Below are 111,425 nucleotides of genomic sequence, written 5' to 3' on the forward strand. Positions count from 1 at the left end.
AGCCGCCGAGCACAACCTCAGCTACATCGGCCTCGACGGCGAGATCGGCTGCATCGTCAACGGCGCCGGGCTGGCCATGGCCACCATGGACATGATCAAGCACGCAGGCGGCGAGCCGGCGAACTTTTTGGATGTCGGTGGCGGTGCTTCGCCTGAGCGGGTTGCGACGGCCTTCCGGCTGGTCCTCTCGGACCGCAACGTGAAGGCGATCCTCGTCAACATCTTCGCCGGCATCAACCGCTGCGACTGGGTCGCCGAGGGTGTGGTTCAGGCCGCCCGCGAGGTGAAGATCGACGTGCCGCTGGTGGTCCGGCTCGCCGGCACGAACGTGGAGGCCGGCAAGAAGATCCTGGCCGAGAGCGGCCTCGATCTGATCACCGCCGACACTCTCGCGGAAGCGGCCAAGAAGGCGGTCGACGCCTGCGCTTCCGCCAAGACCAAGCACTGAGGGGAGACCGCGCCATGAGCATCCTCATCGACGAGACCACCCCGATCATCGTCCAGGGCATCACCGGCGACAAGGGTACGTTCCACGCCAAGGAAATGCTGGATTACGGCACCAACGTCGTCGGCGGCGTCACCCCGGGTAAGGGCGGGCGCACCCATCTGGGCCTGCCGGTGTTCAACACCGTCAAGGAAGCCGTGGCGGCGACCGGCGCCACGACCTCGATCACCTTCGTGGCACCGCCGTTCGCGGCCGACGCCATCATGGAGGCGGCCGATGCCGGCCTGCGGCTGGTCTGCTCGATCACCGACGGCATCCCCGCCCAGGACATGATGCGGGTGAAGCGCTACCTGTACCGCTATCCCAAGGAAAAGCGGACCATGGTGGTCGGCCCGAACTGCGCGGGCATCATCTCCCCCGGCAAGGCGATGCTCGGCATCATGCCCGGTCACATCTACCTGCCAGGCAATGTCGGGGTGATCTCCCGCTCGGGGACGCTGGGCTACGAGGCAGCCTCCCAGCTGAAGGAACTCGGCCTCGGGATCTCGACCTCGGTGGGCATCGGCGGCGACCCCATCAACGGCTCGTCCTTCCTCGACCACCTCGCTTTGTTCGAGACCGACCCGGATACCGATGCGGTGCTGATGATCGGCGAGATCGGCGGCCCGCAGGAGGCCGAGGCTTCGGCCTGGATCCGCGAGAACATGTCGAAGCCGGTGATCGGGTTCGTGGCCGGGCTGACCGCGCCGAAGGGCCGGCGCATGGGCCACGCCGGCGCGATCATCTCGGCGGCCGGCGACAGCGCTGCCGAGAAGGCCGACATCATGCGCTCGTATGGTCTGACGGTGGCGCCGGATCCGGGTTCGTTCGGGCAAACGGTCGCCGACGTGCTCGCCCGAGCAGCGTAGATCCTTCCCTCCCCTCTGCGGGGAGGGACCGAGGGTGGGGGTGGCTCAGGATGGGGCGTTCCGGTGCCTCCTGCACCACCCCCACCCCCCACCCCCTCCCCGCAAGGGGGAGGGGAGTAGACAGCGCGCCACGAGGTGGCCCTATGACCCGTACCCTTCACGCAACCCCAGGTCTCGTCGATGCCACGGCCTTCGCGCCGCCGGTGATCGTCGGCACGTCGTCGGAGCAGGCGCTGGACATCCTGTTCCAGGCGCTGCTCGACGTTGCCCGCCAGCATGACCCCGATCTCGAGGCGGTCCTGCACGGCACGGCCGACATCTCGCGCTTCTCGCCGCAGATGCTGGCGCGCGCCCTTCAGGTGCAGGGCATCTGGTTCCAGCTGATCTCCATCGCCGAGCAGAACGCCGCGATGCGCCGCCGCCGCCACGTGGAGCGCACCGAAGGGCGCGCCGCGCTCAGCGGCTCCTTCGCCAAGGTGTTCGCCGACGCGCGCAAGCAGGGCGTGCCCCCGGAGAAGATCCAGGCGCTGCTCACCGACCTGCGCATCCGCCCGACGCTGACCGCCCACCCGACCGAGGGCAAGCGGGTGACGGTGCTGGAGAAATTCCGCCGCATCTATCTCGTGCTGCGCGAACTCGAAATGCCGCGCTGGACCGATCGCGAGCGCAACGGACTCATGAACGAGTTGCGCGACCAGATCGAGCTGGTCTGGATGACGGGCGAATTGCACCTGGAGAAGGCCACGGTCGAGCGGGAGGTGGCCTGGGGGCTGCACTTCTTCGACGAGACCCTGTTCGAGATGCTGCCCGAGACGTTGGAGGCCCTGCACGAGGCGCTGGCCGAGACCTATCCGGGCACGGAATTCAGGGTCCCGCCGTTCTTCCAGTTCGGCTCGTGGATCGGCGGCGACCGGGACGGCAACCCCTACGTCACGGCGGCGGTTACCCGGCAGACCCTGCACCGCAACGCGCTGGCCTCGCTGACCCGCTACCGCGACGGCGTGCGGGAATTGGGTCGTACCCTTTCGCTGACCGAGCGCTCGCTGCCGCTGCCCGAAAGCTTTCGCACGGAACTCGACCGGCAACTCGCCGAGAGCGGTCAGGCCCGGGCGATCACCCGGCGCAATCCGGGCGAGCCCTACCGCCAGTATCTCTCGTGCGTCTCGCGCAAGATCGAGGCGACCATCGCGCGCAACGAGGGCGAGCACCCGTCCGGCCCCGACTATGCCAGCGCCGACGGCCTGATCGAGGATCTGCGCACCCTGGAGCGCGGCCTGACCGAGGCCAAGTGCGGGGCGCTCGCGCGCGATCTCGTGCGCCCGGTCCGTCGGATGGTGGAGATCTTCCGCTTCTCGACAGTCCGGCTCGACCTGCGCGAGAACACCACCCGGACCACCGACACGCTCCACGCCCTCTGGCGCCAGCGCAATGGCGACGGCGAGCCGCCCGCCCTCGGCTCGGCCGCGTGGCGCCAGTGGCTTGATACGGAACTCGCCCGGCCGCGCGATCCCGAGCGCTCCTTCGAGGATCTGCCCGACGCCGCCCGGGAGACGCTCGCCACCTTCGCGCTGGTCGCCGAGATGCGTGAGGCCCTCGACCGCGAGGCCTTCGGTTCCTTCGTGCTGTCGATGACCCGCTCGGTGGAGGACGTGCTCGGCGCCTACCTGCTGGCCAAGGAAGCCGGCGTGTTCCTCGACGCGGCCGGTACCGAGATCTGCCCGTTGCCGATCGTGCCTCTGTTCGAGACCATCGACGACCTGCGCGCCGGCCCGGCGATCATGCGGGCGCTCCTCGGCACGCCGGTGGTGCGCCGCTCCACCCGCTGGCAGGGCGGGGTTCAGGAGGTGATGATCGGCTATTCCGACTCCAACAAGGATGGCGGATTCGTCGCCGCCAACTGGGAACTCTACAAGGCGCAGAGCAAGCTGACCCGGCTCGGACAGGAACTCGGAATCGGCATCGCGTTCTTCCACGGACGCGGCGGCTCGGTGAGCCGCGGCGGCGTGCCGACCCACCGGGGCATCATGGCCCAGCCGCCAGGCTCGATCCGCGGCCGGTTCCGCACCACCGAGCAGGGCGAGGTGGTCTCGTTCAAATACGCCAACCGCGGCACCGCCGCCTACCAGATGGAGCTTCTGGCGGCCTCGGTGTTCGAGCACGCGCTGGCCGGCGACGGCGAGCGGGCCAGCCCCGGCCATGACGACGCCCTGGAGGCGCTCGCCGGCGCGTCCCGGGCGGCCTACGTGCAACTCCTCCAGACGGAGGGCTTGGTCGATTACTTCCAGTCCGCGAGCCCGCTGGATGAGATCGCCCTCCTCAACATCGGCTCGCGTCCGGCGCGTCGCTTCGGTGCCCGCTCGCTCTCGGACCTGCGGGCGATCCCCTGGGTGTTCGCGTGGTCGCAGAACCGGCACGTGATCACCGGTTGGTACGGCGTTGGTTCCGGGCTTGCGAGCTTCATCGACGTGCGCGGCCGGGAGGGCGAGGCAACCCTGAAGCGGCTGTTCCAGGAGTCTCGCATCCTCCGCCTCGTCCTCGACGAGGTCGAGAAGACGCTCATGATGGTCGATCTCGACATCGCCCGGGCCTATGCGGGCCTCGTCCCGGATGCGGGCATCCGCGACCGGATTTTCGGGATGATCGAGGCCGAGTACGCGCTGACCCGCGAGATGGTGCTGCGGGTGAGCGGCGGTGCGGAGCTGGCCGAGCGTTTCCCGCTGTTCCGCGACCGCCTGAAGGGCCGCCTGCCCACGATCAATCAGGTGAGCAGCGAGCAGGTGGAGTTGCTCGCCCGCTACCGCGCCGAGACCGACGAGGACCGGCGCGAGGCGGTGAAGTCGGCCCTGCTGCTGTCGATCAACTGCATCGCGGTCGGCTTCGGGTCGACCGGGTGAGGCCACCACGGACGCATTCCCTCGCCCGCAGTGGGGGAGGGGACGCGCCGGTCCTCGAATATCCGCTCTCACTCTGTCGCCGAGCCTGACGAGCGCCACTTTCACCGCCGAGCGGATACCCCGCACCGGCATCAGAACCGTCACCAGGAGAGAGAAACGCCCATGAGCTTCACCCTGATCCAGCAGGCCAAGCCGCGCCTGCACCGCTCCGAGCTGGCCGTCCCGGGCTCCAACCCGACCTTCATGGAGAAGTCGGCGTCCTCGTCCGCCGACGTGATCTTCCTCGATCTGGAAGACGCCGTCGCCCCCGACGACAAGGAGAAGGCCCGCACCAACATCATCCAGGCGCTCAACGACCTGGATTGGGGCGACAAGACCATGATGATCCGCATCAACGGTCTCGACACCCACTACATGTACCGCGACGTGGTCGACATCGTCGAAGCCTGTCCGCGGCTCGACATGGTGCTGATCCCCAAGGTCGGCGTGCCGGCGGACGTCTACGCCATCGACGTGCTGGTCACCCAGATCGAGCAGGCCAAGAAGCGCGAGAAGCAGATCGGCTTCGAGGTGCTGATCGAGACCGCCCTCGGCATGGCCAATGTCGAGGCGATCGCACAGTCGTCGAAGCGCCTGGAGGCGATGTCGTTCGGCGTGGCCGACTACGCCGCCTCGACCCGCGCCCGCTCGACCGTGATCGGCGGCGTAAACCCCGACTTCTCGGTGCTCACCGACAAGGACGAGTCCGGCAATCGCCAGACCCATTGGCAGGACCCATGGCTGTTCGCCCAGAATCGGATGCTGATCGCCTGCCGCGCCTACGGCCTGCGCCCGATCGACGGTCCGTTCGGCGATTTTTCGGATCCGGACGGCTACACCTCGGCGGCCCGCCGCTGCGCGGCGCTGGGCTTCGAGGGCAAGTGGGCGATCCACCCCTCGCAGATCGATCTCGCCAACGAGGTGTTCACCCCCTCCGAGGCCGAGGTGACCAAGGCCCGCCGCATCCTCGAAGCGATGCAGGAAGCCGCCAAGGCCGGCCGCGGCGCCGTCTCGCTCGACGGCCGCCTCATCGACATCGCCTCGATCCGCATGGCCGAGGCGCTGATCGAGAAGGCTAATGCCATGAAGGGCTGAGCCGCCAGGGAGGCGTAACTTCGGTTGCGCCGCTTCAGGCCGCATAGGTACGAATGTCCTGCGGGCCTCACCAGCCCGCCCGTGATTGGCCGCACGCGGCTGGTTGCGGCCGGGAGTCGAACGAATGGTCATCGTTCTGACGATCGCCAGAAAAGAAAGCGGCGAGTGGAGCTTCAGCCTCCGCCTCGCCGCCCATCCACTTTTCTGGACATGGCTAAACCCTAACGGGTGATCGCCAGGAGCCGGTGTAGCCATCACCGGCTCCACTCCCGAACATAGGCGAAGCCTTTCGCCTCGCCAAGAACCAGCGCGCGAAGCGCCGACCCCTCCCGCAAGGGGAAAGGATGGTGCTGTTCAGAACGGCCTGGTGTCCGGCAGCCGCGCTGCCGCCATCTCCTCCGGCGTCGGCTCGCGGCGGATTATGATTCCATCCCGCCAATCTGCGGTAATGAGCCCGAGGCGCGCGAACCCGTCGAGCCAGCCGTCCATCGGCCAGATGCCGTGACGGGCGTGGAAGCGGCTTGCGTTGGCCACGATGTCGCGAAAATGCTGAAGCGGCGGGTCGTAGACCGGATGGTGCTGGTGGTAGGCCCGCGGGCCGCCGAGGAACAGGATCGGCACCCCCGCCGCATCGGCCCGGAACGCGAGGTCGGTGTCCTCGGCGCCGTAGCCCGAGAACGACTCGTCGAATCCGCCGAGCCGGTCATAAGTCCCGGCGCGCACCGCAAAGGCCAGCGACCAGAAAAGCCCGGGTTGCGGCGCGACCGTCACAACTCCAGCGTCCGGGAAGACGCGCACCGGGTGCGGCTGCCCCAGCCGATCCAGATCGCCCTCGCGCCAGCCATCCACGACGGCGCCGGCCGGCAGGTAGCCGATCTCGCAGCACACCAGACCGTCCTGTTCGGCGATGGCCCGGGACAGGCCGGCGACGAGGCCCGCCGAGGGGATGCAGTCGACATCGAGGAAGACCAGCGTTTCGGTCTGGGCCGCCCGGCGGCCGGCATTGCGTGCGGCCGCGAGCGGGAGGCCAGCATAGGGGAACAGGACGCGCTCAACCGGGAAGGGCAGGTCCGGAAGGGCTGCCGGCGCGTCGCCGATCTCCACGACGACGCAGGTCGCGGGGGGCGCCCCGCGGGCGAGCCCTTCAAGCAGGCGGGCGAGATGCGCGTCCCGTCCCTTGTTGAGGGTGATGACCGTGGCGCTCACGCGGTGGACCCGGCGCGTAGGACATCGATCCGATACTCGGCCGTCCGCGACTTGTGCAGCAGGCCGGCGAACGGGGCGGCCTGCGCAATGACGGCTTCGGCGACCTCGTCGCCGGATTGCGGATAGTCGGTCACCCCGAGCCAGTGCACCAGGACGATGTCGCCGCCGGGTTCAATCGCATCCCCGATCCGGCGCACCAGGGCAGCCAGATCCGGTGGTGCCAGGAAGTACAGGAACTCCGACAGCACGATCAGGTCGAACTGGCCTTCGGGCCGGTCGGTCGGTACGACGCCCTGCCGGATCTCGACATTGGGTCGGTCGGCGCAGCGGGCGCTGGCCGCGTCCACCGCAGAGGGAACGAGGTCGGTGGCGAGCAGCCGCTCGCAGCGCCCGGCGAGGGCGCGGGTGAACACCCCGATCGAGCAGGCCGGCTCGAAAGCCGACCGGTAACGCGCTCGCGGCAGCGCCGCGAGCGTCGCGGCGTACTTGTCGCGCTCGTAGTCCGAACTGGTGAAGCGCCAGGGATCCGGATCGCTGGCATAGATTCCGGCGAAGTAATCGGGCGGCACGGTTTCAGTCCGCCGGTTCATGTCGAAACCGCGACGAAGCGCTCGTAGGGTCCGCAGAGCCGTTCGATCATCGCGGTCTCCAACCGGAACCCCTGAGGATCGTCCGAGATCAGGTCGGTCGTCTGCGATTGGTGGGCCGCTACGGCGCGGGCCTTGGTTGCACGATACGCGGACATGTCGAGGCGAAGGCCCATCGGCGCGGCGCCAACCTCGGTCTCGGGCGGCAGGGTCCAGCCCCAGACCGGATATTCGTAGACTCGCACCCCCGGCATGTGCGGCCGGGCGAGACCGACGATGGCGGCGGCCGCCTTGTGGTCGCAATGGGGGTCATGCCGCCAAGTCACGAACACCGCGCTTGCGCCGCAAACGGAGGCGGCCTGCGCGATCGCTCGCGCCGCCTCCTCGGCGACCGGCCCATCGCTCGGCACATGCGCATCGGGCAGGCGCAGGAAGGTGACGTCCTCCGCTGAGAGCCCGAGGACTGCCACTGCCCGCACGGTTTCGGCCTCGCGCAGGATACGGAGCTTCTCGGGCGGATAGAGCTGGGAATCCGTATGGGAGCCGCAGCCGTCGCTCACCACGACGAGGCGAACGGGCCGCCCGGCCGCCCGCGCCGCGGCGATCAGGCCGCCGCAGCCGAGGCTTTCATCGTCGGGATGGGGCGCCACGATGACCAGACCACCGGCCCCGACCAGGGTGTCGAGGCTCGCCAGAGGCAGGGCGTCGGCCGCAGCCAAGAATGCATCGGCACGCATCAGCGAGTCGCCGTCCGGAGGGGTGCGGAACGCGCGGCATCTCGGAGCGGGGGGCTGAGAGGGTCGGTCAAGGTTCGCTCCAAGCAGCGTGCGGGGCTTGGCCTCGGCTATCGACCCGAGCGTCTGAACGCGCCCTGAGCGACGCGCTCGCTGTGCTGACGGTTACCGGTCGTTCTCGGTGGTGAGCGCACCGAGACGGGTTCCCTCGTCGGTCCCCGGCGCGTTCGCCAAATGGACACCTGGCGTCGGCGCATCCGTGAACACCGCGCCCGCCGCGCAGAGCGCACTGCGCAGGGCCTCGATCTGTCCGCTCGGCGAATTGCCATAGCCAGCCTCGAAGTCGCGCACGAGCCTCTCGTACAGGCCAACCTTCACGGCCAGATCCGCCTCGGACCATCCGAGCAGACCGCGCGCCGCCCGCGATTGGGCCGGGCTCATCGCCGGCGTGCCCGCCCCGCTCTGTGCACCCTCGTCCGATCCTACCAAGGTCACTCTCCCGATCTCCAATCAACAACAACGATGGCCGTCGCGGATCGTTTCCGGGCACGGTATCGGGCGCTCGACCACAATTGTGCTGAAATCCTGTCGCATCCGTCGCTGCGCGGGGAATCGGACCGCGCTTAGCGGCGCGTCCGGATTTGGAATGACCTGAGCGCAGAGCGCGCGAGATGGGGACTGAACGATGAGAGGGGTGCTGATCGCAACCTTGGCCTGCACGGTTCTGGCTGCGGGTCTGACCGCGGCGACGCAGGCGCAGGCCCAGATGGGGTCTCCCACGGGTTTCGGTAAAGGCAACCGCCGTCCAGGCGGCGAAGACGAGAAGAAGCCCCAGTACGTGCCGGGGGCCAAGGCCAGCGAGAAGATCTTCCCGCTCGATTCTACATGGACGGCCGTCAGTCTCAACGGCAAGCCGTTCGCAGGCGGCGACCGGCCGAGCTTCATCATCGACAAACAGTACCGCGCCCGCGGCTACGGCGGCTGCAACACCTTCGCGGCGACCGCTTTTCCGCTGAAGGAGCAGCACATCGCGGTCGGTCCGCTCGCGCTGACCAAGAAGAACTGCGACAAGGGCCTCGCGGCCACCGAACAGGCTTTCTTCGTTGCCCTGCGCACCTCGGCGGTGTGGGACCTCGTCGGCTCTCAGCTGGTCCTGAAGAGCCCGAACGGTGAGCTGAAGTTCGACCGCGCCCTTTAAGCGGCCGTTCACCACGCCGCACGAAGGCCGGCGGGCATTCAGACGGTCTTGGCGGGTTTCGGCTCCTACTCCTCGGGTATCGAGGAGGCCATGGATGCCAGTCGGGATCGGTATCGGGCGCGGCGCGGATCTGCGCCCCGGTGTGGCACGGAGTGTGCGCTTTTCAGGGCCCGGCGGGATCCACGCCGGCGCCCTTTGGCTTGCCGCCGCCGCTCCGGTGATGGCGACGCTGCTGCTTCTCGCCCGGCTCGCGTGCTGACGGTACCGCCCGTCACCTCACGCCCCAATCACGCAGCGTCGGCGGTGCTCTTGGCCCGTGTCGATGGACCAGCGTGGGCCGGCTCGGCCGAAGAGTCGCCGGCCTTCACCAGCGGGAACAGGGCTGCCAAACCAGCAGCCACACCGTACAGAACCGGGTCTGAATTCAGTCCCGCCCGTGGCGGTTGAAGATCGCTCGTCCGCATCGTTCGCCTGCGGGCATCGCGCGCATTCGCGAGCATCTGTCCGCGCCCTTATGTTGATCAGTGAACACGTTAAGCTTGGTCAATGCCGCGTTCCGCGTTTCGTTGCCGCGGGCGCTTGATTTTTTAACACAGGTACATTTCCGGCCGCGGCAGCGCACAGACGAAAGGGGCAACGCTCAACCGCGCCGGCGCAGGACAGGAAACCGCTCTGTCTCCAGGCGTGGGCACGTCGCCGGAGTCACGCTCATGATCGCCGCACTCGGGCATCGCGCTCGGCAGCCCTGAGCGGCCTCGATCTGATCGCGGCCGCAGGCATCCGCGAAGCAGAAGGTCCCGAGATCCTCACAGGTCGCCCGGAAACCGCCGAGGGGCGCGACCGTGCGCAGATCCGCTGCGGACGCAGCGTCCTGCATCAGCAGAACGCCAACGAGACCGAGAATTACCGGGATTCGAGCCATCTTTTACCCATCAGCGCCTCTGGCGCAGGCAATCGTAGCATCGGCGCCTTGGGTGCGCCGTGCCATTCCCGCGACAGGAAATCGCCGTCGCGGCCGGGCTCCGCCCCGACCGCGGAACGGGGCGCCGACCCGCAAGAGTGTTGGATCAGGCCTTGGTCTTGCCCCGCTCGATCGCCTGTTCGATCAGCTGGTGCGCCTCTTCCTTGTCGCCCCAGCGGACGAACTTGACCCACTTGCCGGGCTCCAGATCCTTGTAGTGCTCGAAGAAGTGCTGGATCTGCTGGATCGTGATGTCAGGCAGGTCGGTGTAGTTCTCGACCCGGTCGTAGCGCTTTGTCAGGTGGCGGGAGGGGACCGCGATGATCTTCTCGTCCTCGCCGCCCTCATCCTGCATCACCATCACGCCCACGGGGCGCGCGCTGATGATCGCGCCCGGCAGGACCGCGCGGGTGTTGGCCACCAGCACATCGCAGGGATCGCCGTCGCCCGACAGGGTATGGGGAATGAAGCCGTAATTCCCCGGATAGAACATCGGCGTGTACAGGAACCGGTCGACGACCAGCGCGCCGGACTCCTTGTCCATTTCATACTTGATCGGCTCGCCGCCGAGCGGCACCTCGACGATCACATTGACGTCGTGCGGCGGCTTCTTGCCGAGCGGGATGGCGTCGATTTTCATGGCGTTCCGCTTCCAGGATCCGGGGTGCCGATCGTGTCCCGGTTCTCTTAGAGGCGCGGCCCGAACTTGCAAATCGGTTGCCGCTACGGTTCCGCAACGCGCCTGGGAAAACGTTAGCCGAACAGGTAGCCGACCTTCGGCAGCGGAACACCCGCCACCCGGTCCAGCACCCGCGGGCCCGGCTTGCCGCCGAGACCCTCGTAGAAGGCGCCAGCGCGGTCATTGTCCTCCAGGCTCCAGACGCCGAGATGCGTAAGGCCGTGATCGGCGAGATCGTTGCGGACAGCCCGGAACAGCCGGCGACCGAGGCCGACGCCCTGGTATTCTGGCAGAAGATACAACTCATCGATCTCGGCCTCCGTGCCCAGCGCCCGGCTGCGCGTCCGCCCGTAGGACGCGTAACCGACCACGTGGTCAGCGGTCTCCATGATCGCGACCGGGCGGCCCCGGCGCAGGGCGCCCTGCCACCACGCCCGGTCCCGACCTGCAATCAGGCGTTCCAGGGCGACGCCCGGGATGAGGCCGCGATAGGCCTCCCGCCAGGACGCATCGAACACCTTCGACAAGCCGCCGAGATCGGCCTCGCGGGCTCGGCGGATGCTCGTGGTGCGCGTGCTCATGGGCTTCGGGCTCCCCTCGTCCAACCCGCGGAGAACCCGCGCGGTCCGCCCAGGTTCGATGCCGATCCAGGCGGAGTGAAGGCAAGATCGGCGCCGAACACGAGGGGGGCAGGGGGCCGGTCGGTTCGCCGGTGAATTGCCGGCTCGGCGGACGACTGTTAGAGCCCGCGTTCCTTCCCCGCGGCAGCCCGGCTTTGTTCAACCGCTTCCTCAAGCCCGAGACGCGCTACGCGCGCCGCATGGCCCGAATCTCGCGCTTCGAGCGGCCGATCGCCGGCCCCGGTGACCGGCTGCGGGCCTGGGCCAACATGCTGTTGATGGATCACGGCGTGTTCCGGCTCGCCTACCTCAACCGCCACCGGGTCGGCTCGGGGGCGCTCTGGCGCTCCGCCCAGCCCGGTCCGCACCAGCTCGCCCGCTTCCGGGCCGAGGGCGTGCGCACGGTCATCTCGCTCCGCGGCGGGCGCGAGCACGGCTCCTGGCCCCTGCAGCGGGAGGCCTGCGAGCGCCACGGGCTGAAGCTCGTCGAGTTCGTGCTGCGCTCCCGAGAGGCGCCGGACCGGGCGACCATCCTGGCCGCCAAGGCGTTCTTCGCCGGTATCGACTACCCGGCCGTGATGCACTGCAAGTCGGGCGCCGACCGGGCCGGCCTCGCCTCGGCGCTCTACCTGATCCTGCACGAGGGCCGCCCCGTCGCAGAAGCCGCGCGCCAGCTCTCGGCCCGATACGGCCATTTGCGCTTCGCGAAGACCGGCATCCTCGACGCGTTCTTCGTCCGCTACCGGATCGAGGGCGAGGCGAAGGGGATCGACTTCCTCACCTGGGTCGAGACGATCTACGATCCGGAGGCGTTGAAGCGGGATTTCCGGCCGGGCTTCTGGTCGGATGTCGCGGTGGACCGGGTGCTGCGGCGGGAGTGAGGTTGCAAGCGATAAACCTGTCGGTGCTTGCGAACATTACACACCTGTTCCACATTTCTCCGGCCAGCATCTGCTGCACCGGGGTGAGCGCATTGTGGACGCGAAGGATCTGATCCGCCTCTTGGAGAAAGATGGCTGGATCTGGCATTCAACTACCGGAAGCTACCGGCATTTCAAGCATCCGGCAAAATCAGGAAAGATCACGATCCCACATCCGAAGAAGGATATGCATCCCAAAACGGTCAAGGCCATCATGCGGGCAGCCGGATTATGAGCGAAGCGCTTGGCAAGTGTGACACACAGGTATCCATGACGGCTTACATCGCCCTCCTCCATCCACCTGTCGGCGTGTCCGAGTGGGGCGTCACGTTCCCGGATGTGCCCGGCTGTGTCTCGGCAGGCCCGAGCTTCGAAGCCGCCGTAGACGCGGCGCGCGAGGCCCTTTCGGGGCATCTCGCTATGGTGATTGCGGACGGCGCACCGTTGCCACCGGCACGCACTCTGTCGGAGCTTCGTACGGATCCGTCTGTCGCCGAGGATCTAGAGGACGCCCTGGTGCAACTCGTCATCCCGCGGCGGGTCCCCGGCGAACGCGTGCGCATCAACATCATGATCGACAAGGGCCTGTTGCGGCTGACCGATGAGGCAGCCGAAGCCAGGGGGCTCACCCGTTCGGCTTTTATCGAGGCGGCCCTCACGAGCGCGGCCGAGCGCTGAACACGATCGCGGAAACCCGGTTTGTGACCGAACGCTGCGCCTCGCGAGGGATCTGCGCCTACTCCGCCGCCGGCCTTGCCGCCTCGCGGAACGGATGGGCCGGATAGGTGCCGATCACCCGCAGCTCGCGGGAGAAGAAGGCGAGCTCATCGAGGGCGCGGGCGAGGCCCGGATCCTCGGGGTGGCCGTCCACCTCCGCGTAGAATTGCGTGGCGGTGAACTCGCCGTCTATCATGTAGCTCTCAAGCTTCGACATGTTGACGCCGTTCGTCGCGAAGCCGCCCAGCGCCTTGTAGAGCGCCGCCGGAATGTTGCGCACCCGGAACACGAAGCTCGTCACGCAAGGCCCCGTCCCGGGTGCCACCGGCTCGGCCTCGGGAGAGAACACCACGAAGCGGGTGGTGTTGTGCACCTCGTCCTCGACGTCGCGCGCCAGGATGTCGAGGCCGTAGACTTCGGCAGCCAGTGCAGGCGCCAGCGCCGCCCGGCTCGGATCCCCGAATTCCTTGATTTCCCGGGCCGCACCCGCAGTGTCGCCCGCCACCACGGCCTTCAGCCCGAGGCGGCGGATGATCCGCCGGCATTGGCCCAGCGCATGGACGTGGCTGTGGACGCTCTTGAGGGCCTCGATCGGCGTGCCCGGCAGCACCATCAGCTGAAAATGGATCGGCAGGAAATGCTCGGCCACGATGTGCAGCGGCGAGAGCGGGATCAGATGGTGGATATCGGCGACCCGGCCCGCGATCGAATTCTCGATCGGGATCATGGCGCGCTGGGCCCGGCCCTCCGTGACCGCCGCGAAGGCGTCCTCGAAGCTAGGGCAGGGCAGCGTCGTCCAGTCCGGATAGGCCTGCGCGCAGATGATATGCGAGTTGGCCCCGGGTTCCCCCTGATAGGCGATAGTGCGGTCTGTCATGGCTCGCAGATTCGTCAGGCGATCAGTTCAGGCGTCGGCCCTGGAGCAGGGCGCGGGCGCGCTCCAGGTCGGCGGGGGTGTCGACGCCCAGCGGCAGGTCGTCCACGATTACGGCGTCGATGCGCATGCCGGCCTCCAGCGCCCGGAGCTGCTCCAGCTTCTCGCGCAGCTCAAGCTCCCCCGGCGGCAGGCCGACGAAGCGGGTGAGCGCGGTCCGGCGGTACGCGTAAAGGCCGATATGGTGCCAGAGCGGCCCGTCGCCCCAGGGCGCGCGGGCGCGGGTGAAATAGAGGGCGCGCAGCCGCCCGGGTCCAACCACGTGGCCGACCAGCTTCACGACGTTCGGGTTGTCGGCCTCGTGCGGATCGGTGATCGGCGCGCAGAGCGTCACGATGTCGACGGTCCGGTCGGCGAGCGGCAGGATCGAAGCGCCGATGATCGCCGGATCGATGGTCGGCAGGTCGCCCTGCACATTGACGACCACGTCGTGGCGCCCCTCCGGATCGACGATATCCAGCGCCTCGGCCAGCCGGTCGGAGCCGGACGGGTGGTCGGAGCGGGTCATCACCGCGAGGCCGCCCACGGCCTCCACGACCCGGGCGATCTCCGCCGTGTCGGTGGCCACCACCACGGGGCCGATCCCGGCCTCGACGGCTCGGCGCCAGACATGGACGATCATCGGCTCGCCGGCGATGTCGGCCAGCGGCTTGTCGGGGAGCCGGGTCGCCGCGAGGCGCGCCGGAATCAGGACCAGGGGATCGGACATCGCGTTCGGACCCGACGATTCGCACCTGTGGCGCGGGTCGAACAGCCACGCCCGCGTGCGGGCGGGCTGCTTAACAGGCCGGCTTCCGGTTGTCGTCCCCTCGTCGATCCCTCGGCCGGGACACCGCATCGGCGAAAAGATGCCGCCCGGTGACAAGCTTGACGATTCGATTGCACAATTCTGCGCCGGAGCGACGCGGGGGTCGTCGGCGGCATTGTCAGGAACCGCTCTGAACGGCTAAGGCAACCGCGAAATCTTCCAATGTCCGGCGTTCGAACTCGCTCGCCCATGTCAGGTGCGCGACAGGGCCGGGCCGAGACGCGAGAAGAGCATGAACTCGTTCGAGGTGAACAAAGTCCTGGGCGCGGTCCTCGGCGCCCTGCTGTTCGCGGCCGGATCGGGTTTCGTCGCCGAATTGATCTACCATCCAAAACCGGCAGGCAAAGCCGGCTACGACCTGCCCGAGCCACAGCCGGAGGCCGCCGCCAACGCTGCGCCGGAGGCCAAGGTCGAGCCGATCGCGGTCCGGCTCGCGAGCGCCAATGTCGAGAAAGGCGAGGCCGGCACCAAGGCCTGCCATGCCTGCCACAATTTCGAGAAGGACGGCCCGAACAAGGTCGGCCCCGCCTTGTACGGGGTGGTTGAGCGGCCGAAGGGCGCGCATGCGGGCTTCGAGTACTCGGCGGCCTTGAAGGAGAAGGGCGGCGCCTGGACCTATGCGGATCTCGACGAGTTCCTGGCGAACCCGAAGGGCTACGTGAAGGGCACCAAGATGGCCTTCGCCGGCATCGCCTCGCCCCAGGAGCGCGCCAACGTCATCGCCTACCTGCGCACGAACGCGGAAACTCCGAAGCCGCTGCCGGCCGTCGAGAAATCCGATGCGCCGCCTGCGGCGACCCCGGCGGCTGCAAAGACTGAAGAGAAGCCGGCCGCCGCACCGGCCGACAAGCCGACGGCTGCACAGCCGGCCGCGTCCAAGCCATCCGAGGGCAAGGACAGCCCGGCGAAGCCCGCCGATGCCAGCACCGCCAAGCCGGTCGAGCAGAAGTCCCCGGGCAGCCCGCGTGCGCCGAGCGAGTCCAGCGACCGCAACGCCCCGTCGCCGCCCGCCAGCGCCCATGACAGCGACCAGCAGGGCCAGCCTTCGAGCATGATCCCCGCCGAGCCGACCGCCCCGTCGGCGCCAGTCGCCAAGGAGCCGGCCGCGAAGGCCGATCCCGAGGCGGTCGACAAGGCCAAGGATCTCGAGGTCGGGGGTCCGACCAAGGATATGAACGCGCCGCTGCCGACCCCGCAGCCGCTTCCGAAGCGGGAGTAACGGGCCCGGCCGGGCGCATCCCGGCTTCCGCCTGTCAGCCGCGTTCCGCCGGCATGGCGTTGGGCGCAACCCTTGCTCCGGGGCTGCACCCCGGCATCCTGCCGGATTGAAACCCGCGTAGGACCCCTTGGCTGACCGAAGTCCCGATGGGCAGGAGCGCCGGGCGCCCCTCCCACTGCTCGTCGCCGTGACCATGACCGGAACGGTGGCGCTGCACATCTTCGTGCCGGCGCTCGCGGCCGTCGCGGTCGATCTCGGCACCAACGCGGCCGGTGCGCAACTCACCATCACGGTCTACCTGATTGGCCTCGCGGGCGGTCAGCTCCTCTATGGCCCGCTCTCGGATCGGTACGGACGGCGGCCGATCCTGATCGGCGGGCTCGGCCTCTACCTTGCCGGGCTGCTGCTCGCGATCCCGGCGCCGAATATCGGCGTGCTGCTCGTGGCGCGGGTGCTCCAGTCACTCGGCGCCTGCGGCTCGCTGGTGATCGGTCGCGCCATGGTGCGCGACGTCTCCACCCGCGAGGATGCCGCCCGCAAGCTGGCGATCCTCACCACCGCGATGACGCTCACCCCTGCGCTGGCGCCCGCCATTGGCGGTGTGGTCAACGAGGCCTTCGGCTGGCGGGCGGTGTTCGTGGTGCTGGCCGGCCTCGTTGCAGTGCTCGGCGCGCTGGTGGTGTTCACCCTGCCTGAGACCAACCGGCACAAGGTGGCGCTGCCCGGCTTTGTCGCTGTGTTGGCCGGCTACCTGCGGCTCGTGCGGGTCCCGGTTTTTCGCGCCTATCTCGTGGCGGGGGCCTGCGGCGGCACCAGCCTCTACGCCTTCCTGGCGGTGGCGCCGTTCCTGCTCGTGGACCGCCTCGGACGCTCGTCGCAGGAGGTCGGGTTCGATTGCCTGATCGTTGTGTTCGGCATGGTCGGCGGCGCGGTGCTGGCCAGCCGGCTGGCCGCGCGGGTGCCGATCCGGAAGGCGGCGCGGCGCGGCAACATCCTTTGCATCGCGGCGGCTCTGACCCTGCTGGTGGTCGACCGGACCGGGATGCTCGGTGTCGTCAGCCTGATCGTGCCGCTCTTCGCCTACGCGGTCGGCGTCGGCCTGCTCAGCCCCAACGCGGTGGCCGGGCTGATGAACGTCGATCCGCACGCGGCTGGCTCGGCCTCCAGCCTCTACGGCTTCACGCAGATGAGCTTCGGGGCCATCTTCACGGCGGCCGCCTCCGCGTGGCCCGCCACCTCGGCGACGCCGGTGGCGCTGGCGCTGCTTGCAGCCGGGCTGATCGCCGCCCTGGCGCTGCGACGGGCGTGACCGTCATGGTTTCGAAAGGTCGAGACCTTTCGCGGGTGCAGGGCAGAGCCCTGCGAAGGCACGTGATGGCGCTGCCCTGACAACCCGCCCAAGGGCCTCGGCCCTTTGGGATCCCGTTGTCAGGCTCGGATCGCCTCGACCGGGCCGGCGACACCGTCGCGAAAACCCTCGATCAGCTCCAGCCAGAGCAGGCGTGCCGGATCGACCGGGCCCGGCAGGGTCAGCCGCCCCGGTGGGACCGGATCGAAGCCGAAGCGGCTGTAGTAGGGCGCATCCCCCACCAGGATCACCAGCCCGTCGCCCGCCTGCCGCGCCGCGTCGATCGCCGCGCGGGTGAGGGTGCCGCCGATGCCGCGGCCTTCGAAGCTCGGATCGACCGCGAGCGGCCCGAGCATCACGAAGGGCATCGCACCGTCTCGCACCGGGCCCATCCGCACAGAACCGACCAGGAAGCTGCCCACCCACGCGGTGACGCCGAGATCCATCCGCTCGGCCGCGCCCTCGCGCAGCCGATAGGCGGTTCGGGCGAAGCGGCCGGGGCCGAAGGCTCGGGCCTGGAGGCGCTCGATGGCGGGGGCGTCCTCCGGCTGCTCGGGCCGGATGACGAGGGACAAGGCGGTCACGGGGCGCTCTCGGATCGAATGGCCGCCGCGTAGCAGCGCAGGGCCCGACCCGCAAACCGCCGGGCTACTCAGCGGCGGCCAAGGCGGGCCGGTCGGCTGCCTGCGTCAGCTTCAGGAAGCCGATCGCCGAGAGCCAGACCACCGCGCCGCAGGCCGAGGCTACGCCCAGCACCAGCCCGAAGCCGCCGCGGTCGTGCAGCAGCGCGATCGCCGGCACCACGAAGCCGCTCGCCGTGAAGCCCACGAAGTAGCGCACGCTGTAGGCCCGGGCACGGTAGGCGGCGGGCACGTAGCGCGCGATCATGGCGTCGTTGATCACCACCTGCCCGTAGATGGCCGTCATGGCGATCACGAGCCCCGCGAGCAGCGGCAGGCCCGTGTTGAACGCCGCGATCCCGAGGCCGAGCGGTTGCAACACCGACAACGCTACGAACAGGGCCGGCAAGCTGTAGCGGTCGATCAGGCGGCCCATGGCAAGCTGCATCAGCGCGCCGAACAGGAACACCACGGTAGCGATCGAGCCGGTGAGCGCCAGCGGCAGGGCGTGGCCGACCCCCTCGTCGATCACCTTGGGCAGGCTGATCGTGGTCAGGTTGAAGGTCAGGCCGCCCGCGAAGATCGCCAGGGCGAACATCGCCATCAGGGCCCAGGGCCTCGTCACCGGGAGCACGGCGGCGCCGCCGGCCTTCTTCCCCGCCGCGTCGCCGTCGCCCGGCACCAGCGCTAGGAACGCGGTCCCGCAGGCGAGGCAGATCAGGCCCGGCACTACGAAGGCCGCGCGCCAACTGACGGTTGCCGCGAGCAGCGCCGTGACGCCGGAGGCCGAGGCTGCGCCGAAATTGCCCCAGACGCCGTTGAGCCCGAGGTCGCGGCCCAGTCGCCGGGCATGGGTCACCAGCATGGCCGAGCCGACCGGATGATAGATCGCCGAGGCCACTCCGAGCACGCAGAGCCAGAGTGCGAAGGCGAGCGGCGTCGAGGCGGTGGCGACGCCGAGGCACGACAGGCCGTAACCGAAGAAGAACACCGCCAGCATGGTGCGGCGGCCGAACCGGTCGGCGAGCGATCCCATCGGCAGCGAGCACAAGCCGAAGGCCACGAAAGCGCCGGTGGCAAGCCCGATCAACTCGCCGTAGCCGAGCCCCGTCTGGCTCGCGATGGCGATCACCGCGGTCGGATAGATCAGCAGCACGAAGTGGTCGAGGGCGTGCGCGACGTTGACGAAGCGCAGGGTGCGGCGGGACAGGGTGTCCGAATCCATCGCGGCGTATCCTCCAGGATCGGACCCTGATAGCCTGACCCGATGGAGGTGTCGGGCCGGATATGTATGCGAACGGGCCGTTTTCATCCCTCGTCGGGCGATCCACAAATGCGGCTGACTATCAGGACGTGCCACGCGCGGTCGCGGTGATGCCCAAGGCCTATGCGGCCGGGATGGTGCTTGACCGGCATTTCCACCCGCGGGCGCAACTCCTCTACGCGACCGCGGGCCTGATGATGGCTTCGGCGGAGGATGGCACCTGGGTCGTACCGGAGGGCCATGCTCTGTGGATTCCGCCACGCCTGCCGCACGCGGTGGCGACCCACGGCGCGGTGTCGATGTGCTCAGCGTATCTCGATCCCGCCGCGGTCGTGGGCTTCCCGACGGGCTGCCGTGTGATCGCGGTGTCGCGGCTCCTCGCGGCAGCCCTGACGGCTTTGGCCGAGGAGCCGGTGCTCTACACGGAGGACGGCCGCGGCGGCCATCTCGCGGCCCTGGTGGTCGACGAGATCGCCCGCGCGCCCGCGACGCCGCTCACGCTGCCGCTGCCGCGCGATCCGCGCCAGCGCCGGGTCTGCCTGGGTCTGATCGAGGATCCGGCCTCGGAGGACGACCTCGACGCCTGGGCCGACCGCGCTGGGGCGAGCCGGCGCACGCTGACCCGGGGCTTTCGCACGGAAACGGGCCTGAGCTTCGGCGATTGGCGGGCCCGCGCCCGGGTGATCCGCGCGCTGGCGCTCACCGCCGAGGGACGGGCGCCCGCTGCCGTGGCGGCGGCGGTGGGGTATCGGAGCGCCCAGGCTCTGCGCCTGACCGTGGCGCGGGTTCTGGGTGCGCGCCCTGGGCGCTGAGTGACCTGATTGGGAACGACTCTCACGTCCTCGCAGGGGTCACAGTAACCCAGACTGTCACTGCGTTGCCGCGACGGACTGGGCCAGGTCGACGGCTTGGTTGCGGATATCCGGCACGGCCGTGCATTCCCAGTATGCGCCGCGGAGCAGCGGGCCCAGCGTCCAGAGGCGCGCTGGAGTGCCGGAAGCGCCCATGACCGTCAGATCGGGACGCACGGCGAGGCCCAGGCCGAACGGGCCGGCTTGTACAAGGCCGCGACCGATCAGATTGCGCAGGAGCGGGTCGGCCGTATCGGCAACACGACCGACGCCGCGAACATCGAGGATGAGCTGCACACCGAGGGTCTTGCGTTCGGATGCACCCCGCGGACGGTAAATGACACGGGCTTCGCCTGCCTGATCCTCGATCGCCACCAGCTTGCCGGCCTGAATCTGCAGAGCGCCGGCTTTGATCTCGCGGGCGATGGCGGCTCCCACGGGCGGCGCGGCGCGGTGCCGATGCGTGTCCCAGAACGGGCGGAGATGGCGCAGGAATCGGGCCTTGTCGGCTTGCGGAAGTCCGAGCCACAGGGCGTCCGTGACCGGCCGCAAGGCGTCGATCACCCCACGCCAGCCGATACCAGCTTGAGCCGCAGAGGCGACTTCCCGACGAATCCGGGCCAGAAGCCGGTTGAGTGAGCGGGCTTCGGCGGCGGTGAAGTCCGGACGCGGCCAGGGATCAGTGCGTTCATGGACGGCCGGGATCTGACCCCGCCGCGAGAGCGCGAAGATCTGTCCGGAAAAGCCGTGGCGCCGAAGACTGATCACCGCGTCGACCATGCTGAGACCGGTGCCGATGATGAGAACCGGATGATCGGGATGCAGCCGTCCGTATGGCTCTGGACGCCACGGATCTACACGGAAGCGGCTTGCCGGTTCATGGGGCGGGGCAAGGTTGCCCATCGCCAGCACCGCACCGGCGACTTCGACGCGTTGGCCGCCCTCGGCAACCAGGACCAGACGGTTCTCGTCCGGCACGATGTCGATGATCAGGTCGTTGAGCAGGTGCAGGCGCGGCGGCGTACCGCTTGTCATCGCTTCGGTCAGAATTCCCGCTAGATAATCTCCGTACAGCCCGCGTGCCGCGAAGGTCCCAGCCGGGGTCTGCCGGATGCCATCGCGGCCATGCCCGATCGCAGGGTCGCTGGCGCCGGCTCCCATCTCACCCTCGCCGATCTCCAGGAGCCAGTCTTCGAAATGAGACGGCCGGTCGGGATAGGCGCTCATGTTGGCGGCGCGCACGTTGAGCAGGTGGTCGGGGTTCTCGGTTGAGTAGGCGCGACCGCTGCCGAAGCGCTCCGCGCGTTCACACAACAGAACCGGCTGGTGCTGTGGCAAGCGCGCGAGCAACTGTACCGCCGCCATCGTACCGCTGAAGCCTGCTCCGATGACGGCGATCGGATGATGACGCGGCTCGGATTTCGTCGTTTCGTCCTGGTCAAACATCGACGATGAGCCCGCGCCGGAAAACAGTACCCCGATCCGTTTGCCTAAAGGTGCAGCTCAGGATCGGGCCTGCGGTATTATTGCCAGCAAAGACGATCTATGTCAGCCCAGCAGATGCAGGTTGAAGGGGCCGGGATCGAGATGAAATTTTTTATTTCTACCTAATCTGAAATAATTTTACGCGTACCACATCCTACATTTGCATGCAAATAATCTAAAAGATCTTCATGTCGCCCGCGCGGAAAAGTCGATCCGTGGGTCGATCCAGACATAGATCAGGTCGGACAGCAGGTTCACCGCCAGCCCAAGCAACGAGAAGATGTAGAGCGTGGCAAACACCACCGGGTAGTCGCGCCCGACGATCGCCCGGAACGACAGTTCCCCGAGCCCATCCAGCGAAAAAATCGTCTCGATCAGCAGCGAGCCGGTGAAGAAGGCCGAGATGAAGGCCCCGGGGAAACCCGCGATCACGATCAGCATCGCGTTGCGGAAAACGTGTCCGTAAAGCACCCGCCGTTCCGACAGCCCCTTCATCCGCGCGGTCAGCACGTATTGCTTGCGAATTTCGTCGAGGAACGAGTTCTTGGTGAGAAGCGTCGAGGTCGCGAAGGCGCCGATCACGAGTGCGGTCAGCGGCAGCACCATGTGCCACGCGTAGTCGGTCACCTTGTGCCAGGTCGAAAAATCTTCCCATCCCTCGCTGGTCAGGCCGCGCAGCGGGAACCACTGATAGAACGAGCCGCCCGCGAACAAGATGATCAGCATCAGCCCGAACATGAAGCCCGGGATCGCGTAGCCGATGATCACCACGAAAGAAGTCCAGCGGTCGAACCGCTCGCCGTCCTTCACAGCCTTGCGGATGCCGAGGGGGATCGAGATCGCGTAGGACAGCAGCGTCATCCACAGGCCCAGCGAGATCGAGACCGGCAGGCGCTCCTTGATGAGCTGGATCACCGTTACGTCGCGAAAATAGCTGCGGCCGAAATCGAACCGGACATAGTCCCAGATCATCTTGGCGAAGCGCTCGGGTGCCGGCTTATCGAAGCCGAACTGCTTCTCCAGCTTGGCGATGAATTCCGGGCTCAAGCCTTGCGCGCCGCGATATCGCGAACTCGCCTCGCCGCCACTGCCCGCGGGCCGGCTGCCGCCGCCGAGATCGCCGCCGCCGCCGGTCACGCGGGACATCGCCCCGTCGCGCTGGCCCTGGAGCTGCGACAGCACCCGTTCCACCGGGCCGCCGGGGGCGAACTGGATGATCGTGAAGGTGATCAGCATGATCCCCAGCAGGGTCGGGATCATCAGGCCGATGCGACGCAGGATGTAGGCGATCATCGCGTCATTCCCGCCCGATCCGCTTGGCCTTGTCGGCGTCGAACCATCACGTTGACGGCGCGCCGAGCTCGTATTGTGGCGGGTTCGCCGGCCGGCCGTAGACATCCCACAGGGCGAGGCGGTGGGTCGAGGCGTACCACATCGGCACCCAGTAGCGCCCGGCGCGCAGCACCCGGTCGAGGGCCCGGCAGGCGGCGGTGAGATCCGCCCGGGACTTGGCGTCGGCGATGGCGGTGAGGAGCGCGTCGATGGCGGGGTCCGCGATCCCCGACAGGTTGTTCGAGCCCGCCGTCTTGGCCGCCCGGGAGCCGTAGGTCTCGCGCAACTCCGCGCCGGGCGTCAGACCGCTGCTGTAGCGGCGCGGCGAGACGTCGAAGTCGAAATCCTTGAGCCGTGTCTGGTATTGCGAAGGGTCGACCACGCGCAGGGTCGCCTTGATGCCGAGCAGCCCGAGGTTGCGGATGAATGGCTGCGTCACCGCATCGAAGACCGGATCATCGTCCAGGAACTCGATCGTCAGCGGACGTCCGCCCGGAAGCAGGAGGCTGCCGCCGGAGCGGGTGCAGCCGGCCTCGCGCAGCAGCGCATCGGCGCGCTTGAGCAGCGCCCGGTCCTGGCCGGACCCGTCCGAGACCGGCGGCGCCCAGGCCTCGCCGAACACCTCCGGCGGCAAATCCTTCAGCGGCTCCAGCAGCGCGAGTTCCCCGGCCGAGGGTTTTCCCGAGGCTTTGAGGTCCGAGTTCTCGAAGAACGAGGCCGTGCGGGTATAGGCGCCGTACATCAGGTTCCGGTTCGACCACTCGAAGTCGAAACACAGGCCGATCGCCTCGCGCACCCGCGGGTCGCGGAACGTGTCCCGGCGGGTGTTGATCCACCAGCCTTGCGTGCCGCTCGGCCGTGCGTCCGGCACGGTCTCGAGTGTCACGTGACCCTCGGCGCGGGCCGGGAAGTCGTAGCCGGTGGCCCAGACCCGGGCGGTGAATTCTTCCCGGAACGTGAAGGCGCCGCTCTTGAACGCCTCGAACGCCACGGTGCGATCACGGAAATACTCGTAGCGGATCGTATCGAAGTTGTTCTGGCCGACATTCACGGCCAAGTCGGCAGCCCAGTAATCCTGTACCCGCTCCAGCCCGATCGAGCGGCCGACATCGACCGTGCCGACCCGGTAGGGGCCTGAGCCGAGCGGCGGCTCCAGTGTCGATGCCTCAAAATCGCGGGCGCCATAATAGGCCGCAGAGAAGATCGGCAATTGCGCCACGAACAGCGGTAGGTCCCGGGCGCGGCCGGGTTCGAAGGTCACGACGAGGCGGTCGTCGCCCTCGGCTCGGGCATCCTGCATGGCGCGGATCATCTCGGAGATCTCCGGGTGACCCTTGTCGCGCAACAGCTTGAGGCTGAAGGCGGCATCGCGCGCGGTGAGCCGCGAGCCGTCGTGGAACCGGGCCTGCGGGCGCAGCGAGAATGTGTAGGTCAGGCCGTCCGGGCTCACCGTGACGGCGCGCGCCACCAGACCGTAAATCGCGTCCGGCTCATCGAAGGCCCGGACCATCAGGCTGTCGAAGGTCAGAATCATGCCGGCGGCGCCTTCGCCGCGCAGCACGAAGATGTTGAGCGTGTTGAAGGTGTTGAACGCTTGGTTGCCGGTCGTGCCGGAGAGCGTCGCCGAGAAGCGGCCGCCGCGCGGCGCCATCGGGTTCACGTAGTCGAAATGCTCGAAGGTGGGGGGGTACTTCAGCTCTCCGAAGCTCGAGAGGCCGTGGCGCTCCGCCTCCTCGGCCTGCGCCGGCCGGATAAGCGCGAGGGCGCCGGCGCCGAGGACGACGCCGCGCCGGGTCGGTCGTCGGAGCGCGCCCGTCAACGGGGCGCCCCGGTCTTGGCCGCGAGCGCTTGGTCGTACCACCACGTCGTCGGGAAACCGGAGCTGGCGTAGAGCGGCAGGATCGCCGGGTGGCCGAACCGGTTCCAGCGCAGGGTCCGCTGCTGGTTCGAGGACCATTGCGGCACGACGTAATCGTGGGCGAGCAGCACCCGGTCGAGCGCCCGGGTGGCGGCGATCACAGTCGGCCGGTCTTTCGCAAAAATCACCTTCTCGATCAGCGCGTCGATGCCGGGATCCTTGATGCCGATCAGATTGCGCGAACCGGGCTTGTCGGCCGCCGCCGAGCCCCAGTACTCCCGCTGCTCGTTGCCGGGGGAGAGCGACTCGCCCCAGTTCGACGTGGTGATCTCGAAGTCGAAGTTGCGGATCCGGTTCTGGTACTGCGCCGGATCGATCACCCGCAGGGTGGTGTCGATGCCGATCAGTTTCAGCTGCGCCGAGAATGGCAGGATCACCCGCTCGAAGGTGTTCTGGAATTCCAGGAACTCGACGGTGAGCGGCTCGCCGGTCGCCTTGTTGACCATCTTGCCGCCGCGCTGCTCGTAGCCCGCCTCGCGCAGCAGGCCGACCGCCTCGCGCAGGTTCTTGCGCACGGCCTCCGGTCCGTCGTTCACCGGGTTGGTGTAGGGCGTGGTGAAGACCGACGCTGGGATCTTGTCCTTGACGCTCTCAAGGATCGCCTTCTCGTCGCCCTCCGGCAGGCGCGACGAGGCCAGCTCCGAGCCGAAGAAGTAGGAGTTGATGCGGTTATAGAGCCCGTAGAACAGGGCCTTGTTCATCTCCTCATAGTTCATCGCGAGGTTGAAGGCCCGGCGCACGCGCGGGTCCTTGAACTTGTCCTTCCGCGTGTTGAACACGAAGGCCTGCATGATGCCCATGCCTCGGTCGGGGAAGGCCTCCTTGATCAGGCGGCCCTCCTTCACGGCCGGAAAGTCGTCGTAGGCGGTCGCCCAGTTCCGGGCGATGTTCTCGTTGCGGAAATCGTAGAGATCGCCCTTCAGCGCCTCGACCAGCACGGTGCCGTCGCGAAAATACTCGAACCGCTCGGTGTCGAAGTTGTAATGCCCGGCATTGGCCGGCAGATCCTGGCCCCAGTAATCGGGCACGCGGGTGTAGGTGGCGCTGCGGCCGGGATCGAACTTGGCCAGCCGGTAGGGGCCGGAGCCGAGCGGCGGCTCGAGCGTGGTCTCGGTCGGATTGCGTTGCTTGCCGTTGGCGTCCTTTGCGGTCCACCAGTGCTTGGGCAGGATCCGCAATTGCCCGATCACCTGCGGCAGCTCGCGGTTGCCTGTCTCCGAAAAGGTGAAGGTCACCTCGTGCGGCCCGGTCGCCTCGGCCTTCGCGACCGTCTGGTAATAGGCCGCATAGAACGGGCTGTTGGCCTTCAGGATGTCGAAGGACCAGACCACGTCCTCGGGGGTGATCGGCTTGCCGTCGTGCCAGCGGGCGTTCTCGCGCAGGCGATAGGAGACCGAGCCGAGATCGGGGGCGACCCGCACCGCCTCGGCGACCAGGCCGTAGGAGGTGAACGGCTCGTCCGAAGACTGGGTCATCAGCGGATCGTAGATCTGCTGGATGCCGTTCTCGAGATCGCCCTTCAGGCCGGACACGATGATATTGAAGTTGTCGAAGCCGCCTTGGGCGCCAAGACGCACCATCCCGCCCTTGGGGGCGGCGGGGTCGGCATAGTCGAAATGCTTGAAGTCGGGTCCGTATTTCGGCTGGCCCATCAGCGTCAGGGCGTGAGTCCACTGGCCGGTGGCGGCGGGCATTGTCGGCGGATCAGACGGCATCGCGGCCGGTTCCTGCGCACGGGCCGGGTTGAGCTGCAGGCAGGCGACGAGGAGTGTCGCGGCGAGGAGGCGTCCAGTCACGGTCTGCGCTGTCACGGGCAGGCTGTCTCCGGTGTTGGAATCGGCGTGGATCGCCGCCGTTTGCTGAAGCTCTTAGGCCGAGGGTGCCCCGCACGTCGAGCGCGCCCGCACACGCGCCACGGGAGCAGGAATGGCGCGGGCTCTCCCTCCCCCTCTGCAGGGGAAGGAGATGTGCGTGTGCCGCGCGCCAACCCTTACAACGCCCGGCCCCGCCGGCCCTCGACCAGCCACATGGCGAGCAGCGCGGTGGCCAGGGCCGCCAGGGCCGCGAGGCCGAGCGCCAGCGGATAGACCTCGACGCCGCGGATGTTGGCGCTGTCGCTCGGCCGGAAACCGATCCAGTCCGCGCCCGAGAGCCGTCCGCCGCGCACCACCGCGAGCCGCGGCACCTCGATGGCACCCCCTGACCCAGCGACCCGGCGGATCGAGCCTCCAGACCCGTCCGCCACCGGCTTCAGCCGCTCCGTATCGCTGAACACATCGGCGAGCTCGCGGGGGTTGGCCGGGCCGACACTGACGAAAGCCACGAGGTTGCCGGAGCGGAGCGTATGCAGCCCGAGGCTCTCGGCGTCGAAGGTGGCGGTGAAGAGACCCGGTTCCTGGGGCTTGAGCGTCAGCGTCGTCACCTTGCCGGTCGGACCCGTGACGGTGACTGGCTCGGCCTGATCCGCCATGGTCTGGCGTTCGACCCGGACCTCCCGGCCGCGGCCGGTGGTCTGGGCGCGCAAAGCCTCCTCTTCGAGGGCCGGCTCCTTCATCAGCCAGTGGCCGAGACGGCGCAGCAGGTCGAGATAGGGTCCGCCCTCCTGGTAGCCCCGGGCCCAGAGCCAGGCATGGTCCGACAGCAGCAGGGCGACGCGGCCCTTGTCCTCCCGCGACAGAGCGAGCAGCGGCAGCCCCTCGGCGCCCGACAGGATCGGCTGGATGCCGGGGCGGGTGCGGGCTTCGATGATCCGCAGCCAGTCGCCCCAGGCGGGCGGATTCGCGTCCGAGCCCGGCAGGGCGCGCGTCACAGGGTGGCGCTGGCCGACTTGGGTCGGCGTCGCCTTGTAGGGTTTTTCCACCACCCGCCCGTCCGGGTCACCCGGGAGGATGCCGGCGAGCCGGGTGCGGGCGAGGCTCGCGGGACCGGCGAATTCGGGGCCGGCGGCGATCAGCAGGGCGCCGCCCTCGCGGACATAGCGGACGATGTTGTCGAAATAGGCCTGCGGCAGCACGCTTTGGTTGGCGTAGCGGTCGAAGATGATCAGGTCGAAATCCTTGATCTTCTGGACAAACAGCTCGCGCGTGGGGAAGGCGATCAGGGAGAGTTCAGAGATCGGCGTGCCGTCCTGCTTCTCCGGCGGGCGCAGGATGGTGAAGTGCACGAGATCGACGTTGGCGTCGGACTTCAGCAGGTTGCGCCACGTCCGCTCGCCCTGGTGGGGCTCGCCGGAGACCAGCAGCACGCGCAGCTTCTCGCGGATGCCCTCGATCGGCAGCACCGCGCGGTTGTTGACGTTGGTCAGCTCGCCCGGCAGCGGCTCGACCTCGATCTCCACGACGTTCGGGCCGCCATGCTCGATCCGGGTGGTCAGCGAGAACGGCTTGTCGGTGGCGACGTCCCGCCGGCCGATCTCTTCGCCGTCGCGCCGTATGGTGACGACCGCGTGGCCGGTGCCGCCGCGCTCCATGACCTCCGCGCGGATGGTCAGGTCCTTGCCGACGATGCCGAAGCGGGGGGCTTCCAGCAGCTTGATTTGCCGGTCGCGCTCATCGGGATGGCCGGTGACGAGAACGTGGAGCGGCGCCTTGATGCCGAGCTGGGCCATCGCGGTCGGGATGTCGTGGACCACGCCGTCCGTGAGCATCACGATGCCGGCGAGCCGCTCCGGAGGCACGTCAGCGAGCGCTTGGCCGAGCGCCGTGAACAGCTTGGTGCCGTCGTCGCCGTCCTTGGCGTCCGGCACGTCGATGAAGCGGGTCTCGATGTTGGACAACGCCCCGAAGCGGCGCTGCAATTCGGCCCGGACCGCATCGGTCATCTGCGGCCGGTCGCCGAGCGCCTGCGAGCCGGAGCGATCGACGACGATCGCCGCGATGTCCTTCACGGGCTCGCGATCCTCGTGAACCAGGGCCGGATTGGTCAGCGCCGCGAGCACCAAGGCCAGGACGACGACGCGCAGCAGGGCGGTGCGGCCCCGCGCCAGTACCGCGAACGCCGCCAGGACGGCGACGATCACGCCCAGCACGGCGATGGCCGGCCAGGGCAGGAGGGGGGTGAAGCTGAGGCTCAGCATGACGCTCCGACCTCCAAGACGTAGATCGTTTGAGCACGGCCCCTTTCCTGGGCGCACGGAGCTTCGGCGGAATGCGACCCGGGATCCGGCACGAGATCTCGCGAAGCGTCCGGATGGCTCATACGGTGCCGCTGCGCGGTGCTTTCCGTGCTGGGTCCCGGATCACCTTCCACTGCGTTCCAGGCGTCCGGGAAAGGGGTGCGCGTCGGAAGCCGGTGTGGCGGTAGCTCGGTCGCTGGCGATGAGGCGTCAATCCACGTGGCTTCCGAGGCCCTGAGGGGAGGGGCGCCGATCTGAATGCTCAAAGAAATCACTGCCCCAGTCGCTCCAGCAGCGCGGGCACGTGCACCTGATCCGCCTTGTAGTTGCCCGTGAGCGTGTACATCACGATGTTGACGCCCCCGCGGAACGCCATTTCGCGCTGGCGCTGGTCGCCGCCCACCACCGGGTAGAGCGGCTCGCCGCGACGTCCGACCGCCCAGGCGGCGGCGAGGTCGTTGCTGGTGATGACGATCGGGCTTACCCCGTCGCCGGCGCGGGCCGGGCGGCGCTCAGCGCCCTCGGCGGCCGGCGGCAGCGCCTCGACCCAGGTCTGGCCAGTGGCGTAGCGGCCCGGAAAGCTGTCCACGAGGTAGAACGCCTTGGTCAGTACGTGGTCGAGCGGCACCGGCTCCAGCTCCGGCACTTCGAGCGTCGCCAGCATCGTGCGGAGATACGTCGCCTCCGGGGAGGGCGGTCCGCCCGGTCGGGCGGTGAGCGCATCGCGCGTGTCGAACAGGATGGTGCCGCCGTTGCGCATGAACGCGTCGATCTTGCGGATCGCGACCTCCGAGGGCTGCGGCCTGTTCGGCGCGATCGGCCAATAGATCAGCGGGTAGAAGGCCAGTTCGTCCTTGGCGGGGTCGATGCCGGCCGGCTCGCCCGGTTCCAGGGCGGTCCGGGTGGCGAGCATCTGGGTCAGGCCGGTGAGGCCGGTGCGGCTGGCCTCGTCGACGGCGCCGTCGCCCGTGATCACGTAGGCGAGCCGCGTGACGAGGGCGGATTCGATGCCGTTCGGCCGGTTGATCGCCGGTTCCTCGGCACGAACGGGCACGGCCGGCAGGGCCGCGAGCAGGACGACGCCCGCGAGCGCCAGCACAGCCGGGCGTCCGCGCAGGCGGGACACGAGGCCGCCACGGCGCAGGAATCCGCCGAGCCAGAGACCCGCCAGGGTGTCGAGCGCCAGCAGCAGCAGCGCCAGGGTGAACAGGCTCGGGCGCAGATCGACGGTCTCGGCCCCGGCGAGCGAGCCGAACCGGGCACCGTCGAGGGCGGCGGTATCGATGGGCTTCAGCCGGTCGTCGGGCTTGAGGGCGTTCACGCTGATGCCTCCGTCCGGCGGGCCGTAGAAGCCCGGCGGATGCTCTAGGGTCCCCCGGTCGGCGTAATCGGCCGACACCGCGGTAGCCGAGGCCGGGGGTGAGCCCAGCGCACCGAACCCGTCCAGCGTCACCCGCGGGGCGAGGACCGGGGCGGCCGCACGCGGGGATTCGCCCTGAGCCGGCGCCGCGGCACCGGCCAGGGCCACCACGCGCCGGAGCATGTCGATGAACAGGCCGGAGAGCGGCAAGTTCGACCATGTCGTGTCGGCTGTGACGTGGAACAGCACGATCGTGCCCTGGCCACGCTTTTGCGCGGTGACGATCGGGGTGCCGTCCTGGAGCGAGGCCCAGGTCCGGTTCGGCAGGTCGCCATCGGGCTCGGCCAGGATCTGGCGGCGCACGCCGATATCGGCCGGCGGCGTCAGGCCGGCGAACGGGCTCTCGGGCGGGAAGGGCGCGAGCGTCTTCGGGCTGTCCCAGGACAGGGTGCCGCCGAGCGTCCTCCCGCCCCGGCGCAGCCGCACCGGCACTAGCGGATCGCTGCCGGCGGCGAGGCGCGGGCCGGCGAAGCGCAGGAGCATCCCACCCTCTTTCACGAAGCTTTCGATGCGCGCGGTGGTCTTCTCGTCCAGCGCCCCGACATCGGCCAGCACGAGGACCGAGACCTGATTGTCGAGGAGCTGGTTGATCGACTCCGCCGTGCCCTTGGCGCCGCGCGGTTCCTGCACGTCTGCGAAGGGCTGGAGTGCCCGGGCGAGGTAGTAGGTCGGCGCCAGCAGGGGCTGCGCCTGATCGAGTGTGCCGCCGAACACGAGCCCGACCCGCCGCCGCTTGCCGCGCTCGTCCTGCAGAACCACGGCGCCGGCCGAGCGCTCGCCCGTGATTTCCAGCCGGCTGATGCTGTTGCGCAATTCTACCGGCAACTCGAAGGTGGCCTCCGTGTCCGTGGCGTCGGCCGCGAAGGTGAAATCGCGTTCGGCGAGCGGCAGGCCCTTCTGGTCGAGTGCCCGGATCACGCCGGAATCGCGCCCGTTCGGAACCGCCCGCAGGGCATGGGTGACGAGCTTGCCCGCATTCTCGGTGGCGGTGAGGGCTAAGGCTGGCGGCCGGTCGGCCCGCAGCACGGTGAGCGCGGCGCCCTTGTTGCCGGCGAGGTCCACGAGCCCCTTGGAAAAGCGCGTGTCGTCCGCACCGGCGACGCCGTCGCTGATCCAGACGAGGCCGGCACCCCGGTTCTTGTCGAGGAAGGTCTCGATCGTTGCGAGATGCGCGTCGCGAGTGGGCAGGATCGGGCGGGGCGCCAGGGCGCGCAACCGTTCCAGGGCTGCGGCCGGGGTCTTCGCCTCGAACGCCGCGGGGGCGTCGGCGAGCCCGATCACCGCCACCGGCCGGCCGTCGCGGGCGCCGCCCTCTACGGCGTCGGTCGCGACGCGCAGCCGGTCGCGCCAGTCGTGGGCGGCGGGGAAGCCGTTGTCGAGGAGCACGAGCAGCGCGCTGCGGCCGCCCCCGGCTCCAACGCCCCCGGCATTCCAGACCGGGCCTGCCACCGCCAGGATCAGGGCAGCGGCGATCAGCAGGCGCAGGATCAGCAGCCAGGGCGGCGTGCGCGCAGGCGTCTGCCGCTGCGGGATCAGGTCGGCCACGAGCTTGAGCGGCGGGAAGTTGATCCGCCGCGGGCGCGGCGGGGTCACCCGCAGCAGGAACCACAGGGCCGGCAGGCCGATCAGCGCCGCGAGGGCGAGCGGGGCGGCGAAGGTCAGACCCAGCATGGCGGCCTCACTCTGTGCCGCGGGCGGCGATCAGTGTGGCGAGCCGCAGGGCCGCCTCGCTCGCCGGCCGGTCCGTGCGGTGGATCGTGAGTGTCCAGCCCTGACCGCGGGCGATGGCCGCCAACGCGGCCCGGTGCTCGGCGATCCGGGCACGGTAGCGCGCCCCCCAGGCATCGGCGTCGCCGATATCGAGGCTGAGGCCGCCTTCGAGATCGTGCAACACGGCCTGACCGGTGAACGGGAAGGTCTCCTCGATCGGGTCCACCACCATCAGGAGATGGCCGCGGCTCCCACGGCCGGCGAGGTTCTGAACGGCGGCGGCGATCCGGTCGGGTTCGGTGAGGAAGTCGCCGATCAGCACCACCTCGTCGAAGCGGGCTGGGGTGGCCCGGGGCGGCAGGTCCTCGGTGAGGCCGGCCGTGTCGGCCACAAGGGCCTGGGCCAGACGCTCGACGATGCCGCGCGACGCGCTGGCCCGGGTCAGCCCAAGGAGCCCGACCCGCTCGCCGCCCTCCACGAAGGCATCAGCCAGAGCCAGCCCGAGGATGAGCGCGCGCTCGACCTTGGGCGCCGTGGCCAGGTCCGAAACGAAGCCCATGGAGGCCGAGCGGTCGATCCACAGCCAGATGTTGTGGGCCGCCTCCCATTCGCGCTCGCGCACATAGAGCCGGTCGTCCCGGGCCGAGCGGCGCCAATCCACGCGCGCGGCGGCCTCGCCGGTGACGAAGGGACGGAACTGCCAGAAGCTCTCGCCGGGACCGGCGCGGCGGCGCCCGTGGAGGCCGTGAGCCAGCAGGCTCGACACGCGCCGCGCTTCCAGGACGAGGCGGGGCATCTTGTCGAATAGGGCCGTCGCGCCCTCGCTCTCGCGCCGGCCTGGGGTGCGTCTGCCCGCGTCGAGGGCGTTTGTCGCGACCATCGTCAGCGGAGCCCTTCGGCGCGGCTCAGCGCCGACGATGGCTCGAAGGTACGCATTTTCTTCATGTTAGCCGGCATCCACCTAACTCGAAAATGCTTCCGGATTAGATCTTCCCCGCGAGCTTGGCGATCAGGCCCTCAATGGTCTCGCCGTCGGCGCGGGCGGCGTAGCTCAGCGCCATCCGGTGCTTGAGCACCGGCTCGGCCAGGGCTTTCACGTCGGCTACCGACGGGGCGACCCGGCCCTCGATCAGCGCTCGGGCGCGGGCGGCGAGCGTCAGCGCCTGGCTGGCGCGAGGGCCGGGACCCCAGAGGAGCTTGTCCTTCACGATCGCGTTGCCGCTGTCCGGCCGGGCGGCGCGCACGAGGTCGAGGATCGCCTCCACCACGGCCTCGCCCACCGGCAGCCGGCGTACGAGGCGCTGGGCGGTCAGCAGCTGCTCGGTGGACATCACGACCCGCGGCCGCACTTCATCGACGCCGGTGGTCTCGATCAGGATCCGGCGTTCGGCGGCGCGGTCGGGGTATCCGACATCGATCTCCAGCAGGAACCGATCGAGCTGCGCCTCGGGCAGCGGGTAGGTGCCCTCCTGCTCGATCGGGTTCTGAGTGGCGAGCACGTGGAACGGCCGGGGCAGGTCGTGGCGGGCGCCGGCCACGGAAACGTGACCCTCCTGCATGGCCTGGAGCAGGGCCGATTGCGTCCGCGGGCTCGCGCGGTTGATCTCGTCGGCCATCAACAGCTGGGTAAAGACCGGTCCCTGCACGAACCGGAACGCCCGGCGGCGCTCGGCATCCTCCTCCAGGATTTCGGTCCCGAGGATATCGGAGGGCATCAGGTCCGGGGTGAACTGCACGCGCCGCGCGTCGAGGCCGAGCACGGTGCCGAGCGTCTCCACCAGCTTGGTTTTGGCCAAGCCCGGCAGGCCGACCAGCAGGCCGTGGCCGCCCGCCAGGATGGTCACGAGGGCGAGATCGACCACCTTCTCCTGCCCGAAGATCACCCCGTGGATCGCGTCCCGCGCCGCGCCGACATCGGCGAGGCAGCTCTCCGCCGTCGCCACGATGCCGTCGTCGAGGGTGGTGGCCGGGCTGATCCCCTGCGTCATGCCGCTATCCATCTCCTGCCCGGGCCTTCGGAAAGGCCCGCCGGTCAATCCCGTAAGTGTGGGGCTGATGATACCGGGCTGGCAAGGTCGGGATCGCCGCACGCCAATTCGGGGCGCCGAAGCGAGCCCCGGTCCAGCGCGCGGGAAGGTGTTCCGGCGGGCAGCCGCGACAGGGTCAGATCTTACCCTGGAGGCCCATCGTGTAGTATTTGTGCACGATCTTGTCCTGGTTCTCGAGGAGCCAGTCGATCGAGGGCTCGTTGGTCATGGCCTTGCGGATCGCCTCGGTCATGCCCTTGCGCTGGATCTCGAACAGCGCCTTGTGGTCGACCGTCTCGGCTTGGATCACGCCCGGGCTCAGCCAGACCGAGCAGATGATGCCGAGGTCGTTGGCCTTCTCCTTCGGGATGTAGCCCGCCCGCACGGCGTCGAGCACGCCGTTGGCGATGGCGAACTGCACCGTGCCCATCAGGATCGACGTGTACTTGCTCTCGGTCACGCTCACCTTGGAGACGCAGAGCGTCACCGGGCGGACCATGATGTCGGTGTTGAGCAGCGCGAAGACGCGGCTGTGGCCGACGACCTGATCGCCCGTCAGGGTCGCCAAGGCAGTGCCGACCGGTCCGTCGAGCTCGCCGATGATGACCTCGGGCTCGGCCGCGGTGTTCGGCGGACCGCCCGACACCAGGGCTTCGCCGGCGCGGAGGATGATGCGTTCACTCATTGCGGTAGGCTCCATCGTGTGTGGTCTGCGCCGGACGGGGCAGCGTCGCGCCTTTGCTCGCGCGACCCCGGGCTTCCGCGATCGCTCCGGGTGCGGATCGGCCGCCGGGGTCGCGTATGCCGCCGACGCCTTCCGTGAACGCGGCTCGTACACGAAGCCGGCGACCGCAGGATAGGGACGGGCGGGAATTTCCGGGGGCCATCCCACGGGTCCCGGGCGCGGCGGCGTCACTCGTCCCGCGGCCGGGTCTTGGCGGCCGGGTCTTGGCGTCGGCGACCGGGACCTTTAGGAAGGCGCCCAGGCCGGGGCGGTCCCGCCTGCGATCGCCGGACCGGCCGAACCCTCTGATGTCTCTCGCGGATCGCGGCGTGGGCAGCTGTTCGGGCTTCTCGCTTATCCGGACCCCACCATGCGCCTTCGCAATGTGTTCGCCGCCGGATTACCGGAAAAGGCCGGCCTCGCCGGGGCGGCGCAATCCCTCGCGCGTCCGCTGACCCGCCGGCTCAAGCGCCGCCGCGGCGAACCCCGGCAGGCGGACCTGATCCAGGCGGTCAAGGCATCCGGCCTGTTCGATCCCGCTTGGTACGCCCGGCGCTATCCCGACGTGGTCGGGGAGGGGATCGATCCGGTGGTGCACTATGCGGTTCATGGCGGCCGAGAGGGGCGCTGGCCGCACCCGCTGTTCCACGGCGACCTTTACCTCGACTCCGTGCCGGGGCTCCGGGCCGAGGGCATCAATCCGGTGCTCCACTACCGCGACCGCGGCGCCGAGGCGGGGATCCGCCCCAACCCGCTGTTCGATCCGGACTGGTACGCCGAACGCTATCTCGGCGGCGCGCAGCAGCGCGGAGAAGCCTTCCTGCACTTCCTGGCCAATCCGGGCACCGACCCGTCGCCACTGTTCGACACGGCTTGGTACCTGTCCCGCTATCCCGACGCCCGGGCTGCCGGCGGCAACGCCCTCGCGCACTACTACGAGACCGGCCGGAAGCAGGGCTACCTGCGCAATCCGGAGGAGTTCGCCGGGCTGTCGCGGCACGTGGACCTGATCCGCCGCTCCGGGATCTTCGACGCGGAATTCTACCGCGCGCGCTGCCCCGAGGCCGCGACCAGCGGTCTTGAGCCCCTGGAGCACTACGTCATGGCGGGCGGCTATCGCCGCTACGCGCCCCATCCGCTGTTCGACCCGGATTGGTACGCGGCCCAATCCACCGCCGTGCGGGCCGACGCCCTCAACCCCCTGGTCCATTTCCTGGAGCATGGCTCCGCCGAGGGGCTGGATCCCGGACCCTGGTTCGACACGCGCTGGTACGCGAAGTCCTACCTCGCCGGCGCCGGCGCCGGGCAGAATCCGCTGGTGCACTTCCTCGCGGATGGCGGGCGCAGCACCAGCCCGTCACCGCGCTTCGACGCGCCCTGGTATCTCGCCCGCTACCCGAAGGTCGCTGCCCTCGGGCTCAACCCGCTCGTCGATTACGTGCTGACCGGCCTGGAGGCGGGGCGGCTCACCCGGCGCGTCCCCGGCAGCACGGTGCCGGAGGCGTCCGACGCCCGCCTGTCCTGCCTGAAGCGGGAGCCGCGCCGGCACAACCGCACGGCCCTGTTCATTACCCATTGCCCGGAGGGCCGGATCCGCGGCCATGTCGAGCCCTACTTGAAGGCCTTTGCGGAGAACGGGGCCGACATCGTCCTGATCATCGCCGCCGACCAGCGGAAGAACGCGGTGCCACAGGCGATCCTGGATCTGTGCGCCTCGGTCTATCTGCGCGAGAACAAGGGCTTCGATTTCGCCGCCTGGGCGCATGTCCTGCTGGAGGATGTCGATCTCCTCGACTCGGAGACGCTGTATCTCGCCAACGACAGCCTCGTCGGTCCCCTCGACGGGAACGATTTCGCTGCGCTTCTGGCGAAGATCGATGCGTTCCCGGAGGCGGTGATCGGGCTCGCCGACAACTTCTATTACAGTCATCACCTGCAGAGCTTCTTCCTGGCCCTGAAGCGGCGCTGCCTATCGTCCTACGCGTTCAATCACTTCCTCCTGTCGGTGGCGAACTGGCCGGACAAGAACTCGGTGATCACCGAGTACGAATTGACCTTCTCGCAGCGGATGCGGGCCGCAGGGCTCGGGATGCGCAGCCTGTTCTCGGCGCAGAACAAGCACATGTCGCTGGTCAACGATCCGCGCAACAACCGCACCCTGTTCGACTGGGAGAACATGCTTAGCCAGGGCTTCCCATTCGTGAAACGCTCGCTGCTGGGCGAGCATGCCGCGATCGGCGGAACGGCGGTGCGGGAGGCGATCGCGGAGCGCGGCTTCGATCTCGACCGGCTCGACGTGACCTACACGTATCCCGGCGCCAGGATCTGGGCGGACCTGCGCAAACCAGAGTCTTCGGAGCGGCCGCTGCGCGTGTCGTTCATCTCGCCGATGAACTACGCCAACGGCCTCGGCGTCGCGGCCCGGAGTTACGCCCGCGCGCTCCACCGCGCGCCTTTCGCGCTGAACATCCATCCCATGGCGCGGCCGTTCCACGTCCACGCCCGGGTGGCGCCGGCTTGGCAGGCCCGGACCTTCTCGGGACCGTCGGATGTCGCCCTGGTGCATTTCAACGGCGACAGCTGGCACTCGCTCATGAGCGACGCGCAGCAGGCGACCGCCGCGCAGGCGCACTTGAAGATCGGGCTGTTCGTCTGGGAGACCTCCCACGTGCCGGGCGGCTGGCTGCCGACCGTCGACGGGCTCGACGCGATCTGGGCGCCGACCGAGTTCTGCGCGGCGATCTTCCGGCAGATCACCGACATCCCGGTCGATGTCGTGCCCTACGTGGTCGAGAACGAGGCCGGTGAGCCGGCGAGCGCCGCCGCGAAGGCGAACCTGCGCAAGGCCTTCGCGATCGACCCGTCCAGGCGGGTGATCCTCTACGCCTTCGACGGGTCGAGCTACCTCGCCCGCAAGAACCCGCACGCGCTGATCCGGGCGTTCCGGGCGGCCGGTCTCGGGCAAGCCGGCTGGCAGCTCGTGCTCAAGACCAAGCACGTCTTCGATCTGCCGGAGGAGGGCAAGAAGCTGCTCGACCTCGTCGGAACCTCGGGCGACGTCGTGGTGATCGACCAGCCGCTCTCGCAGAACGAGCTCGGCGCCCTGTTCGAGCTCTGCGCGGTCTACGCGTCGTCGCATTCCTCGGAGGGCTTCGGCCTGACGATCGCCGAGGCGATGGAGATGGGCAAGGTCGTGGTCGCCACCGATTACGGCGGCTGCCGCGACTTCCTCGACGCCACCTGCGGCTTCCCCGTGAAGGCCGAGGTCACCGCCCTCGACCAGACCTACGGCCCGTACCTGCGCGGTGCCGAGTGGGGCCAGGTGGACGAGGCCGACCTCGCCCGGGCGCTCACCGATGCGGCCCGGGCCGTGACGGGTGGAGAGGCGGCCCGGATCGGTGCCGCCGCCCGGGCGCGCATCCGCGAGCGGCTGTCCACCGGCGCGGTCGCGGCCGCCATGGAGGCGAGCCTGTCTCGCCTCCGCGCTGAACGGTCCTGATTCCCCGGAGACGCGACCTGTGTTGAAGAAGAAGCCGGTCCCGGCCCCGTCGGCCTCCTGGGAAGCGCTCGCGTGGCCGGACGCGATCCTGCCGCTGCCGCTCGATGCGCAGTTCCGCCCCTTGGACGAGCGCCGCCTCGGCCAGATCGCCGCCCGGCAGCTGCCGTCCTGCCGGGCCGTGTTCATCGCCCCGGCGGCCTCGGAGCTGCGCCCGGACCTTGTGGCGCAAGTCACGCGCGCCCTGGCCGAGCGGCCCGATATCGGCATCTTCTATGGCGACGACGCCGTGGTGGACGGCACCGGACAGGTCCGCAGCGTCCATTGCAAGCCGGCCTTCAATCCAACTCTGCTGATGGCCGACGATTACATCGGCTTTCCGCTGCTGATCCGTACCGCGGCCTTCGCAGGCCTCCTCCCGGATTTCCGTCAGCGCTACCCGAGCGCCGCGTGGTTCCGGTTCCTGCTTGGGGCGATCTCCGCCGGCATCGGGATCGATCGGATTCCCGAGACCCTGATCGCCTCGCCGCTCGAGCGGCCGAAGGCGACGCGCACGGCCCGCGCCCACGCCCTCGACCGCTGGTTCGAGACGACCGGCGTCCCGTTGCGCACAAGTCCCGGCCTGACGCCGGACACGCTGGAGATCCGCCGGACGCTCGATCCGCGCCCGTCCGTCACCCTCGTGGTTCCGACCAACCAGAGCCGGCCGAAGGACGATCGGGGCCGCCCCGTGGAGGGCGCCAAGCCGCACGTGATCAACCTGCTCGACAGCCTCGGCCGCAGCACCTATCCGGCCGACCGGATCCGGGTGCTGATCGGCGACGACGTGGCCGACGATGCCATCTATCGCGGCCGCTCCGACCGGTTCGCGGTGACTCGCCTGCTGACGACCCGGGCACCGGGGGAGCGGTTCAACTACGCCGCCAAGATGAACACGCTCTGGCGGGCCGCTGAGACCGACCTCGTCATCCTGATGAACGACGACCTCGTGGTGCGCCGGCCCGGCTGGATCGAAGCCCTGCTGACCTTCGCGCTCGACCGGGGCGTCGGCGGCGTCGGCGGCCGGCTTTTGTTTCCGAACGGCAAGCTCCAGCATGCCGGCATGACCGGCGGCATCTTCGACGTGTTCGCCCATCCCTGGTACAACCGGGATGCTGCGGAACCGACCTATGGCGACTGGGCGTTGACCCAGCGCGACTGCTCGGCGGTGACCGGCGCCCTCTTCGCGACCCGCAAGGCCGTGCTCGACGCCGTGAATGGTTTCGACGAGGATTTCGCCCTTGATTTCAACGACGTCGATCTGTGCCTGAAGATGCGCCAGCTCGGCTACCGCATCGTTTACACGCCGTTCGCCGAGATGGCACACCACGAGAGCGCGTCGCGCCAGACCAGCTTCGCCCCGGGCTCACAGACCGCGCGCTTCCTGCGCCGCTGGCACGACGTGCTGGCGGAGGATCCCACCTACTCGCCACAACTGCGCACCGATACCGATGTGGTCGCCCCCCGGGCCGACGCGACACGGTGGATCACGGAGCGGCGGCGGGAGGGCTGATTGCGGTTCCGTTGGCTGTGGTGAGATCCTGAGCGCCCGAGGCAGCCGCTCCCCAGCGCTGCGCTCCCCCCATCACACAGGATAAGCGGCTACACGCGTCGTCCGCGCACGGGAGAACGTCGATCAAGTGGATGCCAGGTCGACGCCAGATCCTATTAAGCAAAACTGGCAAATAGACCGGCCTGACGTGTAAGACTCCCTATAAATGTGTTCTCATGAACGGTGTAATAGACGACAGTGCTGTCGTATTTCAGTGGGTGCTGCGCCTCGCGTTCCGGAGCTGACCGTGAAGAGGATCCTCGCCGCCGCCCTGCTGCTTACCGCCGCCGGCGCCTACGTGGAGATCCGTCTCCACGAGGGCGGGCGCCCGGTCGCCGGCACCGCGATGCGGGCTGGGATCGCGGCCTTCAACCCCGCGCCGATCCCGGCGGAGTGGGTCGTCTCGGGCGATCCCGTCACCGAGGTCGCAGAAGTCTCGGAAACCCATGATGGGAGCGCGAACGTCTATCTCTGGCGCACCACGGCGAGCACGTTCCGCTGGACCCACCACAGCGACGAGATCATCACGATCCTCGACGGCGACGTCTTCATCACCGAAGCGGATGGCAAGCGGCATCACCTGACCCCGGGCGATGTCGCGCATTTCCCGGTCGGATCCGTTCAGCTCTGGGAGGTGCCCAGGACCCTCCTAAAATCGGCGATCCTCAAGCATCGGTATCCGGCGCTGGTCGAGGCCTCGCTGCGCTGGATGCGCCGGGCCCGCGCGCTCGTCGTCGGCTGAGAAACAGGGCGCCCGCTACAGGGCCTCCCCGCGCATCAGCCGAGGCCGCGATCCGCGCGCGGCGGCGGCCTCGCCGATGAAGAAGCGCTTGAGCCTCGGCAGCCGGTCCACAAGCCCGAGGCCGAGATCCCGGGCGAGCCGCAGCGGCAGCGCATCGTTCGAGAACAGGCGGTTCAGCCCGTCGGTCGCCGCCGCCATGGCGAAGCTGTCGAAGCGCCGGGCGCGCTCATAGTCGCGCAGGACGTCGGGGCTGCCGGGATCGAGGCCGAGGCGCAGCGCACCGGTTACCGCCTCGGCGAGGGAGGCGGCATCCGCCAGGCCGAGGTTAAGCCCCTGGCCGGCGATCGGGTGGATCACGTGGGCGGCGTCGCCCAGCAGGGCGAGGCGCGGCGCGTAAAAACTCCGGGCGAGGCCAAAGGCCAGGGGGTGCCGGCTCGGCCCATGCTCGAGGGCGAGCGTTCCGAGATCGAGGGTAAAGCGGCGCTCGATCTCGGCCAGCACTTCGTCGGGCTCACCGGACAGCAGGGCGTCGGCCGCGTCGGCGCGCTCGGTCCAAACGATCGAGGAGCGATGGCCGAGGGCTCCACCGTCCCGCAGCGGCAGGATCGCGAACGGGCCCGCGGGCAGGAAATGCTCGAAGGCTCGCCCCCCGTGCGGCTGGGCGTGGCCGATGGTCGCCACGATGCCGACCTGCGGATAGGACCAGCCGACCCAGCCGATCCGCGCCGCCTCCCGCAGGCGCGAACGTGCGCCGTCGGCGGCGACCAAGAGATCGCCGCGCAGCTGCGCGCCCGTGCTCAGCTCCGCACGGATCGCCGGACCCTCTTGCGTCGCGCGCACCACGCCGGCCAAGACGAAGGCGACACCGGCCTCCCGGCAGGCCTGCCCCAACGCCTCGGCCAGAGGCTCGGCCTCCACCATGTGGGCGAAGGGATCGTCTTCGACCCGATCGTCCTCCGCCTCTTGGTCGAACGCGCGGCCGAAGGTCAGGAAGACCGGGCGGACCGGATCGGCAAGGCGGCTGTCGCTGATCACCATCTCGGTGATGGGCTCGGCCGCCCCCGAGAGCCGGTCCCAGACACCGAGGCGGTTCAGCATCCGTCGCGCCCCCGCCGCCACCGCGTAGGCCCGGCCGCGATGGCGCGCCGGGTCGGCGCCGGAGGGATCGATCACCGTCACGGCGAGTGCGGGTCCATGGGCCTGCTTGAGCGCGAGCGCCAGGGCGAGGCTGGGCAGGCCGCCCCCGGCGATCAGGAGGCGGCGGCTACCGGGGCGGGGCGTCTCGGCCGTCATCGTGGCAGATCTCCGGTGTGACTCCCGCGCGGGAGATGTTGGCTAGGTCGGTTCGAAAGGCCTATGTCGCACGCGGGCAACGAACGGAAACCCCGCGCGCCATGACGGACGCTAATACCGACGCGATGACCGACGCCGTCGCCGAACTCATCGCCATCCTCGACCTCGAACGCCTGGAGGTCGATCTGTTCCGCGGGCAGAACCCGAAAACCGGCTGGCGGCGGGTCTTCGGCGGGCAGGTGGTAGCCCAGGCACTGGTCGCCGCCACCCGCACCGTGCCGGACGATCGTCCGGTCCATTCCCTGCACGCCTACTTCATGCTGCCGGGCGATCCCCGCAAGCCCATCGTGTACGAGGTCGAGCGGATCCGGGACGGGCGCAGCTTCACGACCCGACGGGTCAAGGCGATCCAGCACGGGCGGGCGATCTTCGCCACAACGGTCTCGTATCAGGTGGCCGAGGAGGGGCTCGTTCACCAGCCGGCGATGCCGGACGTGGCCGGCCCGGAGGGACTTCTCGACGGCAAGGCGCTGGCGGCTGCCGGCGGCAGCGGCATGCCGGAAGCCATTGCCGCGTATTTCGGCCGCGAGCGGCCGATCGCCCTGCGTCCGGTCGACCTGAACCGCTACATCGCCGCCGGGAAGGGCGGCCGACCACCCGAGCCGGTCTTCAACGTCTGGCTGCGGGCTGCCGCCACCTTGCCGGACGATCCGGCCCTCCACCGGGCGGTGCTGGCCTATGCCTCCGACATGACCCTGCTCGACGTCTCCCTGATCCCGCACGAGCGCTCGGTGTTCGACCCGGCCATCCAGGCCGCGAGCCTCGATCACGCCCTCTGGTTCCACCGACCCGTGAAGATCGATGACTGGTTGCTCTACGCCCAGGACAGCCCTGTCGCTGGCGGTGCCCGCGGTTTCGCCCGCGGGCAAATTTTCGACCGCGCCGGCAACCTCGTGGCCTCCGTGGCGCAAGAAGGCCTTATTCGGCCAAAGCGGGATTAAAACGCGTTCCCGTGCGTGCGTTGCGGATCTGCAACTCACGGGAATGCTGCTTGTTGAGCAGACTGCCCAATTGGAGGGCACGAACGTCACAGCAAGTGCACGTCGCATGGTCGTGGTCGATCAATCCGTGGGCAGATGACGGTTCAAGGAAAAGGTTCCCGGTTAAGCTTATCTGGCACAGTCCTTGAATAGCGGCGTTCGACCGCGGGCCATCCCGAGCCTGCGGGCGACCCCGCCAGGGTTGCCCGCGGATTGGGTGACGGCAACGGTTCCCAGGCATTTCCAAGGGGGCGTCGCCCATGAAGATCGTGATGGCCATCATCAAGCCGTTCAAGCTGGAGGAGGTGCGCGACGCGCTCACCGGAATCGGCGTGCACGGCCTGACGGTGACGGAGGTGAAGGGGTATGGCCGGCAGAAGGGCCACACCGAGATCTACCGCGGCGCGGAATACGCGGTGAGCTTCCTGCCCAAGCTGAAGATCGAGGTCGCCGTCGCCTCGGACCTGACGTCGAGCGTCATCGACGCCATCGCGGGAGCGGCCCGCACCGGCCAGATCGGTGATGGCAAGATCTTCGTGATGCCGCTCGAGAAGGCCGTGCGCATCCGGACCGGCGAGACCGACGCCGACGCGCTCTGATCCGCGGCCCGGCGCGCCCGGGCCCGCAGAGTCCAGACTTTCTGAAACGATACGGATTTGAGACCGGGAGCCACGTGCCCATGAAACTTCGTCACGCCCTCATGCTCGGCTTGGGAGGGGCGGCCATCGCCGCCATCCTGATCGAGCCGTCGCTTGCACAGACGCCGACGCCGGAAGCCGCCTCGCCGCCGCCGTCCCCGATCCCCAACAAGGGCGACACCGCCTGGATGCTGATCTCCTCGGCCCTCGTGCTGATGATGGCGGTGCCGGGCCTCGCGCTGTTCTATGGCGGCCTCGTGCGCACCAAGAACATGCTCTCGGTGCTGACCCAGGTTTTCGCGATCGTGTCGATCGTCGGCCTGCTCTGGGTGTTCTATGGCTACAGCCTCGCCTTCACCAACGGCGGCGGCATCAACGACTTCGTTGGCGGATTCTCGAAGGCCTTCCTCAAGGGGATCGACGCCAACTCCACTGTGGCGACCTTCTCCAACGGCGTCGTGATCCCCGAATACGTCTATCTGTGCTTCCAGATGACCTTCGCGATGATCACCCCAGCGCTGATCGTCGGCGCCTTCGCGGAGCGGATGAAGTTCTCCGCCCTGGTGGTGTTCACGATCCTCTGGGTCACGCTCATCTACTTCCCGATGGCCCACATGGTTTGGTACTGGGGCGGCCCGGATGCGGTCGGCAACGCCGCCAAGGCGCTCGCTGCTGCCACTGACGACGCCTCCAAGGCCACCGCTCAGGCGGCGCTGGATGCGGTCAATAAGGATGCCGGCTTCCTGTTCCAGAAGGGCGCCCTCGACTTCGCCGGCGGCACTGTGGTGCACATCAACGCCGGGATCGCGGGCTTCGTCGGATGCCTGATCATGGGCAAGCGTATCGGCTACGGCCGCGATCTGCTCGCCCCGCACTCCCTGACCATGACGATGATCGGCGCCTCGCTGCTGTGGGTCGGCTGGTTCGGCTTCAACGCAGGCTCGAACCTCGAGTCCAACGGCACGGCGGCGCTGGCCATGCTGAACACCTTCGTGGCGACTTGCGGCGCCGCGGTGGCGTGGCTGTTCGCCGAGTGGGCGCTCAAGGGCAAGCCGTCGCTGCTGGGCATGCTCTCGGGCGCGATCGCCGGCCTCGTGGCCGTCACCCCGGCCTCCGGCTTTGCCGGCCCGATGGGCTCGATCGTGCTTGGCCTCGTCGCCGGCGTGGTCTGCTTCGTGATGTGCTCGACGGTGAAGAACGCGCTCGGCTACGACGACTCGCTCGACGTGTTCGGCGTGCACTGCATCGGCGGCATCCTGGGCGCGTTGGCGACCGGCATCTTGGTCGATCCGAACCTCGGCGGCGTCGGCATCCCCGACTACACCTCCAAGCCGGGCGAGTTGGCGGTCGGTGCCTACGACATGATGGGCCAGCTCATCATCCAGGCCGAAGCGGTCGGCCTGACCCTGCTGTGGTCGGGCATCGGCTCGGCGATCCTCTACAAGCTCGTTGATCTGACGATCGGCCTGCGGGTGACCCAGGAAGAGGAGCGCGAGGGACTCGACATCGCCGATCACGGCGAGCGCGCCTACAACTACTAAGGACATGTGGCGCGGCCCTGCGGGGCCGCGTCCGTCAAACGCGAAAACCCCGGCTCGAAAGGGCCGGGGTTTTTTTGATTTTACCAAGCGACGTAAGAGCGGTCAGCGCGTGGTCCGCGTCTTACGCCGCCTGTGTCAGCGCCGCCTTCTCCTCGGAGTAAGCCCAGTCGAGCCAGGGCGTCAGCGCCTCCAGGTCCGACGTCTCCACCGTGGCGCCGCACCAGATCCGCAGGCCCGCCGGGGCGTCGCGGTAGGCGCCGATATCGAAGGCGACGCCCTCCCGCTCGAGCCGCGCCACGAGCCCCGCCGCGAAGGTCGAGACCGCCGCGTCGCCCCGGGCGAGCACCTCCGGATCGGCAATCACGAGGCAGACGCCCGTGTTCGAGTAGGTCGCCGGAGCGACCGCCAGCGGCGCGATCCAGGGGGTGCGCGCCACCCAGTCGTAGATCGCCTTGGCGTTGGCATCCGCCCGGGCGTGGAGCGCCGTCAGGCCGCCGATACCCATGGCCCAGGTCAGGGTGTCGAGGTAATCCTCCACCGCCAGCATGGAGGGCGTGTTGATCGTGTCGCCCTTGAAGATGCCCTCGATGAGCTTGCCGTCCTTCGCCAGGCGGAACACCTTCGGCAACGGCCAGGACGGCGTGTGGCTCTCCAGGCGGGCCACGGCGCGCGGCGACAGGATCAGCATGCCGTGCGCGGCCTCGCCGCCCATCACCTTCTGCCAGGAGAAGGTCACGACATCGAGCTTGTCCCAGGTCAGCGGCTGCGCGAAGGCCGCCGAGGTGGCATCGCAGATCGTCAGTCCCTCGCGGTCGGCGGCGATCCAGTCGCCGTCCGGCACCTTCACGCCGGCCGCGGTGCCGTTCCAGGTGAACACCAGATCGCTGTGCCGGGTATCGATCGCCGCGAGGTCGGGCAGCACGCCGTAGGGCGTCTGGTGGATGCGGGGCGCGATCTTGAGCTGCTTCAGCGCATCGGTGACCCACTCCTTGCCGAAAGCTTCCCAGGCCGCGACCTCGACGGGCTTCGGCCCGAGCATCGTCCACATCGCCATCTCGACGGCGCCGGTGTCCGAGGCCGGCACGATGCCGATCCGATAGTCGGCGGGCACCTGCAGGACCGAGCGCGTCAGGTCGATCGCCCGGGCGAGCTTGGCCTTGCCGAGGGGGGAGCGGTGCGACCGGCCCAAGGCTGCGTCGGCCAGGGCGGCCGGGGTCCAGCCCGGACGCTTGGCGCAGGGGCCGGAGGAGAAATGCGGCACGCGCGGGCGCTGCGTGGGGCGGGTGGTCATCGCGAATCCATCCTGGCAGAGGGGCATTCCTCGCGGGGGAGGAAATCCCGAACTCGCGCATGCGCCGAAACCCGGCGTCTGGCAAGCGTTTGCCAGCGCTGCGATTCCCACGGGGTGACCCCGGCCGGGACAGGCAGTCCCGGAGCGCGGAACAGTCGATTAAGCTTGGCCCGTTAGGCTTAATGCTGTGCCGCGTAGCGTTTGAGGTACATCGATGTCTATGCACAGCGCCGCGATACTGGCGGTCTGGTCTGCTCTGCTTGTGGTTATTGGAGCCTTAACGGCCCACATCGCGCTCCCGTATCGCCTGCGGCGGCCGATGCAGCAGCCCCTGCAGCGCGATCCGTTGGATTACGACCGGGACGGTCCTGTGATCGATCTTGAGGCGGCCTGACGTGCGCCGGCGAGGTCGGGCCGCCGCTCGGCGGTGAGGCGCTCGGCCTCGTCCCGCCGCCAGCGGGCAATGGCGGCGTGGTTGCCGCCGGAGAGCACGTCGGGGATCGCGCGGCCCTCCCAGTCCCGGGGCCGTGTGTAGTGCGGGTATTCGAGGAGTCCGCCCTCGAAACTCTCCTCGACGCCGGATTGCACCTTGCCCATCACGCCGGGCAGGAGCCGCACGCAGGCGTCGAGCACCACCAGGGCGGCGATCTCGCCCCCCGAGAGCACGTAATCGCCGATCGAGACCTCCTCCAGGCCGCGCCCGGCGATCACCCGCTCGTCCACCCCCTCGAACCGGCCGCAGACGATCAGCGCGCCGGGGCCATCCGCGAGGGTGCGCACCCGCGCCTGGGTCAGGGGCCGGCCGCGGGGGGACATCAGCAGGCGTGGGCGCGGGTCGTCGGGCGGGCTCGCGGTGTCGATGGCGGCGGCCAGGACATCGCAGCGCAGGACCATGCCGGCGCCGCCACCGGCTGGGGTGTCGTCTACCGCCCGGTGCCGGCCGAGCCCGTGCTCGCGGATGTTGCGGGCCTCCAGGCTCCAGGTGCCGCGGGTCAGAGCATCGCCCGAGAGCGAGACGCCCAGCGGGCCCGGGAACATCTCCGGGTAGAGGGTGAGGATCGTGGCCCGCCAGGGCGTGTCCGTGTGCGTCATGGCGCTTGATCGCGCGCCAGGTGCGGCACGGTCAACGCCACCGGCACCGATCCGGCCCGCGGGCTGTTACCGGCCATGATCCGAATCCTTACCCACGTCCCGGCCCTATTGTCCCTCGTGCTCGCCGGACCGGTCTGCGCGGCCGAACCGCTCGGGCCTGCGGGCGCTCCGGCCGACGCCTTTCCGAAGCCCGACAGGCCGGTGGCCGAGATCGTCGCACCGCGCTGGTCCTCGGAATCCGCGCGCGACAAGGCCGGCGAGTTCACCGAGGTCGCCAGGGCTATGGGCTTCGCCCCGGGTGAGACGGTGGCGGATATCGGCGCGGGCAGTGGCTACTACGTGGTCCGGCTGAGCCCGCTGGTTCGCCCGGGCGGCCGGGTGCTCGCCGAGGACGTCACGACGGATTACCTCACGACCTTGGAGACACGGGTGAAGGACCTCGCCAACGTCACTGTGGTGCGGGGCGAGCCGCACGATCCGCGCCTGCCCCCGGCCTCCGTGGATGCGGCGATCCTCGTGCACATGTACCACGAGATCACCCAGCCCTTCGGCCTGCTCCACAATCTCGCTGCGGCGATGCGCCCGGGCGGTCGCGTCGGCATCGTCGACGCCGACGATATCCCGTCCCGCCACGGCACCCCTCCGGCGCTCCTGCGCTGCGAACTCACTGCCGCAGGGTATCGCGAGACCGGGTTTCACCCGTTGAAGGATGGCGCCTACCTCGCGGTGTTTTCGGCACCCGCGACCGATCGAAGGCCGTCACCCGAAACGATCCGGCCCTGCCGGGACGGGGCGACGCGGCGGTAGCGGCTGCCGGGAAATAGCTGCCCCGGGACGCGTACGGCGCAGGACTTCACGCTTTCTCAGCCCAAGGTTGTCAGCATCGCGGCCCCGTCGCCCACGATGCAGGCCGCCGCATGCTCCTCGGACTCTGGCTCGATCAACCGCTCTGGGCGATCTTCGCGGTTTTGGCCCTGCTGTTCGGCGTCCTCAGCGCAATCCTGTACGGCCTCTCTCACCTGCGCCGGACGCGTCCGATGATGCGCCGCCTCGGTGCCGGCATGGTGCCCACCTATTTCACCGCTCTCGCCACCCTGCTGGCCCTGTTGACTGGCTTCGTGGCCAACGATGCCTGGGAGCGCCAGCGCGCGGCCTCGCGCGCCCTCCAGGCCGAGCGCGCCGACGCCCTAGCGCTCTACGATCTCAGCCTCGCCTCGGCCTCCGACATGCGCAACATCGGGTCAGCCCTCGCGGCCTATCTCGACGCGGTGATCGAACGGGAATGGACGCGGATGAGCGAGGGCGGCTACGCGCCGGAAGCCGGTGCCGGGTTGCGGCGGCTGCTGGAGACGGTGTCAGATCCGAAGATCACCACGGAGGCGGGCGCACCGACTCATGCCGCCCTTCTCAGCGCCGCCATGGCGCTGCGGGGTGACCGCGGCGAACGGCTGGCGCTCTGCCAGACCGCGAGCGACGGGACCAAGTGGCTCACCCTGCTGATCCTGGCGGCGCTCACCCTGGTAGCCCTGGGGCTCGTTCACACGGAACACCCGGCTGCTCAGGCGACGGTGCTGATGACCTTCTCGCTGGCAATGGTCACCACCCTCGGCCTGATCGCCCTGCACGAGCGCCCCTTCGACGGGCCGCTGGCGATGAGCGCAGAGCCGCTGGTGATCGCCCGGGCCGCCGTGGTTGCGCGGGCGCCCTGAGCAGGGTCCGCAAAAGTGGCTGCCGGTTTTCCGACGGAAACCGGCTTCGAGATCAGCCCGGATCGTCGGTCGGTTTCTCGCCCGGCGGCGCGAACAGATCGTCCGGCGCCACCACGGTGACGCGGCGCTGCGCCACGTCGAGCAGGGGCACGAAGGCCCTGGTGAAGGGGAGGAGCGCCGTCGCGCCGCCGTTCGGCGGGCGCAGTTCCAGAAGGTCGCCACCGCCGTAATTGGGGACGGCCACGATCGTCCCGATGACCGTGCCGGCTTCGTCCAAAGCCGTGGCGCCGATCAGATCGGCGGCATAGACCTCGTCCTCGTCCTCGGGGGCGCTCAGGCGGTCGCGCGGAATGAACAGGGCGACGCGGTTCAGCGCCTCGGCCGCAGTCCGTCCGGAAACACCCTTCACCCGGGCGATCAGCATGTCGGGGGATGTGCCGGGGGCGACGCGTACCTCGGCGAGCGTCAGGCTGCGCCCGTCCGCGGTCAGCAGGGCACCGTAGCTGGCGATCGCCCGCGGCTCTGCCGTGTAGGATTTGAGGCGAACCTCGCCGGTAAGCCCATGTGCCCGCCCGAACTCGCCCAACAGGACGAGGTTCGAATCGGTGGGCGGGGCGGCCGGCTTCGGGGCGGGCGCTTTGGGCGAAGTCGCGGCGTCGGGCGCGATCGCGCCGATCGCCGCGTTCACGCGGCTCCGGCGGCCGCCGTCGCGGGGGGAGGGACCTGCGGGGCGGCGCGCCATGGTGAAGCGCCTTACGCCGCAGCGTCCTCGGCGGGGGCGGCGGCCTTCTCGGCGCGCTTGGCGGCACGCTCCTTGGCCTTCTCGCCCGGCTCGGCCTTCTGCGGGTTGTTGCGCGTCGGGCGCTTGGCGAGGCCGGCCTGATCAAGGAAGCGCAGGACCCGGTCGGTCGGCTGCGCGCCCTTGGCGAGCCAGCTCTGGATCTTCTCGTTGTCGAGCACGATGCGGGCCGGATCGTCCTTGGCCTTCATCGGGTCGTAGGCGCCGACCTTGTCGATGAAGCGGCCGTCGCGGGGGGCGCGGGCGTCGGCGACAACGATGCGGTAGTAGGGGCGCTTCTTCGCGCCGCCGCGGGTGAGACGAATCTTAAGGGCCATTTTCTTACGACTTTCTCTCGGTGTCGGTCGCCGACTCGTGCGTCGCTGCGATCGACTGATGGTGCCGGATGACTTCCTTGACCACGAAGGCCAGAAATTTCTCGGCGAAATCGGGGTCGAGATTGGCATCGACCGCGAGTTTGCGGAGCCGGGCGACCTGACGGGCCTCCCGGTCCGGATCGGAAGGGGGGATCCCCTTTCGGGCCTTGAGCTCGCCGACCCGCTGCGTGCAGCGGAAGCGCTCGGCGAGCAGATGAATCAGCGCGGCATCGAAGTTGTCGATGCTGTCGCGCAGGCGCGCGAGTTCGGGATCGACGGCCTGCGCCGCGAGCACGCTCATTTCTTCTTCCCCGGCATGAACCCACCGAGACCCGGCAGCTTCGGACCGCCCAGGCCCGGAAGCCCCGGTATCTTGGGCATGCCGCCCCCGCCGAGGCCCGGCGGCATCGGCGGCAGCTTGCCGCCGAACTGCTTCTCGATCTGGGCTATCTGCTCCGGCGTCGGCTCCGGCATGCCGGGGGGCAGGCCGGGCATGCCGCCCATGCCGCCCCCGCCCATCCCGCCACCGCCGAGGCCAAACATCGAGCCGAGCGCCTGCCCGATCCCGCGTTTCCCGGAGCCCATCGCCTTCATCATGTCGGCCATGGTCCGGTGCATCTTCAGGAGCTTGTTGATCTCCGAGACGTCCACGCCTGAACCCGCCGCGATGCGCTTCTTGCGGCTGTTCTTGAGTAGATCGGGGTTCTTGCGCTCCTGTGGGGTCATCGACGAGATGATCGCCCGCTGGCGCTTGAACATGTTCTCGTCGAGGTTGGCGCCCTCGACCTGCTTCTTGATCGCGCCCATGCCGGGCAGCATGCCCATCAGGCCGCCGATGCCGCCCATCTTCTCCATTTGGGCGAGCTGCATGGACAGGTCTTCGAGATCGAACTTGCCCTTGCGCATCTTCTCCGCGGTGCGGAGCGCCTGCTCGTGGTCGATGGTCTCGGCGGCCTTCTCGACCAGCGAGACGATGTCGCCCATGCCGAGGATGCGGTTGGCGACGCGGGACGGGTGGAACTCCTCCAGCGCATCGACCTTCTCGCCGACGCCGACGAGCTTGATCGGCTTCCCGGTGACGGCGCGCATCGAGAGCGCCGCGCCACCGCGGGAATCGCCGTCCATACGGGTCAGCACGATGCCGGTGACGCCGAGCCGCTCGTCGAAGGCCCGGGCGGTGTTGACTGCGTCCTGGCCGGTGAGCGCGTCGGCGACCAGCAGCACCTCGTGGGGCCGCGTCGCGGCCTTCACCTCGGCGGCCTCGGCCATCAGGGCCTCGTCCACCGTGGTGCGGCCGGCGGTGTCGAGCATGACCACGTCGAAGCCGCCGAGTCGGGCCGCTTCCATGGCGCGCTTGGCGATCTGCACCGCCGACTGGCCGGCCACGATCGGCAAGCTCTCGACGCCGACCTGCTTGGCCAGCACCGCGAGCTGCTCCATGGCGGCTGGGCGGCGGGTGTCGAGGGAGGCAAGCAGCACCTTGCGCTTGTCGCGCTCGGAGAGGCGGCGGGCGATTTTGGCGGTGGTGGTGGTCTTGCCCGAGCCCTGCAGGCCGACCATCAGGATCGGCACCGGGGCGGGGGCGTTGAGATCTACGGTCTCGGCATCGGTGCCGAGCATCGCCACGAGCTCGTCGTTGACGATCTTCACGACCATCTGGCCGGGCGTCACCGACTTGAGCACGACGGCGCCGACCGCCTTCTCCTTCACCTTATCGGTGAAGCCGCGCACCACTTCGAGGGCGACGTCGGCCTCCAGCAGAGCCCGGCGCACCTCGCGCATGGCGGCGGTGACGTCGGCCTCGGTGAGCGCACCGCGGCGCGTCAGTCCCGAGAGGATGCCGGAGAGGCGATCGGACAGGCCTTCGAACATGCTCTGAACCTGCGCTTACTGTTCGAGCCCGGCGCGCTCGACCCGGCGCGCCTGGAGATCGGCCTCGAAGCTGCGGACAGCCTTGGCGAACTTGTCTCGGCAATCCGGGTTGCAGAACCCCACCACGGCACCGTTGTAGAGCGTCAGCGAGTCGGCCGAGATCGGCTTGCCCGACCATGGGCAGGTCTCGTTGATCGCGTCCTTGATGTTCAACGCTTCTTGATCTCGCGTCATGGGACTGCCTCGGCCGGCGGATCCCGCCATCGCCAATCAGCCAACACTCATCGCGCCCGAGGGCGCACACGCGCTGTCGGGCGTTGACCTCCGGTCTCACGGGACCGGTCGGCTTGGCATCGGTCGATCTGCTACGGATCGGGAGCGCGCGGCGTAGCCGCGCTGGCCGGTAAAGTCAATTTCCGGGTTGCGACCTCTGTCGTGCCGACCGCCCTCTTTTACCGATCGTTAAGCATGTTCCGATTGTCTACGAGGCGAATTCGTTCAGGACGCCGCCCCATGTCGGAACCCGCCCGCTCCCTGCCGCCCGAGTCCAGCGGCCGCCCCGCGCCCGGGCCGCTTCGGGACTGGCTCTCGGCGATGAAGACTCACAGCCCGGCCGACGCAGTGCGCCCGGATCCGAAGGCCGGACCCGGTGTCGCCGAGACCGCGTGGTCGCCGCGGGTTGTGGCGCCCGCCGGGCCGTCGCAGGCAGCCGAGACCGAGGATGCCGACATCTCCGAGCTGATGGCCGAGAACCTGATGCTGAAGGCCAAGCTCCGCCTGGAGGCCGAGCATCAGGACCAACTGCAGGCGCTGCTCGCGGAGGAGATCCGCACCCTGCGTGCGCATATCCAGGATGAGATCGGCTCCCTCGACGATCTGCGGGCGGAACAGGCGGAGATCCGCGCGGAGCGTGAGCGCTTCAAGACCGAGCGCGCAGCAATGCAGACCGAGCGCGAGCGGGCTGCGGGCGAGCGTTCCGCCCTGGTGGCCGAGCGTGACGCCCTGCGGGAGGAGCGCGACGTGTGGCGCGCCCGGACCGAAGCTTTGGCCCAGCCGCTGTTCCAGATGCAGAAGCGCTGAGCCTTAAAAAGCCGAAGGGCCACCCGTGAGGGTGGCCCTTCCATTGCCGAACCATGTCGTCCGGCGGAACTGTCCCGAAATCGGGTCTCTAGCGCGTCTTAGAACGACACGCTGGAGGCGACGGTCCAGGTCCGATGAGCCGAGACACACGGCTGATGACAATGAGACACTGGATCACCTCCTTTCGTTCGTTGAGGATGAAGGCAAGGTAGGTGGTGCGAGCCGGCTTGTGAAGCCCCGCGCCTGCGCCCGTTTGTCCTCCCGAAATCTGCTTTTCACGGGCCCGTGCTTTCCCGCATCGGCCGGCGGGCGTATGACGGGGCATCCCGCCCGCAGCCCGAGCCGCCTTGAACGCGCCCTTCACCAACCCGCCGCGTCCCGCCGACGAGGCTGCCCTCGATCCCGACGCGATGCGCCAGCCGCTCGGGAACGCGTGGTACTGCGTCGGCCAGTCCCGTAACCTCGGCAAGGCCGGCAGCAAGGCGGGTCTGCGCGCGGTTGAGCTGAACGGCGAGCAGATCGTGCTCGGCCGCGCCCCGGACGGTATCCCCTTCGCGCTGAGGGATCGTTGCCCCCACCGTGGCATGGCCTTGTCCAAGGGCCGGTTCGACGGCGACTCGCTTATGTGCCCGTTCCACGGCTGGCGCTTCGGCACGGATGGGCGTTGCCGCGACGTCCCGACCCTATCGGAGCATGACGTCGCCGATTTCTCGCGCATCCAGGTCCAGCGTTTCCCGATCCGCGAGAGTGCCGGCTTCCTGTGGGTCAACCCCCATATCGGCCCGGCCGGTGGCGACATCGCCGCTTTACCCGAGCTCGATTTCACGCCGGCCGGATCCCTGGTGGTCGAACTCGTGGTCGAGGCTTCCTTCGATCTCACGACGTTGAGCCTCGTCGATCCCGGCCATGTCGCCTTCGTCCACGATTCGTGGTGGTTCCGACCGTCGAAGCAGCTCCGCGAGAAGGTGAAGACCTTCCAGCCGGTCCCCCACGGCTTCGTCATGACCAGTCACGCCACCACGACGAGTTCCCCGGTCTACCGGCTGCTCGGGGGTGTGCCGGAGGTCGAGATCGAGTTCCGCCTGCCGGGCGTGCGCCTGGAGCGGATCCGTGCGGGCGAGAAGCGCGTGGCGAACTACACCTTCGCGACGCCGCTCACGCCTGACCGGACGCTGCTCACCAACGCCCTCTACTGGAGCATGCCGGCGCTGAACCTGCTGAAGCCGGTCGCCCGCCCGCTGATGCGGCAGTTCCTGACCCAGGATCAGCAGGTGCTCCAGCACGCGCAGGACGGTCTCGATCGCAAGCCGACCATGGTGCTGTTCGGCCAGGGCGATCTGCCGTCGCAATGGTATTTCCGCCTGAAGCGCGAGGCGCTCGAAGCGGCCCGCGACGAACGCGCGTTCACGAACCCGCTGGAGCGCAAGGAGCTGCGCTGGCGCTCCTGAGCGCGTCGCCGGCGCGGCTCCGCTCATTGTCCATTCCTGTGCGTTTCCAGGCTGACGTGCGCGCTCTGCCGAGACAGACAAGCTATGTAGCCCTTAGCCCGCTGTGCGGGGCGGGTTGGCGCGCGGACCGCGATCGACTGAACCCGCGTCGTGTCCGAGCCGGATATATGGATCCGTCCGCCCACCGTGAGGCTTAGGTGAACCGTAGATTGGACGCGCGATCAGATTGATCGAGGCCCGAATTTAAGATCCTATTAACCATACACAGAGCAATAATATCCGCGCAGAACCTCTTATCGAGACTCTTCGCACCGATGCCTCGCTTCTTCATCGATCTTCACGACGGCTCGCAGCCGGTCCGCGATGACGTCGGCTTCGAGCTGCCGGACTTGCCGGCCGCCCGCGCCAAGGTCACCCGGATCATGTCGGCGATCGCTCGCGACATGCTGCCGGATATCGAGCGCCAGGATTACGTCGCCTGCGTGCGTGACGGCGTCGGCAAGGTCGTCTTCCGGGCGCGCCTGTCCCTGGCCGCCGAGGCGGTGGACTGAGGCTCGCCGTCGCAAGGCAGAGAACTTGACCGGCGCGCGCCACCCGCCATCTCCGGGGGTATGAAACGGCGAAGCCTGCTTACGGTCGCGAGTGCGGCCACGGTGATGACGCTCGGCGGCGTCGGTTATGCCGCCCACCGGCGCGGTCGGAACCCCTATTATCGCGGCCCGGTCTCGGACCATTTCGACGGGCTGCGCTTCTTCCTGCCGGACCAGGCGACCGACAAATCGCTGCCCGACGTGCTTCGCTGGCAGGCCAAGCGGGCGCGGGAGCCCTGGCCGGCGAGCTTCCCAAGCCCCTTTCCGGCGGATCGGCCGCCCGAACGCGTCGGCGGCCTGAGGGTCGTGCTGATCGGCCATGCGAGCTACCTCGTGCAGGTCGCCGGCCGGAACATCCTGATCGATCCGGTCTTCGCCAAGCGCGCGAGTCCGGTCCGCTTCGCCGGGCCGAAGCGGGTCAATCCGCCGGGCATCGCCTTCGCCGACCTGCCGCCGATCGATGCGGTGTTGATCACCCACAACCACTACGACCATCTCGACGGGCCGGGCGTCGCGCGGATCTGGCAGGCGCATCAGCCGCTGATCGTCGCGCCGCTCGGCAACGACGCGATCCTGCGCGGCTTCGACGACACGATGCACGTTGAGACCCGCGACTGGGGCCAGTCGGTCGATCTCGGCGACGGGCTGCAGGTCCATCTGACACCGGCCAACCACTGGTCGGCCCGGGGCGTCCGGGATCGGCGGATGGCGCTGTGGTGCGCCTTCGTGATCACCTCGCCCCGGGGCGTGCATTATCACGTCGGCGACACGGGCTTCGGCGACGGGGCCCTGTTCCGGGACATCCGCACCCGCTTCGGGCCGCCCCGACTGGCGACCCTGCCGATCGGCGCCTACGAGCCGCGCTGGTTCATGCGTGCGCAGCACGTCGACCCCGCCGAGGCCGTGCAGGCCTTCCGCCTCCTCGGCGCCGAGCAGGCGCTCGGCCACCATTGGGGCACGTTCCAGCTCACCGATGAGGGCGTCGAGCGGCCCGTGGAGGCGTTGAACGCGGCGCTCGGGGCCGCCGGTCTCGCGCCGGAGCGGTTCCTGGCGCTTAGACCCGGGCAGGTCTGGCAGGCCTGAGAGCAGCGCCGCCAGATGCCGCCCAATTGGGCATGATGCGTGCATGATACTGTATGCAGCATGGGGTCACGGTGGGGAGAACGCCGTTGCGCGCCTGGAGAGCGGGCGCCGCTCCATGCGGCGCATCCGCTTCCAGCCGAGAGACACGATGGACCTGATCAAGCCGACACGCCGCTCGCTGATGGTGGGAGGCGCGGCACTGGCCGCCTTGGGAGCCCCGGGCCGAGCCGGCGCGCAGGGCGGGACGCCGGGCAGCCTGACCTACGGCATCTCGATGACCGACCTGCCGCTCACCACCGGCCAGCCGGACCGGGGCGCCGGCGGCTACCAGTTCACCGGCCTGACCCTGTACGATCCACTGGTCGCCTGGGAGCTCGACGTCGCCGACCGTCCCGGCAAGATGGTGCCCGGGCTTGCCACGTCCTGGGAGGTCGACAAGGCCGACCCGAAGGTCTGGACCTTCCACTTGCGCGACGGCGTGACGTTCCACGACGGCTCGGCCTTCGATGCCGACGCGGTGATCTGGAACTTCGACAAGGTGCTCAACAAGGAGGCGCCGCAGTTCGACCAGCGGCAGGCCGCGCAGGTCCGCCCGCGCCTGCCTGGCGTCGCGAGCTACCGTAAGCTCGACGCCAAGACCGTCCAGGTGACCACCAAGACGCCCGACAGCCTGTTCCCCTACCAGATGCTCTGGTTCCTGATCTCATCGCCCGCGCAGTACGAGAAGGTTGGCCGGGACTGGGCGAAGTTCGCCTTCGAGCCGTCAGGCACCGGGCCTTTCCGACTGGGCCAGTTGGTCCCGCGGGTGCGCCTCGAACTCCTGCCGAACGTGAGCTACTGGAACTCCAAGCGCGTCCCGAAGATCGCGAAGCTCACGCTCACCTGCTTACCCGAGGATCTCGCCCGGGTGAACGCGCTCCTGTCGGGCAACGTCGACCTGATTGAGTTGCCGGCCCCCGACGCGGTACCGCGCCTGAAGGCTGCCGGCATGCGGATTATCGGCAACGACACGCCGCATGTCTGGAACTACCACCTGTCGATGCTGGAGGGCTCGCCCTGGCGGGACCTACGCCTGCGTAAGGCCGCCAACCTCGCCATCGACCGCGCCGGCGTCGTCGAGCTGATGGGCGGTCTGGCGCAGCCGGCCGTGGGACAGGTCCAGCAGTCGAGCCCATGGTTCGGCAAGCCGAGCTTCCAGATCAAGACCGACGTCGATGCGGCGCGCAAGCTCGTCGAGGAGGCGGGTTACTCGGTGAAGAATCCGGTCAAAGCCACGATCCTGATCCCGACTGGCGGCACCGGGCAGATGCTGTCACTGCCGATCAACGAGTACGTGCAGCAGAGCTGGGCGGAGGTTGGCATCCAGGTCGAGTTCAGAACGGTGGAGCTCGAGGTGGCCTACACGGCTTGGCGCCAGGGGGCGGCGGATCCGAGCCTGAAGGGGGTTTCGGCAGGCAACATCGCCTACGTCACCTCGGATCCGTTCTACGCGATCCTGCGCTTCTACGAGTCGAAGCAGATCGCCCCCAATGGCGTGAACTGGAGTCACTACCGCAATCCCGAAGTCGATGCCCTCTGCGACAAGGTCAAGGCGAGCCTCGATACCGATGAGCAGAACCGGCTGCTGGCGCGCATCCACGAGATTGTCGTCGATGATGCCGTGCAGGTTTGGGTGGTGCACGACACCAATCCGCATGCCCTGTCGCCGCGGGTGAAGAGTTATGTGCAGGCGCAGCACTGGTTCCAGGATCTTGCGACGCTGGCCTGACCAGGGTCGATAGCCTGGGTGTGGCCGGCAGGATTGGATTTTCCAGGGAACGATCTTCGCGAGGATGTGTTGATCTCTCAACGCACGAAGGAGTGTCCCATGAAGACCCTGCTTGCTGGCGCCATCCTGGCTGCCTCCCTCGCGAGCGTCGTTCCCGCAGCGGCGCAGCGCATCGATATCGGGCCGGATGGCCCAAGCCTGGATCTGCGCTCCCGTGGACAGCGGGAACGCGATTTCCGGCGCGACGAGTATCGCCGCGACCGCGCCGACGAGGACCGCATGTACCGTCGTCAGCGTTACGACGATGACCGGCCGGTCGTTCGTCGCGGTTACGGTTATTGATCTGCGCTCACCACGACGAAGCCAAAGACGATTGAACACTGGAGGGGTCGGCGAATGCCGGCCCCTTTTCACATGGATCGGCGCAACGACGAGGCTATCGAGACTTCCCGAGTCGCTGCAGCGCGGTGATTTCGCACTTGCAGCAAAGCGAATCGGCGATTAGGAAGATCGCGCATTAGGTTTCGGGAGAATTTGGCAATGACCCTACGTGTTATCAGTGGCTTCGCTGCGGTTGCCTTCGCTGTGTCCAGCCTGTCGGTTCCAGCTGCGCTGGCCAAGCCTGTCAGCGGTGCGAGCGCCGTCAAGATGATCGACACCGACAATGACGGTACGGTGGACATGAAGGAAGTCGAGGCCGTGGCGTCGGCCACCTTCGACCGGCTCGAGAAGGATGCCGACGGCACCCTCGACGCGCGTGAGTTGAAGGGCCGTCTGAGCGCGGCCGGCGTGAAGCGGGCCGACCCGGACAGCGACGGCACCCTCGACAAGAAGGAATACCTCGCCGCGGTCGCCGAGCGCTTCAAGATGGCTGACCCGGATGGCGACGGCACCCTGGACGCCAAGGAGCTGAACTCCAAGGCCGGCAAGGCGCTGATCGCCCTCATCAAGTAAGCTGACCGGGCGACCCGTACGGTCGCCAGAGATCGAAGCCCCCGCGGATCCGTCCGCGGGGGCTTTTCTCGCTTCTGGGATCGCCTGGCCGATCGCCGGATCGTGTCGGCGCATTCAACATGGGTAAAGGCAGAACGCCGTGAAGTCCTCGAGAAATCCTGCCTGTGCGGCAGGAGGGAACGCGCGATGCACGAGCCTTCGATTGTGGACTCCGCAAATTGCCCGCCCGAGTTCTGGGACACACTCGGCGACACGGTCACCGCTAAGGTTGAACCGGTGATCGGGCGAGGCAAGAAACAGCGCAGCCCGGTGATCGACTATCTGCGGGATCTGGAGGCTGTGGCCCGGCGTCAATGCAGCAGCCGCGACACGGTCCAGATCATCGCCTCAGGGCGGCGGTTGCTCGGCGACTGCAGCGAGATTGGCCCCTCGGACGGTCCCTTCACGCAGCCCTGAGTGCCGATGCGGGTGCGGTTACCGGACCGCGCCGCCCCGTTCCGGGTATGACCGGAGCCATACGATCACGCCGGCGACCACCCAGGCCGCGCAGGTCGGCGCCAGCCATTGCTGAAGGTTCGGCAGGGACCACCCGTACAGGAACTCGGCGCCCAGATGTGCCTGGATGGCATCCCAGCCCGCATGCTTGATGTCGTGCTCGCGCTGCCCGGCCTCCCGGCCGTAATAGTAGGTCGAGACGAGGAGCGCGGCGGTGCCCTCCGGCCGCGGCGTGCGCAGCAGGGTCAGGGCGGCCGTCACGCCGGCGGTTTCGAGGGTGGCCGTCAGGGCGTGACTGGTCGCGGGGTTCGCGACCATGAAGGCGACGAGCGTACCGGGCATGGGCGGCGCTTACTCCAGGGCGACCGAGGCGTCACCGACCGGGGATGTGGCGCGACGCAGTTATGACGGCACCATACGATCAGGAGCGGATGGGTATGGATGACCCTTACGATCTCGGCCGCTTCGTCGCGGCGCAGGCGGAAATCTACCCGCGCGCCCTGGCGGAGCTGGAGGCTGGGCAGAAGCGGAGCCACTGGATGTGGTTCATCTTCCCGCAGATCGCGGGCCTCGGCTCCAGTCCGATGGCTCAGCGTTACGCGATCGGCTCTCTGGACGAGGCGGTGGCCTATCTTGGGCACCCGACGCTCGGCGCGCGCCTGCGGGCCTGTACGGCGGCGGTGAACCAGGTATCCGGACGCTCGGCGCACGCAATCTTCGGCTCTCCCGACGACATGAAGTTCCGCTCCAGCATGACGCTGTTCGGAATCGCCGCTCCCGGCGAGCCCTGCTTCGCCGAGGCGCTGGCAACCTATTTCGGGGGCGAACCGGACACGGTGACCCTCACCATATTGGGGAAACGCTGAGCCCTCAGCGGCCCCAGAGGCCGACGCGCTCGGCGCGCGCCTGCTCCTCGGCCCCGAGCAGATCCTGCGGCGCGTCCTCCGTGGCACGGGCGCCGCCGGCGGCCAGGATAAGCCCGGCCAGATCCTCGCCGTCGATCTGGCAGCGCGCGGAGGCGCCGTCGGAGGGACCGGAGCAGACCACCTCCCGCCGCCGTAGATAGTTCGCGAGCTGACGGGCCAGATGGCCGCGCTCGCCTTCCACGCCCAGCAGATGCACGACGCGCCCCCGCAACGAGAGGGTCCCGGTGTCGATCACGTCCGGGACGCCGCGCACCTCTCCGGTTGCTGCCGGAGCGGCGACCGCAGCCGGAGCCGGCGTAGCCCGGGCCGGCTCCGCCCGCTCGGCCGAGGGGCGCGGCTTGCCCTTCGCCAGCTTCTCGGCCGCCCGCTGGACGAAGTCGTGGAAGATGCCGGCGGGCATCTCGCCGCCGAACATCCGGTTCATCGGGCTGTCGTCGTCGTTCCCGATCCAGATTCCGACGACGAGGTCCGGCGTCATGCCGACGAACCACGCATCGCGAAAGTCCTGGCTCGTGCCGGTCTTGCCGCCGATGATCTGGCCCGGAACGCGCGCTGCCTTTCCGGTCCCGGATTCGACCACCGCCTGGAGCGAGTCGAGCATCATGGTGCGCGGCTCTTGGGCGAGGCCGGCCGTTGGGGCAGGGTCGGCCTGAACGTAGAGCGGCTGTGGCGCCGAACCGCGGATCGCCTGGATGCCGTACGCCTGGAGCGGGGTGCGGCCCGACAGGACCGAGCCGTAAGCCCGGGTCATCTCCAGCAGGCTCACGGTGCCGGAGCCGAGCACGAGGCTGGGCACGTTGGGCAGGTCGGACTGAATGCCGAGCTTGCGCGCCGTGGCAATGACCGCCGGGATGCCGACCTCTTGGCCGAGCTGAGCCGCCACGGTGTTGATCGACAGCGCGAAGGCGGTCCGCAGCGGCACCGACCCGCGGTAGCGGCCGTCGTCGTTCTCGGGCTCCCAATCGCCGATCTTCACCGGCCGGTCGACCATAATGGAATCCGGCGTGTAGCCCTGCTCGTAGGCGGTCAGATAGACCAGCAGCTTGAACAGGGAGCCCGGCTGGCGCTTGGCCTGGACGGCGCGGTTGAACTGGCTGTCCTCGTAGTCGCGCCCGCCCACCATGGCGAGGATCGCGCCGTCCTTCGACAGCACCACCATGGCGGCCTGCCCAACTTTGCGGCGGCGCCCGTCCTTGTCGAGACGCCGGGCCACGACGCCTTCGGCGAGGTTCTGGAGATCGAGGTTGAGGGTCGAGCGGACGGTGAGATCGCCGTCCTTTGCGGCCAGCCGCTTCACGTCCCCCGCGATCATATCGAGGAAGTAGTTGGTGCCCGGTGGGGCCTCCGGGGGCGTCTTCAGTTTCACGCTTTGCCGCCGGGCCGCGTCGGCCTCGGCTTGCGTGATCGCGCCGGTCTCAACCATGGCCTGGAGCACCACGTCGGCCCGCTCCTTGGCACCGCCGAGGTTCCGCGTCGGCGCGAGCTGCGAGGGCGCGCGCACCAGCCCGGCCAGCATGGCAGATTCGGGCAGGTTCAGGGCCTTGGCGGGCTTGCCGAAATAGCGCCGCGCCGCCGCATCCGCTCCATAGGCGCCGGCGCCGAAATAGGCCGTGTCGAGGTAGCCGAGCAGGATCTCGTCCTTGCTCATGGTCGATTCGACCCGCAGCGCCAGGATCGCCTCCTGGACTTTGCGCCAGAGCGACTTCTCCTGGTTCAGCGACGTCAGGCGCGCATATTGCTGCGTGATCGTCGATCCGCCCTCGCGCACGCCGCCGCCCAGGGCATTGCGGTACGCGGCCCGGGCAAGCCCGCGCAGGTCGATGCCCCAGTGGTTGTAGAAGCGCCGATCCTCGATCGCTATGATCGCCTGGGCGAGGTGTGGCGGCAGGTCGGCGGCGGTGAGCTTCTGCCCGCGGAAGCTGCCCCGGGTGGCGAAGACCCGCCCGTCATCGGCCTCGACCGTGATCGCCCGCTGGCCGCTTTCGACCACGGCTCCGCCCAGCGGCGGAAGGGTGAGGAAGGCGGCGAGCAAGTAGAGGACGAGCGCCAGGAACGGCAGCAGGATTGCGGCCCCGGCAGCGAGCAGGATCGGCCGCTGGCGGAAGCGCGCGGCGAGCGTGGGTGTGGCGCCGGGATTCGGGGCGGCCGCAATCGGCGCTCGCGATACACGCTCGGGTTCGGTTCGCTTCCGTCGTTCCAACAAGTTGCGCGACCGCGCCGCTGCGGAGCGACCTGCCCCAGCGACACCCAGCCCGCCTGCCACGATCAGGGACCACAGGCTGCGGGTCAAATCGCCGGCAGCACGGCGCGCCTCCCGGGCCGCCGAGCGGGGATCCGGTGGGCCGGATCCCTGGTCGTGCCCGGCGTTCTGCATTGACGGCCTGTCGACCGGGGCGCTCTCCGGCGCGTCAGGTGTCATCGCGTGCGGATTCCAGGGCCGATCATGCCGGACGAGGATCTATACTAAGCCTCATCGGGGGCCTTGTCCTTCCGTCGCCGCGACGCACACCATCATCCGATCAGGTTAACGCCCGGACGGCGACAGGGGCTGACCCGCAGCGCCGTGTCGGCTGCGCAGCTTGAACGCGAGGATCAGGAGCAGCACGCCGAAGGCGAAGCTGTAGCTGCCGATCCACCACGTCAGCACCAAAGCCGACATGCCCGGCTCGATCAACAGCGCGATCCCGAACAGGATCGAGACGACGCCCCCGAGGATCAGCCACCAGCGCCCGTAATGGAGATGCAGGCGGAACGCCGCCGCGATCATCAGGCCACCGGTCACGAGCGCCCAACCCGCGAGCAGGAGAACGAAGGCCCAGACGGCCGCCGCCGGGACCAGCACGGCGGCGACGGCCACGACGATGTCGACGATCCCCTCTAGGAGCAGGAAGCCCCAGCGCTCGTGATGCTGCGCGGCCCGGATCGCGCCCAGGATGGCGAAGATGCCGTCGGTCAACGTGTAGGCTGCGAAGAACAGGACAAGGGACAGCACGAACGCGCCCGGTGCGACGAAAGCGAGGGCGCCGAACAGCATCGCGACTACGCCGCGCAGGGCCACCAGCCACCAGTTGCGGGCGAGCGCCGCGCTCATCGCGTCGAGGCGCGCTACGCCGACCAGCGGAATGCCGCTGGGGGAGTTTCCTGTCGGTCCGCGCTGCGGAGCAGAACTGCTGGTCATGGCAAAACTCCGAAACTCCGATGCCGTAAAAAGCACAGGTTCCCGGCGCAGAACGCCGCACTGCGGCAAGCGTTCCTGGGCCTTGGCGAACCGTCACGGAACCTTGGGCCGGTCCCGGGCTTGTGAAGGTCGAGGCGGGCGATGTGCAGTGCCCGGTCGCCGCGAGGCGATCGGCCCATCGGGCGACGACTTCCCATGCTTGACGATCAGCGGCAGGCCTCCGAGGCCGAGGCACGCGCGCGGCCAGCCGACAGCCGGACTGGAACCGGCGACCGCGATGCCCCGGACCGCGATGTCCTGGATCTCGGCGGGTCCAAAACGGCGCGCAAGCCTGGGTCGGAGGACGAGGACCCGTCTGCCCAGACCGACGGCAAAGGCGACGGCGGCGCGGCGCAGGACGACGACGGGGAAGACGGGGCCGGGGACGGCCAGCGCCGTCCCAATATCGTGCGGCGCCACCCGTTCGCTGTCCTGCTCGGCGGTCTCGCGGTCATCGCCCTCGGCGTCGGGATCTTCTTCTACTGGCTGCTGTACATGCACCCGTACGAGAACACCGACGACGCCTTCGTCGATGCCCGCAGCATCTCTATCCAGCCCAAGGTCGGCGGCTACCTCGTCGACGTGCCGGTCACGGATAACCAGCACGTCGAGGCCGGCCAGATCCTGTTCCAGATCTATCAGCGCGACTACCAGATCGCCCTCGATCAGGCGAAGGCGCAGGTCGAGGCTGATCAGGCCGCGATCAAGAACATCGATGCCCAGATCCAGGCCCAGAACGCCAATATCGACGTGTCGAAGGCGCAGGTCGCCACCGCCGAGGCGGCCCTCAAATTCGCCCAGGAGGATGCGGCCCGCTACAAGGACCTCGCCGAACGCGGCTCGGGATCGATCCAGCAATCGCAATCGGCGACCTCGACGCTCCAGCAGCGTCAGGCCTCGGTCCAGAGTGCCAATGCCAGCGTGGTCGCGGCGCAGAAGCAGATCGGCTCGCTTGAGGCCCAGAAGGCCTCGACGCAGGCGCAGCTTGCCCGCGACACGGCACAGGTCGAGCAGGCCGAGCTGAACCTCGGCTACACGACGATCCGCTCCGTCCAGTCCGGTCGCGTCGTGCGGCTCACCGGTGGCATCGGGCAGCTCGCCCAGGCGGGCCAGACCCTCGCGACCTTCGTGCCCGACGACATCTGGGTCACCGCGAATTTCAAGGAGACCCAGATCAACGACATGCGCCCGGGGCAGCCGGTTAATCTCGCGATCGATGCGTATCCGGCCCGCAAGATCCACGGCACCGTGGCCTCGGTCCAGCCGGGATCCGGCACCGCCTTCAGCCTTCTGCCGGCCCAGAACGCCACCGGCAATTACGTGAAGGTGACCCAGCGCATCCCGGTCAAGATCGTGGTCAAGGACTGGCCGAAGGACGTGGCGATCGGCCCGGGCATGTCGGTCGTCCCGACCGTCACGGTGCGGTGAGCCCCGTGGCTGGCAAGTCCGCCTCGGGCAAGTCCACCGGGGGCAAGTCGTCCTCCGGCAAGGCGCCGGGCGGCCACAATCCCTGGCTGATCGCGGGCGTCGTGGCGCTGGCGACCTTCATGGAGGTGCTCGACACCACCATCGCCAATGTCGCGCTCCGTTACATTTCGGGCGGCCTTGCGGTCGGTCCCGACGAGGCGGCCTGGGTGGTGACGAGCTACCTCGTGGCCAACGCGATCACGCTGACGGCCTCAAGCTTTCTGGCCAAACGCTACGGCCGCAAGGCCTTCTTCATGTGGTCGGTGGGGCTGTTCACGATCTCGTCGATCCTGTGCGGCTTCGCCTGGAGCCTGGAATCGCTCCTGTTCTTCCGCGTGCTGCAGGGGCTCGGCGGTGGCGGCATGGCACCGCTCGCACAGTCGATCCTGGCGGATTCCTTCCCGCCCGAGAAGCGGGGGCAGGCCTTCGCGCTCTACGGCGTCGCCATCGTGGTCGCGCCGGTGATCGGCCCGACGCTCGGCGGCTGGCTGTCCGACAACGCCTCCTGGCACTGGTGCTTCCTGATCAACGGACCCGTCGGCGTGCTCGCCCTCGGACTGATGTACTGGCTGATCGAGGATAGCGACGCGGCCAAGAAGGAGCGGCGCGCCCTGGTGCGCAAGGGCATCCGCTTCGACATCGTTGGCTTCCTGCTGGTCGCCGTGTTCCTGGGCTCGCTCGAGGTGATCCTCGACGAGGGTCAGCGGAAGGACTGGTTCGGAACCTCGACGTTGATGAACGTTTCCGGCGTGCTGATGGTGGTCTCGTTCGTCGCCATGATCCCGTGGCTGCTGAAGGCCAAGAATCCGGCCGTCGACCTCCGGCTCATCGGCAACCGTCAGTTCGGATCCTGCTTCGTGGTGATGATGTTCACCGGCGCGATCCTGATCTCGACCACGCAGTTCATCCCGCAGATCACGCAGGAATATTACGGCTACACCGCGACCCTGTCGGGCCTCGTCCTGGGCCCCGGCGGCATCGTCACGGTGGTGATGATGTTCCTGACCGGGCGCGTCTCGGCTTACGTGCAGCCGAAATGGCTGATCGCTGCCGGCATGACCATCGTGGCGCTCGGGATGTACGACCTGACGCGGATCAGCGGCACCACGACCTTCGCGTTCTTCGCATGGTCGCGGGTCTGGATCGGCATCGGCCTGCCGATGGTGTTCCTGTCGATCACCTCGGCCTCCTACGAGGGCATCCGCAAGGACCAGACCGATCAGGCCTCGGCGCTGATCAACGTCGCCCGCAACGTCGGCGGCTCGATGGGCGTCTCACTGGCCCAGAACATTCTGGCCTACCGGAGCCAGTTCCATCAGAGCCGGCTGGTCGAGAACATCAACCCGGCCGAGCCCGCCTATCAGGAGACGATGCGGCGTGCGACGCAGTACTTCTCCGAGCACGGCTATGTCGGCGTCGAGGCGCAGAACCAAGCGACCGCGTGGATCGGCAGCGTGCTGAGCACGGAGGTCGCCTACTGGGCGTATATCGACGTGTTCTGGGTGCTCGGACTGGTGGCTGCCTGCGCAGTGCCGATCGCGCTGAGCTTGAAAAGCGTCAGGCTCGGGGGCGGGGCGCCGGCGGGGCATTGAGGCGGAACGACCGTCACACCCCGTCGGGCGGCAACGCCTCCGTCACCTCGACGCGACGGGTGGTGGCCGCTTGGCCAGCGTCCTCACTGGTGGCAATGTCGGTCTGCGCCGGTGCCTTGTCGAGGGCCTCCGCCACCGCGGCGACGCCCTGGTAGCGGTTGAGCCGCCGGTCGATCATGCCGTCGAGCCGATCGTGCAGCTCGGAGACGGTCAGGCTGCGACGCTTGCCGTCGTCCGCCTCGGTGAACAGGCTGCGATTGGCCCGGGCGGCACTGCGGAAGGCACGGCCGGCCACCTCGTCGGGCTTCTCGGATGAGAGCGAGAGGAAGCGCCCGGCGCTCGCCGTGCCGAGGAAATGCGCGAGGTAGAGCTCGGTCGTGGTCAGCGCCCGGCCGACCCGGGCCTCGATCCGCTCGCGATCGCGCTTGATCAGTTCGGCCGCCATCAGGGCCGCCACGCGCGGATCGTTGCGCAGGCCGAGCACCCGCGCCCGCATGGTGCCGGCGACCGTGATCGCGGAGCCCCGGCCCTTCACGGCGGCGGCCTCCTCGGCGAGCCCGTAGCGGGCGCCGTAATCGCGGATCATCTCCAGCCACGTCCGGGCGACGAACTGGAACAGACCCTGCGCCGAGGAGGTCGCGGCCTTGGCGTCCGTGTCGAAGCTCGACTCCTTGTCGGCCAGCGCCATCATGTAGACGGGATCGACGCCTGCCTGGTCTGAGGCCTTCACGATCGTGTCGACCACCTTGCGCGGCACGGAGCGCTCGCCGAACCGCACGGCGTCGGAGCCTTGCTCCTGCGTCACCCGCGGAAGGGCGGCGAGGTCGTCCTGGATCAGCGCGGTCGTCGCAGGCTCCTGCTCCGGCACCGGCAGACCATTCCACCGGAGCGCGGCATCGGTCGCGGCATCCTGCCGTTGCAGGTCCAGCGACAGATCCTGATCGAGCGTCGAGCGCAGGGCCATGTCCTGAGCCGAGAGCTCCGGTGCCACGGCGTCCGGCGCCGGTGTCTGTGCCGCGAGGGCCTGGGCCGCGCGCGGGCTGGTGTCGACCCGGTCGTGAGCCTGGGCGGCGGGGGCGAAATAGGCGGGCGCGAAGGCGGCCTGCGGTAATCCGAACCCGGCCACGAGACCCAGGGCCAGCGTCCCCGAGACCTGGCGAAGCCGGTCCCGGCCCGAGCGGCGGTCCGACCGGCACCGTATCCCACGGCCGGCCCGCGGCAGCCACGCCACGGCTTCAATCTCGAAACGGCTCGCGTTCGGCACGAGTCGACTCACGTCGTCGGCGCGATGCGCCGGCTCCGGGAAAACCCCCATCATTGGTCCTTCTCAGATCGGTCCTTGCGTCGGCCCAGATTCTTGTGGCCGGGCTCCTTTGATCGGCGGCCGTATCGGCGCCGGCCGTGACCAGAATGGGACGACGCCGTGATCCAAGCGTGGCACGGTCAACGAAGGGTTAACCGTTCGCTTTAGGGGCGCCTTAAGGACGCGGACCGCCGCAACCCCAGTCGGAACCGCTCCCGATCCGTCACGATTGTCGGCGGCGCCAAGGTCTTGTTTTGGCGTGTTGTCTCGCGCTGAGAGCACCGTCTGCTCTCGCGAAATACGTGTCATGAAGGGGCAACGTTGTCGCATTTGGCTTGGAACGCCGCAGCGGTGAGCCAGTTAGGTACGACCCCGGGGGGGTGAACTTTCCGTCCCGCGACGGACCCTTCAAGACGCCACCCGCGTCCCCACAAGGACAACTTTTTCCAATGAGCATGCAGTCCGGTCGCCGCGTCGGTGTCGCGTTCGTTGGCATGGGTGGCGCCGTCGCCACCACCGCCATCGCCGGTATCGAAATGATCAAATCCGGTTCGAACCGGCTCGACGGGCTCCCGCTCGCCGGCCTCTCCGTAGCGGGCTTGGCCGATTACAAGGACCTCGTCTTCGGCGGATGGGACCTGAACGGCGACGATCTCGCCACCGCCGCGAGCGGCCACGGCGTCCTGTCGAAGGACGACATCGAGGACGGCGCCGGTGCCCTGAAGGGCATCACGCCCTGGCCGGCGGTCGGCAGCGCCAAGTTTTGCAAGAATATCGACGGCCAGAACCGCATCGTCGCCAAGGACCACCGTGAGGCGGTCTCGGTCATCGCCAACGACCTGCGGCGCTTCCAGAAGGAGAGCAACCTCGACGACGTGGTCGTGGTGAACCTCGCCTCGACGGAGCGCTGGCCCGACCTGAACGACCCGACCCTGAACTCGACCGAGGCCTTCGAGAAGGGCCTGGATTCGAGCGACGAGGCGATCTCGCCCGCGATGCTCTACGCCTACGCGGCGATCAAGAGCGGCATCCCGTACGCCAACTTCACCCCGAGCGTGGCCGCCGATGTTCCGGCGCTCCTCGAACTCGCCAAGGAGCTGAACGTGCCGGTCGCCGGCAAGGACGGCAAGACTGGCCAGACCATGATGAAGACCGTGCTCGCCCCCGCCTTCAAGGCCCGCGCGCTGCACGTCGACGGCTGGTTCTCGACCAACATCCTCGGCAATCGCGACGGCCTCGCCCTGAACGATCCGAACTCGCTCCAGTCGAAGCTGAACACCAAGGGCACCGTGCTCGACTCGATCCTCGGCTACCCGGTCGAGGACCACCTCGTGCACATCCACTATTACCGCCCGCGCGGCGACGACAAGGAAGCCTGGGACAACATCGACGTCACCGGCTTCATGGGTCAGCGGATGCAGGTGAAGGTGAACTTCCTCTGCAAGGACTCGATTCTGGCGGCGCCGCTGGTGATCGAGATCGCCCGCGTGCTCGACCTCGCCCACACCCGCGGCGACGGCGGTGTGCAGGAGCAGCTCTCCACGTTCTTCAAGGCCCCGATGGTCAAGAACGGCCGCGGGCCGGAGCATGCCTTCGGCAAGCAGGAGAAGATGCTGCACGACTGGCTGGGCGTGCACTGAGGCATATCGCTAAGTCTTTCGATCGCCGCTGCGGGCGCGCGAAGGAAAACGGTATGATCCAGTGGCGGCCACAGTGTCGATGACGGGCCGCAACCGACTCCCTCTCCCGAACGGGAGAGGGAACCAGCGTTCAAATGAACAATTCGTTCGAGCTGCCTGTGAGGGCGTACAAGCCTCATCCGGTCGAAAGAGAAGATGCCAACCGAGACCTACCCGCCGCAGTCCGGCGTCGCCGCGCCGGAAGCTTTGCGCGATCTTCTCATTGAAATGAACGACCTCAAGCGCGTGCGCTCCGCGGGCCGTACCGGCTCGATTGCGGAGCGGCTGTTCGCGCAGGGGTGGGGGCGTCTCACCGGTGGTGCCTCGCCCGACGACGTCGCTCTCGACATCACCGCCATCACACTCGCGGCCACCCGTCTCTGTGACCTCGACGCGGCCTTCCTGACCGCGGCCGGCCTGACGGAAGAGGCGGCGTCCGCGGTGCTGATTGCGGGCTTCGACGCCGTGACCGGCGAACTCGATTCGGATCTACGGGCCCGCCTGCGGTCGCGGCTCGCTCCGGGTCCGCAGGCCGCGTTCGGTTCCCTCCCGGGCTTCGTCGCTGCCTTGGCGCAACAGCCACGAGCCGGCGTCACCTGCCCCGGTCGTGCCCGCATCCTGCTGGAGCCGCCGGAGAACCACGCCGAGCATTGCCTGATCGTGGCGGCTTACGGCGTGTGCCTAAGCCCGTTCTATCGGGCCGATCCCGGCACCGTGTTCCTGGCCGCGATGGCCCACCATTTCCATAACGCCGCCATGCCGGATGCCGGCTTCACCGGCGAGATGCTGCTCGGCGACCATCTCGGGCCGATCATGGCCACCACCACGGCCTGGGCGCTCGCCGAACTCGACGAGCCCCTTCGAACCCAGGTCGAGCGCGCCCGCGCGGTCCTGCCGGACGATGCCACCGGGGAGGGGCGTGCCTTCCATGCGGCGGACTGCATCGACCGGGTGCTCCAGATCGCCCAGCACCTGCGCGGCGCCTCGACCAGCATGGAGATGGTGCTCGACGAGTGGGAGCTGGTCCATGCCGGCCCCGTGAAGGGCTTCCACGATCGCGTCCTCGCCGACATGCGCATTCCTTGATCGCCTCTACCTTGATCGCATCTGTTGCCTTGATCGCCGGACCCGGTGGCCCATCTGCCCGGTCGGTCCAGAGAGCCATGATCCCGTTCGAACTCACCTCGCCGCAGACCGGCAATCCGTTGAAGGCCGACGGCCCGCATGCCCTGCGGGACGCGGGAACGGGTGCGCGCTGGCCCGTGATCGACGGGATCCCGTACCTGCGCGTGAACCGCGAGGCGCTGGTCGAGCGGGTCCTGGCCCATCTCGACGCGGGCGAGGCCGATGAAGCGCTGGCCGCCCTGCTGGTCGATCAGGACGATTGGTGGAACGGCCCGCCCGCCGACCCTGCCGGGATCATCCAGCTCATCAAGGATCGGCGCACCGCTACCCTGCGCGATGCTGTGCACGGTCTCGGCTGGGGTCGCGTTGGCGATTATTTCCTGCATCGCTGGAGCGATCCAACCTTTCTGGCCGGTCTGTCGCTGCTGGAGGCGCACTGGAACGATCCCATCTGCGTCTTCGAATTCGCCTGCGGCATCGGCCACTATCTGCGCGAGCTGCAGCGGCGCGGATGCAAGGTCTCGGGGGCCGACGTGGTCTTCGCCAAGCTGTGGGTCGCGCGCCACTGGGTCGTCGGTGAGACGGCGCAGCTCGTCTGCTTCGATGCCGGCTCAGCCCATTGGCCGATCCGGGGTGCGCCGGTCGATCTCGTCGCCTGCAACGATGCCTTCTACTTCCTGGACGACAAGGCGGCCCTGCTCGAATGCCTGCGCCAGAACGCCGGTGACGACGGCTGGTTGGCGCTGAGCCATATCCACAATCGCGACTGCCCGGGCTTCTCGGCCGGACGGGCGGTCACCGCCGAGGAGATCGCGGACCTCTTCCCCGACGCCCTCGTGTACGACGATGCGGAGCTGACGCGGGCGCTCGTCGAGGTCCGGGCACCGGCGCCGCGGGAGCCCACCGCCCTGCGGACCTGCGAAGCCTTTTCGGTTGTGTGCGGACCCGGGATGCGACCGGCGCCCCGCGCACTGGTCGACGGCCTCACCTTGCCGAAGCCCGGCACCGTGCTGCGTCTGAATCCGCTCTACGCGCCGGAGGGCGATGGCTACGCCATCCGCTGGCCCTCGGAGCGCTACCAGGCGGAATACGCTCCCCGTGCCACCTATCCACTGCACTCCGCCGGCCCCGAGCATCTGACCTTCGAGGGCGCCCTGGATGCGCCGGAAACGCAGCGCGTCCGCGTCCGCGAGTTCGTTGACTTGCCGGAGCGCTGGTGATGGACGCGGTCGGCTGGGGCATCGTCGGCTACGGCTGGGTTGCCCGCGACTACATGGAGCCCGGCATCCGAGCCGCCGGCCATCGTCTGATCGCGGTCTGTGATCCGGATCCGACAAGTCGCGCGGCGGCTGAGCAGGCGGGCGCCCGGGGGCATGCCGACCTCGCCGGCCTGATCGCCGAGCCCGAGGTCGAGGCGGTCTACGTGGCGACGCCGAACCATCTGCACCGCGGCGCCGTCGAGGCGCTGGCCGCCGCAGGCAAAGCGGTGCTGTGCGAGAAGCCCATGGCCGCCACCCTCGCTGACGCGGACGCCATCGCCCGGGCGGTCGAATCCCAAAAAATCTTATACGGGACGGCGTTCGATCAGCGGCACCACCCGGCACACCGGATGATCCGTGCCCAGGTCGAGGCCGGGCGGCTGGGAACGGTGACGGCCGTGCGGATCGTCTACGCCTGCTGGCTCGGACGCGACTGGTCGGAGGCCGGTCAGCCGAACTGGCGGATCGACGCCGCCCAGGCCGGGGGCGGCGCGCTGATGGACCTCGCGCCGCACGGGATCGATCTCGTGGATTTCCTGACGGGCGAGCCGATCACCACCATCGCGGCCCTGACCCAAATCAAGGCCCAGGATTACGCAGTCGACGACGGTGCCCTGCTGATCGGGCAGACCGCGGGCGGTGCACTGGCGAGCCTGCACGTCGCCTACAATTGCCCCAACGCGCTGCCCCGCCGCCGCCTGGAGGTGGTCGGCACGAAGGGGATGCTCGTGGCTGAGAACACGATGGGCCAGACCGCCGGTGGGTCGCTGACCTTCATCGACGGCACCAGCGGCCGCGCGGAGCCGCTCGCCTTCGACGCCGACAGCTCGCCGTTCACCGAGCAGGTGCGCGCCTTCGGCTCGGCCCTGCGCCGGCCCGAGGAACGGGCTGCGTACGCGGCGTCCCGCGACCTTCACACGATGCGGCTCGTCGCCCGCGCCTACGGGCAGGGGTAGCGGACAGGATATTCGATCACGGAACCAACCAAGCATCTCCCACTCACCCTCTCATCCTGAGGTGACCGCGAAGCGGGCCTCGAAGGAGGGCTCCAGAAGGCGCCGCGATCCCTGGAGCCCTCCTTCGAGGCCTCCGCTGTGCTCCGGCACCTCAGGATGAGGGGGATGGATGGAATGGGGCGCAAGCGACGGTTCGAGCCAGACAGGAACACGACTTGAGCAACCCAGACGCCTTCCACGATCAGGACGACCGCGCCCGCCACGAGCGGATCAAGGCACCGCGCCCTTACCGTTTCGGCGCCAAGCGCCAGATCGAGGGCCTGCCCGCGTCGCTGCCCGATCCGGTCAAGGCTTATCTCGACGTCCTGCCGGAGGGCCGCATCGTCGGCTTCCCGCTGGCGCCGCTCGATCGCACCGGCGTTCCGGTCTGGTTCGTGGCCTTGTTCCTGGACGACCCGTTCTTCGTCGGCGCCATGCCGTCCGGGATCGGCTACGGCGCCACCGACGACGAGGCGCTGATCGGCGCCGTCGCCGAGATCGCCGAGAACCTGATGCCGTCGCTGGCCGTGCTGCCGAGGGCCAAGGAGCGGGCGAGCTACAACGACCTCGCCCGTGTCTATGGCGCGAAGTCCGTCGCCGATCCGCTGACCCTCTGCCTGCCCGCGGGCTCACCGGTCGACCGCGACACGGTGCTCGAATGGACACCCAGCGTCCGGCACGCCACAGGCGAGATCGTGCTGATGCCGCTCGACATCGCGGCCACCGATTATTTCGAGCTGTCGGAAGGCTACAAGCCCTTCACCAACCTGATCACCAACGGCCTCGGCGCCGGCCCGGACGTGCCCTTCGCCCTCGGCCACGGTGTGCTGGAGTTGCTGCAGCGGGACGGCAACGGCTTGCTGTTCCGGGCGCTGGACCAGGGCGTGATGCTTGATCTGGACGGCATCGGGCCGGAGAACGCCGCGATGCTGGCGCGGCTGAAGGATCTCGGCATCCGGGCGCTGCCGAAATTCGCCACCGACCAGTTCGGCCTGACCAACCTCTACGTCGTCGGCTACGACGAGGATCCTGCGCGCACACCGGCGCCGATCGCCCTCTCGGCTTGCGGCGAGGCCTGCGATCCGGATCGGGACCGGGCCCTGCGCAAGGCGCTGCTGGAATTTCAGGCCGCGCGGGTGCGCAAGACCTTCGGGCACGGCCCCCTCGATATGGCCGCCACCGTGACCCCGCCGGGCTACATCGATGCGTTCATCCAGAAGGCGCTGCCGAGCCTGGACCTTGAGGAAAGCCGCGCCCTCCAGGCGATGCTCGAATGGATCGAGCTGCCGGCCGCCGACCTGCGCACCGTACTCGCCGACACGGTCTATTCCGAGCGGAGCTCCAAGCGTTTCTCGGAGCTGCCCTCCACCCCGGCGGCCGACGGCCATGCGCGCGGCAAGATCGCCTGCGATCGGCTGCTGGAGGCGGGGTTCGACGTGCTCTACGTCGAGTGCTCGCCTCCCGGTGGCGGGGTCGGTGTGGTCAAGGCGATCGTGCCGGGGCTCGAGGTCGAGACCATGAGCTACTACCGGATCGGCGAGCGCAACACGCAGAAGCTCATCGACCGTGATCACCCGCTGATCCGGTTCGGCGCCGAGAGCGAGACCCTGCGTCCGGTGCGCCTCACCCCGGAAGCCCTGGAGCGGTTGGGCGGCCAGCCGCTGTTCGACACCGCCCTGGCCGAGCAGATCGTCGGGCGGCACTATCCGCTCTACCGTGAGCCGGAATCGCATCACGCGCCATTCCGGCTCGCCGAGCGGAAGGGGAGGGCTGCGTGACGCTCCGGTTCGCCTACAACACCAACGGGGCGGCCAACCACCGCCTCGACGACGCGCTCCACCTGATCAAGGTCGCGGGCTACGACGGGGTGGCGCTGACCCTCGACATCCACCACCTCGACCCGTTCTCCGACACCTGGGCGGCGGAGGCGGGCCGTGTGGCCAGCCTGCTGGAGAAGCTGGAGCTGACCTGCGTCATCGAGACCGGCGCTCGCTTCCTGCTCGATCCCAATGCCAAGCACGAGCCGACTTTGGTCACCGCAGACGCTGCGGGCCGCGCCCGGCGGGTCGGCTTTCTCAAGCGGGCTGTCGAGATCGGCGCGATGCTGTCGGCCGAGGCGGTGTCGTTCTGGGCCGGCGTGCCGAAGCCCGGGGTCGATCACGACGAGGCCCGGCGCTGGCTGGCCGAGGGGCTGCACACGGTCGCGGATTTCGCCGCCGAGGCCGGGGTCGTGCCCTGCTTGGAGCCGGAGCCCGGCATGCTGATCGAGACGCTCGACGATTACGCTGCCCTGGACATTCCGGGGCTAAAGCTCGCCCTCGATACCGGGCACTGCCTCGTCACGGGCGAGCGCGAGCCCGCGGTTGCCGTGCGGGAATTCGCCGGCCGGATCGGTACGGTGGCGATCGAGGACATGAAGCGCGGCAGCCACATCCACCTGCCCTTCGGCGAGGGCGACATGGACGTGGCCGGGGTGCTGGAGGCGCTGGAAGAAATCGGCTTCGGCAAGCTGATCTGTGTCGAACTCTCCCGCGAGAGCCACCGGGCCGACGTGATGATCCCGCAGGCGCTGGAGTATCTCCGCGGCTGCCGCCGCCCTGGTCCGGTGCTGGCCGGCGAGCAGGAGACGCGGCGGCAATGGCAGTGATGGCGTATGCGCTTCTCTCCTCCCCTGGCGACCCCGGGCTTGCCCGGGATCGCTCAAGCTTGCGGGGAGGAGCCGAAGGTGGGGGTGCTTCAGGATTGGGCGTGGCGGTGCCTCTTGCGCCACTCCCACCCCTACCCCTCCCCGCAAGGGGGAGGGGATTCCGTCCGGCCCACGCCTTGGACCGCGTGCAAGCATGAGAATCCTCTTTCTCAGCCGCCGCTACTTCCCAGCGATCTCGGGCATGAGCGTCTACGCGCAGAACCTCCTGCGCGAGCTCGTCGGCGCCGGGCATGACGTCACGATGATCTCGCAGTACCGCGGCGATGCCTTCGGCACCCGGGTCTACGGCGGTGGGCCGCCGCCGCCCGTGCCGGGCGTCCGGGTGATCGGCCTGGAGCAGCTGGGCGAGCAGACCTCCGGCGATTTCGAGCGCGACATCGCCACGATGGTGGACGCGATCGCCCGGGAGCACGCGCACAAACCCTTCGACATCCTGCACGCGCAGTACGGCTACCCGACTGGCTGGGCGGTGCTGCTCGCCGCCCGCAAGCTCGGGGTGCCGAGCGTGGTCTCGATTCAGGGCGGCGACGGCCATTGGGTCGGCTCCTGCTGCGAGACCCATCGCGTCGCCATGTGCGAGGTCCTGGCCCACGCCAATGCGCTGCTGATCGGCGGCGCCTCCTTCGTGGACGAGGTCTGCGGGCGCCTCGGGTCGGACCCGGCCCGGTTCACCATCGTGCCCGGGGCGGTCGATACCGACCGGTTCGCGCAGGGCACGCCCGACGGGCTGCCGGCGCCCCATGCCGGGCCGGTGCGGCTGTTCTATCACGGCCGGGTCGACCGCCGGAAAGGCGTGCTCGACTTCATCAACGCGCTGGCGATCCTGCGGGAGCAGGGCACGCCGTTTGCCGCGACCATCTCGGGGATCGGGCCGGATGTGGAGCCGGCCCAGGCACTGGCGGCGGAGCACGCCTTCTCGGAGCGCGCGATCGCCTTCACGGGCTATGCGGAATACGGCTCCGTGCCCGATCTCTACCGCCGCGCCGACGTGTTCGTCTCGCCGACCTACGCGGAGGGGTTCTCCAACACGATCCTGGAAGCGCTGGCGGCCGGGCTCGCCACGGTCTCATGCCACGCGGTCGGCGTCTCGGACTGCCTGCGCGACGGGGAGAACGGGCTGCTCACCAATCCGGGCGACGTGCCCGCGCAGGCCGCTGCCCTAACCCGGGTCATTACGGATGCGGATCTGCGCCGCCGCCTCGCGACCGCAGGTCTGAAGGAGTGCCGGCGGGTCTATTCCTGGCATGCGGTCGGGCGGCAGATCATGGAGGTCTACGCGCAGGTGCGGGGCGAAAGCCCGGCCACTGATTTCGCGACGGACCTACCCGACGATCCGACCTGCCGCTTCCGGGCCGAGCCGCACCTGCTCTGAGGGCCGACCCATTCGTGGATTTCCCACCCGCCCCCTCATCCTGAGGTGCCAGCGCCAGCGGGCCTCGAAGGAGGCCTCCATCGCATGCGGCGATCCCTGGAGCCCTCCTTCGAGGCCGCCGCTGCGCTCCGGCACATCAGGATGAGCTCGAGGGTTGGATTTCGCCCCAGCCGACAGGCCGTGAACCATGCCCACTGCGCTCGCCCTCTCGCCCCATCTCGATGACGCGGCCTTCTCGTGTGGCGGCCTGCTGGCGCGTCTCGCGCAGGGCGGCTGGCGGGTGGTGATGGCGACGCTGTTCACCGGAAGCGTCGCCGACCCGAAAGGGTTCGCGCTCGCCTGCCAACTCGACAAGGGGCTGTCGGCCGAGATCGACTACATGGCCCTGCGCCGGGACGAGGATGTTCGCGCCGCCGCCGCGCTTGGCATCGCCCAGCCGGTGCACCTGCCGTTCCGCGAGGCGCCGCACCGGGGCTACGGCTCCGCGCCGGAGCTGTTTTCCGAGACGCGCTTGGATGACGGCATCGCGGCCGACCTCGCCGCCGCCTTCGCGGAGCTGATCGCTACGGAGAAACCCGATCTCCTCCTCGCCCCGCAGGCGATCGGCGGCCATGTCGATCACGTTCAGACGGTCCGGGCGTTGCGCAGCTTCGATCCGCGCCTGCCCATCCTGTGGTGGCGCGACTTCCCCTACACGGTGCGCGAGGCCGCGCCCCGGGAGCCGCTCGCGGCCTTGTTCGCGGAACTTCCCGAGGCGGCGGTGACGCTCGATCCGGATGCCCAGGCCCGAAAGCGCGCCGCCTGCGCCGCCTATGCCAGTCAAATCGGCTTCCAATTCGGCGGCACGGCAGGCCTCGACGCGCGGCTTGCCCTGGAAGATGGCGTCGAGCGCTTTCGCCTGTCGGGCCGCCTCGGCCCCATCGTTCCGGGGTTCGATGCCGCTTGAGCCGCAGGCGCCGAAATCGCTGGCCGATCCGGTCGCCCTCGCGGCCCGCCGCGCGCTGATCACGGCGCCGCACATCGCACCGATCCGGGCGCTCGCCGCACGGATCTCCGCCGAGCGCGGTGCCCCGGTCCCCATGCCCGACCCCCTGGACGGTGGAGTCGGGGCCCGGATGCTGCTCCTGCTGGAGACACCCGGCCCGGCCGTGCTGCGCACCGGCTTCGTCACCCGCGACAGCGCGAACGGCACGGCCGCCAACCTGTTCCGCTTCCTCGCCGAGGCCGGGCTCAGCCGGGCCGACACGCTGATCTGGAACGCGGTTCCCTGGCTGATCCACGCCGAAGGCGCTCTCAATCGGGCACCTCGCCGGGCCGAGGTCGTGGCGGCGGCGCCCTATCTCGCGCCGCTGCTCGATCTGCTGCCCAACCTTGCCGTGGCGGTCCTGGCCGGCCGCTATGCCGGGGACGCGTCGCCCGCGATCACCGCGCTGCGCTCCCGCCTGCCGATCATCCGGATCCCGCATCCGAGCCCGACCTATGTCTGCACCGCGCCGGAGGTGCCCGCCCGGATCCGGCGCGGCTTGTCGGACGCCGCCGCGCTCCTCGATCGGGCCACCGGCTGAGGATAGATCGCGCGTTCCGGTGGTCCCTTCCCTGGCCTTGCGCGTGGGTTCGGCCTACATGCGGGGCAACGGGCCGCGGTCCGGGACCATCCGGTACGGGCCCACGGCCTTGCGCCGGGCCGCGCAGCCGGAAGGGCGGACGCCGAACGGCATGAATTTTCAAGGTCAGCACCGGAAGCAGGCTGATCCGGCCGAGCCGGTTCAGCAGGAGGCCGCGGCTGCAAAGCGCAAGAGCCTGGCCAGCCGCTATGCCTGGATCGGCACGGCTGCCAGCATCGTGCTGTTCGCGGTCTCCCTCGGCGTGCTGTGGAAGCTCGTCCAGAGCGTGAGCTGGGCCGAGGTGCGCACCGCGATCGCGGCGGCGACCGGCCGGCAGCTCGGCCTCGCCTTCCTGTTCGTCGGTATCAGCTACCTGTTCCTCACCGGCTACGACGCGCTGGCCTTGCGCCAGCTTAAGATCAAGGTGCCGTACCGGATCACCGCGCTTGCCTCGTTCACCAGCTACGCGGTGAGCTTCACCCTCGGCTTCCCGCTGCTGACCGCCGGCACCATCCGCTACTGGATCTATGCCCGGCAGGGCCTGAGCACCGCCAAGATCGCGGCGCTCACGGTGATCGCCGGCTTCACCTTCTGGCTCGGCATGGGCGTGGTCCTGGGGCTCAGCCTGATCATCGAGGCTGGGCAGCTCGCCGGGCTGGCCTTCACGTCGATCCGGATCAACCAGTCCGTGGGTCTAGCGGCGCTCGCCCTGGTGCTGGGCTACCTCGCCTGGGTCTCGGCCAAGAAGCGCAGCATCACCGTCAAGCAATGGCGCCTGGAACTGCCGGGCGCCTCGGTGTCGATCGGTCAGATGCTCGTCGGCATCGGCGATGTCTGCGCGGCGGCGGCGGTGCTCTACGTCCTGCTGCCGCAGGAGACGACGATCGGCTTTACCACCTTCCTGGCGGTCTACGTGCTGGCCGCCATGCTGGGCATCGCGTCGAACGCGCCGGGCGGAATCGGGGTGTTCGAGGCCACGGTGCTGCTCGCCCTGTCGAGCCTGCCGCGCAACGAGGTGCTGACCTCGCTGCTCCTGTTCCGGGGCTGCTACTACGTCGTGCCGTTCGTGACCGCGCTCGCGATGCTCGGCCTCTACGAGATCGTGAAGCGCGCGGGCGGCGCCCGCGATCCCGGCCCTCCGGAAGGCACCGCTGGCCCCTCCGGCCGGGCGTGGCGCGACGAGCCCGGACCGCGCTGACGGAACCGGACAGCCCGCTATGTCCGAGCGCCTGCGCAGTTCCCCGGCCTGGACCGGTGCCGCGATCGCCGCGGGCCTGCTCGGTCTCGCGGTCGCGCTCGCCGGACGCCTCGACCTCCCGCTGATCCTCGCGGGCCTCGCCGCGATCTGCCTCGGCGGCTGGCTCGGCGGGCGTGGCCCGGTCCAGGCGCCACCGCAGCCGGCCGCGACCGCGCAGCGCCACGGTCTGGCCGAGGCTCTGCTCGCGCACGTGCCCGATCCGGTCATCCTGGTGGATCGGCGGACCCTGGTGGTGGAGGCCAACCCGGCCGCCCGGGCGCTGCTGCCGGCGCTGCATCAAGCCCGGCCCCTGTCCTTCGCGCTCCGCGACCCCGAGGTGCTCGACGGCGTCGAGGCGGTGCTGAGTTCGGGCCTGCCCCGTCGTGTCGCCCTCTCGACCCGTGTGCCGCTGGAACGGACTTTCGAGGTGCAGATCGGCGCCCTGCCGATGCCCGACGGATCCGGCTTGAGCGCGCTGCTGTTCCTGCGCGACCTCACCTCTGCCCGGCGCCTTGAGGCGATGCGGGTCGATTTCGTGGCCAATGCGAGCCACGAGCTGCGCACGCCGCTCGCCACCCTGATCGGCTTCATTGAGACCCTGCAGGGTCCCGCCCGCGAGGACGCACCGGCCCGCGAGCGCTTTCTCGAGATCATGCGGGTCCAGGCGCTGCGCATGACGCGGCTGATCGACGACCTGCTCTCGCTCTCGCGGATCGAGCTGCGCGAGCACGTGGCCCCCACCGGCGTGGTCGATCTCGGAGCGCTGGCTCGCCAGATGGTCGATGCCCAGGGGCCCCCCGCCGAGGCGCGGGGTGCCACGATCGGGTGCACGGACGGCGACGGCCCCTATCGCGTTGCCGGCGATGCCGACGAACTCGTCCGGGTGATCGAGAACCTGATCGAGAACGCCGTGAAGTACGGCGGCGGCCGGATCAGCGTCGGGCTGAGCCGCGAGGAGGATCCCCGGCTCGGCCGCCGGATCGTCCTGTCGGTGGCCGATGACGGGCCGGGTATCGCGCCGGAGCACATCCCGCGGCTGACCGAGCGCTTCTACCGGATCGACGTGGCGTCGAGCCGGGCGCGCGGCGGCACGGGCCTGGGGCTCGCCATCGTCAAGCACAGCCTCAACCGTCACCGGGGGCGGCTCACCATCGAGAGCACGCTCGGGCAGGGGACCGTCGCGCGGGTCAGCCTGCCGGAATACGGCGCCGCCCCCGCGCGACCGGCCGCCGCCGATCAGGGCGGCCCGCCATAGGCGCCGATCCCGAGCCCGGCCTCGACGCGCCCGATCCAGCTTCGGAGCGCCGGATAATCCACGAGGTCGAAACCGCCCTCGTGGGCCATGCGGGTGTAGGCTACGAGCGCCACGTCGGCGAGCGTCAGGGCGTCGCCCACGAGGAAGGCGGAGCGTTCGAGCGTCTCTTCCATCAGCCGCAGGGCGTCGGCGCCCCGTTCCGCGAGCTTCGGGTCAAGCTCGTCCGGCGCGCGCTTGAGGTAGTGGAGCTGGTAGCGGCGGACCGCGATGTAGGGCTCGTGGCTGTACTGCTCCCAGAACATCCATTGCAGCATCCGCGCCCGGGCGAACGGAGCCTGCGGGATCAGGGGCGAGCCCTCCGCGAGATGGATGATGATGGCATTCGATTCCGATAGGACGGCGCCGTCGGGGAAGACCACGATCGGCACCCGGCCTGCGGGGTTGAGCGCCAGGAACTCGGGTCGGCGGGTCCCGCCGCCGGGCACGTCCACGTCGCGCCACGTCGCCGGGATGCCGAGATGGTCGGCGACCCATTTGACCTTCAGGCAGTTTCCCGAGCCCGGATCGCCGTAGATCGTCAGTGGCTCGGCCATGCCTATCTCCCTCCGCTGGTGGCCTGAGCTTGGCCGACGGCATCCGATCTCACAAGGCTGGAGGAACGGAGCCGCTTCGCAACGAATCTCGCGCCTTCCGCTAGGCGGTTGGCGGCACGGAACCCGATCGGCGATCCGGCGCAGGGACATGCCGCCCATGCGGTTCAACTTCCGGCGAGCCCCTGGTCGACCCACCCAGACGATCCCCATCTTGGAGGCCATGAACACCGCGATTCGACCCGGTGGCCTCCCGGCCCCCATCGCTCTGAACATCCCCGTCGAGGGGATGTCCTGCGCGTCCTGCGTCGGGCGGGTCGAGCGGGCACTCGCCGCGCTTCCGGGGGCCCGGGACGTGGCGGTCAACCTCGCGACCAATCGGGCCAGTTTCGTCCTCGGCGGAGACGCCGGCCCGGCCGAGGCCGCGGCGGCGCTGGCGAATGCGGGTTATCCGGTGCCCGAGGTGCAGAGCCTGCTGATCATCGACGGGATGTCGTGCGCGTCCTGCGTCGGCCGGGTCGAGCGGGCCCTGGCCGCGGTGCCGGGCGTGACGGATGCCAGCGTCAACCTCGCCGCCGGGCGGGCCGCAGTCCGGCATCCCGAGGGGCTGGTGGCGATCCCCGACCTCGTGGCCGCGGTGGCGGAGGCGGGCTACGACGCTCACCCCAACGACGCCGAGACATCCGCCGATCCGGCAGCCCGCCGCGCCGAGGAGGCCCGGCTGCTGCATCGCGATCTGATCGCGGCGGTGCTCCTCTCCGCGCCCGTGGTGGTCCTCGATATGGGTGGCCATGTCCTGCCCGGCCTGCACGGCGGATCCATGACCGCCCTGATCCAGGCGGTGCTGGCGACCCTGGTCCTTGCCGGGCCGGGCCGCCGCTTCTTCCTGCGCGGCGTGCCGGGACTGCTGCGCGGGCATCCAGACATGAACGCCCTGGTCGCCCTGGGGGCGGGAGCCGCCTACCTCTTCTCCTTGGTCTCGACCTTGACGCCGGGCCTCCTGCCCGCGGGGGCGGCGCATCTCTATTTCGAGGCGAGCGTGCTGATCGTCACGCTCATCCTGCTCGGCCGCACCCTGGAGGCGCGGGCCAAGGGCCGGACCGGGCAGGCCATCGCGCGGTTGATGGACCTTGCGCCGAAGACCGCCCGGGTGATCCGGGACGATGCCGAGATCGAGGTGCCGCTCGCCGCGCTCCGCCTTGGCGACGTGGTCCGGGTGCGCCCCGGCGAGCGCGTCGCCGCCGACGGCGTGGTGGTCGCCGGCACGAGCGATGTCGACGAGAGCATGGTGACCGGGGAACCGGCCCCGGTGCGCAAGGCGCCGGGCGACCGGACGGTCGGCGGCACCCTTAACGGCCGCGGCAGCCTCGACCTGACGGTCGACGCGGTGGGCGGCGCCACGGTGCTCGCGCAGATCACCGCCCTGGTGGAACGGGCCCAGGGCGGCAAGCTACCGATCCAGGCGCTGGTCGATCGCGTGACGGGGCGCTTCGTGCCGGTGGTGATTGCGATCGCGGTCGCGACCTTCCTCGGATGGCTTCTGCTGGGGCCCGCACCCGCTTTGGGAACGGCGCTGGTCAACGCCGTGGCGGTCCTGATCATCGCCTGCCCCTGCGCGATGGGCCTCGCCACGCCGACCGCCATCATGGTCGGCACTGGGCGGGCTGCCGCCCGGGGCGTGCTGTTCCGCGACGGGGCGGCCTTGCAGCGCCTGCGCGACGTGCGCCTCGTGGCCTTCGACAAGACCGGCACACTGACCGAGGGCCGCCCGCGGCTGACCGATCTCGTCGCCCGGACCGGCCTCTCGGAGACCGAAGCCCTCGCGCTTGCCGCTGGTCTCGAAACGCGCTCCGAGCATCCGCTGGCCGGCGCCGTCGTGGCGGCGGCGCGGGCGCGTGATCTCGAAGTGATTGCGCCCGACGCTTTCGAAGCAGTCGACGGATTCGGCGTGTTCGGCCGGGTCGGGGGCCGAAACGTCGCGCTCGGTGCGCCCCGCTTCCTCGACCGGCTCGGCATTGTCCCGGACCCGGACCTCACGGCCCGCGCCGGGCAACTGTCGGTTGAAGGCCGGAGCCCCATCCATCTCGTCCTCGACGGCCACCACGCCGCCGTACTGGCGGTGGCCGACCCCGTGAAGGCCGGGGCCCGGGAGGCGGTGGCGCACCTGAAGGCGCGCGGCCTCGCGGTCGCGATGGTCACGGGCGACGATCCTGGCGCCGCGGCCGGCGTCGCGCGGAGCCTGGGCATCGACATCGTGGCGGCCGGGGTGCTGCCGGGTGGGAAGGTCGACGCGGTCCAGCGGTTCCGTGCGGAGCACGGGCCCGTGGCATACGTGGGCGACGGCATCAACGACGCGCCGGCTTTGGCCGAGGCCGACGTCGGGCTCGCGATCGGCACCGGAACCGACATCGCGGTCGAGAGCGCCGACGTGGTGCTGATGTCGGGATCCCTCGATGCTCTGGTGGAGGCGCTGGCGCTGTCCCGGGCGGTCATGGCCAACATCCGCCAGAACCTGTTCTGGGCCTTCGCCTACAACGCCGCGCTGATCCCGATCGCGGCGGGCGTGCTGGTGCCCTTCGGCGGACCGGCCCTCTCGCCGGTCCTGGCCGCGGGCGCGATGGCGTTCTCCAGCGTCTTCGTCCTCGGCAATGCGCTGCGCCTGCGCCGGGCCGGCGGTTCTGTGACCCGTTCGAGCGTGGCCTGAGCGCGTCGCATCAGTCGCGGCGGATGCGCCAGATCCTGAGCGCCGAGCCGTCCGGCAGGGCGGCGAGGGGCGTGAGCCAGTCCGGGGCGGGCACGGTGCCGCGGGCGAGATCCGTCGCGAAGGGTTCGGGCCTGCCGGCGTCGGCCCGGTCGAGGGCGGTCTTGCAGAGCAGCAGGTAATCGGCACCGCGCGCCAGGGTGATCCGCCGCAGCGTCGCCTCTGACCCCTCCGCGGCCTCGATCGCGGCTCGCATCCCCACGAGGTTGCGATGGTACGGCGCTGCCACGACCGCATGATGGGTCATCAGCAGGAGGGGCGGCCCGAGATCGATGCTGCCCAGCACGATCCCCGGCGGCAGCCGGTCGAGGGCCGCGTAGGCGGCGGGCGCCGTGCAGGCCCGCCAGTTTGAAACGGGCACGCTCTGCGACCCGATGGTGGCCGGAGCCAGCAGACGCGCCGGCGGAGCGGTGACGAGAACCCAGCCCTTGCTCAGCATCGCCATGGCCAGCACGACCAGCGCCAGTCGGTGCAGTCCCGATCCGGGCATCCGCAGCGCCATGATGGCGCGGTCGAGCGCGATCGCGCCGAGCAGCGGCACGAAGGCCCCGGCGATGTACATACCCCGCGCCTGCCCCAGCGCGATCAGCGCGCCCGGGACGATGAGGGCCGCCACAACGATGAAGAAGCGGCGGCGGTCGGGCGCCCGCGCGCGCAGGGCCATAGCGACGGCATAGAGCGCCGCGACCAGGATCGGCATGACGTTGGACAGCGCGACATCCAGCTCGCTGCGCAGGAAGTGCGGAAAGCTGCGCATCTCGTCCACTTGGTCGAGCCAGGACGTGCGCACGAGGTCGTCCATGCCGGTGAACGGGCCGGACAGGCAGGACGGCGCGATCCGAAGGAAGCCGACCGCCATCCCGGCGCCGACGAGGCCCGCAACGAGGCAGCGCCCGGTTCGTCCAACCTCGCATTGCCCGGCCACTAGGGCCGCGCCGCCGACCGTGGCGGCGCCGGCGGCCAGCAGGAGCCAGGGCGGGGACAGGGCATCGCAGGCCGTCACGCCCCAGAGGTCCGGTGCCGTTTGCAGGCCGAACAGCAGCGTGCTCGACCCGAACATACCGAAACCGTAGCCCGCGAGCAGGCCGGCGGCGCGTTCGCCGTCGCGCACCCAATCGATGAGGACCAGGAGTCCGGCCGCTGCGATCACCGGCAAGGCCTCCAACCCGATCGCCAGCGACAGGCCGGCGACGGCTCCCGCCAGCAGCCCGCGCTGCAGCCGCCGGGCCGGATCCGCCAGCGCTAGTGCGATCGCCAGTACGGCGCAGAGTTGCGCGTTGTGATGGTCGATCCGCCCAAACTGGAAAACGTTCAGGAACACGGCGGTCTGCGGCGCGACGAACAGGACCAGCAGGGCCGTGCGCCATCCGAACAGGCGGCGCATCCCGAAGCCCGCCAACATCCCGTAGAGGGCGAACAGCAGGACCGGCCACAGGGCGCAGGTGGCTCCCTCCGCCGCGGCCCGCCCAAGGATCGGCGTGAAGGCCAGAATCAAAGTCGCGATCGGCAGATCGATCAGGCGGGACCAGTGCGAGGGGATGCCCGCCGGCGGCAGCATCCGGTGCTGCACGGGATCGAACCAGCCCTGGCCGGCCAGCAGATCACGTACGCCGACGAGGCGCATCATGTCGTCGGTATCGGGCAGGCGCAGGTGATCGAAGATCGGCGCGAGGTTGCGCGGATCGTAGAGGCCGAACAGCGCGACCAGAACCAGCACGATCAGCAGCGTCGGGCTGTCGAAGGGCGAGCGGCCGGCTTGCGCGCGGCGCAGCGGCGTTCCGGCAAGACTCGTCATTCAGGGATCCCGCGCTCGGCGGCATGGTCGCATCCCGGGCTTACCGGGGTGTGAACCGGGGGTCGGCTTCCGTTGTCGAGATCGGGCCGGGCGACCTCGCGTGGGTCGAAACGCAATCAGCTTGCCCCTGTGACGGCTGCTTTCGACCCGACCGGCCCCCGGAATCGCTGTTGGCGCTCCTCCGAAGCGAACGTTCGTCAGCTGTGCGGCAACGACAGTTCGGGGTGGGAAGCGGATATCAAGCCTTCTCCCGGGAGCAGACCTTCCGCAGCAGCCAGTCTACAAAGTGCCGGAGAGCGGACGTTCGTCGTCGTCGCGCCGGTTCAGATGCAGGTATTTCGGATCAAACTCAGCGAACGCCATCAGCCGCGCCACGTCGGGGATGCGCAGGCGCTTGCTCCTCCATTCGAGCAGGCCCTGACCTCTTAGGTCCTGAAGGACCCGGTTCACGTGTACGGGGGTGATCCCCAGTGTGTCGGCGAGGTCCTCCTGGGTGATTGGAAACTCGAAGCTGTTCTGGGTCGCGAGGCCGACCACCTTGAGGCGCACGAGCAACTCGCAGACGAGATGCGCCATTTGCCGATCGGCGTCGCGTTGGCCCATGTTCACGAGCCACGCCCGTAGCGTACCCTCATCGACTAGGGTCGCCCACCAGAGGGCTCGTGTGATGCGGGGGTGGTGAGCCGTTAGATGCTCAATGGCCGAGCGCGGGATATCCACGATGGTACAGCCCCAGCCGGTGCCAATGCTGTGGTCCATCTGGCCAAGGATGGCGACGTGGAGGTCACAGAAGTCTCCCGGCACCAGGAAAGCCATGATCTGGCGCCGCCCATCGGTAAGGGTCTTGTAGCGGCAGGCGAAGCCTTCCACGACGAGGTGCACGTTCTCGGGCCGCTCGCCTTCAGGGCTGATGTCCGAATGGCGCGCGATGCGGCGGGTCCTTCTGGTGAGGTTCTGCAGGACGTCGCGGTCATTGTCTGTCAGACGGGCTCCGTATTCGAGCTTCATGGTCAGCGGATTGGACATTCGCCTCCTTTCAGCTCGGCCAAGCTAAAGAAAGCGGACTGTAAGACCTCTTTCCGCCAACATCCGAACGTTAATCTGGTAGTACACAATTGTATATGAAAGCAAACTCTAATCTAAATCAGTTTTTAAATTATAATATATGTAATGATTGTCATATTCCAATAATATGAATGTGGAATTCTACCCAAAATTGTAGAAATTTAAAAATAATCTTTCCTGTATTTCAAAGTAAGTTATATTTTTATGAAGATGTATAAGGCACAGGAATGCATCGGCGGCCGATCAACTTCAGGCGCTAGCGACTGGGTGAGGCGAGCGCTCCCGCCTGCGACCGGGAGCACCTGATGCCCCGCTTCTTCATCGACACTTTCAACAGCATCGTCTCCATAGATGACGTCGGCCATGAGTTGCCGGACGAGGCTGCTGTGCGGGAGGTGGTCCGTAAGACGTTGGCCGATATGCTTGGAGCTGAACACAAGGGACGGCCCGCTGCCCAGTATCGGGCTGAGGTTCGCGACGGGGCTGGCCGGAACATACTGACCGCCTCTGTGCTCATCGTCATCGATCAGGCGCCAGAGCGGGAAGCGGCCGAAGCGACCGAGCAGCGCCGACCTTGAAGCGGAAGTCCTCGGCGTCCGCAAAGGGTCGTGAGCGGGCGCGGAAGCGATGTCCGCTTCCACAGATTACTGCGTGGAAGCAGACCGGCGGAAATCCACCCTCAGCGGTCCTCCACAGGATCAAGCGGATTGGGTTTTCACCCGAATTGGTGTTGCCGGACCCGATATGTGAATCCGCAAGTCCGCAAAAGAGAGGGTGACCCACCGAGATGTCTCGATTCCAGCGTGCGGATTCGCTCCGCCGCCGGGCAGCGGCTCCATGAGGCCACCGCTCTCCCACCGCTCGACGCCCTTATGACCCGAGCAGGTCCCGCTGCGGGAGTGGCTGAAGCTCCACGTGCCGTCGCGGCATTTCGCCGAGGCGCCCTCCGGCTTGCCGCCGTCGAGCGACTTTGCCGGACCATGGACGTCGCACTCGTCCCGACGGCTGCGATAGTGCTGATGGCTTTCCAGCTTCGACTCCTCCGGCTGGACGCAGGCCCGGGCCCGCGCGGCATCCGGGGCACCGAGCGAGAGCCATCCCAGCGCGGACAGGGCCGCCAGGGCGAGGGTCTTCCCGGGACTGAAGCGCATCACGGCGCCTCAATCCCGGACGAAGCGGCCGGCGGCGTAATGCCGACCCCGCCGGTTGGTCCGCCATTCCGAGCGCGCGTGGCAGTGCCGCGGATGGCCGTGGCACCCACGTGCATTGAGCATCCCGGGCGTCGCCGAAGCCGGCGAGGCCGACAACAGCAGCGGTGCCGCGAGAGCCACCAGGAACAGCAGTACGGCCCAGCGCATGGATGCATCCTCAAGTTGAGGATTGCGACCCTATCGCACCCTGATCATAAGGCGAAGCTTGGCGGAGTGCGTAACGCAGTGATTGAAACCCGGACGCGGCGGCAGACCCGCACCCCCAAGCGGAGCCGTTGACGCCGGCTCTGGCCCCGGCTTTGCTGGTCGTCCTGAGACCCGCAGGCTCCGAGAGTTCCGAACCGATGCCCGTCCTCGAACGGATCCGCGATTTCGCCGACGAAATGCAGGCGTGGCGGCACGACCTGCACGCCCATCCCGAACTGCTCTACGACGTCGAGCGCACGGCCGGGTTCGTAGCCGACCAACTGCGGGCTTTCGGCTGCGACGAAGTCGTGACCGGCATCGGCCGGACCGGAATCGTCGGGGTGATCCGCGGCAAGGGCCGGTCCTCCAACCGCGCCATCGGCCTGCGCGCCGATATGGACGCGTTGCCGATCCAGGAGGTGCGCGATCTGCCCTACCGCTCTACCGTGGCGGGCACGATGCATGCCTGCGGCCATGACGGGCACACCGCCATGCTGCTCGGGGCCGCCAAATACCTCGCCGAGACCCGCGATTTCGATGGCGCCGCCGTGCTGATCTTTCAGCCCGCCGAGGAGGGCGGCGGCGGCGGCGAGGCGATGGTCGAGGACGGGATGATGGAGCGGTTCGGCGTCGAATCGGTCTACGGGATGCACAACATCCCTGGCATGAAGGTCGGCACCTTCGCGATCCGGCCGGGGCCGATCATGGCCTCCACCGACCGGTTCACCCTCACCATTGAGGGAAGGGGCGGCCACGCGGCCCTGCCGCACAACGCCGTCGACAGCGTGCTGGTGGCAAGCCACGTGATCATCGCCCTGCAAAGCATCGTGGCGCGCAACCTCGATCCGCTGCAATCGGCCGTGGTGTCGGTCTGCGCGCTCGATGCCGGCGAGGCGTTCAACGTGTTGCCGCAGACCGTGACCATGCGGGGCACGATGCGCACGTTGTCCCAGGCGGTGCGGTCCCAGATCAAGGCACGGATCGAGACCCTGGTGGCGGAGATCGCGGCCGGATTCGGCGCCACGGGGGTGACCGAGTTCGGATCGAGCTACCCGGTCACCGAGAACCACCCCGCCGAGGCCGACTTCATGGCCGATGTCGCGGAGGCGCTCGTGGGCGAGGAGAACGTCGACCGGGCGGTTGCGCCGATGATGACCGCGGAGGATTTCTCCTACATGCTCGGCCGCCGCCCCGGCGCCTACATGTTCATCGGCAACGGCGACAGTGCCTCGCTCCACCACCCGCATTACGACTTCAACGACGCGGCTGCGCCTTACGGAGCGTCCCTGTGGGCGCGCCTGATCGAGACGGGGTTGCCGCTCACGGCGTGATCGCGCCGTCGCTGGCCGAGACCGTCCCGGTCTGGGCCAGGGTGGCGGCTTTGTCCTTCGGGGGGCCCGCCGGCCAGGTCGCCGTGATGCACCGGATCCTCGTGGAGGAGCGGCGCTGGGTCTCGGAGCGGCGCTTCCTGCACGGGCTCGGCTTCTGCACGCTGCTGCCCGGCCCGGAAGCGCAGCAGCTCGCGACGTATATCGGCTGGCTGATGCACGGGCCGGCGGGTGGGCTCGTCGCGGGCGGCCTGTTCGTGCTGCCGGGGCTTATCGCCCTGATGGCTCTGAGCTGGCTCTACGTGCTGTACGGCCATGTCGACGCGGTCGCCGGCCTGTTCTTCGGCCTGAAGGCGGCGGTGCTCGCGATCGTGCTCCATGCCCTCTGGCGCCTCGGCGGCCGGGCGCTCCGCGATCGGACCGATCGGCTCGTCGCGCTCGCCGCCTTCGCGGCTCTGTTCGTGCTGGCCGTGCCGTTCCCGCTGGTGGTGATCGCCGCCGGACTGCTCGGTCTCGCCCGCCGCCGCGGCCCCGATCCCGCCGCCGCCGACGCGGGGGCGGACGAGGCCGGCTTCCTCATCGGCGCCGCGATGCTGCCGCGGGAGCGGGATGGCGCTGCGGTCTCGCTGCGCATGGGTGCGCTGTGGCTCGCGATCTGGCTCCTGCCGGTGGCGGCGCTCCTGCTCGCCCCCGGCGTGCCGCCGGTCTTCGGGCAGGTGGCGCTGTTCTTCTCCAAGATGGCGCTGGTGACTTTCGGGGGCGCCTACGCGGCGCTCGCCTACGTGGCGCAGCAGGCGGTGGACCATTACGCTTGGCTGAAGCCAGGCGAAATGCTCGACGGGCTGGGCCTCGCCAAGACGACGCCGGGCCCGCTGATCATGGTGCTGCAATTCGTGGGCTTCCTGGCGGGGTTTCGGGCGCCCGGGGCGCTGCCGCCGCTGCTCGCCGGGACGCTCGCCGGGCTGCTCACCACCTGGGTCACCTTCGTGCCCTGCTTCCTGTGGATCTTCGCCGGCGCGCCGCTGATCGGGCGCCTGCGCGGCAGCCGGCGCCTCGCGGGGGCGCTCTCGGCGATCACCGCCGCGGTGGCGGGCGTAATCCTCAACCTCGCGGTCTGGTTCGGGCTGCGGACGCTGTTCCGGCAGGTCGTAACAGTGCCGCTCGGACCGCTGCGCCTGGACGTGCCGGTGCCGGCGAGCCTCGATCCGGCGGCGCTGCTGCTGACGCTGGCGGCGATCGCCGCCGTGTTTCGCTTTGGGCTCGGAACGCTGCCCACCCTGGCGCTCTGCGCCGGGGCGGGGGTGGTGCTGCGACAGGCGGGTCTCGCCTGACCTTGTGCTCAGACGCCGTAACGCGCCTTCAGCAGCGCGTAGGTGAGCCGCGCGGTCTGGACCTCGCCGCCCTCCGGCCGGCCGGGCTTGGTCGAGGGGTTCCAGCCGTAGAGGTCGAAATGGCCGTGCGCCTTCGTCTTGGGGGCGAAGCGGCGCAGGAACAGGGCGGCGGTGATCGCCCCCGCGAAGGGCCCGCCCGAGACGTTATTGAGGTCGGCCACCTTGGAATCGAGCAGGCTTGCATAAGGTGCATGCAGCGGCATGCGCCAGATCGGGTCGGCGGCGCTCCGGCCGGCTTCCGCGACGGACGCCGCCAGGACCTCATCCTCTGTGAAGAAGGCCGGCAGGTCCGGCCCGAGCGCCACCCGCGCTGCGCCGGTCAGCGTCGAGTAATCGAGGAGCAGGTCGGGTGACTCCGCCTCGGCCAGCGCCAGCGCGTCGGCGAGAATCAGCCGGCCCTCGGCGTCGGTATTGCCGATCTCGACGCTGAGCCCAGCCCGGCTCGGCAGCACATCGCCCGGCCGGAAGGCGTTGCCCGCGACGGCGTTCTCCACCGCGGGGATCAGCACCCGCAGGCGGAGCTTGAGGCCCGAGCCCATCACCATGTCGGCGGCGGCCAACGCCGCGGCGGCGCCGCCCATATCCTTCTTCATCAGCAGCATCGCGGCGGACGGCTTGAGGTCGAGCCCGCCCGTATCGAAGGCAACGCCCTTGCCCACGAGGGTTACGCGCGGCGCGTCCTCCGGCCCCCAGGTCAGGTCGATCAGCCGCGGCGCCCGCGGCGAGGCGGCGCCGACCGCGTGGATCAGGGGATAGTCTCGGGCGAGCGCGTCGCCGTCCATGACCGCGACCGTGGCACCGTGGCACCGGGCGAGCGACCGGGCGGCGGCCTCGATCTCGGCGGGTCCCATGTCGTTGGCGGGCGTGTTGATCAGGTCGCGGCCGAACGCCACCGCGGCGGCGATCCGCTCCACCTCGGCGGCGTCGATGCCGGCCGGCGCCGCGAGCCGGGCTTTCGGGCCGTTTCCGGCGCGGTAGCGACCGAAGCGGTAGCTGCCCATCAGCCACGCCAGGGCAGCCTCGGCGGGGTCGGGGGCATTCTCCACGCGGAAATGGCCCTCCGGCAGCAGCCCCGGCAGCTTGCCGACGATCAGCCGGTCATAAGCCGCCGCCTCCGGATCGCCGAGGCCGAACAGGACCCGGGCGATCCCGCCATCCGGGCCGGGCAGCAGGGCGAGGCTTCCCGCCTTCGGCTTGAAGCCGAGGGCGTCCGCGAAGCGTCGCTGGGTCGGGTCCAGGTCTGCCTGCGCCGCGCTCCACGATCCGGTGGTGACGAGCGTCACCGGCACGGAGGGCGCATCGCCGGGCAGGAAGGTGGGGATCGTCGATGGGGACGCGGCCTGGGTCATGGGCCTCTTGCAGGTTGGAGGGCTTAACCGGTGATTAGGGTTAACGCTCTACCACCGGCCGGCCGGAGGGGTGAAGCACAGGCCCGCGCCCTCGGTCTGCCCGGAGGCGCCGCGTACCATGATGACCGCCCTGATCCGGATCGTCCGCCCCGAGATTCCGGCCGGACGCCGCGCCACCCTCGCGATGGCCCTGCTGGCGCTGGGGCTGGCGGGCTGCAATACCTCCGGACCCGAGACCACCGGCTCGATCGGGGACCGCCCGGCGGCGTCCCGACAGAACGTCGAAGCCCTGGCCGAGCGCTTCAACGCCAATCCCGACGATGGCCGCGCGGCGGTCGCTTACGCGCGGGCTCTGCGCGCCAACGACCAGATCAGCCAAGCCTCGGCGGTGCTGCAGCAGGCGGCCCTGCGCAACCCGCGCGATACGTTCCTGCTTGGCGCCTACGGCAAGTCGCTGGTCGAGCTCGGCCGCTACCGCGAAGCGATCGACGTGCTGGCCAATGCCCATTCCCCGGCCGCGCCAGATTGGCGCATCCTGTCGGCCCAAGGCTCGGCTTCGGCCCAGCTCGGTGATCAGGTACGCGCGCAGGGCTTCTACGAGGCCGCGCTCAAGATCCGGCCGAACGAGCCGTCTCTGCTGTCGAACCTGGGCCTGTCCTACGCGCTCTCGCGGAACCTCGACCAGGCCGAGCAGACCCTACGGCTCGCGGCCGACCAGCCGGGCGCCGATGCCCGGGTGCGGGCGAATCTCGCCCTGGTGCTGGGGTTGAAGGGCCGCACCGCTGATGCCGAGGCGATCCTGCGTCGGGACATGAGCCCCGCGGAGGCCGCCGCGAACGTCGCCTCCTTGCGCAAGGCCGCCGCCGAGCCGAATCGGTTGAAGGCGCTGTCGAAGGGCGGCGTGCCGAGCGAGGGGTAACCTCCAGCCGGCTGCTCAACGCGCTTCACCCCGGTCCAGAGGGAACAGGAAGCGCGCCTGCCTGCGACCCTGCACCCGCCGACAGGAAAACGCACCTGTCATCGCAACCCGGTAGCGGCCAGATTCGAAAAGTTCTATATCTCTGCTTGGCTGCGCCGCGCGGCATCACGGGCGTCCAAATCGCCCCCGCGCATCGTCTCCTACCCGGGCACTCCCGGGGCGGCGCGCGCCCGTTGGGCGCTACACAGGCCGAACACAAATTCGTAGCGCAGGTCTTGCCTGTGCGTGTTCGACAACCGCAGCGAGGATAGAACCAGCCGTGCCATCACTCGACAGCTTCAAGGCCCGCCAGACGCTCCAAGCCGGCGGCAAGACCTACACCTACTATTCCATCCCCGAGGCCGAGAAGAACGGCCTTGCTTCCGCCGCGGCGCTCCCCTTCTCCATGAAGGTGATCCTGGAGAACCTGCTGCGCTACGAGGACGACCGCTCGGTCAAGAAGGCCGATATCGCGGCCGCCGTCGGCTGGCTTGAGCAGAAGGGCAAGGCCGAGGTCGAGATAGCCTTCCGCCCCGCTCGCGTGCTGATGCAGGACTTCACGGGCGTCCCGGCGGTGGTCGATCTGGCCGCCATGCGCGACGCCATGGTGGCGCTCGGCGGTGATCCGCAGAAGATCAACCCGCTGGTCCCGGTCGATCTCGTGATCGACCATTCGGTGATCGTCGACGAGTTCGGTACCCCGAAGGCGCTGGCCGACAACGTCGCGCTGGAATACGAGCGCAACGGCGAGCGCTACACCTTCCTGAAGTGGGGCCAATCGGCCTTCGACAACTTCTCCGTGGTGCCGCCCGGCACCGGCATCTGCCATCAGGTGAATCTGGAATACCTGTCGCAGACCGTCTGGACGAAGTCCGAGGACGGGTCCGACGTGGCCTACCCGGATTCGCTGGTCGGCACCGATTCGCACACCACCATGGTCAACGGCATGGCGGTTCTGGGCTGGGGCGTCGGCGGCATCGAGGCCGAGGCGGCCATGCTCGGCCAGCCGCTCTCGATGCTGATTCCCGAGGTCGTGGGCTTCAAGCTGTCGGGTAAGCTGCCCGAGGGCACCACCGCCACCGACCTCGTGCTCACCGTCACCCAGATGTTGCGCAAGAAGGGCGTGGTCGGCAAGTTCGTGGAGTTCTACGGCCCCGGCCTCGACGACATGGCAGTCGCCGACCGGGCCACGATCTCCAACATGGCCCCGGAATACGGCGCGACCTGTGGCTTCTTCCCGGTCGATCAGAAGACCATCGACTTCCTGAAGGTCACCGGCCGTGCCGACGATCGGATCGCCCTGGTCGAGGCCTACGCCAAGGCACAGGGCATGTGGCGCGACGCCCAGACCCCCGATCCGGTCTTCACCGACACGCTGGAGCTCGACATGGGCGAGGTCCGGCCCTCGCTCGCTGGCCCGAAGCGTCCCCAGGATCGGGTGCTGCTGGACGGCGCCAAGCCGGGCTTCGCGGCCTCCATGGAGACCGAGTTCAAGAAGGCCGCCGATCTCGCGCGCCGTTATGCCGTCGAGGGCACCAACTTCGACATCGGGCACGGTGACGTGGTGATCGCCGCGATCACGAGCTGCACCAACACGTCGAACCCCTCGGTCATGATCGGCGCCGGGCTGCTGGCCCGCAACGCCGTCGCCAAGGGTCTGCGCTCCAAGCCTTGGGTAAAGACCTCCCTGGCGCCCGGCTCGCAGGTGGTCGGCGAATATCTCGAAAAGTCCGGCTTGCAGGAGCCTCTGGACGCGCTGGGCTTCAACCTTGTCGGCTTCGGCTGCACCACCTGCATCGGCAATTCCGGCCCGCTGCCGGAGGCGATCTCGAAGGCGATCAACGACAACGACGTGGTCGCTGCGGCGGTGCTCTCGGGCAACCGCAACTTCGAGGGCCGGGTGAACCCCGACGTGCGGGCGAACTATCTCGCCTCGCCCCCGCTGGTGGTGGCCTACGCGCTGGCCGGGTCGATGCAGATCGACATCACCACCGAGCCGCTGGGTCACGATCCCGAGGGCAAGCCGGTCTACCTGAAGGACATCTGGCCGTCTTCGGCCGAGGTGCAGCAGTTCATCGAGGAGAACATCACCTCGGCGCTGTTCAAGTCGCGTTACGCCGACGTGTTCAGCGGCGATCAGAACTGGAAGGATGTCGAGGTCACCGAGGCCGAGACCTTCGCGTGGAACCCGGGCTCCACCTACGTTCAGAACCCGCCCTACTTCGTCGGCATGGAGAAGACCCCGAAGCCGGTCGAGGACATCGCGGACGCTCGGATCCTCGGCCTGTTCCTCGACTCAATCACGACCGACCACATCTCGCCCGCGGGGAACATCCGCGCGGCTTCGCCGGCTGGCGCGTATCTGCAGTCGCATCAGGTGCGCGTGCAGGACTTCAACCAGTACGGCACGCGGCGCGGCAACCACGAGGTGATGATGCGGGGCACCTTCGCCAATATCCGCATCAAGAACCAGATGGTGCGGGATGAGACGGGCAACGTGGTCGAAGGCGGGTGGACGCTGTTCCAGCCCTCGGGCGAGAAGATGTTCATCTACGATGCGGCGCAGAAATACGCCGAGCAGGGCACGCCGCTCGTCATCTTCGCCGGCAAGGAATACGGCACCGGCTCGTCGCGCGATTGGGCGGCGAAGGGCACGAAGCTGCTCGGCGTCCGCGCCGTGGTGGCGGAGAGCTTCGAGCGCATCCACCGCTCGAACCTCGTCGGCATGGGCGTGGTGCCGCTGGTGTTCCAGGGCGAGACCTCCTGGGACTCGCTCGGCCTCAAGGGTGACGAGACCGTCACCATCAAGGGCCTGTCGGGGGAGCTGAAGCCGCGCCAGACGCTGATCGCGCAGGTCAAGTCCGCCGACGGTTCGGTCAAGGAGGTGCCGCTCACCTGCCGGATCGATACGCTCGACGAACTGGAATACTTCCGCAACGGCGGCATCCTGCCCTACGTGCTGCGCACCCTGGCGGCCTGATCCACCGGGCGGCCCCAGGGCCGCCCCCTTCACACGATACGAGGCGGCGCAGTATCGGCGCCGCCTTTTTTGTTACTCCGGCCGAGGTATTTCACTTGCGCGCAACCTTGTTTGACGCGCGCAAGGCACCATAATCCGGGTCCTGTATTCAGAATGGGACTTCGATGAAGCACCTCAGCAAGACCCTCGTTGCCGCCGGCCTCACAGCCCTGCTGTCGAGCGCTGCCTTTGCCGCGCAGGTCGAGCGCGTCCGCGGCACCGTCGACAAGGCCGATGGCAACACGGTCACGATCAAGACCGACGACGGCAAGTCCGAGACCGTCGATGTCTCCGGCGCCAAGTTCGCCTGGGTGGTCCCGTCGAGCCTCGACCAGATCAAGGACGGCGTCTTCATCGGCACTGCGACCAAGGGCGAGAACCCGATGACCGCCCTTGAGGTGGTCCTCTTCCCCGAGGCGATGCGCGGCACCGGCGAGGGCCATTACGGCTGGGATTCGATCACCGACCAGACCGCGGGCGCCGGCGCCAAGGTGAAGAGCGCGATGACCAACGGCACCGTCAAGGCCGAGTCGTCGAACGCCCCGAAGGTCAAGAGCGCGATGACCAACGGCACCGTGAAGGCCGACAAGGCGGCCACCGGCGGCGAGCGAACCCTGACGGTGAGCTACGGCAAGGACGGCTCCAAGGAGATCGTGGTGCCGGCCTCGGCGCCGATCGTGGCCTTCCAGCCGGCCGACAAGGCGATCCTGACGCCTGGCTCCAAGGTCTTCGCCGTTGTCGCCAAGGACGGTGCTAAGGCCGAGGGCAAGCTGGTGGCGGTCGGCAAGGATGGCCTGACCCCGCCGATGTAAAACGAAACGGCCCGCCCGACGGGATGCGTCGAGCGGGCCGCTGACGTGCTGAAAACTGCTCGGCGGCATCGCGCGCCGAGCATTCCCGTGTCAGCCTTTTAGAGCTACCGAAAAATCCGCCTCAGTTTTCGACCGGATCTCGTCTTCGGTGACGCCGTCGGCCAGCTCGATGAGCGTCATGCCGCCATCGCCCTTCTTGTCGATCTCGAACACGCCGAGATCGGTGATCACGAGATCGACGACCTGGGTCCCGGTCAGCGGCAGGTCGCAGGCCTTGAGCAGCTTGGCGCTCTCCGTGCCGTCCTTGTTCTTGGCGACGTGCTCCATCACTACGACGACGCGCTTCACGCCCGCCACGAGGTCCATGGCGCCGCCCATCCCCTTCACCATCTTGCCGGGGATCATCCAGTTGGCGAGGTCGCCATTGCCGGCCACCTGCATGGCGCCGAGGATCGACAGGTTGATGTGCCCGCCGCGGATCATCCCGAAGGAATCGGCCGAGGAGAAGTAGCTGGTGGTCGGGAGGGCGGTGATGGTCTGCTTGCCGGCGTTGATCAGGTCAGGGTCCTCCTCGCCCTCGTAGGGGAAGGGGCCCATGCCGAGCATGCCGTTCTCTGACTGGAGCTGCACCGACATGCCGTCGGGGATGTAGTTCGACACCAGTGTCGGGATGCCGATGCCGAGGTTCACGTAGAAGCCGTCCTGCAGTTCCTTGGCGGCGCGCGCCGCCATCTGCTCGCGGGTCCAGGCCATGATGGTCTCCTGATAGCGTGGTGCGCTCACGCGCGGCCGGATCTGGCTTTCCCCTCCCCCTTGCGGGGAGGAGTTAGGGGTGGGGGTGGTCAGGCGGCACCGAAACGCTCAATCCTGCACCACCCCCACCTCCGGCTCCTCCCCACAAGGGGGAGGAGAGAAGCATGCGGCTAGTGCGTGCCGCCGCCGGCCGCCGCGGCCGGGGTGCTGTCGCCGCGCTTGCGCGTCGTGCGCTGCTCGATGCGCTTGTCGCGCACGCCCACGTCGACGATCCGCTTCACGAAGATGCCCGGGGTGTGGATCGTGTCGGGGTCGATCTCACCCGGCTTCACGAGGTGCTCCACCTGCGCCACCGTCATCTTGGCGGCGGTGGCCATCATCGGGTTGAAGTTGCGGGCGGTCATCCGGTAGCGAAGGTTGCCCTCGGTGTCGCCCGTATGGGCATGGACCAGGGCGAGGTCGGCGAACAGACCGCGCTCCATCACGTACTGCTCGCCGTCGAACTCCCGCACCTCCTTGCCCTCGGCAACCTTGGTGCCGACGCCGGTCTTGGTGAAGAAGGCCGGGATGCCGGCGCCGCCTGCGCGGATTCGCTCGGCCAGCGTGCCCTGCGGGTTGAACTCAATCTCCAACTCCCCGCCGAGGTACTGGCGGGCGAATCCCTTGTTCTCGCCGACATAGGACGAGATCATCTTACGCACCTGTCGCGTGTCGAGGAGCTTGCCGAGGCCGACGCCGTCGATGCCGGCATTGTTCGAAACGACGGTAAGACCCTTGACGCCCGAGAGGCGGACCGCCTCGATCAGCTCGTCCGGGATGCCGCACAGGCCGAAACCGCCGCACATCACCATCATGTCGTCGTGCAGGAGGCCGGCGAGCGCTGCGGCGGCATCCGTGTAGACCTTCTTCATCGAACCGTCCTTTCCACGCCGGCCGCGACCGGCCGCACCTGGGCTACATCCGCGAAGCGCGCGTTTCCTCAGCGCTTGCTGTTCCCGATTCCGGGAGCGAAATCCAGTGCTGCACTGCGTGAGCTCGTACGCTCCCGGGTATCCGTAACGCCGGTTGCGTGCGGGCACGGGACGGTGCCCCGAGAGGCCCCCACGCAAGGCCAGCAGACAAATCCCGCCACGGACGCTAAACAGGCGTCTCAACATGCAGTCCCTGCCGGGCCGTGGCGGCTCGGCGAGCTGGCGCGGCACCCGGCTTCGGCCGCATCCGCGGTCCCGTTCAGAGTCAGATGTCGCTGCGCCGCCCGATCGTCCTCTTCGTTCCCGTGACTCTCGTCGCCGTCGGGCTCGGCCTGCACGACTGGCCGATCGATAGCGGCCGGGCGCAGGCCTTCGCGAAGCGCGCGTTCGCGGATTATGGTCTGACCCTGAGCGTCGAGGGTCCTGCCCATCTGACGCCGCTGCCCCTGCCCAAGCTCAGCTTCGAACGTGTGCGCATCGCCACTGACGGGGGTGGTCCGCCCCTGGTGGAGGAGGGGCGCCTCGGCATCGACCTCGATCCCATCGGTCTCCTGACCGGTCGCGCGGCGGCCGGTGGCCTGCATCTCGCAGAGGGAGTCCTGTCTGGGCGAGCCGCGGCGTGGAGCGGCGTCCTGGCTCGCCTCGCCGAGCGGGCTCGATCCGGCGCGACGGCCCATCCCACCCGGCTCACCGTCAGCGGCGGGCGTACCGGGGATGGCATGGCCCGGGACATCGACCTCGACCTGTCGTGGCCGTCTTGGAGCGCGTCCGCCGAGGGTAGCGCGCGCCTGACGTGGCGGGACGTGCCGACACAGTTCACGGTCGCGCATCTCCGCCTGAACGACGTCGTTCTCGGCCGGCGCAGCCCGATCACCGGCGCGGTGACATGGCCGAATGGCAGCCTCGCGATCGACGGTACGGTGGAGCCGGCCGTGTCGAGGTCCGGATGGCCCAGTCTGGCCGGGCAAATGCGCGGCGAGACCCGATCCCTGCCGGAGAGCCTCGCCTGGGTCGGCCTGAAGGTACCCCTGTCGCCGCTCGCCGGGGTGTTCTCGCTCGCCGGCTCGTTCGAGACGACGGACCGATCCGTATCCTGGACCCGCCTGCAACTCGGGCTCGGTCGGAACATGCTGGAGGGCGCGGGCGCCGTCGTGCTGGGTCCCGGCCCGGCTCCGCGTCTCTCGGTGCAGGCGACGCTTGCCGCCGAGACGCTCGACTTGGGGCCCCTGGCGGATGACGCCGGGCTGCTCCTTGGATCCGACCCCGTGCCGCTGGCCTTGGCGCCGATGACCGGGGGCGACCTCGATCTGCGCCTTTCGGCCACCGCAGGCCAAGCCGGATCTGTCGCGGTTCAGGATCTTGCGGCGAGCGTTCTCGTGCGGGATGGCGCGCTCGAAATTGCGGTGAACCGGGCACGGATCCAGGATGGCTTGGTCAAGGGCCGCGTGGCACTCGCGCGTGGCGCCGATTCGGCCGAGACCGAGATGCGCCTGCAGGGTAGCCTCGACCGGGTCGATCTCGGCGGTCTGCTGGGCGGGATCGGCGGCGCGCGTTGGCTGGTTGGCCCGGCCCAGGGGCAATTCAACCTCGAGGCCAGCGGGCGCGACACGGTCGCGTTGCTCGGGCATCTCGGAGGCCGAGCCGCGCTCACCGTCGCGAGCGGGGCGATCACGGGTCTCGATCTCGCCGATGTCGTCCACCGCAACGGCGTTGTGGCCGCCGGAGCGCTGGCGCGGCGCAACGGCCGGACGGCCATCGAGCGCGCCGCCGTCACGGTCCGGTTCACGGACGGGGTCGGCGAGATCGTCGAGGCGGGATTGCTCGGGCCGAACGTGGGCGCGAATGTGCGTGGGCACGTTTCGCTGCCGGGGCGGCGGCTCGATCTCCGGGGCGATCTGGCCCTGCGCAGTCCGGCCGATCCGTCCCGCGGCCTGTTATTCGCGGTTTCGGGGCCATGGACTGCTCTGGGCGTCCGAACTGCCGCCCATGTCGAGGGGCCGGATGCGGTCACCCTGGCGGGGGAGGGGGCGTCGCCAGCAGCCTTCGGACCGCCTGACCTGCAGGGTCTGGCCGCGGGTGCGCAGGACCTGCCGGTGAATGCGCGCGCTTACGCACCTTGAGTTTCCTCCAGAGTGCACGGCGGCGCACCGTGACAGGGGCATCGCGTGGCCCGAAGCAACGCGCGCATTCTAAGATGAGGAGTCCGACGGCCGTTCCGGCGTTTCCCGGTTCTCCATCGTGTTCCGCGATCACGTCGGTGAAGCGCGCTTTCGGTCGCGTCGCGATGGCGTCGCGGACGGTCAAGCTCTAGGATCGAGCCTTGACCCCAACCATGAGTGCCATGCGTCGCCTGCTCATCGAGGAACCCGTCACCCGCGCCGGGCCGTTGGCTCAGCGCCTCGCCGTGTTCTCCATCGTGGCCACTGGGATCGCCCTGATCGTCGTTCGGGATCCGCGCGCCGACACGGACGCTGCGCTTGTCGCTCTGTTGGCCGGGCTCGCTGTCGCGCTGGCCGCGATCGTCGCGGCGGTGTTCGCGTTCGTGCGGGTCTGGCGCGAGGGTGCGCGCGGCTTTGGTGCCGCCCTGGCCGGGCTGATCCTGGCGCTCGTGGTGCTGGGCTACCCCGCTTATCGCGGACTTCGTGGCCTGCGGCTGCCGGCCCTGTCGGACGTCACCACCGATATCGACAATCCGCCCGCCTTCTCGCGTTCGCGCGCTGCGTTCGCAGCCCGCAACGGCCGGTATCCGCCGGATCCGAGCAGTTCCCTGCGCGAGCGGCAGCGGGACGCCTATCCGCAGATCGCCCCGCTGACCCTCGATATCGGGGCCGACGCAGCATTCGAACTGGCCCGTCAGGCCGCGCTGAAGCGCCACTGGCAGATCGTCGAGGCGATCCGGCCGGGCGGTCGCACCGGCAACGGCCGGATCGAGGCCGTGGCGCGCGGCCTCGTGCTCAACCTGCCCGACGATGTGACCGTCCGCATCCGCCCCCGCGCCGACGGGGCGCGGATCGACGTACGCTCGGCATCCCGGCTCGGCGGGCGCGACTTCGGCGGGAATGCCGACCGGATCCGCACCTATCTCGACGACGTCGCCAACCTCGCCCTCGCGATGAAATAATTCGGTTCGGCGCGGCTCAAGCCGGCGTGAAGGTGCCGTCCAGCCGCGGCGCCCCGTCGGTCGCCACCAGCCCGCGTCCGACGAGATCCTCGAGATGGGCGAAGACCGAAAGCGCTGCGGCGCCGCGCAGGCGGGGATCGAGGTTCCGGTAAATCGCCGCGACGATCTGCGCGATACCGGTATCGCCGCCAGAGAGCCGCGCCCGAATCGCGGCCTCGCGCTGGCGACGGTGACTGGCCAGCCCGCGGAGGAAGCGCGCCGGCTCGCGGACCGGGCCGCCATGGCCTGGCCAGTAGACCGTCTCGTCGCGTCCGCGCAGCTTCTCCAGCGACGCCATATAGGCCCGCATCGCGCCGTCCGGCGGCGCCACGATGGTGGTCGACCATGCCATGACGTGGTCGCCCGAGAACAGGGCCTGCGCCTCCGGCAACGCGAAGGCGAGGTGGTTCATGGTGTGGCCCGGGGTTTCGACCGCCGCCAGGGTCCAGCCGGGGCCCGAGACGCGGTCCCCCTCCACCATGACGCGGTCCGAGGCGTGGGCGCGGTCGGCGCTAGCGTCGAGCAGCGGCGCCTCGTTCTCCGACAGGGCCCGTGCCGCGCGGTGCGGGCCACATCCGATGACTGGCGCACCGGTTCGCGCAGCGAGGAGCCGCGCGCCCGGCGAGTGATCCCTATGGGTGTGGGTGACGACGATCGCGGTGATCCGTTCGCCGGTCAGGTCCGCGAGCAGCGCGTCGATGTGCCATGGATCGTCAGGGCCGGGATCGAGGACCGCAACCTCGCCCACGCCGATCACGTATGTGCAGGTGCCGCTTGCCGTGAATGGACCGCCGTTCGGCGCGATCCGACGCCGGATCAGCTTTGCGACCGTCTCCAGCCGCCCCGGGGTGGGCATCGATGGGTCGAGGGTCAGTCTGCTCTCGTCCGCGTCCGCCATCGCTGCCCCGCACGTTGGTTCGGGGATTCTTGAACGTCACCCAAGGGCGTTGCAACACCGCCGAGCCACGATCCTCGGGGATGTCCCCGCAGCGCGGATCGGGTCACGTCCCCCAGTCGGCCGTTCAGTCCGGAAGTGTCCGGTCAGCCGAAATGGCCGGAACGGCGGTTGCGGACGCGCACAGGCACGAGAACGGGTGCGGGGGCTGGAACGAGCCCGATCACCGCGGCCCGCACGGCATCGCTCGCCTGTGCCACACCGGCACGCATCGCGGCCACCTTCACTCGAACGGCGTTCTTCGCAGCTTGCAGCATCACGGATCCCGAATCGAACCGGTGGACCTATTCTTCGAACGCTACCGACCCTGCACCGTTCCGTTGCTGATTGTCGCGCCTGGGCGGAACGCCCGTGCCGTCCACATCGGACTTTGTCGAAACGGCGGAACCAGAGCAAAACCTTGGCGTTTTTGTGTTCAGAACGACGCGGCCCGCCCGCGTTGATACTTTCGAAGGATACGAACGATGCTGGGTTGGGCCGTAACTTTTCTCGTGGTTGCCCTCGTCGCCGCGCTGCTCGGCTTCGGCGGTATCGCCGGCACGGCAATGGAAGCCGCCAAGCTGGTATTCTTCGTGGCGATCGTCCTGTTTGCGATCTCGGCCGTGATCGGCCTGATGCGCGGTCGCTCGCCGACACTCTGACGAAGTGTCGTTGGTCGCCGGCCCTGATCTGGGGCTGGCGCCCAAAAGCAACGAGGCCGTCGCACAACGCGACGGCTTTTTTAATCGGCCTGCTCCGAAACGCATGCGCGGACGTCCAGCCTCCACCATCGGCACTATGGCTTGTCGTGCTCGCCGCTGTCGAGCTTCGCGATGAGTTCGGCAAACCGGTCCGGTACCGGTTGTTGGGTCATCGTATCGTACATCGCGCGCAACTGCGTCGCGAGGCGAGTACGGGTCTGTTCGCTGAGGCCGCCGCGGGGTTGAACCTGGGACGCGCCTGCGGTCTGTCCCGTCGTGTGGTTCTGGCTGGGCGCACCGTGCGTCGAAGCAGAACTTCCGTGCACTTGAGGCACGCGAAGACCTGCCTCCTTCCCCTCATTGGCCATCCACACGCCCCTTGTTGCCGAACTTGGCCCGGCCACATTGTGCTGCGGCTCGACATACGCCATGGCTGCGCCGGCAACGCCTGCCCGCCGGGATCGGTTCCGCCGGGGGGTGGAACGGAGTGCGGGCCTCCGCGTTGGGCGGAAAGCTGCGCAGGACAGAATGCCGGCCCCGGCATGCCCTCGGTCACGGACCGGGCAATCGCGGCCGGGCAACACGGCGAGGCACAGGGGATCGAATGTCGACATCGCAACTCGTGGTACAGCACCTGCCGTACCTGCGCCGCTACGCGCGGGCGCTCACGGGGAGCCAAGTGGCCGGTGACGCGTATGTCGCCGCTACCCTGGAGACCCTCGTCAACGAACCGGACACGCTGGGCCGGAGCACCAACATCAAGGCCGACCTGTTCCGGGTCTTCACCCGGATCTGGAATTCGCTCTCGGTGAACGGCCGTGGCGAGCAGGTTCAGCACGATCTTCCCGCCGAAGTCCGGCTCGGCCAGATCACGCCGCTGCCGCGGCAGGCGTTCCTGCTGTCGTGCCTGGAGGGATTCTCCGAGGAGGACGCCGCGATCATCCTGGGTGTCGACGTTTCGGAAGTCCGCGATCTCGTGGACGAGGCCGGGCGCGAGCTCGCCGCCGACATGGCGACCGAGATCCTCATCATCGAGGATGAGCCGCTCATCGCGATGGATCTTGAGGCGCTGGTCGAGGGCCTGGGCCACAACGTCATCGGCGTCGCCCGGACCCGGACGGAGGCGGTCAAGATCGCCGGCGAGGGCGGCAAGCGCCCCGGCCTGATCCTGGCCGATATCCAACTCGCGGACGGATCGTCCGGGCTCGACGCGGTCAACGACCTGCTGAAGACCTTCGAAGTGCCGGTGATCTTCATCACGGCTTATCCGGAGCGCTTCCTTACCGGCGAGCGGCCGGAGCCAGCCTTCCTGATCGCCAAGCCGTTCCAGCCCGCGAATGTCTCCGCGGTGATCAGCCAAGCGCTGTTCTTCCAGCAGACGGCCCGCCGGCGGGAAGCCAAGACGGCTTAACCCAAGGCTGCCTCGGTCCCGCGGGGCCGCAGGTTGAAGCATCGGTAGTCACATCAACCCCGGCGAGAGCCGGGGTTTTTTATTGTCTGAATGAGGTGCCGGCTGCGCACAAAAAAACGGGCCGGAGAAAGCTCCAGCCCGTCGAACAGGTTCCGGCCGATGCACAAGGGGAATGCGGGGAGGACCAGGTGGCCGGGTACAGGGAGAACGGCCATCGCGCCGCCGGGTTCCAAAAAAGCACTTTTTTGGCGAGCGTTGCATCAACGGCACATGGGATGGTTGTGGACAGCGCGGGGTGCCGCCGCACCAACAGCCGTTGCGCGTTCGAATACTCACCATTCCAAGACGCGCGATAGTTGAGGAACCTGCGATTGCGGGACGCGTTGTTGAAACATCCTGTCAAGCTCTCGCGATGAGGTCGGGGCAATGTTGCGGTCTGGTTTCATCCTGGGCGTCAGTGCTCCCGCCGCTCTCCTGACCGTGCTGATCCAGCCCGTCGTGCGCGAAACAGCCGATCGCTGGGTTCCTCCGGTGCCGGTGGCTCAACTTGCGCCGGCGCCCCTGCCCGGCATGCGGCCGGTCTCGCTGGCGATCAGCCCGACGCGGGTCGCCGGTGTTCAGAAGATGGACGGACCCGTTGGCCCCACCGCCATCGAGGCGCAGGAGCTCGGGATCAAGCCGATCCTGAAGCAACCAGGCCGTCGTCTCGTGCGCGAGGGTTGCGAAACCGCTCTGAGTTCGCTGGTTGGTCCCGAGGCCCGGCGCATGACCCCCGGTCGCTGCATCTCCTGACCCAGGTTTTATTTCTCAGATTGAAAAGGGCTCTGCCAACACGGTGGGGCCCTTTTGGCATTGGCATGACGTCCCGGAAATTTGGCGAGCCGATTACATGAAAACGGCGCCGGTCCCGAGGACGCGGCGCCGCTACGCGAAACGGTTACAGCGTGGCCTTACTCGGCTCGGCCGGTACCCGTCGACTGGCCACCCTTGCGACCCGCCGTCGAGGCAAGCTCGCGGTCCTGCGAGAAGGAGCGCTTCTCGGCCGGCACGCTGCGTCCGCCCTTGCTGGCGATCTCGCGCTGCCGCTCCAAGTCCATCGAGGCAAAGCCCCGCTTCGAGGTCGAATTCCCGGATGCCATCAGTTCCTCCTCAGGCTTCGCTTCACCTCGCAACAACCTTCAGCAGTAACCAAGGTTCCTCTGCCCAGACCTGGTCAAGCTTCCTGCAGTCAAGCTTGACGGCAACCAGGCTGTTATCCGCGGCGTTGGTCGCAGATGGACCTGCCTTGATGCGGGAGCAGCGGCCGGCGGATGCCTCGATGGGCCGCCCAACTGCTCCGCGCAACCTGTCCCATCCCACGGCCAAGACGAGGAGATGAGCACCCATGACGAATCGCAACATGGTGAAAGAGGTCGGCAGCGGTGCTCCGGCTCCGCACCCCAACACGCCGCCCCTGCCGCCGATGCCCGCGCCGGAGGATTCTGCGACGCCGACGACCCGGGATGAGCCGATCGATTCGCCCCATCTCAATGCCAGCCCCAAGCGCGAGGCACCGAAACCCGGCGAGCTGGGGCTATCGACGAAGCGCTGACCAAGATCTCGTCAGGCGGCCCGCCTCCGGGCATGGCGGGTCAGCCAGACGATGAGGAGGCCGATCGCCAGGATCGTCACGATTCCGGCGACGGTCAGGATCCGCTGGATCAGCGGCGTGTAGACCCCGCGTGCGGCATCGTAGCCGTAGCAAAGCAGGGTGAGGCGGTCCGCCAAGCTTCCGATGCGGCCGTTCCCGGCCTCGGTGAGGGCCAAACGGAGGTCCCGTCCGGTGAGCGCCAGTGGCGAGAGAACCCGAGCGACCCGCCCATCGCCGGCGAGCAGCAGAGCGGCCGCCGGATGAGCGAAGCTGTCGGTCCCGGCATCGTAGATCGCCGTGTAGCCGAGGGCGGTCGTGATGCGGCTCAACGCCGTATCCGACACGATCAGCGCCCGGGGGCGCACGGTGGCGGCGCGGTCGCCCAACGTATCGGCCAGCATGCGGCGCGCAGCCGCGGCATCGTCACGGGAATCGATGCCGATCAGCACCAGGGCGTAATCGTCCGGCGTGAGACCGGTCGCTGCCAGGGCATCCACGGACATCGACACCATGGGGTCGCAGACGTTGCCACAGGTGTAATCGACGGGCAGCAGCAGGACCGGCCGTCCCGCGATAACGCTGCCCAGCGTCACCACCTGCCCGGTGCCCGCGTCCGTGGCGGCGAGGTCGAGCGGGGCGCGGGCTCCGGCGGGCGGCGCCAGCGCGACCCGGGCCAAGTCGGCCTGAACCAATCGAGCGCGGGCCGGCGCGGTCGCCAGACCCAGAGCGATGATCATCACGGTGCCGTGGCCGAAAAGCCGGGCAGGGCTGGACAAGCGTAGGATGAATCGCATGGATGGGCGGGCCCGTCCGGTCCCACCGTCCTGGGCTTCAGAGCCGCCGCGGAGCCCCGGTATGACCCTCGACACAGAGGTTTCCTCCCTGAAGCAGGTGCCGCTGTTCCGCGAGGTGGAGCCGGCGCGCCTGAAGCTCCTGGCCTTCACCAGCGAGCGGGTGCATTTCGAGCCCGGGCAACGCTTCTTCGCCCGCGGCGATGTGGCGGATGCGGCCTACGTGATCCTCAAGGGGAATGCGGAGGTCAGCATCGATGGTCCGGCCGGCCCGGTCCGGTTGGCGCTGCTCGGCCAGGATGCCCTGGTGGGCGAGATGGGCATCCTCGCTGAGCAACCCCGGTCGGCCACGGTCACGGCGGAAACCGCAGTGACCGCCCTGCGCATCGACCGCGGCGTGTTCCTCGAATTGCTCGCACAGTTTCCACAGATCAGTATCGCCCTGATGCGCGTGCTCGCCTTGCGCCTGGAACAGACCAACCAGGCCCTGGCCGAGAGCCGCGGCTGAGCAACTCGCAGCATCATCACGGCGCCGGATAGGTGATGAACTCCAGAAGAGACCCGTCCGGATCCCGGAAATAGACGCTGACGCCGGTCCCGGCCGCGCCGAACGTGTCCACCGGTCCGAGTTCCACCGGGACGCCCAGCGCTTCCAGATGCGCGATCGCGTCCGTGATCGCCCCGGACCATCGGAAGCAGAGATCGCTGTTGCCCGGCATAACCGGTTGTGCGGCCACCATCTTCGGGTTGACGCCGGGCCCGTGACAATTCAGCTGCACGCCGCCGAACCGATACGCGTAGCCGCCGCGCCGCTCGACGATCTCGGCGCCCACGACGTCGCGGTAGAAGGCGTTCGACCGGGCCCAGTCGCTCACATGAATCACGCAATGGTCGAGGTGGATCGCGGGGCTGAGCGACCCGGCGGCTGCGATGGCCGCCTCAACGGGAAGTGTCTCGGTTTCAGGCATCGTTCGCTCCGCGCGGGTCTCTGCAGCGCTCGTCTGCCACTCTGAATTAGGGCGCAATCGTGGCTGGGTGAGGCGCCCGGCCCGGGCTCGCTGCGGCGGAAAAGCTACATCGTCATGGGCGTGATGACGGTACGCATGTCCGGATGATCGGACACCGCATGACGCACCTGATGAACGCGGACCAACGCCCGGCACCGCGGTGCCGGGCGACGCTCTCGCGGGTTCTCTTCGCCCTCGTGGCGATCGCCCCGCTGGCCGCCTGCCAGACCAGGTCCATGCAGGTCGCGCAGGATGACGAGGCGGCTTGGTACGTCGGGGCCAAACCCGACAAGCCCTTCGACATTCCGCTGGTCGACACGGACCGCCTGGATCCGAAGTACCGCCGCCAGCAGGTCAGCTACAACGGGCCCGAGCAGCCGGGGACGATCGTCGTCGACATCGACAAGCGGCAGCTCATGCTGGTTCAGGCGGATGGCACCGCGATGCAGTACGGGGTCGGCGTCGGGAAGGCCGGCTTCTCCTGGAAGGGCGAAGCCCGGGTCGGCCGCAAGGGCGTCTGGCCGAATTGGAGCCCGACGACCACCATGGTCGCGCTCAATCCCGACCTGCCGCGGACCCGCAAAGGCGGTCTCGACAATCCGCTCGGTGCCCGTGCCCTGTACCTCTACCAGGGCAACCGCGACATTCTGTTCCGGATCCACGGGACCAACGAGCCGTGGAGCATCGGGGAACAACTCTCCTCGGGCTGCGTCCGGATGCTGAACGAGGACATCGCCGACCTCTACGAGCGCGTTCCGGTCGGAACCCGCGTCCTCGTGAAGCGCAACGGCAAATATCGCGTCTGAGGGCGGGCGTCTCGACCCGCGCGCTGCGAACCTTCGAACGGGGCCGTGACGATCCGACCCGGCGTAACGGTCTAGAGCGCGGAAGGCGTCTTCCGACCGTCAGGCTCATGGCCTCACCGGCCCGCACCGCCATTCTCGCAACAGGGCCTAATCGCTTAGCCGCGCGAGCAGCGCCTGCCTCAGCCTGGCGAGTTCTGTGCCGAACGGTCCCGTCACGATGGCGCGCGAGCTAACGGGTCCGGAACTGAATCAGTTTCGGATAGCCCTGCAACGGCACCTTCACCGAGCGGGTCTTATCGAGCGTCTGGACGGCCTCTGCACCTGCGGTCGGATCGAAGATCTTCACCGCGGGCAGATCCGCGTCGCTGTCCACCGTCACGTCGACAGGCGTCACTGGCAGGGGCACGTTCTTCTCGCTGTCCCAGATCGGCCTCTCATCCCAGAGGATGAGGGTCGTAAGACCACCCTCGCCCTCCACGAGGAGGTGTTTGATCTCGAGTTCGCCCGAAGACACCGTCAGCTTCGGCAACCGGGTCTCGCGTGCGGCGCCCCCGCGACCCTTCGCGGAAACCGTTTGGAGGAGATTGTGGATCGCTGTTGCGGCCGGCTTGGGGCGATAGTCGATATCGAACAAGCCGAAATGCTTCTCCATCTCGCTCGCCGCCGGATCGGGGTAAGCGTCCAGGAGCTGATACAGATAGACCTTCGCGACACCCATATCGACGGCATCGAGGATCAGGTTGAGCGACAGCTTCGCCTGGGTCGGCTCATCGACCCCACCCCACGTGCCCTTGCCCGGCAACGTGTAGTACCCGACCTCGGTGATGGCAGCCGCACGCTTCGGGTCTAAGCGATTGGCCTGATCCACGACGTTCTTGACATGCACGCCCGGCTGCTCGCCTTTCGGCGGGTAGATGTGCGCATTGTAGACGTCGGATTGGCCGAACAATTCTGGCCAGGACGTCAGATTGTAAACAGGCACCTTGTCGAGCGACGGGCTGGCTTTGACGCCCTTGTAGAGATCGATCTGATATTCGATTGCCGCGTCAGGACCCGTCTGTCCGTTATAAGTAACGGGCCAGTTGTTGACCTCATTGGGGCCTTCGACGGATGTGATCGCGCGTGGGTGGATCCGGGCGAAATCGTCGAGGAGGGACAGCGTCTTCGTAAGCGGCAGGTTGGACGCGACGACGAAATCGAATTTGAAACCGGCGGTCGCAAAAGGCCCGAAATGCGATCCCCCGCCTCCAGGCAGCGACGGATCCGGGACTGCATCGCGTAGGTTGCCGACGCCGAGATATCGCAGTGCCTCAAGAACCTTGTCGATGTCCGCGTAGCTGCTGTCGGTATAGGGAATGTGGGTATTAATACCGATCGTATCGATAAAGTCCTGACTGCGGACC

At 68.8% G+C, this 111,425-nt stretch carries 102 protein-coding genes and 1 pseudogene (1 of these 103 cut by a window edge); 57 read left to right on the forward strand and 46 right to left on the reverse strand.

What is annotated here, in order from left to right:
• The 4 genes from OXS27_RS14710 to OXS27_RS14725 all read left to right on the forward strand — a co-directional run.
• Positions 1-448, forward strand: partial view of a malate--CoA ligase subunit beta gene (locus tag OXS27_RS14710; protein ID WP_243922768.1) — the 3' portion only. The gene continues 731 nt to the left of window position 1, outside the view; 448 of the gene's 1,179 nt are visible here — the last part of the coding sequence; the start codon falls outside the window, past its left edge; its stop codon occupies positions 446-448.
• Between the two features lie 14 nt (positions 449-462).
• A complete protein-coding gene (sucD, locus tag OXS27_RS14715) occupies positions 463-1,353 on the forward strand; it encodes a succinate--CoA ligase subunit alpha (RefSeq protein ID WP_243922766.1) in 891 nt (296 codons plus the stop codon).
• Positions 1,354-1,496: 143 nt separating this feature from the next.
• A complete protein-coding gene (locus tag OXS27_RS14720; RefSeq protein WP_267356947.1) occupies positions 1,497-4,247 on the forward strand; it encodes a phosphoenolpyruvate carboxylase in 2,751 nt (916 codons plus the stop codon).
• Positions 4,248-4,409: 162 nt separating this feature from the next.
• Positions 4,410-5,381 carry a CoA ester lyase gene (locus OXS27_RS14725; RefSeq protein ID WP_243922763.1) on the forward strand — a complete coding sequence of 324 codons (972 nt, stop codon included), beginning with the start codon at positions 4,410-4,412 and terminating at the stop codon, positions 5,379-5,381.
• Positions 5,382-5,735: 354 nt separating this feature from the next.
• Here the strand turns inward: OXS27_RS14725 and OXS27_RS14730 are convergent, their stop codons facing one another.
• The 4 genes from OXS27_RS14730 to OXS27_RS14745 all read right to left on the reverse strand — a co-directional run bounded on the left by OXS27_RS14730 (position 5,736) and on the right by OXS27_RS14745 (position 8,349).
• A complete protein-coding gene (locus OXS27_RS14730) occupies positions 5,736-6,587 on the reverse strand; it encodes a galactosyltransferase-related protein (RefSeq protein WP_267356949.1) in 852 nt (283 codons plus the stop codon).
• Positions 6,584-7,177 (reverse strand): SAM-dependent methyltransferase, encoded by a 594-nt coding sequence (locus OXS27_RS14735; RefSeq protein ID WP_267356951.1) that lies wholly within the window; start codon positions 7,175-7,177, stop codon positions 6,584-6,586. The genes OXS27_RS14730 and OXS27_RS14735 overlap by 4 nt, the downstream gene beginning before the upstream one ends.
• Positions 7,174-7,911, reverse strand: a complete 738-nt coding sequence (locus OXS27_RS14740) for a PIG-L deacetylase family protein (RefSeq protein ID WP_267356953.1) — start codon at positions 7,909-7,911, stop codon at positions 7,174-7,176. The genes OXS27_RS14735 and OXS27_RS14740 overlap by 4 nt, the downstream gene beginning before the upstream one ends.
• Before the next feature lie 162 nt (positions 7,912-8,073).
• Positions 8,074-8,349 carry an XRE family transcriptional regulator gene (locus OXS27_RS14745; RefSeq protein WP_267357136.1) on the reverse strand — a complete coding sequence of 92 codons (276 nt, stop codon included), beginning with the start codon at positions 8,347-8,349 and terminating at the stop codon, positions 8,074-8,076.
• A 244-nt stretch (positions 8,350-8,593) separates the two neighbouring features.
• Here OXS27_RS14745 and OXS27_RS14750 point away from each other — a divergent pair, with 244 nt between their 5' ends.
• Both OXS27_RS14750 and OXS27_RS14755 read left to right on the forward strand, forming a co-directional pair.
• Positions 8,594-9,106, forward strand: coding sequence for an META domain-containing protein (locus tag OXS27_RS14750; protein ID WP_243922753.1), 513 nt, complete (start codon positions 8,594-8,596; stop codon positions 9,104-9,106).
• 94 nt (positions 9,107-9,200) lie between these two features.
• On the forward strand, positions 9,201-9,365 hold the full coding sequence (locus OXS27_RS14755) for a hypothetical protein (RefSeq protein ID WP_267356955.1): 165 nt from the start codon (positions 9,201-9,203) through the stop codon (positions 9,363-9,365).
• 808 nt (positions 9,366-10,173) lie between these two features.
• Here the strand turns inward: OXS27_RS14755 and ppa are convergent.
• Both ppa and OXS27_RS14765 read right to left on the reverse strand, forming a co-directional pair.
• Positions 10,174-10,707: an inorganic diphosphatase gene (gene ppa / locus OXS27_RS14760; protein WP_243922749.1), complete on the reverse strand. Its 534-nt coding sequence runs from the start codon at positions 10,705-10,707 to the stop codon at positions 10,174-10,176.
• Positions 10,708-10,820: 113 nt separating this feature from the next.
• The gene (locus tag OXS27_RS14765) at positions 10,821-11,327 is read right to left on the reverse strand and encodes a GNAT family N-acetyltransferase (RefSeq protein WP_267356958.1); all 507 of its coding nucleotides are present in this window, start codon (positions 11,325-11,327) and stop codon (positions 10,821-10,823) included.
• A gap of 194 nt (positions 11,328-11,521) precedes the next feature.
• Between OXS27_RS14765 and OXS27_RS14770 the strand changes: the two genes are divergently transcribed.
• The 3 genes from OXS27_RS14770 to OXS27_RS14780 all read left to right on the forward strand — a co-directional run bounded on the left by OXS27_RS14770 (position 11,522) and on the right by OXS27_RS14780 (position 12,964).
• Positions 11,522-12,247, forward strand: coding sequence for a tyrosine-protein phosphatase (locus OXS27_RS14770; protein ID WP_267356960.1), 726 nt, complete (start codon positions 11,522-11,524; stop codon positions 12,245-12,247).
• Between the two features lie 94 nt (positions 12,248-12,341).
• Entirely contained in the window at positions 12,342-12,521 is a 180-nt protein-coding gene (locus OXS27_RS14775; protein ID WP_267356962.1) for a type II toxin-antitoxin system HicA family toxin, read from the forward strand.
• Entirely contained in the window at positions 12,518-12,964 is a 447-nt protein-coding gene (locus OXS27_RS14780; protein WP_267356963.1) for a type II toxin-antitoxin system HicB family antitoxin, read from the forward strand. The genes OXS27_RS14775 and OXS27_RS14780 overlap by 4 nt, the downstream gene beginning before the upstream one ends.
• Before the next feature lie 58 nt (positions 12,965-13,022).
• On the opposite strand, the gene OXS27_RS14785 is transcribed toward OXS27_RS14780, so the two are convergent.
• Both OXS27_RS14785 and OXS27_RS14790 read right to left on the reverse strand, forming a co-directional pair.
• A complete protein-coding gene (locus OXS27_RS14785) occupies positions 13,023-13,880 on the reverse strand; it encodes a prephenate dehydratase (RefSeq protein ID WP_267356965.1) in 858 nt (285 codons plus the stop codon).
• Between the two features lie 22 nt (positions 13,881-13,902).
• The gene (locus tag OXS27_RS14790) at positions 13,903-14,646 is read right to left on the reverse strand and encodes a 3-deoxy-manno-octulosonate cytidylyltransferase (RefSeq protein WP_267356967.1); all 744 of its coding nucleotides are present in this window, start codon (positions 14,644-14,646) and stop codon (positions 13,903-13,905) included.
• Positions 14,647-14,977: 331 nt separating this feature from the next.
• On the opposite strand from OXS27_RS14790, the gene OXS27_RS14795 reads away from it, so the two are divergent.
• Together OXS27_RS14795 and OXS27_RS14800 are read left to right on the forward strand one after the other, a co-directional pair.
• Positions 14,978-15,964 carry a c-type cytochrome gene (locus OXS27_RS14795; protein WP_267356969.1) on the forward strand — a complete coding sequence of 329 codons (987 nt, stop codon included), beginning with the start codon at positions 14,978-14,980 and terminating at the stop codon, positions 15,962-15,964.
• Positions 15,965-16,091: 127 nt separating this feature from the next.
• Complete coding sequence (locus tag OXS27_RS14800; RefSeq protein WP_243922732.1) at positions 16,092-17,273, forward strand: multidrug effflux MFS transporter; 1,182 nt, start codon at positions 16,092-16,094, stop codon at positions 17,271-17,273.
• A 119-nt stretch (positions 17,274-17,392) separates the two neighbouring features.
• On the opposite strand, the gene OXS27_RS14805 is transcribed toward OXS27_RS14800, so the two are convergent.
• Positions 17,393-17,896: an N-acetyltransferase gene (locus tag OXS27_RS14805; RefSeq protein ID WP_243922730.1), complete on the reverse strand. Its 504-nt coding sequence runs from the start codon at positions 17,894-17,896 to the stop codon at positions 17,393-17,395.
• 64 nt (positions 17,897-17,960) lie between these two features.
• On the reverse strand, positions 17,961-19,157 hold the full coding sequence (locus OXS27_RS14810; RefSeq protein ID WP_243922728.1) for an MFS transporter: 1,197 nt from the start codon (positions 19,155-19,157) through the stop codon (positions 17,961-17,963).
• A gap of 62 nt (positions 19,158-19,219) precedes the next feature.
• Here OXS27_RS14810 and OXS27_RS14815 point away from each other — a divergent pair, with 62 nt between their 5' ends.
• The gene (locus OXS27_RS14815; protein WP_267356972.1) at positions 19,220-20,008 is read left to right on the forward strand and encodes a helix-turn-helix transcriptional regulator; all 789 of its coding nucleotides are present in this window, start codon (positions 19,220-19,222) and stop codon (positions 20,006-20,008) included.
• A gap of 57 nt (positions 20,009-20,065) precedes the next feature.
• On the opposite strand, the gene OXS27_RS14820 is transcribed toward OXS27_RS14815, so the two are convergent.
• The 9 genes from OXS27_RS14820 to OXS27_RS14860 all read right to left on the reverse strand — a co-directional run bounded on the left by OXS27_RS14820 (position 20,066) and on the right by OXS27_RS14860 (position 34,738).
• Entirely contained in the window at positions 20,066-21,493 is a 1,428-nt protein-coding gene (locus OXS27_RS14820) for an FAD/NAD(P)-binding protein (protein ID WP_267356974.1), read from the reverse strand.
• A gap of 225 nt (positions 21,494-21,718) precedes the next feature.
• On the reverse strand, positions 21,719-22,825 hold the full coding sequence (locus OXS27_RS14825) for a microcin C ABC transporter permease YejB (protein ID WP_243922721.1): 1,107 nt from the start codon (positions 22,823-22,825) through the stop codon (positions 21,719-21,721).
• Positions 22,826-22,871: 46 nt separating this feature from the next.
• Complete coding sequence (locus OXS27_RS14830; protein ID WP_267356977.1) at positions 22,872-24,683, reverse strand: extracellular solute-binding protein; 1,812 nt, start codon at positions 24,681-24,683, stop codon at positions 22,872-22,874.
• Complete coding sequence (locus OXS27_RS14835; protein ID WP_267356979.1) at positions 24,680-26,593, reverse strand: extracellular solute-binding protein; 1,914 nt, start codon at positions 26,591-26,593, stop codon at positions 24,680-24,682. Before OXS27_RS14835 ends, OXS27_RS14830 begins: the two co-directional genes overlap by 4 nt.
• 179 nt (positions 26,594-26,772) lie before the next feature.
• On the reverse strand, positions 26,773-28,857 hold the full coding sequence (locus OXS27_RS14840; protein WP_267356981.1) for a hypothetical protein: 2,085 nt from the start codon (positions 28,855-28,857) through the stop codon (positions 26,773-26,775).
• A 310-nt stretch (positions 28,858-29,167) separates the two neighbouring features.
• Entirely contained in the window at positions 29,168-31,987 is a 2,820-nt protein-coding gene (locus OXS27_RS14845; RefSeq protein WP_267356983.1) for a DUF4159 domain-containing protein, read from the reverse strand.
• A 7-nt stretch (positions 31,988-31,994) separates the two neighbouring features.
• A complete protein-coding gene (locus OXS27_RS14850) occupies positions 31,995-32,906 on the reverse strand; it encodes a DUF58 domain-containing protein (protein WP_267356985.1) in 912 nt (303 codons plus the stop codon).
• Between the two features lie 103 nt (positions 32,907-33,009).
• The gene (locus tag OXS27_RS14855) at positions 33,010-34,014 is read right to left on the reverse strand and encodes a MoxR family ATPase (protein ID WP_243922709.1); all 1,005 of its coding nucleotides are present in this window, start codon (positions 34,012-34,014) and stop codon (positions 33,010-33,012) included.
• A 175-nt stretch (positions 34,015-34,189) separates the two neighbouring features.
• Positions 34,190-34,738, reverse strand: a complete 549-nt coding sequence (locus tag OXS27_RS14860) for a formaldehyde-activating enzyme (protein WP_267356987.1) — start codon at positions 34,736-34,738, stop codon at positions 34,190-34,192.
• Positions 34,739-35,147: 409 nt separating this feature from the next.
• On the opposite strand from OXS27_RS14860, the gene OXS27_RS14865 reads away from it, so the two are divergent.
• The 3 genes from OXS27_RS14865 to OXS27_RS14875 all read left to right on the forward strand — a co-directional run bounded on the left by OXS27_RS14865 (position 35,148) and on the right by OXS27_RS14875 (position 40,606).
• Positions 35,148-38,276, forward strand: coding sequence for a rhamnan synthesis F family protein (locus OXS27_RS14865; RefSeq protein WP_267356989.1), 3,129 nt, complete (start codon positions 35,148-35,150; stop codon positions 38,274-38,276).
• A 19-nt stretch (positions 38,277-38,295) separates the two neighbouring features.
• Positions 38,296-39,825, forward strand: coding sequence for a glycosyltransferase (locus OXS27_RS14870; protein ID WP_267356991.1), 1,530 nt, complete (start codon positions 38,296-38,298; stop codon positions 39,823-39,825).
• 286 nt (positions 39,826-40,111) lie between these two features.
• Entirely contained in the window at positions 40,112-40,606 is a 495-nt protein-coding gene (locus OXS27_RS14875) for a cupin domain-containing protein (RefSeq protein ID WP_267356993.1), read from the forward strand.
• Positions 40,607-40,621: 15 nt separating this feature from the next.
• Here OXS27_RS14875 and OXS27_RS14880 read toward each other — a convergent pair whose 3' ends face one another.
• Entirely contained in the window at positions 40,622-41,899 is a 1,278-nt protein-coding gene (locus tag OXS27_RS14880; RefSeq protein ID WP_267356995.1) for an FAD-dependent monooxygenase, read from the reverse strand.
• Positions 41,900-42,000: 101 nt separating this feature from the next.
• On the opposite strand from OXS27_RS14880, the gene tesB reads away from it, so the two are divergent.
• The 3 genes from tesB (at position 42,001) to OXS27_RS14895 (ending at position 45,118) form a co-directional block, all read left to right on the forward strand.
• Positions 42,001-42,900, forward strand: coding sequence for an acyl-CoA thioesterase II (gene tesB / locus OXS27_RS14885; RefSeq protein ID WP_267356997.1), 900 nt, complete (start codon positions 42,001-42,003; stop codon positions 42,898-42,900).
• A 299-nt stretch (positions 42,901-43,199) separates the two neighbouring features.
• Complete coding sequence (locus tag OXS27_RS14890; protein WP_010683623.1) at positions 43,200-43,538, forward strand: P-II family nitrogen regulator; 339 nt, start codon at positions 43,200-43,202, stop codon at positions 43,536-43,538.
• Between the two features lie 80 nt (positions 43,539-43,618).
• Positions 43,619-45,118: an ammonium transporter gene (locus tag OXS27_RS14895; RefSeq protein ID WP_243922695.1), complete on the forward strand. Its 1,500-nt coding sequence runs from the start codon at positions 43,619-43,621 to the stop codon at positions 45,116-45,118.
• Positions 45,119-45,239: 121 nt separating this feature from the next.
• Here the strand turns inward: OXS27_RS14895 and OXS27_RS14900 are convergent, their stop codons facing one another.
• Both OXS27_RS14900 and trmD read right to left on the reverse strand, forming a co-directional pair.
• Positions 45,240-46,409 (reverse strand): phosphoserine transaminase, encoded by a 1,170-nt coding sequence (locus tag OXS27_RS14900; RefSeq protein ID WP_267357010.1) that lies wholly within the window; start codon positions 46,407-46,409, stop codon positions 45,240-45,242.
• A gap of 351 nt (positions 46,410-46,760) precedes the next feature.
• Entirely contained in the window at positions 46,761-47,501 is a 741-nt protein-coding gene (gene trmD, locus OXS27_RS14905) for a tRNA (guanosine(37)-N1)-methyltransferase TrmD (RefSeq protein WP_267357012.1), read from the reverse strand.
• A 75-nt stretch (positions 47,502-47,576) separates the two neighbouring features.
• On the opposite strand from trmD, the gene OXS27_RS14910 reads away from it, so the two are divergent.
• Positions 47,577-48,308 (forward strand): methyltransferase domain-containing protein, encoded by a 732-nt coding sequence (locus OXS27_RS14910; RefSeq protein WP_267357014.1) that lies wholly within the window; start codon positions 47,577-47,579, stop codon positions 48,306-48,308.
• A 110-nt stretch (positions 48,309-48,418) separates the two neighbouring features.
• Positions 48,419-49,210, forward strand: coding sequence for a DUF4239 domain-containing protein (locus tag OXS27_RS14915; RefSeq protein ID WP_267357016.1), 792 nt, complete (start codon positions 48,419-48,421; stop codon positions 49,208-49,210).
• 52 nt (positions 49,211-49,262) lie between these two features.
• Here OXS27_RS14915 and rimM read toward each other — a convergent pair whose 3' ends face one another.
• Genes rimM through OXS27_RS14940 form a run of 5 tightly spaced genes read right to left on the reverse strand, consistent with a single transcriptional unit; the run spans position 49,263 to position 52,471 of the window.
• Positions 49,263-49,952, reverse strand: coding sequence for a ribosome maturation factor RimM (gene rimM, locus OXS27_RS14920; RefSeq protein ID WP_267357018.1), 690 nt, complete (start codon positions 49,950-49,952; stop codon positions 49,263-49,265).
• Positions 49,953-49,963: 11 nt separating this feature from the next.
• A complete protein-coding gene (gene rpsP, locus OXS27_RS14925) occupies positions 49,964-50,326 on the reverse strand; it encodes a 30S ribosomal protein S16 (protein ID WP_020092607.1) in 363 nt (120 codons plus the stop codon).
• A 4-nt stretch (positions 50,327-50,330) separates the two neighbouring features.
• Complete coding sequence (locus tag OXS27_RS14930) at positions 50,331-50,666, reverse strand: chorismate mutase (RefSeq protein WP_243922683.1); 336 nt, start codon at positions 50,664-50,666, stop codon at positions 50,331-50,333.
• Positions 50,663-52,237 carry a signal recognition particle protein gene (ffh, locus tag OXS27_RS14935; RefSeq protein ID WP_267357024.1) on the reverse strand — a complete coding sequence of 525 codons (1,575 nt, stop codon included), beginning with the start codon at positions 52,235-52,237 and terminating at the stop codon, positions 50,663-50,665. The genes OXS27_RS14930 and ffh overlap by 4 nt, the downstream gene beginning before the upstream one ends.
• A 15-nt stretch (positions 52,238-52,252) precedes the next feature.
• The gene (locus OXS27_RS14940) at positions 52,253-52,471 is read right to left on the reverse strand and encodes a glutathione S-transferase (protein ID WP_267357026.1); all 219 of its coding nucleotides are present in this window, start codon (positions 52,469-52,471) and stop codon (positions 52,253-52,255) included.
• 279 nt (positions 52,472-52,750) lie between these two features.
• On the opposite strand from OXS27_RS14940, the gene OXS27_RS14945 reads away from it, so the two are divergent.
• The 8 genes from OXS27_RS14945 to OXS27_RS14980 all read left to right on the forward strand — a co-directional run bounded on the left by OXS27_RS14945 (position 52,751) and on the right by OXS27_RS14980 (position 59,616).
• Positions 52,751-53,317 carry an ATPase gene (locus tag OXS27_RS14945; protein WP_267357028.1) on the forward strand — a complete coding sequence of 189 codons (567 nt, stop codon included), beginning with the start codon at positions 52,751-52,753 and terminating at the stop codon, positions 53,315-53,317.
• Between the two features lie 410 nt (positions 53,318-53,727).
• Complete coding sequence (locus OXS27_RS14950) at positions 53,728-54,765, forward strand: aromatic ring-hydroxylating dioxygenase subunit alpha (RefSeq protein ID WP_267357138.1); 1,038 nt, start codon at positions 53,728-53,730, stop codon at positions 54,763-54,765.
• Positions 54,766-55,079: 314 nt separating this feature from the next.
• On the forward strand, positions 55,080-55,316 hold the full coding sequence (locus OXS27_RS14955; protein ID WP_267357030.1) for a hypothetical protein: 237 nt from the start codon (positions 55,080-55,082) through the stop codon (positions 55,314-55,316).
• A gap of 60 nt (positions 55,317-55,376) precedes the next feature.
• Positions 55,377-56,438, forward strand: coding sequence for an MBL fold metallo-hydrolase (locus tag OXS27_RS14960; protein ID WP_267357032.1), 1,062 nt, complete (start codon positions 55,377-55,379; stop codon positions 56,436-56,438).
• Positions 56,439-56,586: 148 nt separating this feature from the next.
• Positions 56,587-58,206 carry an ABC transporter substrate-binding protein gene (locus tag OXS27_RS14965; RefSeq protein ID WP_267357034.1) on the forward strand — a complete coding sequence of 540 codons (1,620 nt, stop codon included), beginning with the start codon at positions 56,587-56,589 and terminating at the stop codon, positions 58,204-58,206.
• Between the two features lie 99 nt (positions 58,207-58,305).
• Positions 58,306-58,548 (forward strand): hypothetical protein, encoded by a 243-nt coding sequence (locus tag OXS27_RS14970; protein ID WP_267357036.1) that lies wholly within the window; start codon positions 58,306-58,308, stop codon positions 58,546-58,548.
• Positions 58,549-58,746: 198 nt separating this feature from the next.
• Positions 58,747-59,160 carry an EF-hand domain-containing protein gene (locus tag OXS27_RS14975; protein WP_267357038.1) on the forward strand — a complete coding sequence of 138 codons (414 nt, stop codon included), beginning with the start codon at positions 58,747-58,749 and terminating at the stop codon, positions 59,158-59,160.
• A gap of 186 nt (positions 59,161-59,346) precedes the next feature.
• The gene (locus OXS27_RS14980; protein WP_267357040.1) at positions 59,347-59,616 is read left to right on the forward strand and encodes a hypothetical protein; all 270 of its coding nucleotides are present in this window, start codon (positions 59,347-59,349) and stop codon (positions 59,614-59,616) included.
• 18 nt (positions 59,617-59,634) lie between these two features.
• Here OXS27_RS14980 and OXS27_RS14985 read toward each other — a convergent pair whose 3' ends face one another.
• The gene (locus tag OXS27_RS14985; RefSeq protein ID WP_267357042.1) at positions 59,635-59,997 is read right to left on the reverse strand and encodes a hypothetical protein; all 363 of its coding nucleotides are present in this window, start codon (positions 59,995-59,997) and stop codon (positions 59,635-59,637) included.
• Between the two features lie 95 nt (positions 59,998-60,092).
• Here OXS27_RS14985 and OXS27_RS14990 point away from each other — a divergent pair, with 95 nt between their 5' ends.
• The gene (locus tag OXS27_RS14990) at positions 60,093-60,521 is read left to right on the forward strand and encodes a DUF1810 domain-containing protein (protein ID WP_267357044.1); all 429 of its coding nucleotides are present in this window, start codon (positions 60,093-60,095) and stop codon (positions 60,519-60,521) included.
• 4 nt (positions 60,522-60,525) lie between these two features.
• Here the strand turns inward: OXS27_RS14990 and OXS27_RS14995 are convergent, their stop codons facing one another.
• Entirely contained in the window at positions 60,526-63,000 is a 2,475-nt protein-coding gene (locus OXS27_RS14995; protein WP_267357046.1) for a PBP1A family penicillin-binding protein, read from the reverse strand.
• 105 nt (positions 63,001-63,105) lie between these two features.
• Complete coding sequence (locus OXS27_RS15000) at positions 63,106-63,759, reverse strand: HdeD family acid-resistance protein (RefSeq protein ID WP_243923696.1); 654 nt, start codon at positions 63,757-63,759, stop codon at positions 63,106-63,108.
• A gap of 195 nt (positions 63,760-63,954) precedes the next feature.
• Here OXS27_RS15000 and OXS27_RS15005 point away from each other — a divergent pair, with 195 nt between their 5' ends.
• Both OXS27_RS15005 and OXS27_RS15010 read left to right on the forward strand, forming a co-directional pair.
• Positions 63,955-65,226, forward strand: a complete 1,272-nt coding sequence (locus OXS27_RS15005; RefSeq protein ID WP_267357049.1) for an HlyD family secretion protein — start codon at positions 63,955-63,957, stop codon at positions 65,224-65,226.
• A 5-nt stretch (positions 65,227-65,231) separates the two neighbouring features.
• Entirely contained in the window at positions 65,232-66,857 is a 1,626-nt protein-coding gene (locus tag OXS27_RS15010; protein ID WP_267357051.1) for a DHA2 family efflux MFS transporter permease subunit, read from the forward strand.
• 13 nt (positions 66,858-66,870) lie between these two features.
• Here OXS27_RS15010 and OXS27_RS15015 read toward each other — a convergent pair whose 3' ends face one another.
• Positions 66,871-68,172, reverse strand: coding sequence for a transglycosylase SLT domain-containing protein (locus OXS27_RS15015; protein ID WP_267357140.1), 1,302 nt, complete (start codon positions 68,170-68,172; stop codon positions 66,871-66,873).
• 437 nt (positions 68,173-68,609) lie between these two features.
• Here OXS27_RS15015 and OXS27_RS15020 point away from each other — a divergent pair, with 437 nt between their 5' ends.
• From OXS27_RS15020 to OXS27_RS15070, 11 genes are all read left to right on the forward strand, one after another.
• Positions 68,610-69,800, forward strand: coding sequence for an inositol-3-phosphate synthase (locus OXS27_RS15020; RefSeq protein ID WP_243923683.1), 1,191 nt, complete (start codon positions 68,610-68,612; stop codon positions 69,798-69,800).
• Between the two features lie 195 nt (positions 69,801-69,995).
• Positions 69,996-70,925: a hypothetical protein gene (locus OXS27_RS15025; protein ID WP_267357053.1), complete on the forward strand. Its 930-nt coding sequence runs from the start codon at positions 69,996-69,998 to the stop codon at positions 70,923-70,925.
• A gap of 77 nt (positions 70,926-71,002) precedes the next feature.
• Positions 71,003-72,184 carry a methyltransferase domain-containing protein gene (locus OXS27_RS15030; protein ID WP_267357055.1) on the forward strand — a complete coding sequence of 394 codons (1,182 nt, stop codon included), beginning with the start codon at positions 71,003-71,005 and terminating at the stop codon, positions 72,182-72,184.
• Entirely contained in the window at positions 72,184-73,179 is a 996-nt protein-coding gene (locus tag OXS27_RS15035; RefSeq protein WP_267357057.1) for a Gfo/Idh/MocA family oxidoreductase, read from the forward strand. The genes OXS27_RS15030 and OXS27_RS15035 overlap by 1 nt, the downstream gene beginning before the upstream one ends.
• A gap of 215 nt (positions 73,180-73,394) precedes the next feature.
• The gene (locus OXS27_RS15040; protein ID WP_267357059.1) at positions 73,395-74,996 is read left to right on the forward strand and encodes a YcaO-like family protein; all 1,602 of its coding nucleotides are present in this window, start codon (positions 73,395-73,397) and stop codon (positions 74,994-74,996) included.
• Entirely contained in the window at positions 74,993-75,865 is an 873-nt protein-coding gene (locus tag OXS27_RS15045; RefSeq protein WP_267357061.1) for a sugar phosphate isomerase/epimerase family protein, read from the forward strand. The genes OXS27_RS15040 and OXS27_RS15045 overlap by 4 nt, the downstream gene beginning before the upstream one ends.
• Before the next feature lie 193 nt (positions 75,866-76,058).
• Positions 76,059-77,297, forward strand: coding sequence for a glycosyltransferase family 4 protein (locus OXS27_RS15050; RefSeq protein ID WP_267357063.1), 1,239 nt, complete (start codon positions 76,059-76,061; stop codon positions 77,295-77,297).
• Between the two features lie 187 nt (positions 77,298-77,484).
• Entirely contained in the window at positions 77,485-78,243 is a 759-nt protein-coding gene (locus OXS27_RS15055; RefSeq protein ID WP_267357065.1) for a PIG-L family deacetylase, read from the forward strand.
• Positions 78,233-78,862, forward strand: coding sequence for a uracil-DNA glycosylase (locus tag OXS27_RS15060; protein ID WP_267357067.1), 630 nt, complete (start codon positions 78,233-78,235; stop codon positions 78,860-78,862). The genes OXS27_RS15055 and OXS27_RS15060 overlap by 11 nt, the downstream gene beginning before the upstream one ends.
• Before the next feature lie 151 nt (positions 78,863-79,013).
• Positions 79,014-80,099 carry a lysylphosphatidylglycerol synthase domain-containing protein gene (locus OXS27_RS15065; RefSeq protein WP_267357142.1) on the forward strand — a complete coding sequence of 362 codons (1,086 nt, stop codon included), beginning with the start codon at positions 79,014-79,016 and terminating at the stop codon, positions 80,097-80,099.
• A 19-nt stretch (positions 80,100-80,118) separates the two neighbouring features.
• Positions 80,119-81,393 carry an ATP-binding protein gene (locus OXS27_RS15070; protein WP_267357069.1) on the forward strand — a complete coding sequence of 425 codons (1,275 nt, stop codon included), beginning with the start codon at positions 80,119-80,121 and terminating at the stop codon, positions 81,391-81,393.
• Here OXS27_RS15070 and OXS27_RS15075 read toward each other — a convergent pair.
• The gene (locus tag OXS27_RS15075; protein WP_267357071.1) at positions 81,375-81,986 is read right to left on the reverse strand and encodes a glutathione S-transferase family protein; all 612 of its coding nucleotides are present in this window, start codon (positions 81,984-81,986) and stop codon (positions 81,375-81,377) included. The genes OXS27_RS15070 and OXS27_RS15075 overlap by 19 nt on opposite strands.
• 220 nt (positions 81,987-82,206) lie before the next feature.
• Here OXS27_RS15075 and OXS27_RS15080 point away from each other — a divergent pair, with 220 nt between their 5' ends.
• Entirely contained in the window at positions 82,207-84,687 is a 2,481-nt protein-coding gene (locus OXS27_RS15080; protein ID WP_267357073.1) for a heavy metal translocating P-type ATPase, read from the forward strand.
• A gap of 10 nt (positions 84,688-84,697) precedes the next feature.
• Here the strand turns inward: OXS27_RS15080 and OXS27_RS15085 are convergent, their stop codons facing one another.
• Both OXS27_RS15085 and OXS27_RS15090 read right to left on the reverse strand, forming a co-directional pair.
• Entirely contained in the window at positions 84,698-86,539 is a 1,842-nt protein-coding gene (locus tag OXS27_RS15085) for a hypothetical protein (RefSeq protein ID WP_267357074.1), read from the reverse strand.
• 279 nt (positions 86,540-86,818) lie between these two features.
• On the reverse strand, positions 86,819-87,565 hold the full coding sequence (locus tag OXS27_RS15090; RefSeq protein ID WP_243923650.1) for a Crp/Fnr family transcriptional regulator: 747 nt from the start codon (positions 87,563-87,565) through the stop codon (positions 86,819-86,821).
• Between the two features lie 344 nt (positions 87,566-87,909).
• Here OXS27_RS15090 and OXS27_RS15095 point away from each other — a divergent pair, with 344 nt between their 5' ends.
• The gene (locus OXS27_RS15095) at positions 87,910-88,182 is read left to right on the forward strand and encodes a hypothetical protein (protein WP_243923648.1); all 273 of its coding nucleotides are present in this window, start codon (positions 87,910-87,912) and stop codon (positions 88,180-88,182) included.
• Positions 88,183-88,302: 120 nt separating this feature from the next.
• Here OXS27_RS15095 and OXS27_RS15100 read toward each other — a convergent pair whose 3' ends face one another.
• Both OXS27_RS15100 and OXS27_RS15105 read right to left on the reverse strand, forming a co-directional pair.
• Complete coding sequence (locus tag OXS27_RS15100) at positions 88,303-88,755, reverse strand: DUF3761 domain-containing protein (protein WP_267357144.1); 453 nt, start codon at positions 88,753-88,755, stop codon at positions 88,303-88,305.
• Between the two features lie 9 nt (positions 88,756-88,764).
• Positions 88,765-88,962, reverse strand: a complete 198-nt coding sequence (locus OXS27_RS15105) for a hypothetical protein (RefSeq protein ID WP_243923646.1) — start codon at positions 88,960-88,962, stop codon at positions 88,765-88,767.
• A 197-nt stretch (positions 88,963-89,159) separates the two neighbouring features.
• Here OXS27_RS15105 and OXS27_RS15110 point away from each other — a divergent pair, with 197 nt between their 5' ends.
• On the forward strand, positions 89,160-90,332 hold the full coding sequence (locus OXS27_RS15110; protein ID WP_267357077.1) for a M20 aminoacylase family protein: 1,173 nt from the start codon (positions 89,160-89,162) through the stop codon (positions 90,330-90,332).
• Positions 90,290-91,660: a chromate efflux transporter gene (chrA, locus tag OXS27_RS15115; protein WP_267357078.1), complete on the forward strand. Its 1,371-nt coding sequence runs from the start codon at positions 90,290-90,292 to the stop codon at positions 91,658-91,660. The genes OXS27_RS15110 and chrA overlap by 43 nt, the downstream gene beginning before the upstream one ends.
• Positions 91,661-91,668: 8 nt before the next feature.
• On the opposite strand, the gene OXS27_RS15120 is transcribed toward chrA, so the two are convergent.
• A complete protein-coding gene (locus OXS27_RS15120) occupies positions 91,669-93,069 on the reverse strand; it encodes a leucyl aminopeptidase family protein (protein ID WP_267357080.1) in 1,401 nt (466 codons plus the stop codon).
• A 118-nt stretch (positions 93,070-93,187) separates the two neighbouring features.
• Here OXS27_RS15120 and OXS27_RS15125 point away from each other — a divergent pair, with 118 nt between their 5' ends.
• The 3 genes from OXS27_RS15125 (at position 93,188) to OXS27_RS15135 (ending at position 97,858) form a co-directional block, all read left to right on the forward strand.
• On the forward strand, positions 93,188-93,988 hold the full coding sequence (locus OXS27_RS15125; RefSeq protein WP_267357082.1) for a CDC27 family protein: 801 nt from the start codon (positions 93,188-93,190) through the stop codon (positions 93,986-93,988).
• A 319-nt stretch (positions 93,989-94,307) separates the two neighbouring features.
• Complete coding sequence (acnA, locus tag OXS27_RS15130; protein ID WP_267357084.1) at positions 94,308-97,007, forward strand: aconitate hydratase AcnA; 2,700 nt, start codon at positions 94,308-94,310, stop codon at positions 97,005-97,007.
• A 164-nt stretch (positions 97,008-97,171) separates the two neighbouring features.
• Positions 97,172-97,858, forward strand: coding sequence for a metal ABC transporter permease (locus OXS27_RS15135; RefSeq protein ID WP_267357086.1), 687 nt, complete (start codon positions 97,172-97,174; stop codon positions 97,856-97,858).
• A gap of 90 nt (positions 97,859-97,948) precedes the next feature.
• Here the strand turns inward: OXS27_RS15135 and OXS27_RS15140 are convergent, their stop codons facing one another.
• Positions 97,949-98,611, reverse strand: coding sequence for a 3-oxoacid CoA-transferase subunit B (locus OXS27_RS15140; RefSeq protein WP_267357088.1), 663 nt, complete (start codon positions 98,609-98,611; stop codon positions 97,949-97,951).
• A gap of 170 nt (positions 98,612-98,781) precedes the next feature.
• On the reverse strand, positions 98,782-99,522 hold the full coding sequence (locus OXS27_RS15145) for a CoA transferase subunit A (protein ID WP_267357090.1): 741 nt from the start codon (positions 99,520-99,522) through the stop codon (positions 98,782-98,784).
• 329 nt (positions 99,523-99,851) lie between these two features.
• Here OXS27_RS15145 and OXS27_RS15150 point away from each other — a divergent pair, with 329 nt between their 5' ends.
• Positions 99,852-101,702, forward strand: a complete 1,851-nt coding sequence (locus OXS27_RS15150) for an AsmA-like C-terminal region-containing protein (RefSeq protein ID WP_267357092.1) — start codon at positions 99,852-99,854, stop codon at positions 101,700-101,702.
• Between the two features lie 221 nt (positions 101,703-101,923).
• A complete protein-coding gene (locus OXS27_RS15155; RefSeq protein WP_243923599.1) occupies positions 101,924-102,703 on the forward strand; it encodes a DUF1499 domain-containing protein in 780 nt (259 codons plus the stop codon).
• Positions 102,704-102,719: 16 nt separating this feature from the next.
• Here OXS27_RS15155 and OXS27_RS15160 read toward each other — a convergent pair whose 3' ends face one another.
• A complete protein-coding gene (locus tag OXS27_RS15160) occupies positions 102,720-103,640 on the reverse strand; it encodes an MBL fold metallo-hydrolase (RefSeq protein ID WP_267357094.1) in 921 nt (306 codons plus the stop codon).
• 143 nt (positions 103,641-103,783) lie between these two features.
• Positions 103,784-103,954 (reverse strand): hypothetical protein, encoded by a 171-nt coding sequence (locus tag OXS27_RS15165; RefSeq protein WP_267357096.1) that lies wholly within the window; start codon positions 103,952-103,954, stop codon positions 103,784-103,786.
• A gap of 207 nt (positions 103,955-104,161) precedes the next feature.
• Between OXS27_RS15165 and OXS27_RS15170 the strand changes: the two genes are divergently transcribed.
• Positions 104,162-104,338: a DUF1328 domain-containing protein gene (locus OXS27_RS15170; protein ID WP_003599466.1), complete on the forward strand. Its 177-nt coding sequence runs from the start codon at positions 104,162-104,164 to the stop codon at positions 104,336-104,338.
• A gap of 134 nt (positions 104,339-104,472) precedes the next feature.
• Here the strand turns inward: OXS27_RS15170 and OXS27_RS15175 are convergent, their stop codons facing one another.
• Positions 104,473-104,745, reverse strand: a complete 273-nt coding sequence (locus OXS27_RS15175) for a NepR family anti-sigma factor (protein ID WP_267357117.1) — start codon at positions 104,743-104,745, stop codon at positions 104,473-104,475.
• A 236-nt stretch (positions 104,746-104,981) separates the two neighbouring features.
• Between OXS27_RS15175 and OXS27_RS15180 the strand changes: the two genes are divergently transcribed.
• Both OXS27_RS15180 and OXS27_RS15185 read left to right on the forward strand, forming a co-directional pair.
• Positions 104,982-105,788, forward strand: coding sequence for a response regulator (locus tag OXS27_RS15180; protein ID WP_243919026.1), 807 nt, complete (start codon positions 104,982-104,984; stop codon positions 105,786-105,788).
• 426 nt (positions 105,789-106,214) lie between these two features.
• Positions 106,215-106,580, forward strand: coding sequence for a hypothetical protein (locus tag OXS27_RS15185; protein WP_267357119.1), 366 nt, complete (start codon positions 106,215-106,217; stop codon positions 106,578-106,580).
• A gap of 158 nt (positions 106,581-106,738) precedes the next feature.
• On the opposite strand, the gene OXS27_RS15190 is transcribed toward OXS27_RS15185, so the two are convergent.
• Positions 106,739-106,927, reverse strand: a complete 189-nt coding sequence (locus tag OXS27_RS15190) for a KGG domain-containing protein (protein ID WP_243906886.1) — start codon at positions 106,925-106,927, stop codon at positions 106,739-106,741.
• Positions 106,928-107,172: 245 nt separating this feature from the next.
• On the opposite strand from OXS27_RS15190, the gene OXS27_RS15195 reads away from it, so the two are divergent.
• Complete coding sequence (locus tag OXS27_RS15195) at positions 107,173-107,379, forward strand: hypothetical protein (RefSeq protein WP_243919029.1); 207 nt, start codon at positions 107,173-107,175, stop codon at positions 107,377-107,379.
• An 11-nt stretch (positions 107,380-107,390) separates the two neighbouring features.
• Here the strand turns inward: OXS27_RS15195 and OXS27_RS15200 are convergent, their stop codons facing one another.
• On the reverse strand, positions 107,391-108,194 hold the full coding sequence (locus OXS27_RS15200; protein WP_267357123.1) for an electron transporter: 804 nt from the start codon (positions 108,192-108,194) through the stop codon (positions 107,391-107,393).
• Positions 108,195-108,273: 79 nt separating this feature from the next.
• Here OXS27_RS15200 and OXS27_RS15205 point away from each other — a divergent pair, with 79 nt between their 5' ends.
• Positions 108,274-108,717 (forward strand): Crp/Fnr family transcriptional regulator, encoded by a 444-nt coding sequence (locus OXS27_RS15205; protein ID WP_243919033.1) that lies wholly within the window; start codon positions 108,274-108,276, stop codon positions 108,715-108,717.
• Positions 108,718-108,733: 16 nt separating this feature from the next.
• On the opposite strand, the gene OXS27_RS15210 is transcribed toward OXS27_RS15205, so the two are convergent.
• Positions 108,734-109,177, reverse strand: a complete 444-nt coding sequence (locus tag OXS27_RS15210; RefSeq protein WP_267357126.1) for a VOC family protein — start codon at positions 109,175-109,177, stop codon at positions 108,734-108,736.
• Positions 109,178-109,335: 158 nt separating this feature from the next.
• Here OXS27_RS15210 and OXS27_RS15215 point away from each other — a divergent pair, with 158 nt between their 5' ends.
• Complete coding sequence (locus tag OXS27_RS15215; protein ID WP_267357128.1) at positions 109,336-110,022, forward strand: L,D-transpeptidase; 687 nt, start codon at positions 109,336-109,338, stop codon at positions 110,020-110,022.
• 229 nt (positions 110,023-110,251) lie between these two features.
• Here the strand turns inward: OXS27_RS15215 and OXS27_RS15220 are convergent.
• Positions 110,252-111,425: pseudogene (locus OXS27_RS15220) on the reverse strand (hypothetical protein); the annotation flags it as partial.

The sequence above is a fragment of the Methylobacterium sp. GC_Met_3 genome, assembly GCF_026540775.1.
In the GTDB taxonomy this organism is placed as follows: Bacteria; Pseudomonadota; Alphaproteobacteria; order Rhizobiales; family Beijerinckiaceae; genus Methylobacterium.

What these genes read in the sequence shown, in the direction of transcription:
- sucD (WP_243922766.1), top strand. Translation starts at nt 463, where the DNA reads ATGAGCATCCTCATCGACGAGACCACCCCGATCATCGTCCAGGGCATC.
- OXS27_RS14720 (WP_267356947.1), top strand. Translation starts at nt 1,497, where the DNA reads ATGACCCGTACCCTTCACGCAACCCCAGGTCTCGTCGATGCCACGGCC.
- OXS27_RS14725 (WP_243922763.1), top strand. Translation starts at nt 4,410, where the DNA reads ATGAGCTTCACCCTGATCCAGCAGGCCAAGCCGCGCCTGCACCGCTCC.
- OXS27_RS14735 (WP_267356951.1), bottom strand. Translation starts at nt 7,177, where the DNA reads ATGAACCGGCGGACTGAAACCGTGCCGCCCGATTACTTCGCCGGAATC.
- OXS27_RS14740 (WP_267356953.1), bottom strand. Translation starts at nt 7,911, where the DNA reads ATGCGTGCCGATGCATTCTTGGCTGCGGCCGACGCCCTGCCTCTGGCG.
- OXS27_RS14745 (WP_267357136.1), bottom strand. Translation starts at nt 8,349, where the DNA reads ATGAGCCCGGCCCAATCGCGGGCGGCGCGCGGTCTGCTCGGATGGTCC.
- OXS27_RS14750 (WP_243922753.1), top strand. Translation starts at nt 8,594, where the DNA reads ATGAGAGGGGTGCTGATCGCAACCTTGGCCTGCACGGTTCTGGCTGCG.
- OXS27_RS14755 (WP_267356955.1), top strand. Translation starts at nt 9,201, where the DNA reads ATGCCAGTCGGGATCGGTATCGGGCGCGGCGCGGATCTGCGCCCCGGT.
- ppa (WP_243922749.1), bottom strand. Translation starts at nt 10,707, where the DNA reads ATGAAAATCGACGCCATCCCGCTCGGCAAGAAGCCGCCGCACGACGTC.
- OXS27_RS14765 (WP_267356958.1), bottom strand. Translation starts at nt 11,327, where the DNA reads ATGAGCACGCGCACCACGAGCATCCGCCGAGCCCGCGAGGCCGATCTC.
- OXS27_RS14780 (WP_267356963.1), top strand. Translation starts at nt 12,518, where the DNA reads ATGAGCGAAGCGCTTGGCAAGTGTGACACACAGGTATCCATGACGGCT.
- OXS27_RS14785 (WP_267356965.1), bottom strand. Translation starts at nt 13,880, where the DNA reads ATGACAGACCGCACTATCGCCTATCAGGGGGAACCCGGGGCCAACTCG.
- OXS27_RS14790 (WP_267356967.1), bottom strand. Translation starts at nt 14,646, where the DNA reads ATGTCCGATCCCCTGGTCCTGATTCCGGCGCGCCTCGCGGCGACCCGG.
- OXS27_RS14795 (WP_267356969.1), top strand. Translation starts at nt 14,978, where the DNA reads ATGAACTCGTTCGAGGTGAACAAAGTCCTGGGCGCGGTCCTCGGCGCC.
- OXS27_RS14810 (WP_243922728.1), bottom strand. Translation starts at nt 19,157, where the DNA reads ATGGATTCGGACACCCTGTCCCGCCGCACCCTGCGCTTCGTCAACGTC.
- OXS27_RS14815 (WP_267356972.1), top strand. Translation starts at nt 19,220, where the DNA reads ATGTATGCGAACGGGCCGTTTTCATCCCTCGTCGGGCGATCCACAAAT.
- OXS27_RS14820 (WP_267356974.1), bottom strand. Translation starts at nt 21,493, where the DNA reads ATGTTTGACCAGGACGAAACGACGAAATCCGAGCCGCGTCATCATCCG.
- OXS27_RS14825 (WP_243922721.1), bottom strand. Translation starts at nt 22,825, where the DNA reads ATGATCGCCTACATCCTGCGTCGCATCGGCCTGATGATCCCGACCCTG.
- OXS27_RS14840 (WP_267356981.1), bottom strand. Translation starts at nt 28,857, where the DNA reads ATGCTGAGCCTCAGCTTCACCCCCCTCCTGCCCTGGCCGGCCATCGCC.
- OXS27_RS14845 (WP_267356983.1), bottom strand. Translation starts at nt 31,987, where the DNA reads ATGCTGGGTCTGACCTTCGCCGCCCCGCTCGCCCTCGCGGCGCTGATC.
- OXS27_RS14850 (WP_267356985.1), bottom strand. Translation starts at nt 32,906, where the DNA reads ATGGTCGCGACAAACGCCCTCGACGCGGGCAGACGCACCCCAGGCCGG.
- OXS27_RS14855 (WP_243922709.1), bottom strand. Translation starts at nt 34,014, where the DNA reads ATGACGCAGGGGATCAGCCCGGCCACCACCCTCGACGACGGCATCGTG.
- OXS27_RS14860 (WP_267356987.1), bottom strand. Translation starts at nt 34,738, where the DNA reads ATGAGTGAACGCATCATCCTCCGCGCCGGCGAAGCCCTGGTGTCGGGC.
- OXS27_RS14865 (WP_267356989.1), top strand. Translation starts at nt 35,148, where the DNA reads ATGCGCCTTCGCAATGTGTTCGCCGCCGGATTACCGGAAAAGGCCGGC.
- OXS27_RS14880 (WP_267356995.1), bottom strand. Translation starts at nt 41,899, where the DNA reads ATGACGGCCGAGACGCCCCGCCCCGGTAGCCGCCGCCTCCTGATCGCC.
- tesB (WP_267356997.1), top strand. Translation starts at nt 42,001, where the DNA reads ATGACGGACGCTAATACCGACGCGATGACCGACGCCGTCGCCGAACTC.
- OXS27_RS14890 (WP_010683623.1), top strand. Translation starts at nt 43,200, where the DNA reads ATGAAGATCGTGATGGCCATCATCAAGCCGTTCAAGCTGGAGGAGGTG.
- OXS27_RS14895 (WP_243922695.1), top strand. Translation starts at nt 43,619, where the DNA reads ATGAAACTTCGTCACGCCCTCATGCTCGGCTTGGGAGGGGCGGCCATC.
- OXS27_RS14900 (WP_267357010.1), bottom strand. Translation starts at nt 46,409, where the DNA reads ATGACCACCCGCCCCACGCAGCGCCCGCGCGTGCCGCATTTCTCCTCC.
- trmD (WP_267357012.1), bottom strand. Translation starts at nt 47,501, where the DNA reads ATGACGCACACGGACACGCCCTGGCGGGCCACGATCCTCACCCTCTAC.
- OXS27_RS14910 (WP_267357014.1), top strand. Translation starts at nt 47,577, where the DNA reads ATGATCCGAATCCTTACCCACGTCCCGGCCCTATTGTCCCTCGTGCTC.
- OXS27_RS14915 (WP_267357016.1), top strand. Translation starts at nt 48,419, where the DNA reads ATGCTCCTCGGACTCTGGCTCGATCAACCGCTCTGGGCGATCTTCGCG.
- rimM (WP_267357018.1), bottom strand. Translation starts at nt 49,952, where the DNA reads ATGGCGCGCCGCCCCGCAGGTCCCTCCCCCCGCGACGGCGGCCGCCGG.
- rpsP (WP_020092607.1), bottom strand. Translation starts at nt 50,326, where the DNA reads ATGGCCCTTAAGATTCGTCTCACCCGCGGCGGCGCGAAGAAGCGCCCC.
- OXS27_RS14930 (WP_243922683.1), bottom strand. Translation starts at nt 50,666, where the DNA reads ATGAGCGTGCTCGCGGCGCAGGCCGTCGATCCCGAACTCGCGCGCCTG.
- ffh (WP_267357024.1), bottom strand. Translation starts at nt 52,237, where the DNA reads ATGTTCGAAGGCCTGTCCGATCGCCTCTCCGGCATCCTCTCGGGACTG.
- OXS27_RS14940 (WP_267357026.1), bottom strand. Translation starts at nt 52,471, where the DNA reads ATGACGCGAGATCAAGAAGCGTTGAACATCAAGGACGCGATCAACGAG.
- OXS27_RS14945 (WP_267357028.1), top strand. Translation starts at nt 52,751, where the DNA reads ATGTCGGAACCCGCCCGCTCCCTGCCGCCCGAGTCCAGCGGCCGCCCC.
- OXS27_RS14950 (WP_267357138.1), top strand. Translation starts at nt 53,728, where the DNA reads ATGCGCCAGCCGCTCGGGAACGCGTGGTACTGCGTCGGCCAGTCCCGT.
- OXS27_RS14955 (WP_267357030.1), top strand. Translation starts at nt 55,080, where the DNA reads ATGCCTCGCTTCTTCATCGATCTTCACGACGGCTCGCAGCCGGTCCGC.
- OXS27_RS14960 (WP_267357032.1), top strand. Translation starts at nt 55,377, where the DNA reads ATGAAACGGCGAAGCCTGCTTACGGTCGCGAGTGCGGCCACGGTGATG.
- OXS27_RS14965 (WP_267357034.1), top strand. Translation starts at nt 56,587, where the DNA reads ATGGACCTGATCAAGCCGACACGCCGCTCGCTGATGGTGGGAGGCGCG.
- OXS27_RS14970 (WP_267357036.1), top strand. Translation starts at nt 58,306, where the DNA reads ATGAAGACCCTGCTTGCTGGCGCCATCCTGGCTGCCTCCCTCGCGAGC.
- OXS27_RS14975 (WP_267357038.1), top strand. Translation starts at nt 58,747, where the DNA reads ATGACCCTACGTGTTATCAGTGGCTTCGCTGCGGTTGCCTTCGCTGTG.
- OXS27_RS14980 (WP_267357040.1), top strand. Translation starts at nt 59,347, where the DNA reads ATGCACGAGCCTTCGATTGTGGACTCCGCAAATTGCCCGCCCGAGTTC.
- OXS27_RS14985 (WP_267357042.1), bottom strand. Translation starts at nt 59,997, where the DNA reads ATGCCCGGTACGCTCGTCGCCTTCATGGTCGCGAACCCCGCGACCAGT.
- OXS27_RS14990 (WP_267357044.1), top strand. Translation starts at nt 60,093, where the DNA reads ATGGATGACCCTTACGATCTCGGCCGCTTCGTCGCGGCGCAGGCGGAA.
- OXS27_RS14995 (WP_267357046.1), bottom strand. Translation starts at nt 63,000, where the DNA reads ATGACACCTGACGCGCCGGAGAGCGCCCCGGTCGACAGGCCGTCAATG.
- OXS27_RS15000 (WP_243923696.1), bottom strand. Translation starts at nt 63,759, where the DNA reads ATGACCAGCAGTTCTGCTCCGCAGCGCGGACCGACAGGAAACTCCCCC.
- OXS27_RS15005 (WP_267357049.1), top strand. Translation starts at nt 63,955, where the DNA reads ATGCTTGACGATCAGCGGCAGGCCTCCGAGGCCGAGGCACGCGCGCGG.
- OXS27_RS15015 (WP_267357140.1), bottom strand. Translation starts at nt 68,172, where the DNA reads ATGGGGGTTTTCCCGGAGCCGGCGCATCGCGCCGACGACGTGAGTCGA.
- OXS27_RS15020 (WP_243923683.1), top strand. Translation starts at nt 68,610, where the DNA reads ATGAGCATGCAGTCCGGTCGCCGCGTCGGTGTCGCGTTCGTTGGCATG.
- OXS27_RS15025 (WP_267357053.1), top strand. Translation starts at nt 69,996, where the DNA reads ATGCCAACCGAGACCTACCCGCCGCAGTCCGGCGTCGCCGCGCCGGAA.
- OXS27_RS15030 (WP_267357055.1), top strand. Translation starts at nt 71,003, where the DNA reads ATGATCCCGTTCGAACTCACCTCGCCGCAGACCGGCAATCCGTTGAAG.
- OXS27_RS15035 (WP_267357057.1), top strand. Translation starts at nt 72,184, where the DNA reads ATGGACGCGGTCGGCTGGGGCATCGTCGGCTACGGCTGGGTTGCCCGC.
- OXS27_RS15050 (WP_267357063.1), top strand. Translation starts at nt 76,059, where the DNA reads ATGAGAATCCTCTTTCTCAGCCGCCGCTACTTCCCAGCGATCTCGGGC.
- OXS27_RS15055 (WP_267357065.1), top strand. Translation starts at nt 77,485, where the DNA reads ATGCCCACTGCGCTCGCCCTCTCGCCCCATCTCGATGACGCGGCCTTC.
- OXS27_RS15060 (WP_267357067.1), top strand. Translation starts at nt 78,233, where the DNA reads ATGCCGCTTGAGCCGCAGGCGCCGAAATCGCTGGCCGATCCGGTCGCC.
- OXS27_RS15065 (WP_267357142.1), top strand. Translation starts at nt 79,014, where the DNA reads ATGAATTTTCAAGGTCAGCACCGGAAGCAGGCTGATCCGGCCGAGCCG.
- OXS27_RS15070 (WP_267357069.1), top strand. Translation starts at nt 80,119, where the DNA reads ATGTCCGAGCGCCTGCGCAGTTCCCCGGCCTGGACCGGTGCCGCGATC.
- OXS27_RS15075 (WP_267357071.1), bottom strand. Translation starts at nt 81,986, where the DNA reads ATGGCCGAGCCACTGACGATCTACGGCGATCCGGGCTCGGGAAACTGC.
- OXS27_RS15080 (WP_267357073.1), top strand. Translation starts at nt 82,207, where the DNA reads ATGAACACCGCGATTCGACCCGGTGGCCTCCCGGCCCCCATCGCTCTG.
- OXS27_RS15085 (WP_267357074.1), bottom strand. Translation starts at nt 86,539, where the DNA reads ATGACGAGTCTTGCCGGAACGCCGCTGCGCCGCGCGCAAGCCGGCCGC.
- OXS27_RS15090 (WP_243923650.1), bottom strand. Translation starts at nt 87,565, where the DNA reads ATGTCCAATCCGCTGACCATGAAGCTCGAATACGGAGCCCGTCTGACA.
- OXS27_RS15095 (WP_243923648.1), top strand. Translation starts at nt 87,910, where the DNA reads ATGCCCCGCTTCTTCATCGACACTTTCAACAGCATCGTCTCCATAGAT.
- OXS27_RS15100 (WP_267357144.1), bottom strand. Translation starts at nt 88,755, where the DNA reads ATGCGCTTCAGTCCCGGGAAGACCCTCGCCCTGGCGGCCCTGTCCGCG.
- OXS27_RS15105 (WP_243923646.1), bottom strand. Translation starts at nt 88,962, where the DNA reads ATGCGCTGGGCCGTACTGCTGTTCCTGGTGGCTCTCGCGGCACCGCTG.
- OXS27_RS15110 (WP_267357077.1), top strand. Translation starts at nt 89,160, where the DNA reads ATGCCCGTCCTCGAACGGATCCGCGATTTCGCCGACGAAATGCAGGCG.
- OXS27_RS15120 (WP_267357080.1), bottom strand. Translation starts at nt 93,069, where the DNA reads ATGACCCAGGCCGCGTCCCCATCGACGATCCCCACCTTCCTGCCCGGC.
- OXS27_RS15125 (WP_267357082.1), top strand. Translation starts at nt 93,188, where the DNA reads ATGATGACCGCCCTGATCCGGATCGTCCGCCCCGAGATTCCGGCCGGA.
- OXS27_RS15135 (WP_267357086.1), top strand. Translation starts at nt 97,172, where the DNA reads ATGAAGCACCTCAGCAAGACCCTCGTTGCCGCCGGCCTCACAGCCCTG.
- OXS27_RS15140 (WP_267357088.1), bottom strand. Translation starts at nt 98,611, where the DNA reads ATGGCCTGGACCCGCGAGCAGATGGCGGCGCGCGCCGCCAAGGAACTG.
- OXS27_RS15145 (WP_267357090.1), bottom strand. Translation starts at nt 99,522, where the DNA reads ATGAAGAAGGTCTACACGGATGCCGCCGCAGCGCTCGCCGGCCTCCTG.
- OXS27_RS15150 (WP_267357092.1), top strand. Translation starts at nt 99,852, where the DNA reads ATGTCGCTGCGCCGCCCGATCGTCCTCTTCGTTCCCGTGACTCTCGTC.
- OXS27_RS15155 (WP_243923599.1), top strand. Translation starts at nt 101,924, where the DNA reads ATGCGTCGCCTGCTCATCGAGGAACCCGTCACCCGCGCCGGGCCGTTG.
- OXS27_RS15160 (WP_267357094.1), bottom strand. Translation starts at nt 103,640, where the DNA reads ATGGCGGACGCGGACGAGAGCAGACTGACCCTCGACCCATCGATGCCC.
- OXS27_RS15165 (WP_267357096.1), bottom strand. Translation starts at nt 103,954, where the DNA reads ATGCTGCAAGCTGCGAAGAACGCCGTTCGAGTGAAGGTGGCCGCGATG.
- OXS27_RS15170 (WP_003599466.1), top strand. Translation starts at nt 104,162, where the DNA reads ATGCTGGGTTGGGCCGTAACTTTTCTCGTGGTTGCCCTCGTCGCCGCG.
- OXS27_RS15175 (WP_267357117.1), bottom strand. Translation starts at nt 104,745, where the DNA reads ATGGCCAATGAGGGGAAGGAGGCAGGTCTTCGCGTGCCTCAAGTGCAC.
- OXS27_RS15180 (WP_243919026.1), top strand. Translation starts at nt 104,982, where the DNA reads ATGTCGACATCGCAACTCGTGGTACAGCACCTGCCGTACCTGCGCCGC.
- OXS27_RS15185 (WP_267357119.1), top strand. Translation starts at nt 106,215, where the DNA reads ATGTTGCGGTCTGGTTTCATCCTGGGCGTCAGTGCTCCCGCCGCTCTC.
- OXS27_RS15190 (WP_243906886.1), bottom strand. Translation starts at nt 106,927, where the DNA reads ATGGCATCCGGGAATTCGACCTCGAAGCGGGGCTTTGCCTCGATGGAC.
- OXS27_RS15195 (WP_243919029.1), top strand. Translation starts at nt 107,173, where the DNA reads ATGACGAATCGCAACATGGTGAAAGAGGTCGGCAGCGGTGCTCCGGCT.
- OXS27_RS15205 (WP_243919033.1), top strand. Translation starts at nt 108,274, where the DNA reads ATGACCCTCGACACAGAGGTTTCCTCCCTGAAGCAGGTGCCGCTGTTC.
- OXS27_RS15210 (WP_267357126.1), bottom strand. Translation starts at nt 109,177, where the DNA reads ATGCCTGAAACCGAGACACTTCCCGTTGAGGCGGCCATCGCAGCCGCC.
- OXS27_RS15215 (WP_267357128.1), top strand. Translation starts at nt 109,336, where the DNA reads ATGACGCACCTGATGAACGCGGACCAACGCCCGGCACCGCGGTGCCGG.